Source organism: Kitasatospora sp. NPDC029312, from assembly GCF_055569215.1.
Genome location: NZ_JBVHXY010000001.1, coordinates 144873 through 255813 on the forward strand (window position 1 = coordinate 144873; position 110941 = coordinate 255813).

Annotated in this window: 102 protein-coding genes and 3 pseudogenes (2 of these 105 only partly in view); 63 read left to right on the forward strand and 42 right to left on the reverse strand. The window is 74.6% G+C overall.

The genetic code is table 11. The annotated features are described in order from the left end of the window. A protein-coding gene (htpG, locus tag ACZ4WV_RS00630) for a molecular chaperone HtpG (RefSeq protein WP_465741301.1) crosses the window boundary here: on the reverse strand, positions 1-8 show its 5' portion. 1924 nt of this gene lie to the left of the window's left edge; 8 of the gene's 1932 nt are visible here — the first part of the coding sequence; the start codon lies at positions 6-8; the stop codon falls past the left edge of the window. 167 nt (positions 9-175) lie between these two features. Here htpG and ACZ4WV_RS00635 point away from each other — a divergent pair, with 167 nt between their 5' ends. Then, a complete protein-coding gene (locus ACZ4WV_RS00635) occupies positions 176-1081 on the forward strand; it encodes an NAD-dependent protein deacetylase (protein WP_465741303.1) in 906 nt (301 codons plus the stop codon). Between the two features lie 114 nt (positions 1082-1195). After that, positions 1196-2065 carry an SAM-dependent methyltransferase gene (locus tag ACZ4WV_RS00640; RefSeq protein WP_465741305.1) on the forward strand — a complete coding sequence of 290 codons (870 nt, stop codon included), beginning with the start codon at positions 1196-1198 and terminating at the stop codon, positions 2063-2065. Positions 2066-2495: 430 nt separating this feature from the next. On the opposite strand, the gene ACZ4WV_RS00645 is transcribed toward ACZ4WV_RS00640, so the two are convergent. Then, positions 2496-3050 carry a hypothetical protein gene (locus tag ACZ4WV_RS00645; RefSeq protein WP_465741307.1) on the reverse strand — a complete coding sequence of 185 codons (555 nt, stop codon included), beginning with the start codon at positions 3048-3050 and terminating at the stop codon, positions 2496-2498. A gap of 188 nt (positions 3051-3238) precedes the next feature. Between ACZ4WV_RS00645 and ACZ4WV_RS00650 the strand changes: the two genes are divergently transcribed. The 3 genes from ACZ4WV_RS00650 to ACZ4WV_RS00660 all read left to right on the forward strand — a co-directional run bounded on the left by ACZ4WV_RS00650 (position 3239) and on the right by ACZ4WV_RS00660 (position 7153). After that, entirely contained in the window at positions 3239-5674 is a 2436-nt protein-coding gene (locus tag ACZ4WV_RS00650; protein WP_465741654.1) for an ATP-binding protein, read from the forward strand. 335 nt (positions 5675-6009) lie between these two features. Next, on the forward strand, positions 6010-6378 hold the full coding sequence (locus tag ACZ4WV_RS00655; protein WP_465741309.1) for a hypothetical protein: 369 nt from the start codon (positions 6010-6012) through the stop codon (positions 6376-6378). A gap of 166 nt (positions 6379-6544) precedes the next feature. Then, complete coding sequence (locus ACZ4WV_RS00660; protein ID WP_465741311.1) at positions 6545-7153, forward strand: sigma-70 family RNA polymerase sigma factor; 609 nt, start codon at positions 6545-6547, stop codon at positions 7151-7153. A 127-nt stretch (positions 7154-7280) separates the two neighbouring features. On the opposite strand, the gene ACZ4WV_RS00665 is transcribed toward ACZ4WV_RS00660, so the two are convergent. Beyond that, positions 7281-10070: an AfsR/SARP family transcriptional regulator gene (locus ACZ4WV_RS00665; RefSeq protein ID WP_465741313.1), complete on the reverse strand. Its 2790-nt coding sequence runs from the start codon at positions 10068-10070 to the stop codon at positions 7281-7283. A gap of 300 nt (positions 10071-10370) precedes the next feature. Here ACZ4WV_RS00665 and ACZ4WV_RS00670 point away from each other — a divergent pair, with 300 nt between their 5' ends. Continuing rightward, positions 10371-13091 carry an AfsR/SARP family transcriptional regulator gene (locus ACZ4WV_RS00670; RefSeq protein ID WP_465741315.1) on the forward strand — a complete coding sequence of 907 codons (2721 nt, stop codon included), beginning with the start codon at positions 10371-10373 and terminating at the stop codon, positions 13089-13091. Positions 13092-13414: 323 nt separating this feature from the next. Next, positions 13415-15895, forward strand: a complete 2481-nt coding sequence (locus ACZ4WV_RS00675; protein ID WP_465741317.1) for a tetratricopeptide repeat protein — start codon at positions 13415-13417, stop codon at positions 15893-15895. 46 nt (positions 15896-15941) lie between these two features. Here ACZ4WV_RS00675 and ACZ4WV_RS00680 read toward each other — a convergent pair whose 3' ends face one another. Then, the gene (locus ACZ4WV_RS00680) at positions 15942-17204 is read right to left on the reverse strand and encodes a serine hydrolase domain-containing protein (RefSeq protein WP_465741319.1); all 1263 of its coding nucleotides are present in this window, start codon (positions 17202-17204) and stop codon (positions 15942-15944) included. Positions 17205-17564: 360 nt separating this feature from the next. Between ACZ4WV_RS00680 and ACZ4WV_RS00685 the strand changes: the two genes are divergently transcribed. Together ACZ4WV_RS00685 and ACZ4WV_RS00690 are read left to right on the forward strand one after the other, a co-directional pair. Beyond that, positions 17565-18554, forward strand: a complete 990-nt coding sequence (locus ACZ4WV_RS00685) for a phospholipase D-like domain-containing protein (protein ID WP_465741321.1) — start codon at positions 17565-17567, stop codon at positions 18552-18554. Positions 18555-18661: 107 nt separating this feature from the next. Next, positions 18662-19600 (forward strand): alkaline phosphatase family protein, encoded by a 939-nt coding sequence (locus tag ACZ4WV_RS00690; protein WP_465741323.1) that lies wholly within the window; start codon positions 18662-18664, stop codon positions 19598-19600. A gap of 18 nt (positions 19601-19618) precedes the next feature. On the opposite strand, the gene ACZ4WV_RS00695 is transcribed toward ACZ4WV_RS00690, so the two are convergent. Next, on the reverse strand, positions 19619-19807 hold the full coding sequence (locus tag ACZ4WV_RS00695; RefSeq protein ID WP_465741325.1) for a hypothetical protein: 189 nt from the start codon (positions 19805-19807) through the stop codon (positions 19619-19621). Here ACZ4WV_RS00695 and ACZ4WV_RS00700 point away from each other — a divergent pair. Together ACZ4WV_RS00700 and ACZ4WV_RS00705 are read left to right on the forward strand one after the other, a co-directional pair. After that, positions 19806-19952, forward strand: coding sequence for a hypothetical protein (locus ACZ4WV_RS00700; RefSeq protein ID WP_465741327.1), 147 nt, complete (start codon positions 19806-19808; stop codon positions 19950-19952). The two genes, ACZ4WV_RS00695 and ACZ4WV_RS00700, sit on opposite strands and share 2 nt — an antisense overlap. Beyond that, positions 19945-20106 (forward strand): hypothetical protein, encoded by a 162-nt coding sequence (locus ACZ4WV_RS00705; RefSeq protein WP_465741329.1) that lies wholly within the window; start codon positions 19945-19947, stop codon positions 20104-20106. Before ACZ4WV_RS00700 ends, ACZ4WV_RS00705 begins: the two co-directional genes overlap by 8 nt. Before the next feature lie 7 nt (positions 20107-20113). Here ACZ4WV_RS00705 and ACZ4WV_RS00710 read toward each other — a convergent pair whose 3' ends face one another. Continuing rightward, a complete protein-coding gene (locus tag ACZ4WV_RS00710) occupies positions 20114-21388 on the reverse strand; it encodes a DUF5685 family protein (protein ID WP_465741331.1) in 1275 nt (424 codons plus the stop codon). 268 nt (positions 21389-21656) lie between these two features. Between ACZ4WV_RS00710 and ACZ4WV_RS00715 the strand changes: the two genes are divergently transcribed. Next, positions 21657-22343: an alpha/beta fold hydrolase gene (locus tag ACZ4WV_RS00715; RefSeq protein WP_465741333.1), complete on the forward strand. Its 687-nt coding sequence runs from the start codon at positions 21657-21659 to the stop codon at positions 22341-22343. Between the two features lie 91 nt (positions 22344-22434). Here the strand turns inward: ACZ4WV_RS00715 and ACZ4WV_RS00720 are convergent, their stop codons facing one another. Then, positions 22435-23832 (reverse strand): DUF2252 domain-containing protein, encoded by a 1398-nt coding sequence (locus ACZ4WV_RS00720; RefSeq protein WP_465741335.1) that lies wholly within the window; start codon positions 23830-23832, stop codon positions 22435-22437. A gap of 145 nt (positions 23833-23977) precedes the next feature. Here ACZ4WV_RS00720 and ACZ4WV_RS00725 point away from each other — a divergent pair, with 145 nt between their 5' ends. Beyond that, entirely contained in the window at positions 23978-24391 is a 414-nt protein-coding gene (locus tag ACZ4WV_RS00725) for a ribosomal maturation YjgA family protein (RefSeq protein WP_465741337.1), read from the forward strand. A gap of 7 nt (positions 24392-24398) precedes the next feature. On the opposite strand, the gene ACZ4WV_RS00730 is transcribed toward ACZ4WV_RS00725, so the two are convergent. Next, positions 24399-25181, reverse strand: coding sequence for an SGNH/GDSL hydrolase family protein (locus ACZ4WV_RS00730; RefSeq protein WP_465741339.1), 783 nt, complete (start codon positions 25179-25181; stop codon positions 24399-24401). Positions 25182-25496: 315 nt separating this feature from the next. On the opposite strand from ACZ4WV_RS00730, the gene ACZ4WV_RS00735 reads away from it, so the two are divergent. Both ACZ4WV_RS00735 and ddaH read left to right on the forward strand, forming a co-directional pair. Next, positions 25497-26396, forward strand: coding sequence for an MBL fold metallo-hydrolase (locus tag ACZ4WV_RS00735; protein ID WP_465741656.1), 900 nt, complete (start codon positions 25497-25499; stop codon positions 26394-26396). Between the two features lie 161 nt (positions 26397-26557). Next, positions 26558-27382 carry a dimethylargininase gene (ddaH, locus tag ACZ4WV_RS00740; protein ID WP_465741341.1) on the forward strand — a complete coding sequence of 275 codons (825 nt, stop codon included), beginning with the start codon at positions 26558-26560 and terminating at the stop codon, positions 27380-27382. Positions 27383-27515: 133 nt separating this feature from the next. On the opposite strand, the gene ACZ4WV_RS00745 is transcribed toward ddaH, so the two are convergent. Both ACZ4WV_RS00745 and ACZ4WV_RS00750 read right to left on the reverse strand, forming a co-directional pair. After that, entirely contained in the window at positions 27516-28697 is a 1182-nt protein-coding gene (locus ACZ4WV_RS00745) for a globin domain-containing protein (protein WP_465741343.1), read from the reverse strand. A 73-nt stretch (positions 28698-28770) separates the two neighbouring features. After that, positions 28771-29214, reverse strand: coding sequence for an RrF2 family transcriptional regulator (locus tag ACZ4WV_RS00750; RefSeq protein WP_465741345.1), 444 nt, complete (start codon positions 29212-29214; stop codon positions 28771-28773). 277 nt (positions 29215-29491) lie between these two features. On the opposite strand from ACZ4WV_RS00750, the gene ACZ4WV_RS00755 reads away from it, so the two are divergent. The 3 genes from ACZ4WV_RS00755 to ACZ4WV_RS00765 all read left to right on the forward strand — a co-directional run bounded on the left by ACZ4WV_RS00755 (position 29492) and on the right by ACZ4WV_RS00765 (position 33063). Next, positions 29492-31141, forward strand: coding sequence for a beta-propeller fold lactonase family protein (locus ACZ4WV_RS00755; RefSeq protein WP_465741347.1), 1650 nt, complete (start codon positions 29492-29494; stop codon positions 31139-31141). A 94-nt stretch (positions 31142-31235) separates the two neighbouring features. Beyond that, positions 31236-31928, forward strand: coding sequence for a PAS domain-containing protein (locus ACZ4WV_RS00760; RefSeq protein ID WP_465741349.1), 693 nt, complete (start codon positions 31236-31238; stop codon positions 31926-31928). A 4-nt stretch (positions 31929-31932) separates the two neighbouring features. Then, entirely contained in the window at positions 31933-33063 is a 1131-nt protein-coding gene (locus tag ACZ4WV_RS00765; protein ID WP_465741351.1) for an aminotransferase class I/II-fold pyridoxal phosphate-dependent enzyme, read from the forward strand. Positions 33064-33192: 129 nt separating this feature from the next. Here ACZ4WV_RS00765 and nagB read toward each other — a convergent pair whose 3' ends face one another. Then, positions 33193-33975: a glucosamine-6-phosphate deaminase gene (nagB, locus tag ACZ4WV_RS00770; protein ID WP_465741353.1), complete on the reverse strand. Its 783-nt coding sequence runs from the start codon at positions 33973-33975 to the stop codon at positions 33193-33195. Between the two features lie 261 nt (positions 33976-34236). Beyond that, positions 34237-34644, reverse strand: coding sequence for a hypothetical protein (locus ACZ4WV_RS00775; protein ID WP_465741355.1), 408 nt, complete (start codon positions 34642-34644; stop codon positions 34237-34239). Between the two features lie 524 nt (positions 34645-35168). On the opposite strand from ACZ4WV_RS00775, the gene ACZ4WV_RS00780 reads away from it, so the two are divergent. From ACZ4WV_RS00780 to ACZ4WV_RS00790, 3 genes are all read left to right on the forward strand, one after another. After that, positions 35169-35930, forward strand: coding sequence for a serine/threonine protein kinase (locus tag ACZ4WV_RS00780; protein WP_465741357.1), 762 nt, complete (start codon positions 35169-35171; stop codon positions 35928-35930). After that, positions 35927-37453 carry a serine/threonine-protein kinase gene (locus tag ACZ4WV_RS00785; protein ID WP_465741359.1) on the forward strand — a complete coding sequence of 509 codons (1527 nt, stop codon included), beginning with the start codon at positions 35927-35929 and terminating at the stop codon, positions 37451-37453. The genes ACZ4WV_RS00780 and ACZ4WV_RS00785 overlap by 4 nt, the downstream gene beginning before the upstream one ends. Positions 37454-37555: 102 nt before the next feature. Beyond that, positions 37556-38659, forward strand: a complete 1104-nt coding sequence (locus ACZ4WV_RS00790; RefSeq protein ID WP_465741361.1) for a calcium:cation antiporter — start codon at positions 37556-37558, stop codon at positions 38657-38659. Between the two features lie 265 nt (positions 38660-38924). Here ACZ4WV_RS00790 and ACZ4WV_RS00795 read toward each other — a convergent pair whose 3' ends face one another. Beyond that, a complete protein-coding gene (locus tag ACZ4WV_RS00795; protein WP_465741363.1) occupies positions 38925-39956 on the reverse strand; it encodes an LPXTG cell wall anchor domain-containing protein in 1032 nt (343 codons plus the stop codon). Positions 39957-40439: 483 nt separating this feature from the next. Between ACZ4WV_RS00795 and ACZ4WV_RS00800 the strand changes: the two genes are divergently transcribed. Both ACZ4WV_RS00800 and ACZ4WV_RS00805 read left to right on the forward strand, forming a co-directional pair. Continuing rightward, positions 40440-41753 carry a geranylgeranyl reductase family protein gene (locus tag ACZ4WV_RS00800; protein ID WP_465741365.1) on the forward strand — a complete coding sequence of 438 codons (1314 nt, stop codon included), beginning with the start codon at positions 40440-40442 and terminating at the stop codon, positions 41751-41753. A 209-nt stretch (positions 41754-41962) separates the two neighbouring features. Then, positions 41963-42571: a GNAT family N-acetyltransferase gene (locus tag ACZ4WV_RS00805; protein WP_465741367.1), complete on the forward strand. Its 609-nt coding sequence runs from the start codon at positions 41963-41965 to the stop codon at positions 42569-42571. A gap of 18 nt (positions 42572-42589) precedes the next feature. Here the strand turns inward: ACZ4WV_RS00805 and ACZ4WV_RS00810 are convergent, their stop codons facing one another. Then, the gene (locus ACZ4WV_RS00810) at positions 42590-42979 is read right to left on the reverse strand and encodes a VOC family protein (protein WP_465741369.1); all 390 of its coding nucleotides are present in this window, start codon (positions 42977-42979) and stop codon (positions 42590-42592) included. Positions 42980-43464: 485 nt separating this feature from the next. Between ACZ4WV_RS00810 and ACZ4WV_RS00815 the strand changes: the two genes are divergently transcribed. From ACZ4WV_RS00815 to ACZ4WV_RS00830, 4 genes are all read left to right on the forward strand, one after another. Further along, a complete protein-coding gene (locus ACZ4WV_RS00815) occupies positions 43465-43908 on the forward strand; it encodes an HAD family hydrolase (protein WP_465741371.1) in 444 nt (147 codons plus the stop codon). 66 nt (positions 43909-43974) lie between these two features. Next, on the forward strand, positions 43975-44376 hold the full coding sequence (locus ACZ4WV_RS00820; protein WP_465741373.1) for a DUF3040 domain-containing protein: 402 nt from the start codon (positions 43975-43977) through the stop codon (positions 44374-44376). Positions 44377-44380: 4 nt separating this feature from the next. Then, positions 44381-44677: a PRC-barrel domain containing protein gene (locus tag ACZ4WV_RS00825; protein ID WP_465741375.1), complete on the forward strand. Its 297-nt coding sequence runs from the start codon at positions 44381-44383 to the stop codon at positions 44675-44677. 17 nt (positions 44678-44694) lie between these two features. Then, positions 44695-45282: a type 1 glutamine amidotransferase domain-containing protein gene (locus ACZ4WV_RS00830; protein ID WP_465741377.1), complete on the forward strand. Its 588-nt coding sequence runs from the start codon at positions 44695-44697 to the stop codon at positions 45280-45282. A gap of 39 nt (positions 45283-45321) precedes the next feature. On the opposite strand, the gene ACZ4WV_RS00835 is transcribed toward ACZ4WV_RS00830, so the two are convergent. From ACZ4WV_RS00835 to ACZ4WV_RS00850, 4 genes and pseudogenes are all read right to left on the reverse strand, one after another. Continuing rightward, the gene (locus ACZ4WV_RS00835; protein ID WP_465741658.1) at positions 45322-46176 is read right to left on the reverse strand and encodes an ATP-dependent DNA ligase; all 855 of its coding nucleotides are present in this window, start codon (positions 46174-46176) and stop codon (positions 45322-45324) included. A 153-nt stretch (positions 46177-46329) separates the two neighbouring features. Beyond that, a pseudogene (gene ligD, locus ACZ4WV_RS00840) lies at positions 46330-47211 on the reverse strand (non-homologous end-joining DNA ligase); the annotation flags it as partial. A gap of 149 nt (positions 47212-47360) precedes the next feature. After that, positions 47361-47789: a VOC family protein gene (locus tag ACZ4WV_RS00845; RefSeq protein ID WP_465741379.1), complete on the reverse strand. Its 429-nt coding sequence runs from the start codon at positions 47787-47789 to the stop codon at positions 47361-47363. Positions 47790-47816: 27 nt separating this feature from the next. Then, positions 47817-48701 (reverse strand): helix-turn-helix domain-containing protein, encoded by an 885-nt coding sequence (locus ACZ4WV_RS00850; protein WP_465741381.1) that lies wholly within the window; start codon positions 48699-48701, stop codon positions 47817-47819. A 223-nt stretch (positions 48702-48924) separates the two neighbouring features. On the opposite strand from ACZ4WV_RS00850, the gene ACZ4WV_RS00855 reads away from it, so the two are divergent. Both ACZ4WV_RS00855 and ACZ4WV_RS00860 read left to right on the forward strand, forming a co-directional pair. Beyond that, the gene (locus ACZ4WV_RS00855; RefSeq protein WP_465741383.1) at positions 48925-49359 is read left to right on the forward strand and encodes a CBS domain-containing protein; all 435 of its coding nucleotides are present in this window, start codon (positions 48925-48927) and stop codon (positions 49357-49359) included. A 196-nt stretch (positions 49360-49555) separates the two neighbouring features. Then, entirely contained in the window at positions 49556-50083 is a 528-nt protein-coding gene (locus ACZ4WV_RS00860; RefSeq protein ID WP_465741385.1) for a pyridoxamine 5'-phosphate oxidase family protein, read from the forward strand. A gap of 131 nt (positions 50084-50214) precedes the next feature. Here the strand turns inward: ACZ4WV_RS00860 and ACZ4WV_RS00865 are convergent. Beyond that, positions 50215-50538, reverse strand: a pseudogene (locus ACZ4WV_RS00865) (transglycosylase family protein); the annotation flags it as partial. A 544-nt stretch (positions 50539-51082) separates the two neighbouring features. On the opposite strand from ACZ4WV_RS00865, the gene ACZ4WV_RS00870 reads away from it, so the two are divergent. Next, positions 51083-51601, forward strand: coding sequence for a universal stress protein (locus ACZ4WV_RS00870; protein WP_465741387.1), 519 nt, complete (start codon positions 51083-51085; stop codon positions 51599-51601). A gap of 106 nt (positions 51602-51707) precedes the next feature. Here ACZ4WV_RS00870 and ACZ4WV_RS00875 read toward each other — a convergent pair whose 3' ends face one another. Next, on the reverse strand, positions 51708-52298 hold the full coding sequence (locus ACZ4WV_RS00875; RefSeq protein WP_465741389.1) for a hypothetical protein: 591 nt from the start codon (positions 52296-52298) through the stop codon (positions 51708-51710). 375 nt (positions 52299-52673) lie between these two features. Here ACZ4WV_RS00875 and pdxR (ACZ4WV_RS00880) point away from each other — a divergent pair, with 375 nt between their 5' ends. From pdxR (ACZ4WV_RS00880) to ACZ4WV_RS00910, 7 genes are all read left to right on the forward strand, one after another. Then, positions 52674-54128, forward strand: coding sequence for a MocR-like pyridoxine biosynthesis transcription factor PdxR (gene pdxR, locus ACZ4WV_RS00880; protein ID WP_465741391.1), 1455 nt, complete (start codon positions 52674-52676; stop codon positions 54126-54128). Between the two features lie 194 nt (positions 54129-54322). After that, positions 54323-54835 (forward strand): hypothetical protein, encoded by a 513-nt coding sequence (locus tag ACZ4WV_RS00885; RefSeq protein ID WP_465741393.1) that lies wholly within the window; start codon positions 54323-54325, stop codon positions 54833-54835. Between the two features lie 507 nt (positions 54836-55342). Further along, entirely contained in the window at positions 55343-56749 is a 1407-nt protein-coding gene (locus ACZ4WV_RS00890) for a family 2B encapsulin nanocompartment shell protein (protein WP_465741395.1), read from the forward strand. A 1366-nt stretch (positions 56750-58115) separates the two neighbouring features. Next, the gene (locus ACZ4WV_RS00895) at positions 58116-58886 is read left to right on the forward strand and encodes a bestrophin-like domain (RefSeq protein WP_465741397.1); all 771 of its coding nucleotides are present in this window, start codon (positions 58116-58118) and stop codon (positions 58884-58886) included. Positions 58887-59044: 158 nt separating this feature from the next. Further along, positions 59045-59680, forward strand: a complete 636-nt coding sequence (locus ACZ4WV_RS00900; RefSeq protein ID WP_465741399.1) for a class I SAM-dependent methyltransferase — start codon at positions 59045-59047, stop codon at positions 59678-59680. Continuing rightward, the gene (locus ACZ4WV_RS00905; RefSeq protein WP_465741401.1) at positions 59677-60333 is read left to right on the forward strand and encodes a hypothetical protein; all 657 of its coding nucleotides are present in this window, start codon (positions 59677-59679) and stop codon (positions 60331-60333) included. Before ACZ4WV_RS00900 ends, ACZ4WV_RS00905 begins: the two co-directional genes overlap by 4 nt. Before the next feature lie 229 nt (positions 60334-60562). Continuing rightward, positions 60563-61150, forward strand: coding sequence for a TerD family protein (locus ACZ4WV_RS00910; RefSeq protein WP_465741403.1), 588 nt, complete (start codon positions 60563-60565; stop codon positions 61148-61150). A gap of 88 nt (positions 61151-61238) precedes the next feature. Here ACZ4WV_RS00910 and ACZ4WV_RS00915 read toward each other — a convergent pair whose 3' ends face one another. Further along, positions 61239-62687: a lytic transglycosylase domain-containing protein gene (locus tag ACZ4WV_RS00915; RefSeq protein WP_465741405.1), complete on the reverse strand. Its 1449-nt coding sequence runs from the start codon at positions 62685-62687 to the stop codon at positions 61239-61241. Positions 62688-63245: 558 nt separating this feature from the next. Between ACZ4WV_RS00915 and ACZ4WV_RS00920 the strand changes: the two genes are divergently transcribed. Further along, the gene (locus tag ACZ4WV_RS00920) at positions 63246-63659 is read left to right on the forward strand and encodes a hypothetical protein (protein ID WP_465741407.1); all 414 of its coding nucleotides are present in this window, start codon (positions 63246-63248) and stop codon (positions 63657-63659) included. 53 nt (positions 63660-63712) lie between these two features. Continuing rightward, positions 63713-64078, forward strand: a complete 366-nt coding sequence (locus ACZ4WV_RS00925) for a hypothetical protein (protein WP_465741409.1) — start codon at positions 63713-63715, stop codon at positions 64076-64078. 51 nt (positions 64079-64129) lie between these two features. Here ACZ4WV_RS00925 and ACZ4WV_RS00930 read toward each other — a convergent pair whose 3' ends face one another. After that, entirely contained in the window at positions 64130-65680 is a 1551-nt protein-coding gene (locus tag ACZ4WV_RS00930; RefSeq protein ID WP_465741411.1) for an alpha/beta hydrolase, read from the reverse strand. A gap of 127 nt (positions 65681-65807) precedes the next feature. After that, positions 65808-66446 carry an NAD(P)-dependent oxidoreductase gene (locus tag ACZ4WV_RS00935; protein ID WP_465741413.1) on the reverse strand — a complete coding sequence of 213 codons (639 nt, stop codon included), beginning with the start codon at positions 66444-66446 and terminating at the stop codon, positions 65808-65810. Positions 66447-66702: 256 nt separating this feature from the next. Between ACZ4WV_RS00935 and ACZ4WV_RS00940 the strand changes: the two genes are divergently transcribed. Next, positions 66703-67200: a MarR family winged helix-turn-helix transcriptional regulator gene (locus ACZ4WV_RS00940; RefSeq protein WP_465741415.1), complete on the forward strand. Its 498-nt coding sequence runs from the start codon at positions 66703-66705 to the stop codon at positions 67198-67200. Here ACZ4WV_RS00940 and ACZ4WV_RS00945 read toward each other — a convergent pair whose 3' ends face one another. Then, positions 67201-68100, reverse strand: coding sequence for a methyltransferase domain-containing protein (locus ACZ4WV_RS00945; RefSeq protein WP_465741417.1), 900 nt, complete (start codon positions 68098-68100; stop codon positions 67201-67203). Positions 68101-68128: 28 nt separating this feature from the next. Here ACZ4WV_RS00945 and pdxR (ACZ4WV_RS00950) point away from each other — a divergent pair, with 28 nt between their 5' ends. Together pdxR (ACZ4WV_RS00950) and ACZ4WV_RS00955 are read left to right on the forward strand one after the other, a co-directional pair. Then, entirely contained in the window at positions 68129-69643 is a 1515-nt protein-coding gene (gene pdxR, locus ACZ4WV_RS00950; protein WP_465741419.1) for a MocR-like pyridoxine biosynthesis transcription factor PdxR, read from the forward strand. Between the two features lie 232 nt (positions 69644-69875). Beyond that, entirely contained in the window at positions 69876-71021 is a 1146-nt protein-coding gene (locus tag ACZ4WV_RS00955; RefSeq protein WP_465741660.1) for a glycoside hydrolase family 3 N-terminal domain-containing protein, read from the forward strand. A gap of 19 nt (positions 71022-71040) precedes the next feature. On the opposite strand, the gene ACZ4WV_RS00960 is transcribed toward ACZ4WV_RS00955, so the two are convergent. Next, positions 71041-71766 carry a polysaccharide deacetylase family protein gene (locus tag ACZ4WV_RS00960; RefSeq protein ID WP_465741421.1) on the reverse strand — a complete coding sequence of 242 codons (726 nt, stop codon included), beginning with the start codon at positions 71764-71766 and terminating at the stop codon, positions 71041-71043. A 219-nt stretch (positions 71767-71985) separates the two neighbouring features. Between ACZ4WV_RS00960 and ACZ4WV_RS00965 the strand changes: the two genes are divergently transcribed. Next, the gene (locus ACZ4WV_RS00965) at positions 71986-72330 is read left to right on the forward strand and encodes an ArsR/SmtB family transcription factor (protein ID WP_465741423.1); all 345 of its coding nucleotides are present in this window, start codon (positions 71986-71988) and stop codon (positions 72328-72330) included. 82 nt (positions 72331-72412) lie between these two features. After that, entirely contained in the window at positions 72413-72556 is a 144-nt protein-coding gene (locus ACZ4WV_RS00970; protein WP_465741425.1) for a DUF6126 family protein, read from the forward strand. Between the two features lie 43 nt (positions 72557-72599). On the opposite strand, the gene ACZ4WV_RS00975 is transcribed toward ACZ4WV_RS00970, so the two are convergent. Further along, entirely contained in the window at positions 72600-75161 is a 2562-nt protein-coding gene (locus ACZ4WV_RS00975; RefSeq protein ID WP_465741427.1) for a cytochrome P450, read from the reverse strand. A gap of 621 nt (positions 75162-75782) precedes the next feature. Here ACZ4WV_RS00975 and ACZ4WV_RS00980 point away from each other — a divergent pair. The 3 genes from ACZ4WV_RS00980 (at position 75783) to ACZ4WV_RS00990 (ending at position 79346) form a co-directional block, all read left to right on the forward strand. Beyond that, positions 75783-76217, forward strand: a complete 435-nt coding sequence (locus ACZ4WV_RS00980; RefSeq protein WP_465741429.1) for a hypothetical protein — start codon at positions 75783-75785, stop codon at positions 76215-76217. Between the two features lie 219 nt (positions 76218-76436). Then, on the forward strand, positions 76437-78629 hold the full coding sequence (locus ACZ4WV_RS00985) for an RICIN domain-containing protein (RefSeq protein ID WP_465741431.1): 2193 nt from the start codon (positions 76437-76439) through the stop codon (positions 78627-78629). Between the two features lie 69 nt (positions 78630-78698). After that, entirely contained in the window at positions 78699-79346 is a 648-nt protein-coding gene (locus tag ACZ4WV_RS00990; RefSeq protein ID WP_465741433.1) for a hypothetical protein, read from the forward strand. Positions 79347-79418: 72 nt separating this feature from the next. On the opposite strand, the gene ACZ4WV_RS00995 is transcribed toward ACZ4WV_RS00990, so the two are convergent. Both ACZ4WV_RS00995 and ACZ4WV_RS01000 read right to left on the reverse strand, forming a co-directional pair. Then, positions 79419-80108, reverse strand: a complete 690-nt coding sequence (locus ACZ4WV_RS00995) for a transglycosylase SLT domain-containing protein (RefSeq protein ID WP_465741435.1) — start codon at positions 80106-80108, stop codon at positions 79419-79421. Between the two features lie 72 nt (positions 80109-80180). Then, entirely contained in the window at positions 80181-80387 is a 207-nt protein-coding gene (locus ACZ4WV_RS01000) for an antitoxin (protein WP_465741437.1), read from the reverse strand. Positions 80388-80643: 256 nt separating this feature from the next. Between ACZ4WV_RS01000 and ACZ4WV_RS01005 the strand changes: the two genes are divergently transcribed. Both ACZ4WV_RS01005 and ACZ4WV_RS01010 read left to right on the forward strand, forming a co-directional pair. Further along, the gene (locus ACZ4WV_RS01005; protein WP_465741439.1) at positions 80644-81219 is read left to right on the forward strand and encodes a DUF6542 domain-containing protein; all 576 of its coding nucleotides are present in this window, start codon (positions 80644-80646) and stop codon (positions 81217-81219) included. After that, complete coding sequence (locus ACZ4WV_RS01010; RefSeq protein ID WP_465741441.1) at positions 81212-82828, forward strand: LCP family protein; 1617 nt, start codon at positions 81212-81214, stop codon at positions 82826-82828. Before ACZ4WV_RS01005 ends, ACZ4WV_RS01010 begins: the two co-directional genes overlap by 8 nt. 72 nt (positions 82829-82900) lie before the next feature. Here ACZ4WV_RS01010 and ACZ4WV_RS01015 read toward each other — a convergent pair whose 3' ends face one another. Both ACZ4WV_RS01015 and ACZ4WV_RS01020 read right to left on the reverse strand, forming a co-directional pair. Beyond that, positions 82901-83707: a nucleotidyltransferase domain-containing protein gene (locus ACZ4WV_RS01015; protein WP_465741443.1), complete on the reverse strand. Its 807-nt coding sequence runs from the start codon at positions 83705-83707 to the stop codon at positions 82901-82903. A 127-nt stretch (positions 83708-83834) separates the two neighbouring features. Continuing rightward, entirely contained in the window at positions 83835-85022 is a 1188-nt protein-coding gene (locus ACZ4WV_RS01020; RefSeq protein ID WP_465741445.1) for a DUF6777 domain-containing protein, read from the reverse strand. Positions 85023-85482: 460 nt separating this feature from the next. Between ACZ4WV_RS01020 and ACZ4WV_RS01025 the strand changes: the two genes are divergently transcribed. Continuing rightward, positions 85483-86823: a streptophobe family protein gene (locus ACZ4WV_RS01025; RefSeq protein WP_465741447.1), complete on the forward strand. Its 1341-nt coding sequence runs from the start codon at positions 85483-85485 to the stop codon at positions 86821-86823. A gap of 18 nt (positions 86824-86841) precedes the next feature. Here the strand turns inward: ACZ4WV_RS01025 and ACZ4WV_RS01030 are convergent, their stop codons facing one another. The 6 genes from ACZ4WV_RS01030 to ACZ4WV_RS01055 form a co-directional block, all read right to left on the reverse strand. Beyond that, entirely contained in the window at positions 86842-87216 is a 375-nt protein-coding gene (locus tag ACZ4WV_RS01030; protein ID WP_465741449.1) for a DUF1304 domain-containing protein, read from the reverse strand. Between the two features lie 39 nt (positions 87217-87255). Continuing rightward, positions 87256-88266: a serine/threonine-protein kinase gene (locus ACZ4WV_RS01035; RefSeq protein WP_465741451.1), complete on the reverse strand. Its 1011-nt coding sequence runs from the start codon at positions 88264-88266 to the stop codon at positions 87256-87258. Continuing rightward, on the reverse strand, positions 88263-88823 hold the full coding sequence (locus ACZ4WV_RS01040) for a hypothetical protein (RefSeq protein WP_465741453.1): 561 nt from the start codon (positions 88821-88823) through the stop codon (positions 88263-88265). The genes ACZ4WV_RS01035 and ACZ4WV_RS01040 overlap by 4 nt, the downstream gene beginning before the upstream one ends. A 181-nt stretch (positions 88824-89004) precedes the next feature. Continuing rightward, on the reverse strand, positions 89005-91428 hold the full coding sequence (locus ACZ4WV_RS01045) for an ABC transporter ATP-binding protein/permease (protein ID WP_465741455.1): 2424 nt from the start codon (positions 91426-91428) through the stop codon (positions 89005-89007). A 210-nt stretch (positions 91429-91638) separates the two neighbouring features. Then, the gene (locus ACZ4WV_RS01050; RefSeq protein WP_465741457.1) at positions 91639-92376 is read right to left on the reverse strand and encodes a hypothetical protein; all 738 of its coding nucleotides are present in this window, start codon (positions 92374-92376) and stop codon (positions 91639-91641) included. After that, positions 92373-93005: an RNA polymerase sigma factor gene (locus ACZ4WV_RS01055; RefSeq protein ID WP_465741459.1), complete on the reverse strand. Its 633-nt coding sequence runs from the start codon at positions 93003-93005 to the stop codon at positions 92373-92375. Before ACZ4WV_RS01055 ends, ACZ4WV_RS01050 begins: the two co-directional genes overlap by 4 nt. Positions 93006-93298: 293 nt before the next feature. On the opposite strand from ACZ4WV_RS01055, the gene ACZ4WV_RS01060 reads away from it, so the two are divergent. The 6 genes from ACZ4WV_RS01060 to ACZ4WV_RS01085 all read left to right on the forward strand — a co-directional run bounded on the left by ACZ4WV_RS01060 (position 93299) and on the right by ACZ4WV_RS01085 (position 98169). Beyond that, positions 93299-94102, forward strand: a complete 804-nt coding sequence (locus ACZ4WV_RS01060) for an SAM-dependent methyltransferase (RefSeq protein ID WP_465741461.1) — start codon at positions 93299-93301, stop codon at positions 94100-94102. Positions 94103-94252: 150 nt separating this feature from the next. Then, a complete protein-coding gene (gene bla, locus ACZ4WV_RS01065; RefSeq protein WP_465741463.1) occupies positions 94253-95176 on the forward strand; it encodes a class A beta-lactamase in 924 nt (307 codons plus the stop codon). Positions 95177-95397: 221 nt separating this feature from the next. Beyond that, positions 95398-96288, forward strand: coding sequence for a DMT family transporter (locus tag ACZ4WV_RS01070; RefSeq protein WP_465741465.1), 891 nt, complete (start codon positions 95398-95400; stop codon positions 96286-96288). Positions 96289-96366: 78 nt separating this feature from the next. Next, a complete protein-coding gene (locus tag ACZ4WV_RS01075) occupies positions 96367-97155 on the forward strand; it encodes an SDR family NAD(P)-dependent oxidoreductase (RefSeq protein WP_465741467.1) in 789 nt (262 codons plus the stop codon). Further along, complete coding sequence (locus tag ACZ4WV_RS01080; RefSeq protein ID WP_465741469.1) at positions 97152-97967, forward strand: polysaccharide deacetylase family protein; 816 nt, start codon at positions 97152-97154, stop codon at positions 97965-97967. The genes ACZ4WV_RS01075 and ACZ4WV_RS01080 overlap by 4 nt, the downstream gene beginning before the upstream one ends. Next, positions 97960-98169, forward strand: a complete 210-nt coding sequence (locus ACZ4WV_RS01085; protein ID WP_465741471.1) for a hypothetical protein — start codon at positions 97960-97962, stop codon at positions 98167-98169. The genes ACZ4WV_RS01080 and ACZ4WV_RS01085 overlap by 8 nt, the downstream gene beginning before the upstream one ends. 38 nt (positions 98170-98207) lie before the next feature. On the opposite strand, the gene ACZ4WV_RS01090 is transcribed toward ACZ4WV_RS01085, so the two are convergent. From ACZ4WV_RS01090 to ACZ4WV_RS01100, 3 genes are read right to left on the reverse strand one after another with little or no spacing between them, the layout of a single operon-like run. Continuing rightward, a complete protein-coding gene (locus tag ACZ4WV_RS01090; protein WP_465741473.1) occupies positions 98208-99287 on the reverse strand; it encodes an MGDG synthase family glycosyltransferase in 1080 nt (359 codons plus the stop codon). Positions 99288-99301: 14 nt separating this feature from the next. After that, complete coding sequence (locus ACZ4WV_RS01095; protein ID WP_465741475.1) at positions 99302-100246, reverse strand: NAD-dependent epimerase/dehydratase family protein; 945 nt, start codon at positions 100244-100246, stop codon at positions 99302-99304. A 22-nt stretch (positions 100247-100268) separates the two neighbouring features. Then, on the reverse strand, positions 100269-101393 hold the full coding sequence (locus ACZ4WV_RS01100) for a DegT/DnrJ/EryC1/StrS family aminotransferase (RefSeq protein WP_465741477.1): 1125 nt from the start codon (positions 101391-101393) through the stop codon (positions 100269-100271). A gap of 381 nt (positions 101394-101774) precedes the next feature. Between ACZ4WV_RS01100 and ACZ4WV_RS01105 the strand changes: the two are divergent. From ACZ4WV_RS01105 to ACZ4WV_RS01135, 7 genes and pseudogenes are all read left to right on the forward strand, one after another. Beyond that, positions 101775-101975 (forward strand): annotated as a pseudogene (locus ACZ4WV_RS01105) (response regulator transcription factor); the annotation flags it as partial. Between the two features lie 178 nt (positions 101976-102153). Then, positions 102154-102807 carry a hypothetical protein gene (locus ACZ4WV_RS01110; protein WP_465741478.1) on the forward strand — a complete coding sequence of 218 codons (654 nt, stop codon included), beginning with the start codon at positions 102154-102156 and terminating at the stop codon, positions 102805-102807. Between the two features lie 267 nt (positions 102808-103074). After that, positions 103075-103422: a PRC-barrel domain-containing protein gene (locus tag ACZ4WV_RS01115; protein ID WP_465741479.1), complete on the forward strand. Its 348-nt coding sequence runs from the start codon at positions 103075-103077 to the stop codon at positions 103420-103422. Positions 103423-103821: 399 nt separating this feature from the next. Beyond that, entirely contained in the window at positions 103822-105258 is a 1437-nt protein-coding gene (locus ACZ4WV_RS01120) for an endonuclease/exonuclease/phosphatase family protein (protein WP_465741480.1), read from the forward strand. 14 nt (positions 105259-105272) lie between these two features. Beyond that, the gene (locus tag ACZ4WV_RS01125) at positions 105273-107252 is read left to right on the forward strand and encodes a phosphocholine-specific phospholipase C (protein WP_465741481.1); all 1980 of its coding nucleotides are present in this window, start codon (positions 105273-105275) and stop codon (positions 107250-107252) included. A gap of 104 nt (positions 107253-107356) precedes the next feature. Further along, positions 107357-107830, forward strand: a complete 474-nt coding sequence (locus ACZ4WV_RS01130; RefSeq protein ID WP_465741482.1) for a VOC family protein — start codon at positions 107357-107359, stop codon at positions 107828-107830. Between the two features lie 4 nt (positions 107831-107834). Further along, entirely contained in the window at positions 107835-108284 is a 450-nt protein-coding gene (locus ACZ4WV_RS01135) for an SRPBCC domain-containing protein (protein ID WP_465741484.1), read from the forward strand. Between the two features lie 40 nt (positions 108285-108324). Here ACZ4WV_RS01135 and ACZ4WV_RS01140 read toward each other — a convergent pair whose 3' ends face one another. The 3 genes from ACZ4WV_RS01140 to ACZ4WV_RS01150 form a co-directional block, all read right to left on the reverse strand. Then, positions 108325-109590, reverse strand: coding sequence for an FUSC family protein (locus ACZ4WV_RS01140; RefSeq protein ID WP_465741486.1), 1266 nt, complete (start codon positions 109588-109590; stop codon positions 108325-108327). Positions 109591-109750: 160 nt separating this feature from the next. Further along, on the reverse strand, positions 109751-110503 hold the full coding sequence (locus ACZ4WV_RS01145) for a polyprenol monophosphomannose synthase (protein WP_465741488.1): 753 nt from the start codon (positions 110501-110503) through the stop codon (positions 109751-109753). 187 nt (positions 110504-110690) lie between these two features. Next, positions 110691-110941, reverse strand: partial view of a N,N-dimethylformamidase beta subunit family domain-containing protein gene (locus tag ACZ4WV_RS01150; RefSeq protein WP_465741490.1) — the end only. Its footprint extends 1315 nt past the window's final position; only the last 251 of its 1566 coding nucleotides appear in the window; its start codon lies off the right edge, out of view — the gene reads right to left on this strand; the stop codon is at positions 110691-110693.

The window sequence follows — 110941 nt, forward strand, 5'->3', positions numbered from 1 at the left end:
CTACCCACTCTTGGGCGTCCTTTCTGTCCGTTTCGCGGATGAGGAGTGGCGGACGTCGGGGCGGGCCCCGGACGTCCGCCGGTTCAGTGTCCCCGGAGGGACAGGGGTGACGGTAGCCGGTCCCGGCGCCGGCCGCCCTCGCGCCCGTCCGGCGGCGGGTTCTACGCTGGACGGCATGGGTGTGCCCGTGACGAGTCCCGGCGGTACGGCGGCCGGCCCGGCCGATGCAGCCGGCGCGGCGGATGCGGCCGGCCTGGCGGCGCTGGTGCGGCTGCTGGCCGGGCGGGGCGTCGTGGTGCTCAGCGGTGCCGGGCTGTCGACGGAGTCGGGCATCCCGGACTACCGGGGCGAGACCGGCAGCCGGCGGCGGGGCACGCCGATGACGTACCAGGAGTTCACGGGCGGCGAGGCGGCCCGGCGCCGGTACTGGGCGCGCAGCCACGCCGGGTGGCGGACGATCGCGCGGGCCGAGCCGAACGCCGGGCACCGGGCGGTGGAGCAGCTGCGGCGCTCGGGCCACGTGTCGGCGGTGATCACCCAGAACGTGGACGGGCTGCACCGGGCGGCCGGTACGCGCGCGGCGGTGGAACTGCACGGCGGGCTGCACCGGGTGGTGTGCCTGGGGTGCCGGCGCACCGGCTCGCGGGAGGAGCTGGACCGGCGGCTGGAGCTGCTGAACCCCGGATTCCGGGACGGGTCGGCCCGGGTCAACCCCGACGGTGATGCCGAGTTGCCGCAGGAGCTGGTGGACGGCTTCCGGGTCGCCCCCTGCGCGGAGTGCGGGGGAGTGCTCAAGCCGGACGTGGTCTTCTTCGGCGAGTCCGTGCCCAGGCCCCGGGTCCAGCGCTGCTACGAACTCGTGGACGCGGCGCAGGCGTTGGTGGTCCTCGGCTCGTCGCTCACGGTCATGTCGGGGCTGCGCTTCGTGCGGCACGCGGCCCGCGCGGGCACGCCGGTGGTGATCGTCAACCAGGGCGCGACCCGCGGGGACGAGGTGGCCGTGGCCCGGATCGGCCTGCCGCTGGGCGAGGTGCTGACCGAGGCGGCCCGGCGGGTCAGGGGCGGTCCGGCGCCGGCGTGACCAGGAAGGCCTGGAGCGCGGTGACGGACGGGCCGTCACCCTCCGAGCTGCGGTGGACGCCAACCTGGCTAGACTGCGGCGGGCCTGACGTGATCACAGACGAGGGGACAGCGGATGAGCGCGGACGAGACCTGGATGACGCCCGCCGAGCCTGAGCGGACCGGCGAGCCGACGGTGCCGCACATACGCCAGGACATTCCGCACACCGCCCGGATGTACGACTACTTCCTCGGCGGCAAGGACAACTTCGCGGTCGACCGCGAGGCCGGCGAGCGCGTCCTGACAGCCTTCCCCACCATGCGCACCGCCGTCCGCGCCAACCGCACCTTCATGCACCGCGCCACCCGCTCCCTGGCCCGGCGCGGCCTGCGCCAGTGGCTGGACATCGGCACCGGCATCCCCACCTCGCCGAACCTCCACGAGATCGCCCAGGGCGTGGACCCCCGGGCCCGCGTGGTCTACGCCGACAACGACCCCGTCGTCCTGGCCCACTCCCGCGCCCTGATGACCAGCACCCCCGAGGGCCGCACCGCCTACGTCCACGGCGACGTCCGCGACCCGGTGTCGATCATGGCCACCCCCGAAGTGGCCCGCACCCTCGACCTGGACCAGCCCGTGGTGCTCTCGATGGTGGCCCTGCTCCACTTCGTCCCCGACCTCGCGGACGCCCACGCCATCCTCAAACACCTGCTGGACCCGCTGCCCTCGGGCTCCGCCCTGGTCCTCTCCCACGCCACCGCGGAACTCGACCCGGCGGGCGCCTCCAAGGTCGAGGAGATCTACAACCAGGCCGGCACCTCCCTCCGGCTGCGTCCCAAGGCCGAGTTCGCAACCTTCTTCGAGGGCCTCGACCTGCTCGACCCGGGCATCGTCCCCGCCCACCGCTGGCAGCCCGGCGAGGGCGACGACTCCGCCGGCCTGTGCGCGGCCACCGTCACGGACGCCCAGGTCTCCTTCTACGCCGGGGTCGCCGTCAAGCCGTAGGGCCGCCTTGGGGCCACCCCGGCGAACTCGTGCTGTCCGTGGGCCGGTTCGCATGCGACCCGGTCGGGACGGCCGACCGCCGCGCGCCGAACGCCGTCGCCCTGGGCGTCGGGCGCGGATCCGGCGGCCGGGGGGGCGCGGGTGGCCCGTCTGTATCATCTGTCGCAGCAGCGGCAGGGGGGCATGTACACGTGGAAACGCTGGGGCCGTCCGCGACGGCAATCTGCGCGTGCTCGTCGGACTCGGCGGTGCGGACCACCCGGCGAGCAGCTGCCAGGCGGACGCCGTGAAGGTCGCCCGGGCCGCCCTCGCCGCGATGCCGCGCTGAGCGGCGCCGGCCGCGAGCCGCGGCACCCCCGTGACCGCGGCTCGCAGCCGAATGACGGGCCCCGCCCCCGTGGGGAGGGGCGGAGCCCGCCGGCTCGGCCGGTCAGTTGCTCACGGTGAGGCAACTGCCGGTGTACTCACCGCCGTCGGCGTTGCTGAAGGCGCACCACCAACCGGCGGCGACGTAGCCGTACGGCGCGTACGTCGCGGTGTACCAGCCGCCGCCGGCCGCGTGGAAGCTGGTGCCGGTCAGGACGGCCCCGGTCGGGCTCTTGATCTGGATGTCGGCCCAGGCGCCCGCACCGTAGTAGGTGGTGTTCTGCATGGTGCTGACGTAGTAGCCGCTGCCGTTGACGGCGAAGCAGACCCTGGGGTCCACGCCGTTGCAGGTGGTGGCCGAGGTGGGCCGGGCGGCGTCGGCACCGGCGGACGGCCGGTCGGTGGTCGGCGGCCGGTCGGAGGACCGGCGGACGGTGAGCACGCCGTCGGCGGTCCTGACCTCCTTGACCGGCACGGCGCCGGAGCGGGCCGGGGTGCGGGAGGTGGTGGCCGAGGCGTCCACCGGGGCGCCCGCGCCGAGCGCCGCGAGGGCGACGGCGACCACCGCGGTCCGGGCCGGACCACCGGTCGGACGCGAAGCGGTCCTGCGAGCGTTCATGTGTTCCTCCTCCAGCGGGTCCGTCCGGCGCTCATCCTCGCCGCGGCGCGGCAGGCCCACCACGACGTTGACCCGACGTTGGCCTGACACTTCGGCGTGCTTCGGGCTACTCTCGTTCGCGATCCGCGCCGGACGGTGGGGGCGACGGCGCGGTTCGCAGGGATCCGGGGGGATGGGTGGGGGCTGCTGTGTTCGCCGCGCTGTTGCGGGAACGACGACTGTCGGCTGGGTGGAGCCAGGACGAGCTGGCGGAGCGTTCGGGGGTGTCGGCGCGATCGATCAGCGCCCTGGAGGCGGGCGGGCGCCGACCGCGGATGTCCTCGGTGCTCCGGCTGGCCGAGGCGCTCGGGCTGGACCCGGACACCCGCGCCGCGTGGCTGACGGCGGCCCGGGACGCGGACCCGCGGGACGCGCAGGGTGCGGGCGGGCCGGGCGCGCGGACGGCCCCGGTGCGCGCCGGAATTGCCGCCGCCGCCTCGCAGGCCGTTGCGCCCGGCTCCACTGCGCCCGGCCCGGGTTCGCCCCGCTCCGTGCCGCCCGGCTCCGCCATGGTCACCGGCCCGCAGCAACTGCCGATGGCCGTCCGGCACTTCACCGGCCGCGCCCACGAGCTCCGGGTGCTCGACCGGCTGCTGGCCGACGTGACCCCCGGCTGCGGCGCGGTGGTGATCTCGGCGATCGCCGGCACCGCAGGCGTCGGCAAGACCACCCTGGCGGTGCACTTCGCGCACCGGGTGGCCGAGCACTTCCCCGACGGCCAGCTGTTCGCCAACCTGCGCGGCTTCGACCCCGCCAGGGCGCCGGTCGACGCCGCCGACGTGGCCCGCGGCTTCCTGGACGCGCTGGGCGTTCCGGCCCACCGCATCCCCGCCGACCCGGACGGGCAGCTCGCGCTGCTGCGCAGCCGGCTGGCCGGCACCCGGACGCTGATCGTCCTCGACAACGCCCGCGAGGCGGAGCAGGTCCGCCCGCTGCTGCCCGGCTCCACCACCTGCCTGGTCGTGGTCACCAGCAGGAACCGGATGCCCGGGCTGGTCGCCCTGGACGGCGCCGTACCGCTGACCCTGGACGTGCTCCCGCCCGCGGAGGCGCGCGAGCTGCTCGCCCGCCGCCTGGGCGCCGGGGTGGTCGAGGAGCAGCGGGAGGCGGCCGACGAGCTGATCGAGCTGTGCGCCCGGCTGCCGCTCGCGCTGAACATCGCCGCCGCCCGGGCGGCCGAGGACCCCGGCACCCCGCTCGGCGTGTGGGTCAGCGAACTGCGCGACTCCCGGGTGCGTCTGGACCTCCTGTCGGCCGGTGACAGCCACGCCGACGTGCGGGGCGTGTTCTCCTGGTCCTACCGCGCGCTGGCCCCGCAGGCCGCCCGGCTGTTCCGGCTGCTCGGCCTGCACCCGGGACCGCACGTCAGCGCGGCAGCGGCCGCGAGCCTCGCGGGCCTGCCGCTGTCCGAGACCCGCGCCCTGCTGGAGGACCTGCACCGCGCCCACCTGATCGCCGCCCCGGAGCGGGGCCGGTACACCTTCCACGACCTGCTGCGCGCCTACGCGGCCGAGCAGGCGGCCGCGTTCGAGTCCCCGGAGGGGCAGGCCGGGGCGACCCTGCGGATGTTCGACCACTACCTGCACACCGCGCACCGCGCCGGCTGCCTCGCCTACGCCGACGACGCCTCGTGGCAGCCGCTCGACCTCGCCGAACCGGCCGCCGGGGTGACGCCCGAGGACCCGGCCGACCGGCAGCGGGCGCTCGCCTGGTACCGGGACGAGCAGCCGGTGCTGGAGCGGGTCGTCGACGCGGCGCACCGGGCCGGGGCCGACCTCCACGCCTGGCAGCTCGTCGGCGCGCAGGTCGCCTACCTGCTCAAGTCGGGGCTGTGGCAGCAGTGGCAGCGGGCGAGCGAGATCGCGCTGGCCGCCGCCGAACGCACCGGAGACCTCCGCCACCAGGCCCACGCCCACCGCTGGCTCGGCCAGGTGCACCGCTCCCAGGACCGCCAGCCCGAGGCCCAGCGCGAACTGCTGCTGGCCCTGGAGCAGTTCGAGGCGCTCGGCGACCGGCCGCGCCAGGGCAGGACCCAGCTCGACCTCGCCATCGCCCACGGCGAGGTGCGGGCCAACGCCGAGGCGGTGGCGGAGTCCCGCCGGGCCCTGGACCTGTTCCAGGCCCTCGGGGACGCCTCCGGGCAGGCCCTCGCGCTCAACAGCATCGGCTGGTACCTGGCGCAGCAGGGCGAGCTGCGGGAGGGGCTCCCGTACTGCCGGCGCGGACTGGAACTGGCCCGCGAGGCGGGCAACCTGCCCGGACAGTCGTCCATCTGGGACAGCATCGGCTTCATCCACCACCAGCTCGGCGAGTACCACGAGGCGCTGCCCGCCTACCACGAATCGCTGCGCCTGCGTCAGGCGGTCGGCGACTACTTCCTCCAGGCCGACATCCACACCCACATCGGCGACACCGAGCTCGCCCTCGGCGACGTCGAGGCCGCCCGCAGCTCCTGGATGCGGAGCCTCGCCATCCTGGAGGACCTGCAGCACCGCGACGCCGAGGCGGTACGGGCCCGGCTGAACGCGCTCACCGGGCCGGCGCGGCCCGACGGAGCGGAGCACCCGGCCGCGGAACCGACCTGACGGCGTCCCGCCTGCGGCCCGGGAGGGGGCCCTTTCGCGGGCCGGCGGTGAACCGGGCCGTGTGCGGCGCCCGTAGCACCGGTGTGGGCGCGCACCGGTGGGTGCCTCCGACGGCCGGGAAGGGGGCCGGATGCGGCCCCGACGCGGCCGGGTGCGGGCGCGGCCGTCCGCGGCCGGGCGGCTGTCGGCGCCGCCGGGGGCGGGCCGTGCGACGAAACCCTCCGTCCGCCCGGCCGCCGCTCGGTACCGTCGTACCGTGGCACCCGGCGCGCGCCGAGTGCCACCGAGGTCGGACGGGCGCGGATCCCGTGAACGGGACGGTGGAGGGACACGGGATGGATGCGGACGGGCCCGAGGCGCGCGAGTTCGTCGAGGCCCTGGTGCGGGCGGGGGTGCCGGAGCTGTCCGAACTCCCGGAGGTGCCGGGGCCGCCCGGCCTGCCGGTGCCGGAGGGTACGGCCGAGGCGGTGACCGCGGTGGCTCGGCGGCTGGCCCTGCGGGCGGCGCCGGAGGGCCGGTGGAGACCGGAGCCGACGCCGGGGCTGCTGGGGGTGGCGCGGGCGCTGGTGGTGGACGAGCACCCGTCGGCGCCGGGGTGGACGGTGGCGCAGAGGGAGCGGTTGGCGACGTGGGTCGCGGTGCTGATCGAGCACCGGGGCGAGGACGGGGTCGAGGAGTTCGTCCGGGCGCTCAACCGGGCGTGAGCCGTCCGTTCCGTCGGCGGCACTCCGGGACGGCCCGGGTGCCCCGGGCCGGGCGTTGGCGAATCGTTGGTGCGGCCTTGGCGGTGTCCGACAGGCTGGTTGCGCAGCCGCCGGGGACCGATGGCGGATGCCCTGCCGTGCCCTTGCCCGACCTGAGAGGTAGCGCGTGTCGAAGCCGTCAGCCGCCCAGCCCGTACCCGTCGTCCAGCCGTCCGCCGGCCCGCAGACCGCCGTCGCGGCGACGCCCCGGCCGACCCTCGCCCCCGAGACCGTGGCCGAGATCCACCGGTTGCACGGGGGCTACCTGCTGCGCGCCCTGCTGCGGGCCACCGGCGGTGACCGGGGCAAGGCCGAGGACATCCTCCAGGAGACCCTGCTGCGCGCCTGGCAGCACCCGGAGGCGCTGGCCAACGGCCCGGAGCACAGCCGCCCCTGGCTGTTCACGGTGGCCCGGCGGATCGCGATCGACCACTACCGGATGGCCGCCGCCCGCGCCAAGGAGGTGATCGGCGAGCCGGTGGAGGACCGGCCGCTCGCCGAGGACCCGTACGAGCAGGTGGTGGTCGCCCGGGACATCGCGCTGGCGCTGCGGCGGGTGCAGAAGCACCACCGTGAGGTGCTGGTCGAGCTGCACCTGGAGGACCGCTCGGTGCAGGAGGCGTCGGCCAGGCTGGGGGTGCCGCCCGGGACAATCAAGTCCCGGAACTTCTACGCGGTCCGGGCGCTGCGGCCGGTCCTGGCGGCGGAGCACGGCTACGCGCCGGCCGGCCGCTGAGGCGGAGCCGGGACGGTGCGCGGTCCGACCCGTACGGTGGTCCGCGTACCGCGTACCGCGTACCGCGTACCGCGTACCGCGTACCGCGTACCGCGCACCGCGCGCCACCGCGCCGGTCAGGCGCCGGTCAGGCGCTGGTCTCCAGCCGGTCGGTGCGCAGCATCAGCGAGGCTTCCAGCCCGGCGGTGAACTCGCTGCGGTAGCCCGCGAGCCGTTCGTGCCGGCGGAAGCGGTCGAGGGCCGAGCAGAGCCGCTCCCGGACGTCCGGTCCGCGCCCGTGGGCCAGCAGGCGGGCGGCGTAGGACTGCTCGGCGACGGCGTGCAGGTAGAGCAGGCCGGCCTCCTCGCAGGCGGCGAGCACCCGGTGCCAGGCGAGGTCGGCGGCGCTGTCCCGGACGGCCGGTGACATGGCCTGGGCCTCCGTCAGCAGTGACCACAGGTGCACCTGGGTGACGGGCAGCGGCGGCAGCAGCTCCCTGGCCTCCCGGGAGCGGCGGCGGGCGGTCTCCGGATCGCCGGCGGCGAGGCTCACGCAGCCCTGGTGGACCAGGGCGTCGACGAGGCGGCGGCGGTTCCCGGACTCGACGGCGAGCGCGGTGGCGGCGGTCGCCAGCCGCAGTGCCTCGGCGACGTCGCCGAGCATCGCGGTGACCAGCCCGAGGGTGGCGAGCGCCCGGACGTGCGCGGAGGTGGCGGCGGGCTCTCCCGCCGGAGCGGACTCCGCGGCGGCCACGGCCCTGCGCGCGGCGTCGGCGGACTCCCGGCGGCGTTCGAGGGCGAGGAGGGCCTGCGCCCGGCAGTTGTGCAGGAAGGCCGTGGCGACGGGATCGCCGCACCGCTCGGCGGCCGCGAGGCCGGTTTCGGCGCGGGCGAGCCAGTCGGTGAAGCGGCTGGCGCCGTAGTAGAGCGAGCCGGTCGTCAGGGCGAGTCGCCAGGCCCGTCCGGGGTCGGTGACCGCCGCGTCGTCGATGAGCGCCCGGATCGCGGGCTCCTCGGCGTGGAACCAGCCGAGCGCGGCGCGGATGTCGGCGGCGGGCGGCAGGGCGTACGGCGGGCGGGAAGGACCGGTGGCCTCCTCCTGACCGGGGTCGAGATAGCTGCCGCAGTGCTGCAGGGCGGCCTGGTAGTAGTCCAGCAGGCGTTGGCGGGCCTGCTGCCGGCGTTCCTCGGGCCACCCGGCGAACAGGTCGACGCTGAACAGTCGGACCAGGTCGGTGCGGTGGAGGCGGCCGGGGGCGGCTCCGGTGAGCAGGTGGTGGGAGGCCAGTTCACCGAGTGCCCGGTGCGCGGTGGCGGTGTCGGTGCCGAGCAGCGCCGCGCTCGCCGGCGCGTCCACCTCCTGGCCGGGGTGGACGGCGAGCAGGGCGAGGAGGTCCTGTGCCGTGGGGGAGAGCCGACGGAGCGTCAGCCGTAGCCGGGCGCGGACGCCGGTGGCCGCGTCGAGGTCCAAGGCGGCCAGTCGGCTGACCTCGTCGGCGAGTTCGTCCGCCAGTTCGGCGACCGACCAGGTCGGGTGGGTGGCCAGCCGGGCGGCGGCGATCCGCAGGGCGAGCGGCAGGTGCTCGCACAGTCGGGCGAGCCGGGCGGTGTCCTCCGGTTCGGCGCGCAGCCGTTCGGCGGGCAGGAGCCGCTCGAGCAGGCGCAGGGCGTCGTCCTCGGGCAGTGGGGTCAGGCGCAGCAGGGCGGCGGCGTCGGTGGCGACCAGTTCCTCCAGCGCGCCCCGGCTGGTCACCACGGCGGCGCAGTCCGGGCCCTCGGGCAGCAGATCGGTGAGCTGGCCGGCGTCGGCGGCGTCGTCCAGGACCACCAGCAGGCGTCGGCCCCGGGTGAGTTCGCGGTACAGCGCCGCCCGTCCGGCCCGGCCGTCGGGGAGGGCGCCGTCGGGGACGCCGAGGGCGGCCAGGAGGCGGCCGAGGACGGCGCCGGGCTCGGCGGGCCCGGCCGGGTCGAGGCCGCCCAGGTCGGCGTGGAGCAGCCCGTCCGGGAAGCGGTCGGCGGCCCGGTGGGCCCAGGCGGTGACCAGCGTGCTCTTGCCGACCCCGGCCGGGCCGACCACCAGCGCGGGGCCGTCGGTCGCCCGGTCGGGGGTGCAGGCGCGGTCCAGCCAGGCGAGTTCCGCTTCCCGCCCGACCAGCTCGACGCGCCGGCGGGGGAGGTGCCGGGGGATCCGCGCCTCCGGTCGGGCGGCGGGCGGCTGGTGCGGCCGGTCCTCCGCGAGGACCTCGGTGAGCGCCGCCTGCAGTGCGGGCCCGGGGTGGATGCCCAGTTCGCGGTCCAGGCGCAGCCGGGCCCGGTGGTAGGCGGTCAGCGCGTCGGCGGGCCGTCCGGCCTGCCGCAGACACCGCATCAGCAGGGCCACCAGCTCCTCGCGCAGCCCGTCCCGGCGGACGCTCTGCTCCAGCAGGGGTACCGCCGCCGCGCCGGTGCCGTGGCGCAGCCGCAGTCCGGCCCAGCGCAGCAGGGCGGTGGTGCTGGACTGCTTGAGCTGGTCGGCCGCGGCGGCGCGCGGCGCGGTGTCCGGCAGGTCGGTCAGGGCCTCGCCGCGCCACAGCTGCAGCGCCTCCTCCAGCAGCGCGATCGCCCCGGCGTCGTCGCCCTGGTCGGCCCGCTCCTCGGCCTGCCGGGTCAGGGCCTCGAAGCGCAGCGCGTCGACCCGGTCGGCCGGGCCGGTCAGCAGGTAGCCCGACGCCCGGGTGTGCAGCTCGAACGGGGTGTCGGCGAGCACCTTGCGCAGCGCGGCGACATGGCCCTGGACCGCGGCCCGCGCACTGGTCGGCGGATCGTCCCCCCAGAGCAGCTCGCAGAACTGCTCCACGGTGACCAGCCGCCCCAGCCGTAGCGCCGGCAGCGCGAGGACGGCCCGCCGCTGTGCTCCCGCCAGCGTGGCGAAGCCGCCCGCCGCGACCCGTAGTTCCACGGGCCCGAGGAGCCGTATCCCCACCACTACCCCCACCCTGCCGCAGCCCGAACATCCGAGGTCGGCCCCCCGGGGTGGTGCAGTGTAGTGCGTACACGCCCGTGGATCGGACGCTCACCACCGGCAGGGGCCTCACCGGTAGAGAGCCCCGAGGGGTGCGAGATGGTTGCCTCCGGTCCGGGAGCGGTCCGGCCGGGGTGGTCCGCCTGAACCGGCCCGGCCCGGCCCGGCGTACCTTCCGTATGGTGGTCGGAACGCCCCGGGACGGACGGGACACGTCGGAGCCGGGGAGGGGACAGCGTGGAGATCGGACTGCTCGGGCCGATGACGGTCCGTCGCCCGGACGGACGGGTGGTCACGCCCTCGGCGCCGAAGCGACGGGCGCTGCTGAGCGCGCTGGCGGTACGGCTGAACCAGGCGGTGGGCGGCGACGAGCTGATCGAGCTGGTCTGGGACGGCGTCGCCCCGCCGACCGCCCGGGCGGCGCTGCAGGGGCACGTGGCGGCGCTGCGGCAGCTGTTGGACGATCCCCGGCTGGTGCTCGGCACCCGGGGGAGCGGGTACGTCCTGGAGGGGGACGCGGATCGGGTCGACGTGGTGCGCTTCGGCTCGCTCTGCGACCGGGCGGGGGTGCTGCTGCCCCGGCCCGCCGCCGACCCGGCGCCGAACGCTCCGTCACGGAACCTCTTGGCGCCGAACGTTGCCGAGTCGAACGTTGCAGAGCCGAACGCTGCGGCACCGAACGGCCTGGCCGCGAACCGGACGTCGGGCGACCCGGCCGTGCCGCTGCTGCGGGCCGCCCTCGACCTGTGGCACGGCCCGGCCCTGGCCGACTGCGGGTCCGCGCTGCTGCGCGAGCGCACCCTCCCGTACCTGACCGACCTGCGGCTGCGCGCCCTGGACCGGCTGGCCGAGGCGCTGCTCCGGGCCGGTCGCGGCGGCGAGCTGATCGCCGAGCTGGTCGAGGCGGCCGAGGCGCACCCGACCCGGCAGACGCCGGCCGCCCGGCTGGCCGAGTGCCTGGAACAGGCCGGGCGCGGCGCCGAGGCCCGGGACTGGTACGGGCGCGCGGCGGCCCGGCCCCCCGCCCCGACCGGGCCGGGGCCGGGCCCGCGGCGCTCGGCCCCGCCCGACCGCCGTTTCGTCGGCCGGGCCGCCGAGACCGCCCGGCTGCACGAGGCGCTGGCCCTCGCCGCCGACACCGGCCGCCCGATCCTGGTCACCGGCCCGGCCGGGGTGGGCAAGACCGCGCTGGTCCGGCACTGGGCGGGGCAGCGCTTCCCGGACGGCGTGCTCCACGCCGACCTGCGCGGCTTCGACCCGGACGGGCCGCGCCGCCCAGCCGACGTGCTGGGCGAGCTCCTCGCTGACCTCGGCGTCGCCGCGGACGCCGTGCCCGCCGGGGCGGCCGAGCGCGCCGTCCGCTACCGCGAACTCCTGTCCGGCCGACGCGCATTGGTCCTGCTGGACGACGCCGCCTCGTACCAGCAGCTCGCCCCGCTGCTGCCCGGCCACTCGGCGCAGGGGCCCGGCCCGGTCACCGTCGTCACCAGTCGCAGCCGCCTGCGCGAGCTGCTGGTCCACGAGGACGCCCTGGTCCTGCCGCTCGGCCCGCTCACCGCCGAGGACGCCCAGGCCCTGCTCGCCCGCACCCTGGGCCCGGAGGGCCCGGGCCGCCCGGCCGCCGCGCCCGAGGCGGTCGCCGAACTCGCCGAACGCTGCGACCACGTACCGCTCGCCCTGCGGCTCGCCGCCGCCCGGCTGGCCGCCCGCCCGGACTGGTCCCCGGCCGACCTCGTCGCCGAACTCGTCGACGAGCAGACCGGCCTGGACGCCCTGGCCGGCACCGCCCGCGGCCCGCTCGGCATCACCGCCGCGCTGGACCGGACGTACCGGACGCTGCCGCCCGCCGCCGCCCGGCTGTTCACCCTGCTCGGCCTGCATCCCGGCGCCGTCCTCGACACCGCCACCGCCGCCGCCCTCGCCGACCTCCCGAAGGGCGCCACCCGCACCCTGCTGGCCGCCCTCGACGGCGTCCACCTGCTGGAGGAGGTCAGCCCCGGCCGCTTCGCCCGCCGCGAGCTGGTCCGCCGCTACGCCGCCCGGCAGGCCGCCGAACTCGACTGCGAGGAGCGGTTCGGCGCCCTCGACCGCCTGATCGCCCACTACCTGGAACTCACCGCCGGCTGGGCGGCCGAGGGCTCGGCCCCCGGCGGCGGCGCGCGGGCGGCGGCCTGGTTCCGCCGTGAGGAGAGCGCGCTGCGGGCCGTGGTGCTCTGCGCCGAACAGTACGGACGCACCGTCGCGGCCTGGCAACTCGCCCACCGGATCAGCCGGTTGTACGAGACCACCGGTCACGAGCGGACGCACTGGCGGGCCGTCGCCGAGGCCGGGCTGCGGGCCGCGCACAGCGACCGGGACGAGGCGGCCGTGGCCCGGCTCGGCGCCGACCTGGCCGTCCTGCACGTCGACCGGGCGGCCCACCGCACCGCCGTCGAGCACCTGGAGCGGGCGGTGGCGGCCGCCGACCGGGCCGGGGACGCCGAGCTGCGCCACCAGTGCCGCAGCCGGGTCGCCGCCGCGCTGCTGCGCGCGGGACGGTACGACCGGGCGGTGCCCATCCTCACCGACCTGGTGACCGCGGCCCGCACCGCGGCCGCCGACCACCTGCTGGTCCGCTCGCTCACCGACCTCGCCGACGCCCTGCTGGCGGCCGGGGACCCGGAGCGGGCGCTCGTCCACGCCGACGAGGCCGTGCGCACCGCCACCGCCCGGGCCGCCGGCGCGGAGGCGGTGCTCGCCACCCACAGCCGGGCCCGCGCGCTGCACGCCCTGGGCCGGCGGGACGCCGCGCTGTCCTCGGCCCAGCTGGCCGTCGCGCTGGGGCGGACCGTCGGCGACGCCGCCGTGGAGGCGCGGTCCCACGGGCTGCTCGCGGACCTGCTGTTCGAACTCGGCCGGTGCGACGAGGGCGCGGAGGCCAGACGGCGGGAGCGGACGCTGGTCGAGGGCGAGCGCTGAGGGCGGGCCCTGCCTCACGCCTCCGCCCTCCCGCGTTCCGTCTCGCCCCGCCACGCTCCGCCCCGCGCTTCCGCCTTCCGTCCCCCGCCCTACCCCGCGCTTCCGCCTTCTGCCCGCCGCCTCCCTCCGGCAGGCAGAAGGATCGGCAGTTCCGATGAGCGGAAGTGTGCCGCGGCCGCCGGCGGAACGGCGCGGTCCCCGCAGGTCAGAATCAGGTTACGAACGGCTGTCCAGTCGGGGCATACTTCTGCCTGAGCGAAGACTGCCCGGCGTTGGGTCCGGCAGAAGTGCGGGGCTGACGGCGTGATCGGGGACGGGCGGGCATGACGGCTGGGAGCGGCACGGCGGCGGGCAGCGGCGGATTCGGCGGTCTACTGGCCGGGTACCGTGTCGCGGCGGCCCTCACCCAGGAGGAGCTGGCGGTCACCGCCGGGGTCAGCCTGCGCGCCCTCGGCGACATGGAGCGCGGGCGCACCCGCGGGCCGCAGCGGCGCACCGTCCGGGCGCTGGCCGCCGCCCTGCGGCTGGACGATGCCCAGGCGGCGGCCCTGGAGCACGCCGCGCAGTCCGGCCGCCCCCGGGGCGCCCGTCAGACGTCCGCCCAGCTGCCCGCGCCGACACCCGGCCGGGCACCCGCCGCCGCGGGCCCGGCCGAAGCGGCGGCACCGGCAGCGCCCGTGGCACCCGCGCCACCCGCAGGCCCGCTGCCCCCGACACCCGGTGCCCTCGCCCTGCCGCGCGACATCGCCGACTTCACCGCCCGCGAGGAGGCCTTCGAAGCCCTCGCCGCCCTGGCCGCGGACGAACACCCCACCCACCCCCGGGTGGTGCTGATCAGCGGCCAGCCCGGCCTGGGCAAGACCGCCTTCGCCCTGCACGCCGCCCACGCCCTGGCCCGGCACTTCCCGGACGGCCAACTCTCCCTCGACCTCGGCGGCATGGCCGCCACCCCGCTGCCCGCCCGCGAGGCCCTCGGCCAGGTGCTGCGCGCCCTCGGCGTCGCCGATTCCGCCGTGCCGGCCGGGACGGAGGAGCGGGCCGGCCTCTACCGGGCGCTGGTCCGCGACCGGCGGCTCCTGCTGGTGCTGGACAACGCCGCCGACGAGAGCCAGGTGCGCCCGCTGCTGCCCGGCTCCGGGCCGGCCGTGACCATCCTGACCAGCCGGGCCGCCCTGCCCGGTCTGGAGTCGGTGCACCGGTTGCACCTGGACGTGCTCGCCCCGGCCGAGGCGGTGGGACTGCTCGCCCGGATCGCCGGGCCCGAACGGATCGAGGCCGCGCCCGACGCGGCCGCCGAACTGGCCCGGCTCTGCGGCCGCCTCCCGCTCGCGCTGCGGATCGCCGGCCAGCGGCTGGTCGCCCGCCCGCAGCAGCCGGTGGCCCAGCTGGTGCGTCAACTCGCCGCCGAGGAACACCGGCTGGACCTGCTGGCGACCGGTGACCTGGGAGTCCGCCCGGCCTTCGAACTCTCCTACCGCAAGCTCTCGGCCGAGGCACAACTCGTGCTGCGCCGCTGCGCGTTGACCGCCGGACGGGACGTCACCGCCGCCGTGCTCGCCGCCTACGCGGGCCTGTCACCGGTGCGCACCGAACTCCTCCTGGAGGAGCTCGTCGACGCCGGGCTGGTGCAGCCCGCGACGGCGGAGCGCTACCGCCTGCACGACCTGGTGCGGCTGTACGCGGGGGAGCGGCTGGCCGCCGACGAGCCGGCCGAGGCCGTCGCCGAGGCCCGTACGGCGGCCGGGCGCCTGCTGCTGCGCCAGGCGGCGGCCCACGGCCTGCGGTTCGATCCCGACCACGAGCCGGACCATGCGTCCTACCACGAGCCGGGCCGCGAGCTGGGTCACGAGCCGGGCCACGAGCCGGGCCGCGCGCCGGGCCACGAGCCGGGCCGCGCGCCGGGCCATGCGCCGGACCGCGCTCCGGACGGCCCGCCGCAGGTGTCGCTCACCGAGGCCGCGCGCTGGCTGGAGGAGGAGCACCCGGAGTGGCTGGCGGCGCTGTACCGGGCGCAGCGGGAGGGCCGCCACCGGGAGGTGATCGACACCGCCGAGGCCATGCACTGGTTCTCCGACCGTCTGCTGAGCTGGGACCTCTGGGGCGAGGTGTTCCAGCTCTCGGTGGACGCCGCCCGGGCCTGCGGCGACCGCCGGGCCGAGACCGTGCACCTGAACTACCTGGCCTGGACGTACATCACCTGCCTGCACCGCTACCAGCGCGGCATCGAACTCGCCCAGGAGGCACTGGAGCTGGCCCGGAGCCTGGACGACGCCGAGCAGCAGGGCTGGGCGCTCACCTACCTCGCCTCCGGTCAGCGGCAGTCGCAGCGGTACCACGAGGCGAGCGAGAGCTACCAGCGGGCGGCGCGGGCCTTCGCCGCCGTCGACAACCGGGCCTCGGCGATCGGCCGCCTGGTCACTCTGCGCGGGGCCGCGACCTGCCTGCGCAACCTGGGCCGGGCCGATGAGGCGTTGGACTCGCGGCGGCGCGCGCTGGCGGGCGCGCTGGAGCTGGTGGAGCGCTGGTCCTCGCCGCTGATGCACCTGCTGGCCGCCATGACGGCGCACGAACTCGGCCAGGACCGCGCGGCGTTGAAGCTCTGGCCGGCCGCCGAGAAGGCCTACCGGCAGGCGCTCGTCCACTACGAGGCGATCGGACGCCCGGACAGCATGACGAAGACGCTGACCGAGCTGGGGACCGCCCTGATCGAGCAGGGCCGGGCGGACGAGGCCAGGGAGATCCTCACCGAGGCGCTCACCGATCTGAGCGCGGACGGCGACCGCCCCGGCCGGGTCGCACCGTAGGTCCGGTGCCCGGCCGGGGCGGTGCGCCGCTCAGGGGCGCGGCCGGTCAGATCCGGGTGTCCTCGACCACCGGCAGGCCCTGGTCCGCCCCGTCCTGCGGCACGAAGGCCATGCGCGGTGCGGCGGGCGGCTTCTTGCCGCAGAAGGCCGGCTCCAGCGTGTTCATCAGCCCCTGGGTGACCGCGCCGTTGTTGGAGGCGTTGGCGAACACGACCACGCTGCGCTGCCCGTCCGGCGTGGCGAAGGACTGGGTCTGGTAGCCCTGGACGATGCCGCCGTGCCCGTACACGTCCCCGCAGGAGAGCGAGATGCGCCGCAGCCCCAGCCCGTAGCCGATCTTCGCGGTCGGGGTCGGCAGCACGGCCTCCATCTGCCGCAGCGAGGCGTCGGAGACCAGGCCGCCGTCGCTCCCCGCCACCAGTGCGGTGAGGAAGCGGTCGAGGTCCTCGGCGGAGGAGATGACGGCTCCGGCGCTCCAGACCCAGGAGCCGTTCTGCAGGGTGGAGTCGAGCAGCGGCTTGGTCCGGTCGTCGTTGGTGAGGTAGCCGGTGATGTGGGCGCCCCTGATCCGCTGGTCGGGGACCACGAAGGAGGTCTTGTGCAGGCCCAGCGGCTCCAGGATCCGCTCGCGCAGCACGTCCGGGTACGGGCGGCCGGTGAGGTGCTCGACGGCGAGGCCCAACAGGACGAAGTCGGTGTTGGAGTAGGAGTAGCGGGTCCCGGGGGTGTACTGCTGGCCGTGCTTGACCGACATGGCCACCAGGTCCGCCGGTGCGTACACCTTGGTGCGGATGCGGGCCTCGAAGGCGCTGGTGGTCTCCTCGCCGGGCTGCTCCAGCAGGTCGTTGGTGTGGTCGTAGATGCCCGCGCGGTGTTCCATCACCTGGCGGCCGGTCATCGTCCAGCCGTCCGGGAGGGTGCCGGCCGGCAGGTAGTCGCGCAGCGGCTTGTCCAGGTCGATGCGGCCCTCCTCCGCCAGCTGCATCACGAGAACGGCCGTGAACATCTTGCTGTTGCTGCCGACCCGGAACCTCCATGAGGAGTTCATCGAGGTGCCGTCAAGGTTCGCCTGGCCGACGGAGACCGACCGGGTCCGCTCGGCCCCGTCGTGGTCGCGGATGACCGCGAAGGCACCCGGGGCGCCGGCGGTCATGGTGGCCTGAAGTGCGCTGAGCACCCCGGCGGTGTCCGGTACGGGCAGAGCGGTGCCGTCCCGGTCGGCGGCCAGGGCGGGTACGGTGCCGGTCGCCGCCAGGACGGCAGCGGCGGCGGCCACCGCGAAGGGACGCAACAGACTGGTCTTCGCCATGTTCCTCGGCTCTCTCACGAGCTGACGCGGCGTCCGGATGCGCCGCTCGAAGATCACTATCACCGCCCGGGCGGCCTGAGGCAATCTGAACCGGACCGCCCGCATCGTCCGTTGTCAGCCGCTGTGCCGGCGCCTTGCCGGGCACTTCGCCGGGCACTTCGCCGGGCGCTCTGCCCGGCGCTTCGCTGGGCGCCGTGCCGGGCACACCGTCCGTTTCCCGGCTCGGAGACAAGGTTTCACCTCCCGCCGTCTACCCGCGTCGAGGGCCGTGCCCGCATGCTGTTCAGGCACTCTGCTCGCCTCCCTGCGCGACGCACCACGCTCCCTCAGTGACTTCCCCTCACCGAACCCGGAGTCCCCATGTTCGTGGCCACCTCCGCGCGCCGGGCCGGCGCCCTGCTGCTGGCCGGCGCCGGCCTGATAGCCGGCACCGCCCACGCCACCGCCGACGCCACCGGCCCGTACACCGCGGTCGTCTTCCCCGACCAGGACCATACGGTGGTCTACGACCTGATCGGCTCGGCGACCAGGACCGTCGACGTCACCATGTACGAGCTGAGCGACACCACGGCCGTCAACGCCCTGATCGCCCGGCAGCGCGCCGGGGTCAAGGTCCGGGTGATCCTGGACGGCCGGCACACCTCGGTCAACGGCTCCGCCTACAACGCGCTGCAGTCGGCCGGCATCGGCGTGACGTACTCCTCCTCGGCGTTCGTCTACACCCACCAGAAGACCGTCACCGTGGACGGCGCCACATCGCTGATCATGACCGGCAACCTGGACGCGGCCTACTACGCGAACGACCGCGACTACGGCGTCATCGACACCGACGCCGACGATGTCGCCGCGATCGAGCGGGTCTTCGCCGCCGACTACGCCAAGACCTCGATCACCCCGTCGGACGGCGACAACCTGGTCTGGTCGCCCACCGACTCGCAGACCCGGCTGCTGGCGCTGATCAACGGCGCGCAGACTACGCTGGACGTAGAACAACTGGAGTTCGGCGACGCGGCCCTGGTGGACGCGATCACCGCCGCCGCCGGGCGCGGGGTCACCGTGCGGGTCGTCGGCATGAACCCGGACACCTACGGTCCCCAGTTCGACCAGGTCACCGCCGCCGGTGCCAGGGTGGTCACCTACTCCTCCACCACCGGCCCGTACATCCACGCCAAGGCCGTCGTCGCCGACCACGGCACCGCCACGGCCAAGGTGTTCGCCGGCTCGGAGAACTTCTCCGACAACTCGCTGAACCACAACCGCGAGCTGGGGCTGATCGTCTCGGACGCCGGAGTGCTCGACACCGTCGAGTCGACCTTCGCCACCGACTTCGCCAACGGCAGCCCCTACTAGGCCGTTCGTGAACGCCCGAGAGCCGACAGCGCATCACCTCCCGGTCCCTCCATCCCGCCATGGCCCCATCTCCATCTCCCCGAGCCGTTCTCACCCAAGGATTTGTCATGACTTCGTCCGCGAAGCCCCTGAACGACGCCCCGCTGAACGCCACCCCCCTGGACGCCGCCCGCCGCCCCCGCTCCCGCCGCACCGCGACCGCGATCGGCTCCGCCGTCGCCCTGGTCGCCGCCTCCGGCGGGCTCTGGGCGGCCACCGCCACCACCGCCCAGGCGGCCGGCCTGCCCACGCCCGACCACATCGTGGTCGTGGTGATGGAGAACCACGCCTACACCCAGATCATCGGCAGCAGCAGCGCGCCCTACCTCAACAACACCCTGAAGGCGGGCGGCGCCAACCTGACCCAGTCCTTCGCCATCACCCACCCCAGCGAGCCCAACTACTACGCCCTGTTCTCCGGCTCCACCCAGGGCACGGTCGACGACAGCTGCGTGACGGTCGGCGGCTTCCAGGCCCCGAACCTGGCCTCCGAGGTGGCCGCCGCCGGCAAGACCTGGGCGAGCTACAACGAGACCCTCCCCAGCCAGGGCAGCACGGTGTGCAGCAGCGGCAAGTACGCCCAGAAGCACAACCCCTGGTTCGGCTTCGGGAACGTCCCGGTCAGCTCGGCGAAGACCTTCGCCCAGTTCCCGACCGACTACACCACCCTGCCGAACGTCTCCTTCGTCATCCCGAACCTGTGCAGCGACATGCACGACTGCTCGGTCAGCACCGGCGACACCTGGATCAAGAACAACCTGGGGGCGTACGCCGCCTGGGCGCAGACCCACAACAGCCTGCTGGTCGTCACCTTCGACGAGGACAACAGCCTGTCCGGGAACCGGATCCCGACCGTGTTCTACGGCGCCCACGTCACCCCCGGCAGCAGCTCGGCCACCAGCTACAACCACTACAACGTGCTGCGCACGCTGGAGGACCTCTCCGGAGCGAGCGGCCACGCGGGAAACGCGGCGAGCGCCACGGACATCGCCGGCATCTGGAACTGACCTCCCGTCAGCGGAGCTTCACCGGACCGGCGGCTGCTCCGCGGCCGCCGGCTCCGGCGTTCCCGGCGCGGTGCCGAGCCGGCGCACCCCCGGCACCGCCGCCGTACCCTCGCACACCGCGGTCACCAGCACCGCCGCGGCCGGCGGCGGCGCCCGGCGGGCGGCGTTTATCGCCCGTTGATCGTCGCCGCCTAGCGTCGGGCGCATGGACGACAGGACGGCCGAGCGGCCGGGGGCGGTGCCCGAGGGGCGGATGACGGAGCAGGACACCGAACGGTTCCGGCAGTTGCTGGCCGGGCTGGAGCACTCCTTGGCGGCGGACCGGGAGACGGCGGGGCGACGTGATGCCTGAGGCCGTCGAGGTGCGGCCGGTGGTGGTGCTGCCGCTGTGGCGCAGAGCCGTACGGCAGGAGGACGCGGGGCGGCCCGGGGTGCTGCGGGGGGACCCCGGGCCGGTGGCGTCCGAGCAGGCGGGGCCCGGGCGGGAGAAGAGCTGCCGGATCTGAGGGACCGTCAGCCGCAGTCGCACCCGCAGTCGCACCCGTCGCAACAGCAGTCGCAGTCGCCGCAGCAGGAGCAGTCGCCGCAGTCGCTGCAGTTGCAAGGATCACAGCAGTCGTAACAGTCGTGCCGCTCGCAGAAGCCCTTGCGGCGCTCGCGGGTGAACGGATGCTCGTGCTCGCAGCAGAACAGCCGGCAGGTGCAGGCCAGCAGTGCCCAGGCCGCGCACCCGGCGAGCAGGTTGCGCGGGGGCGGCGGCTTCTCTCCCGGTGGGGTGAAGCCGGGGCCCTGCGGCACCCACGGGGGGATCGGCGCCTGGTTCGGGTCCTGGCCGGGGTGCCGCCCGCCCGGGTGGGTGGGCGCCTGGCCGGGCGGCGCGTCCTGTGGGTGCTCCCCGTGGGCGCCGCGCCGACAGCCCGCCCCGTGCGTGGCCTGGCCGAAGACCCGGTCGACCGCGCTCGCGGTCTCGTGCGCCAGCAGTGCGTGGACGAGCGCGCGGTCGCTCAGCTCGACCTCCCGCAGGGCGAGCCGGATGCCGTGGACGGCGTCGCGGCAGAGCCGTTCGGCCTCGGCGCGGGCGGTGCCGGTGGCGGTCAGCGGGTTCCAGGCGCCCGAGGCGGCGTCGGCGGCCTGGTCCTCGGCGGCGTCGAGGAGGTGGGCGAGCCGGCCGAACAGCCGTCCCGCCTCGGCGAGCGGGGCGGCGTTACCGGGCCGCCCGGCGATCACGGCGGTGTGGGCGAAGGCGGCGGAGGTGGCGGTCTCAGTGGGCTCGGTGACCAGCAGGACGGAACTGCCGGGCAGCAGCGAGCGCTCCAACTCGCCCTGCCGGGAGGCCGCATCGAGCAGCACGGCGGTGTCGAAGCCGACCGTGGCGGCGCTGCCGGAGCTCTGCCGGTCCCAGCGCCTGGTCACCACCCGGGCTCCGGCGGCCACCGGACGGCGGGCGAAGACGCCGTCCCGGTCCTCGACGTGGTCGCGGATCTTCACCGAGGCGAGCGCGAGCGAGACGGCGGCGGCCAGCCGGGCGCCCTCGCCCTTGGCGACGGAGGCGGTCCGCATGCCGCGCAGCGGGCACGGTCCGGCGGTGCGCCGCCAGGAGGAGTCCTCCCGGGCGGCCTGGGCCTCGACCAGGACGGAGATGATCAGGCCGTCGTAGTTGGTGGCGGTCCGGGCGAGTTGGCCGTGGTCGTCGCGCAGGGCGAGGCAGAGGCCGCACAGGTGCGCCATCCAGGAGGTCTGGAGCCGTTCGGACAGTCGGTGCCTGCACGGTCTGATGATGCCGAACACGATCGTGGTCCCCCTCGCCCGATGGGCCGCTGACCGGCCACTTTGTCGGCGAACATCATATGATCACCGCCCTTTGGGGTGGCGCGGGCGGGGGCGAGCTGTCGTCAGACCGTGACCCGGCGCATCGCGGTGGCCGGACTCACCGGGCTGTCCTCGGTGTTCGCCGGGCGGGCGGCCGAGCGGGTTCGCCCCGGGCACGAGCCCGTCGCGCTGAGCCCAGGGCGAACAGCCGTGCGGTGACGGGCCGTCGGCACGTAGCATGACGGGAATGACGAAGCTGCGGACGGTGGAACTTCCCGGGGTCGTGCTCGCCTACCGCGAGAGCGGACGGCCCGACGGCCGCCCGCTGGTCCTGCTGCACGCCCTCGGCGAGCGCGCGGCCGACTGGGACGTCGTGCTGCCCGAACTCGCCCCCGGCCACCGCGTCCACGCGCTCGACCTGCGCGGCCACGGCGACAGCGGCCGCACCGCCGCCTACGGCCTGGAGGCGATGCGCGACGACGTGCTCGCCTTCCTCGACGCGCTCGGCCTGGCCCGGATCGACCTGGTCGGCCACTCGATGGGCGGCGCCGTCGCCTTCCTGCTGGCCCAGGCCGCGCCGGAGCGGGTCGACCGGCTGGTCCTGGAGGAGATCCCCGCGCTGTACCCGCGCCCCGCGAGCGTGCCGCCGGAAGGAGCCGACGAACCGGCGCACTTCGACTGGGCGATGGTCCGGGCCGTCAAGGCGCAACTCGACGACCCCGACCCGGCCTGGCGGGAGGGGCTGTCCCGGATCACCGCCCGCACCCTGGCCGTCGCGGGCGGGGCGGCCAGCCCCGTCCCGCAGGAGCGGATCGCCGAACTGGCCCGGCGCATCCCGGACTGCGGCCTGGTCACGATCGAGGCCGGGCACCTGGTGCACCGTGTCCGGCCGGCCGAGTTCGTCGCGGCCGTGGCGCCGTTCCTGGCACGCTGAGCGGCCGCCCGGCCCGGCACGCCCAGGGGCCGGCCGCAGCGGCGGCTCCGGGGTGCGGGGCGCCGCCGCTCCGGATGGCCGGGCCGCTGCGCTACACGCCGTGCTCGGCGGGCAGCCGCCCGCTGCGCACGGCCGCGATCAGCTCGGCGTGGTCGGCCTCGGTGCGGTCCGCGTACGCCACGGCGAAGGCGGCGACCGCCTCGTCCAGCGCCTCGCTCTTTCCGCAGTACCCGGCCAGCAGGCCCGGATCGGCGGTGTGGGCGTGCGCCCGGGCGAGCAGGGCGCCGGTGATCCGGGCGTAGTCGTCCAGCTGCTCGGGCAGCAGCGCGGCCGGGTCGACGCTGCCCTTGCGGTTGCGGAACTGCCGCACCTGGTAGGGGAGTCCGTCGACGGTCGTCCAGCCGAGCAGGGTGTCGCTGACCACCTGCATGTGCTTCTGGCCGAGTACGACCCGCCTGCCCTCGTGCTGCGGCGCCCCGGCGGCGCCGCCGAGGTGCGGCAGCAGCACGGACGGGCGGGCCTCCTTGACCTGCAGTACCAGCGGCTGGTCCCGGTGGTCGGTGAGCAGGACCACGTACGAGCGGGTGCCGACACTGCCGGTGCCCACCACCCGGAACGCCACGTCCTGCACGCGGTAGCGGGAGAGCAGGGTGCGCACCTCCGGGGCCACCGTCGCCACGTACGGGCCGAGCGCCTCGGCCACCGCGCGGGCGGTCGCGTCGGTCACCTCGGTGAGCACCGGCGCGGCCGCGGTGAAGCGCCAACCGCCGTCCGCCGTCCGGGTGGTGCTGCGGGCGGCGAACCGGGCGCTGGTGTTGCCGAGCGCCTTCGCGCCGACCTTCCGGAGGACCTCGGTGAGGTCGTGCGCGTCGGCGAAGGACACCAACTGCTCGTCCGCCACGGCGTTCCAGGCGTCCAGCGAGGGCAGCTTGGCGAGCGTGCGCACGGTCCGGCGGTACGCGCCGGCCGCGTGCTGGGCGGCCGCCCGGGCGGTGGTCTCGCTCGCCCCGGTCTCCCGGCCGGCCAGCACCAGGCTGGTGGCCAGGCGCTTGAGGTCCCACTCCCAGGGGCCGGGCACGGTCTCGTCGAAGTCGTTGATGTCCATGACCAGTTGGCCGCGCGCATCGCCGTAGAGGCCGAAGTTCGCCGCGTGGGCGTCCCCGCACAGCTGGGCGTTCACGCCGGTCACCGGTGTGGCGGCGAGGTCGGCGGCCATCAGCCCGGCCGAGCCGCGCAGGAAGGCGAACGGCGTGGCGGCCATCCGGCCGACCCGGAGCGGCACCAGCCCCGGTATCCGGCCGGCGTTGGAGGCTTCGAGGGCCTCCACGGCCGTCGGCCGGCCGGTGGCGGCCGTGAACTCCGCGTGGCGCTCCCGCGGCACCCGCCGCCGCAGGGCCTTCCCGCGCTCCCGCGCCCGCCCGTCCTGACCGGCCGCGAACCCGTCCACCGCGAACTGCCGCCGCACCTTGGTGCCTCTGCCCTCTGCCACTGCTCCCCGCCCGTACGTTCCGTTCGCGCCGTGCCCGTGACCTGCACGGACCGGCCCATCGGGGGGTAGTGACGCCCGGCGCGCCGCAGTGGTTCCTGACGCGGACGCCGGGATCCGCCACGGCGCCGCGGGGTAGCGTGGGCGGGTGGATGATCTTCGGAGGGGGTTGACCTCGCGCGTCCCGGCCGCCGCGGCGGCGGGCCTGACCGTGGCCGCGGGCCTCGGGGTGCGGGCCGGGGCGGCGGGCGAGGCCGCCAAGTACGCGGGCGATGCGCTCTACACCGTCCTGGTGTACGCCCTGGTGGTGCTGGTCGCGCCGACGGTGCGCCCGGCGCGGGCGGCCCTGTCGGCGGTGGCGGTGAGCTGGGCGGTGGAGCTGTTCCAGGCCACCGGGCTGCCGGACGCGTGGGGTCGGCGCAGCGGGCTGGTGCACCTGGTGCTCGGGTCGACCTTCAACCCGCCGGATCTCGCCTGGTACCCGGTCGGCGCGGTCGGTGCCGCCCTGCTCCACCGGGCGCTGCGGGCGCATCGCGCCGCAACGCCCGGCGGGAGTCGCTGACGATTCGTCAGAGCGGGAGCAGCTCGGGGCGCTTGGGCTCGACGTGGTCGCCGGAGGACTCGCCGCGCAGGCGCCGGCCGACCCACGGGAGCAGGTACTCGCGGGCCCACTGGAGGTCGGCCCGCCGCTGGTCGGCGGGGGACAGGACGGGCGCGGACGGCCAGGGGGCCTCCGGGTCCTGCGCGGTGGCCAGGCCCAGCGAGCGCGCGGCCAGCAGGGCGACCCGCTGGTGGCCGTCGGAGGAGAGGTGCAGCCGGTCCTCGCTCCAGGCGCGGCGGTCCTGCACGGCGCGCAGGGACCACAGGTCGGCCACCTTGCAGCCGTAGCGGTCGGCGACCGCCCGCATGTGCCCGTTGTAGGTGGCGATCTTGCCGCGCAGGTGCTTGAGCAGCGGCACGTCCTTGGTGTCGAAGCCGGTGCAGATGAGCACCGTCCCGGCGGAGGCGACGAGTTGGGCGATGGCGGCCTCGAAGCGCTCGGCGACCTCGTCCGGGTCGCTGCCGGGCCGCAGGATGTCGTTGCCGCCGGCGCAGAAGGTGACCAGGTCGGGCTGGAGCCGGCGGACCTGCGGTACCTGCTCGGCCACGATCTGGTCCAGCAGCCGCCCGCGCACCGCCAGGTTCGCGTAGCGGAACCCGCCCGGCGGCCGCCCGTCGGCGAGCATCCCGGCCAGGCGGTCGGCCCAGCCGGCGAAGGTGCCGTCCGCACCGGGGTCGTTCAGGCCCTCGGTGAAGCTGTCGCCTAGGGCGGCATACGAACTGAGGTCAAGGGTCTCCTGGAGGTTCGGCATGAAGGAGATAGTTCACCGAATCAAGTGACCTACGCCACCGTAGGTGACGGTACGGGCGCGTGAGATGGGCCACGTATCCCGCGCCGGTCGTCTCCGGCCCGCAGAGCGCCACAGTGTGAAAACCACAAGATCCTTGCCCCCTTCCCGTTTTGGGCCCGAACGGACGATGCTCGAGGGGTGCGGCCGCCCGGCCGCCGTCCTTCCAGGGGGAAGCCAGCCGTGAACCTCTCCGAGAGCCCGGACCCGACCGAGAACCCGACCGAGAACCCGACCGAGAACCCGAGCCGGAACCCGACTGCCGGCGCGGACCCGGGCCTGAACCCGAACGCCGGCGCGGACCCGACCGCTGACGGGCACTGGTCCATCGACGACCGCTGCACCAACTGCGATGTCGCCCGGCAGCTCGCGCCCGACCTGATCATCGAGCGCGCCCGCACCTCCGAACTCGTCCGCCAGCCGCGCGACGAGGCCGAGCGGCAGCAGCTGCTCGCCGCCGCCCACGCCTGCCCGACCCGGTCGATCCGCCCCGGCAACGGCCGGCTCGACCCGGCCACCGACCCGTTCCCGCTCGCCCTGGACGACGGGGTGCTGCTGCTCGGCCACAACTCCCGTCGCACCGCGGGCGCCAACTCCTACCTGTGCCGCCGTCCGACCGGCTGGGTGATGATCGACACGCCCCGCTACAGCGAGGGCCTCGCCGCCAGCTACGAGGCGCTCGGCCCGGTCACCGACGTCCTGCTCACCCACCGCGACCACGCCGCGCACGGCCGCGCCTACGCCGACCGCCTGGGCGCCCGGCTCTGGATCCACGAGGGCGACCTCGAGTACGCCCCCGACGCCGACCAGGTGCTGCGCGGCACCGAGCCGGTCGAGATCTCGCCGGGCCTGGTCGCCCACCCCTTCCCCGGCCACACCCTCGGCAGCGTGCTGTACGTCGCCGACGAGCGCTACTGCTTCAGCGGCGACAGCCTGTACTGGTCCCGCACCACCCAGGACATCGAGGTGCAGGAGGCGGTGACCTGGTACTCGATCGAGGAGCAGGCCGCCTCGCTGGACCGCAGCCTGGGTGCGCTGCGCTTCGAGTGGCTGCTGCCCGGCCACGGCGACAAGCACCGGATGCCCGCCGAGGAGGCGGACCGCCGTCTGCGCGCGCTCGCCGTACGCGCCCGGGCGCTGCGCACCGAGCCGGTGGACTTCGCCGCCGTGCGCTGGTAGCCGCCGGGCGGGAGCGTTCGTGCGCCGGGGCTCGCGCCGGGTGCGCGGGGGGTTGCGCCCGGCCGTGGCGCCCGCGCGGGTGTGCGAACGGGAGCGGCGGGGCAGCGCCCTCTGGAACGGGGTGCACCCCCGCATTCCAGCGAACCGAGGACGGTTGAGCAATGCCCACGCAGACTCCGGCGCGCACGGCGCGGCCGCGGCGCTACCTGATGTGCCGGCCGACGTACTTCACGGTGGACTACGTGATCAACCCGTGGATGGACCCGGCGCAGCCCACCGACACCGCGCTGGCCGTCCGCCAGTGGGAGCGGCTCTACTGGGCGTTCCGCCGCCTCGGTCACACCGTCGAGCTGATCGAGCCGGTGCCGGGGCTGCCCGACATGGTCTACGCCGCCAACGGCGCCACCGTGCTGGACGGCCGGGCCCTGGTGGCGACGTTCCGTCACCAGGAGCGGGCCGCCGAGTCCGACGCCTATCTGGCCTGGTTCCGCGCGAACGGCTACCGCGCGGTGCACCGCGCCCGGCACGTCAACGAGGGCGAGGGGGACCACCTGGTGGTCGGCCGGCGGGTGCTCGCCGGGACGGGCTTCCGCAGCTCGCGGGCCGCGCACGCCGAGGCGGAGCAGCTGTTCGGGGTGCCGGTGGTCAGCCTGACCCTGGTCGACCCGCGCTTCTACCACCTGGACACCGCGCTGGCCGTGCTCGCCGACGACCACGTCATGTACTACCCCGAGGCCTTCGACGCCGACAGCCGCGCGGTGCTGCGCTCGCTCTACCCGGACGCGATCCTCGCCGACCGGGCCGACGCCGAGGTGTTCGGGCTCAACGCGGTCTCGGACGGCCTCCGGGTGGTGCTGCCGGAGGCCGCCAAGAACCTGGCGGGCCGACTCGTCGAGCACGGCTACCAGCCGATCCCGGTGGACGTCACGGAGCTGCTCAAGGGCGGCGGCGGGGCGAAGTGCTGCACCTTGGAGCTCAGGCCGTAGCACGCCCCCCCACGCTCTCCCGCCACGGCCCGGCCCTCCCGCGCCGGACCCTTCGGTCGAAGCGGCCGCCGGCCCGCCCGGGAGCGCATCGGGCGGTCCGGCGTCGACGGAGGCCGGGCGTTCCCCAGAGGGATCAGACGCCGAGCCAGAGGTCCGGGCCGAACACCTCGTAGTGGATGTCCTTCGCCGGCACGCCCGCCTCGAGCAACTGGCCGCGGACGGCACGCAGGAAGGGCAGCGGGCCGCACAGGTAGGCGGTCGTTCCGGCCGGGATCCCGACGGTGGAGAGGTCGACCAGGCCGGTGCGTTCGGCCGGCCACTCGCCGAGCGGCTGCTCGTAGAAGACGTGGGCGGTGGCGTGGTGCAGCTTGGCCGTCAGCTGCTCCAGATCGGCGCGGAAGGCGTGGCTGAGCTGGTCGCGGTCCCCGTGCACCGAGACGACCTGCCGGGTGGAGCCGGTCGCGGCGAGGTGGTCGAGCATCGCGATCATGGGGGTGTTGCCGATGCCCGCGGAGGCGAGCAGCACCGGGCCGTCGCCCTCGGCCAAGAAGACGTCGCCCAGCGGGGGTGCCAGCTCGATGGTGTCGCCGGTGCTCAGGTGGTCGTGGAGGTGGCCGGAGACCTCGCCGCCGGGCTCGCGCTTGACGCTGAAGCGCAGCGCGCCGTCGGCGCCGCCGGAAAGGCTGTACTGGCGGATCTGGTGGGCGCCGTCGGGCAGTTCGGTGCGGACCGAGACGTACTGGCCGGGGCGGGAGGCCGGGGCGGGGCGGCCGTCGGCCGGGCGGACCAGGTAGCTGGTGACGGTCTCGGTCTCCTGGTAGCGGGTGACCACGGTGTACGGGCGCCACAGGTCGGCCGGGTCGCCGCCGGCGGCGGCCTCGTCGCGCAGCCGTTCCTCGACGGCCATCAGGGCGTTGGCCATCAGCCAGTACACCTCGTCCCAGGCGGCGGCGACCTCAGGGGTGACGGCCTCGCCGAGCACCTCGACGATCGCGGCGAACAGGTGCTCGTGGACGACCTCGTACTGCTCGTTGCCGATGCCGACCGAGACGTGCTTATGGGCGATCCGGGCGAGCATCGCGTCCGGCCGCTGGTCGGGATGGGCGATCAGCGCGGAGGCGAAGGCGGCTATGGAGCCCGCCAGCGCCTGACGCTGGGTGCCGTTGGCCTGGTTCCCCCGGTTGAACAGGTCGCGCAGCAGTTCCGGGTGCGCGGCGAACAGCCGGTCGTAGAAGCGCGAGGTGATGTCACCGATCGCGGCGCCCACGACGGGCAGCGTGGCCTCGACGACCTCGGCGGACTTCGCGGACAGCATCAGACGGGCTCCTAACTGGTATCTCAGATGCGTATTTTCGGCCGTGCGGTGGGGCGCGGACCGGGTGCGGGAATCAGTCGGCGGGTCCGGCCGTGAGGCTGAGCAGGACGGGCCCGGTGGGGGAGGAGACCAGATCGTCGATGCTGAGCGGGTCGAGCGAGGCGAAGAACGCCTCCTGGGCGTTCCGCAGCGCCCCGCGCAGCCGGCAGGCGGTCCGCAGCGGGCACGGCGGGTCGCCCTCGCAGTCGACCACGTCGCCGACTCCCTCCAGCTCGCGCAGTAGCAGCCCGAGCGAACCGGTGCGTCCGGCGAAGGTGAGCATCAGCCCGCCGCCGCGACCGCGCCGGGCCTCCACGACGCCCAGGTGCTGCAGCCTGCTGACCACCTTCGCCGCATGGGTGTACGGCACCGCGACCGCCTCGGCCACCTCGCGGGTGGTCGGGTTGGCGTCCTCGCCGAGTACGGCCAGCCGCATGGCGATGCGGAGCGCGATGTCGGTGCTCTTGGTCAGCCTCACGTCCGAAAACGCTAACTAATGCGACTCCAGAACTCCAATTTCCCGCCCGATATCGGCTGAGACCCTGGTCACGTCCGTTGCCTCGCCCTGGTCCTGGCCCGCCCGCTGCCCGTGGTGGCCGCCCCCACTGCGGCTCGGTCGAATCTGAACAGTTAGCGACATTACTGATCAGCTCCTGACGGGCCATCAACACGCCTTCTACGCTTCGTGCGGCTCGGTACCCCCCCTTCGCAGCCGCCCGTCGACCGCACCCAGGCCCGTCCCCTTGGAGGGATCCTTGACATCACGTCGTGCACCCAGGCGCACCGGCACGGCGCTGGCGGCGATATCCGCGGCCACCGCCGCACTGCTGTCCCAGCCCGTGACCGCCGAGGCCGCCGCGCCGCCGCCGACCGTGGCCGCCCACGTGCCGGTGGCGCCCTACCCGGCGGGGGTGGCACTCACGCCGGACGGCGCCCGGGCGTACGTCACCAGCCAGAGCACCGGAACCGTGAGCGTGCTGGACACCGCGAGCAAGGCCGTGACCGGCACGTTCACCGCCGGCACCGGTTCGTACGCCGTCGCCCTCTCGCCCGACGGGCACCGGGCCTACCTCACCCACCACCTCGACAACGCGGTCAGCGTCATCGACACCGCGAGCAACACGGTGACGGCCACCGTCCCGGTCGGCGTCCAGCCCTGGAGCCTCGCACTGTCCCCGGACGGGTCGCGGGCCTACGTCAGCAACGCCGGGGCCGACACGGTGAGTGTGCTGGACACGTCCTCCGACACCGTCACGGCCACCGTCCCGGTCGGTGCCGAACCGCACGGGCTGGCCGTCTCGCCGGACGGCAAGCGGCTGTACGTGGCCGCCTCCGGCGCCAAGGCGGTGACCGTGGTCGACACCGCGAGCGGCACGGTGAGCGCCACCATGCCCGTCGGCCACAGCGCCTTCGGCCTGGCGCTCAGCCCGGACGGCAGCCGGCTGTGGGTCGCCGACGGGGACGACGGCACCGCTGCGGTGATCGACACCGGCGCCGACGCCCTGCTCGCCACCGTGCCGGTGGGGAACGGCCCGTACGCCGTCACCGTCGCCCCGGACGGCTCGACCGCGTACGTCTCCGACTACGGTGACGACACCCTCAGCGTGATCGACACCGGGAGCCGGACGGTCACCGCGACCGTGCCGGTCGGCGCCAGCCCGTACACCCTGGCACTCAGCGCGGACGGGCGGCGCGGCTACCTCGCCGACTTCACCGGCAACGCCGTCGACGTGGTGAACTTCCCGCTGCCGCTGCCCGTCGTGACCGGGATCAGCCCCACCGGCGGCTCCGGGGTGGGCGGCACCACGGTGACCGTCACCGGCACCGACCTGGCCGGCGCCACCGCCGTCACCTTCGGCGCGGCCGGCCCGGCCGCCTCCTTCAGCTGCACCACCACCCGCTGCACCGCGACCGCCCCCGCCACCACGGTGACCGGCCCCGTCGACGTGCGGGTCACCACGCCCGGCGGCACCAGCGCCGCCGTCGCCGCCGACCGCTTCACCTACACGGCGCCCAGCGCCCACCTGGGCGTCGCACTCATCGCGACCCCGGTCACCGCCGGGCTCGCCGGCCGGGTCGACTACACCATCACCCTCACCGGCCAGGGCCCCGACCCCGTCACCTCGGCCACCGTCTCGGCCGACCTGCCCGCGGGCCTCACCGCGAACTCCGGCGACTGCACCGTCGCCGCCGGCAAGCTCACCTGCACGCTGAGCGCGCCGCTCGCCAAGGGCGCCGTCACCACCCGGCACTTCTCCCTCGGCGTCGGCCTGCTGAACCTGATCCGCACCTGGGACGTCACCGTGGCCCGCACCGGCGGCACCCCCGCCGACCCCTCGCCCGCCACCAGCAAGGACACCCGCAGCTGCACCTCCGTCCTCGGCCTGTCGATCACGTGTAAGTGACGCCCCCCCCGGAGGCCCCGCCCGCACCCGCGAGCGGGGCCTCCGCCGCACCTGGGTCTGGACCAAGCGTCCGGCCCGGACGTACAGTCCGGATATGCCCCTCGACGAGCCCGACCCCCGCGTCCGGACCTGGTCGCCGGTCTGCCGGGCGGTCGCCCTGCTCCTCGGCCCCTACGCCGAGGTGATCCTGCACGACACGGCCACCGACCGGGTGCTGGCCATCTGGAACCCGATGACCACCCGCGCCCCCGGCGACCCGTCGCTGCTCGGCGAACTGGACCGCCTGGACCCCTCCGCACCCGACGTGTACGGCCCGTACGAGAAGCTGCTGCCGGACGGGCGGCGGCTCTCCTCCGTCAGCGCCGTGCTGCGCGACCAGGCCGGCCGGCCCTCGGCGGTGCTCTGCGTCAACCTCGACCGGGGCCCGCTGGAGCAGGCCGCCGCCCTGCTGGCGAACTTCGCCGCGCCCACCGCGCCGCGCCCCGAGCCGCTGTTCGAGCGCGACTGGACGGAGCGGATGAACGACGTGATCGGCGGCCACGTCCGTGCCCGGGGCCGGCCGTTGGAGCGCTTCACCCGCGAGGACCGGCTCGCCGTGCTGCGCGAACTGGACCGGGCCGGGGTGTTCGCCGTCCGCCGGGCCGTCCCCGCCGTCGCCGCCGCGCTGCGGATCTCCCGCTCCACCGCCTACGCCCTGCTCGCCGACCTCAGACACCCGGCGGGCCCCGGCGCCGGCCACTGCGCCGAGCCCCGCGCTGAGATCGGCGCCGGTCTCAGGAGGGATTGACCCGATGACCCGACTGCCCGACTTCCGGCTCGAAACCTACTTCTCACGCTGGGAGTTCACCGCCCGCCACCACCTCACCGCCTCCGATGCCCAGACCATGACGATGGCCGAGCTGCTCGCCCTGGCCGGCCCCGAGGACGGCGAGGCCTGGGACACCCTCGCGCTCGGCTACACCGAGACCTTCGGCGACCCGGGCCTGCGGCAGGCCGTCGCCGGGATGTACGAGCGGGTCGGGGCGGACGACGTGATCTGCTTCGGCGGCGCCCAGGAGGGGCTCAACCTCGCCATGCAGGTGCTCCTCGAACCGGGTGACCACGCCGTGGTGCTCACCCCCAACTACCAGTCCGCCGAGACGATTCCGCTCTCCCTCTGCGAGGTCACCGGCGTGGCGCTCGACGCGCGGCGGGACTGGGCGCTCGACCTGGACGCGGTCGAGGCGGCGCTGCGGCCGAACACCAAGGTCCTCTCGGTCAACTTCCCGAACAACCCGACCGGCGCGGTGATCGACACCGCCGACTTCGCGCGCTTGGCCGAGCTGTGCGAGGAACGCGGCATCCGGTTCTTCTCGGACGAGGTCTACCGCGGCCTGGAGCGCGACCCGCACCGCACCCTGCCGCAGGCCGCCGACCTCTCCGAGACCGCGCTCTCGCTCAACGTCACCTCCAAGGCGCTCGGCCTGCCGGGCTTGCGGATCGGCTGGATCGCCTGCCGGGACCGCGAGCTGCGCGGCCGGCTGGAGCGGGCCAAGCACTACACCACGATCTGCAACGCGGCGCCCAGCGAGGTGCTGGCCCGGATCGCGATCACCGCCCGGGAGCGGATCCTGGCCCGCAACCGGGGCATCATCGCGGAGAACCTGCCGCGGTTCGACGCCTTCTTCGCGGAGTTCCCCGAGCTCTTCGAGTGGCGTGCCCCGGACGGTGGCTGCGTGGCCTACCCGCGCTACCTCGGCCCGGACGGGGTGGAGGAGTTCTGCACCGCGCTGGTCGAGCAGGCGGGCGTCCTGCTGATGCCCGCGAGCATGTTCCGCTCCGAGCTCACGCCCACCCCGGCCGACCGCTTCCGGATCGGCGTCGGCCGCACCGACCCGGGCCCGGCGCTGGACGCCTTCGCCGGCTGGCTCCGCAAGCGCTGAGGCGGTCGCGCGAGCCGCGAAAGGGGCCGGGGCGCCGACGACGGTGGGAAACCGGCGCCGGAGCCCCGGCCCCTTCGTCATCCGTACGGGCCGGCTGTCCGGGTCGTCCCTACGGGTCGTCCGTACGGGTCAGAGCTTCTGCCAGGCCGGCTTGGCGGCGTAGGTGTCGCGGAAGTAGTCGGCCAGCTTGAGCCGGGAGGCGGCGGCCTCGTCCACCACCACGGTGGCGTGCGGGTGCAGCTGCAGCGCCGAGGCGGGCACCGCAGCGGCGAGCGGGCCCTCGACGGCCAGGGCGACGGCCTCGGCCTTGGCCTCGCCGGTGGCGAGCAGCACGAGGTGGCGCGCCTCCAGGATGGTGCCGATGCCCTGGGTGATGACGTGGTGCGGGACCTCGTCGATGCTGTCGAAGAAGCGGGCGTTGTCCACCCGGGTCTGCCTGGTCAGCGTCTTGATCCGGGTGCGGGAGGCGAGGGAGGAGCACGGCTCGTTGAAACCGATGTGGCCGTCGGTGCCGATGCCGAGCAGCTGCAGGTCCACGCCGCCGGCCTCGGCCAGGGCCCGGTCGTAGGCGGTGGCGGCCGCGGCGATGTCCGCCGCGTTGCCGTCCGGGCCCAGGAAGGAGTCCTCGGTCAGGCCGAGCGGCTCGACGACCTCGCGCAGCACCACCGAGCGGTAGGACTCCGGGTGGCCGGCGGGCAGACCGACGTACTCGTCCAGCTGGCAGATCCGCGCCTTGGAGGCGTCCAGCCTGCCGTCCCGGACGCGGGCGGCGAGGGACTGGTAGATCGGCAGCGGGGTCGAGCCGGTCGCGACGCCGAGGAGGGCGTCGGGCTTCTCGGTCAGCAGATCGGTGATCGCCGTGGCGATGAGTTCGCCGGCCGCTGAGGCGTCAGGGACGATCACGATTTCCATACTGGTCCACCGTTCTGAGGCGAGGCTGAGGTCTAGACCTCCGAGGTCTAGACCAGTTTGCCGTGAACGGGGGCTCCGGGTCCACCCGGGGCGGTAGGGGGCCGGCGGGCGTCCTGCCTGGCGGGACCCGGGGGCCGGTTCTGCGGGGAGCCGGAGGAGGGTGGAGAGGAGCCGGGGCGCGTGCGCCCCGGCTCCCGGTGCCCTGTCCTGCGGATGCCGTCCCGTCCTGCGGAACGGGTGGTGAGTCCGGGCGGCCTCCGATCAGAACGGGTTGGTGCAGGTGGTGACCTGCTTGCTCGCGTCCAGCGCCGGGCCGGCGGTGGCGCATATGATCCGCGGGCCGACGGCGCTCACGCGCGGCGTGACGGCCTCGGCCGAGCCGAGCTTCACGGTGGTGGTGGTGGCGACCGGCTCCCACGGGCTGCCCCAGGCCTTCTGGGTGCGGACGTCGACCTGAATCACCGTCAACTGGTTCGGGTCCGCGCTGACCTGGGCGACGCCGACGACGCCCTCGCCGTCGATCCGGTGCGAGACGCAGGGGTGGTTGAGCACCGCGGCGCAGGCCGCGGTGTCGGTCTCGGACGTCGCCGTGGCGGCCATGGCGGGGCCGGCCGTCAGGGTCGCGATCCCCGCCACCGTCAGCATCACAGCTGCGATCCGAGTGCGCATGATATGAACCTCCTTGGAAACTAAGGGAATCTCACTCCTTGAGATGAGTCTTGCACAAATCATGGACGTCATGCATGTGCGTTGCGTCACACTCCTGGTGACCGTTCAACTACTGGCTGCAATCGTTCGCCGAGCGTTCGGCGTACGGACGAATTCCGGTCTGACGCGCGATCAGTCCATCAGCACATGACGATCATCCGCTCCAACCCCTCGACGTGCAGCGGCCGTAGGCCTCATGTCGCCGTCCCGGGCCCGGCCCGGGACGCCGGCGGCCGGGCGAAGGTGGTGCCCGTGGGGCCGGAGCGGCCCGCGATGATCCTGAGACGCTCCGCCCCGTACGCCGACGCGGCCGCTTTGACCAGCCCTTGAGCCGCCCTTTTCCGGCCGTTTACGCACCGGTGGGAGGCGAACTCCGCGCCGGGCGGCCCGGATCGGCGGTGACTCCGTCACTCGTCCGGGTGGCGCCTTGCCAACCGGGCGAATCGGACGGATACCATCGAGCCGATCCCAGCGGAGGTGGCTGCGTGGACACCGTCATCGTGCAACTGCCCGGCCCGGGGCCGGACATGGCGCCCGGCGCGGCACCCGCACTGCTGCGGATGGGCCCGGGCGAGACGGCGGTGTTCGGGCGTGGTGAGCCCGGACGGCCGGTCGCCATCCCGCTGCCCGACCAGGGCGTCTCCCGCCGCGCCGGCGAGGTGGCCGCCGCCGAGGACTACTGGCGGCTGTCCAACTTCAGCACCACCGCCACCTACGTGGTGGAGAACCTGGAGGGCGCGGGGGAGCACGTCAAGGTGGCGCCCGGGCGGCTCGGCGCACCCGTCCCCTTCGAACTCTCCCGGGTGCTCCTGCCGGCCCTGGGCGAGCCCGCCTCCTTCAAGGTGTTCGCCCCGCAACACGCCTACCTGGACGGCGGCCGGAGCGGTGCCGACGGCGAACGGACCGTCAGCCCCTTCGCCCTGGACCCGACCGCCAAGTACTTCCTCGTCCTGCTCGCGCTCTGCGAACCCCGGCTGCGCTCGCCCTCCACCGCCGCCGTCCCCGGCGTCACCGAAGTGCTGGGCCGGCTACGCGCCCTGCCCTCCTGCCGGGGGCTGACCCGCTCCGCGGTGAACTACCACATCGACTACCTGGTGTGCACCAAACTACGGCTGCGCGAGCCGTACGAGGAGGGCCAGGCCGGCGGCAAGCGCGAGGAACTCGTCGCCGTGGCCCTGAAGTTCGACCTGGTCCGGGAGGAGCACCTGGCGCTGCTGCCGGCCCGGCGCCCGACCGCCCGGCCGTGACACCCGCCCCGCGGCCCGACCCCGGGCCACCGGAGGAGCGGCGACCCCCGCGCGCCCATCCGCCCTTCGAGCTCCCCGAGGGCTACCCGCTCGGCGGCTACCACACCGGCGCCTTCCTCGGCGCGGGCGCCTGGGGCAGCGTCTACGCCGCCGAGGGGCCGGACGGCACCCCGGTCGCCGTCAAGATCCTCGGCCCGGCCAGGCTCAGCCCGGGGCAGCGCCGCACCGCGGCCCAGATGGCCCGCAGCGAGCTGCGGTTCAGCCGCCGCGCCGACCACCCCCACCTGATCCGCACCCTCGCCGTGGTCACCGTCGAGGACCCGGACCACCCCGCCCTGGACGGGGCCGTCGCCCTGGTGATGGAACGCGCCGCCCGCAGCCTCCAGGACCTGCTCGCCGCCGCCCGCCCCGGAACGGCGGTGCCCGGCGCCGAGCGCATCCTCGCCCAGGTCTGCGCCGGACTGACCCACATGCACGGGGCCGGCTGGGTCCACGGGGACCTCAAACCGGCCAACATCCTGCTGATGCCCGACGGCACCGCGAAGATCGCCGACTTCGGCCTCACCGCCGAACTCGAGGGCACCCACGCCTACGCCCCGCCGCTCGGCTCGCCCGACCACGTCCCGCCCGAGTGGTGGTCCCAGCGCACCGGGGCACGCGGCGTCGCCCTGCGCCCCACCGCCGACATCTGGGCCTTCGGGGTGATCGCCCACCAACTGCTCACCGGCGGGCTGCACCCCTTCCTCGGCGCCACCGCCCGGGCCCGCTCGCTGGCGGCCCAGGCGTACGCCCGCGGCGCCGTCCCGCTCCGGCTGGACCAGGCGCTGCCCGCCCCCTGGCGGGCCGTGGTGGCCGCCTGCCTGACCGCCGACCGGGACCAGCGGGCCCGCGCCGACCTCGCCGCGCTGGTCGCCCGCGCCACCGCCCGTCCGCCCCGGCGCCGCCGGGCCGCCGTCAGGACCGGCCTCGGCCTGCTGACCTGCGCCGCCGTCGTCCTCGTGCTGACCGGCGGCCCCGAACCGGCCGGGTCGGCCGGCCGCCGGGCCGTGCCGCCGCCGCTGCCCGGCGCGATCCCGGCGGGCTCGGACGTCCCGGCGGCCTACCGCGGCATGATCGAGGACGCGGCCCGGCGCTGCCCGGAGCCGGAGATCACGCCGGTCCTGCTGGCCGCGATGCTCAAGGCCGAGAGCGGCTTCGACCCGAACGCGGCCCGCCCGGAGACCGGCGAGTACGGCATCGCGATGTGGACGCCCGCCGTCTTCGAGGCCTGGTCCAAGGCGGCCAACCACCCCGGCCCGAAGTCCTACCTGGACCCGGGCGACGCGATCGCCGCGATGGGCAACTACGTCTGCTGGCTCGACCAGCAGATAAAGCGGCACGGCTTCACCCGGGACCTGCCCGCCCTGGTGGCCGCCGCCTACCGCACCAGCGACAAGACGGTGACGGCCGCCCGGGGCGTCCCGGAGCGCGTCCGGCCGCATGTCGACAAGGTGCTCCGGTACCTCGCCGAATACGGCGGATGACCGTCGGGCCCGTCCTCGGGGCGGGACGACTCCCGCCACGTCCGTACGTGTCCCGGCGCGGGCACCCGGGCGGGCGGCCCGTGGTCTGGGATCCTCGGGCGCATGATCACGAAGTTCCGCGCGGTGGCCGCGCAATGGACCGTCGTCGTTCCGGTGACCGCGTTCGTCGTCCTCGTCCTGACCTGGCACAAGGACCTGCCGGGCTGGGTGGTGGGGGTGGTCGCGTGCTTCCTGGTGGGTGCGGTGCTGGCGGCCGTGCACCACGCCGAGGTGATCGCCCACTGGACCGGGGAGCCCTTCGGATCGCTGGTGCTCGCGGTGGCGGTCACCGTGATCGAGGTCGCCCTGATCGTGACGCTGATGGCCGACGGCGGGGCCAAGTCCGCCACCCTGGCCCGGGACACCGTGTTCGCCGCCGTGATGATCACCTGCAACGGGATCCTCGGCCTGTCCATCCTGGTGGCCGCGCTCAAGTACCGCACCGCGGTCTTCAACGCCGAGGGCACCGGCGCCGCCCTCGCCTGCGTGGCAACGCTCGCCACGCTCAGCCTGGTGCTGCCCACCTTCACCACCAGCGCGCCGGGCCCGCAGTTCTCCACCACCCAGCTGGGCTACGCGGCCACCGCCTCGCTGGTGGTGTACGGGCTGTTCGTGACCACCCAGACCCTGCGGCACCGGGACTACTTCCTGCCCGTCACGGCGGAGGGCGAGATCCGGGTGGAGGACGACGACCACGCCGGTCCGCCCACCCTGCGGGCCGCCGGGGTCAGCCTGCTGCTGCTCGCCGTCGCGCTCGTCGCGGTGGTGGGCCTGGCCAAGGGCGTCTCGCCGACCATCGAGTCGGCGGTGGACGACGCCGGGCTGCCGCACGCCGTGGTCGGCGTGGTGATCGCCATGATGGTGCTGCTGCCGGAGACCATCGCGGCCCTGCGCGCGGCCCTGCGCAACCGGGTGCAGACCAGCCTCAACCTGGCCCTCGGCTCGGCGCTCGCCAGCATCGGCCTGACCATCCCGGCGGTCGCGATCGCCTCCACCTGGCTCTCCGGCCCGCTGGTCCTCGGCCTCGATCCGGCGCACCTGGTGCTGCTGACACTGACCGTCGTGCTCGGCACCCTGACGGTCATCCCGCGCCGGGCCACCCTGCTCCAGGGCGCGCTGCACCTCGGGGTGCTGGCGGAATTCGTGGTGCTGGCGGTGAACCCCTGAGGGCCGCCCGCCCGTAGACACCGATGGAAGCCCTTGGCCCGTCCCCCCGTGCGGGCCAGGGCCTTCCGCTCCGGCCGCCAAGGCCGCCGGTGCCGACCCCTGGGGGCGCCGGCCGTGGCCACGGCCGGGAGCCCCTGGTCCCGCAGCTGCTCGCGGGACCAGGGGCTCCGTGGTGCCGCGGCTCGGACGCGGCGTGCGGCCCGCGGCTCAGACCCCCGCGGGCGGCGACTTCAGGAGCTCAGGGGCCCTCAGTGCCCCGGACGCCTCAGGAGGTGCGGCGACGGCGGGCGTAGACCACCGCGCCCGCACCGGCGGCCAGCAGCACGGTGCCGGCGCCCGCGTACAGCAGGGTGCCGTCGCTACCGGTGCTGGCCAGCTTCTTGCCGTCCTGGGCGGCGCCCGGGATCGGGGTCGGGACGCTGACCTTGGCGGGCTTGATCAGCGGCTGGTCCGGGTTGACCACGGTGCCGGCGTTCGAGGTGTTCACCGGGACGGTGGCGGTCGGCGCGGCGGACGGCCCGGTGCTCGGCGCGGTGCTCGGCGCACCGGTCGGGACCTCGGCGGCGGGCGTGGTCGGTGCCGGGGTGGTGGGCGCGGAGGTGGTCGGCGCCGGGATGGCCGGGATGGCCGGGGTGGCCGGGGTGGTCGCCGGGGGCTGGGTGGCCGGGGTGCTCGGCGCCGGGGTGGCCGAGTGGGTCGGCGTGGGGCCCTGGGTGGGGGTGTGGACCGGCGTCGGCGAGGCGCTGTGCGAGGGGGTCGTGCTCGGCACAGCGGTCGGGCCGGCCGACGGAGTCTTGCTGGCGGTCGCCGAGGGCTTGCCGGTCGGGGTCTTGCCGCCGCAGTCGACCTTGAAGACCTTGTGCTTCGGGTTGTTGAGGTCGGCGTCCTCGGGCAGCTCGCCGTTGACCAGCTCGACCGACTGCCAGTAGAGCTTGTACTGACCGTCCGGCAGGTTGATGTCCTCGGTGCGGACGTGCCCGTGGCCGTCCACCGGCAGGTCGCCCCAGGCGGCGAGGGTCTCCTGGCCGTGGTCCATCTGGACGATCGCCCAGATCACGTCCTGGTTCGGGTCGAAGCCGAAGGAGTCCAGGTAGAAGGTGCAGACCTTGGGCTCGTTGCGGACGTCCTCCTGGCCGGTGGCGGCGTCGTGGATCTTCACGGTGCCGTTGTTGCCGGGGGCGCCCTTGCCGTTGCCGTTGCCGCCGGCGGCGGCGTGGGCGGCGGGGGCGAGCAGCAGCAGGGCGGCGGCGGTCGGGAGGGCCACCAGGGAGCGCGCGGCGGTGGAGCGGATGTGCATGCGAGTTCCATCGGGTTCGGCAGGCCGGGACGCACCTGCGCGGTGGGAGGGAGGGAGCCCTCGGATCGGACGTGCCGTCGGACCGGAGGCCGGGGCCGCACGAACGAGAGGGCCCTAAAGTTCCGCAGTCAGAAACGCGACGCAAGGGAGCTTTGGCCGGAATGCGACGCCGCGAGCGATATCGCCGGATTGGTCGGTCACAACGATCCGATCACCCGATTGTGTCCGAGCCGTGTGCGCGGCGGGCGGCTGACCGCGGCTGACCTGTTGGTCGCCGGCGGTTCCGGACCGAGGAGTGAACCGGAGCGGCTCGCGGATGGCCGGTTTCGGCCGGTCGGAGCGGCGGGTCGCGTGTCGGGACGGCGGGCCGGGGCCGAGGTTCTCTATCGTCCGTCTGGAACCGTCCGGTCCGCTCGTCCCGCAGGGTGATCCGGTGGGTGCTCCGTCGTCCAGTGCAGCCGAACCGACCCAGGGGGAATGCCGATGCCCGGCCCAGAGCAGCAGGTGCGACCGGACCGGCAGGCGGCCGGTCCGACCGAGGACAGCGCCGACGTCATCGTGGTCGGCGCCGGGCCGGCCGGCTCCACCGCCGCCTACCACCTCGCCCGCACCGGACTGGACGTCCTGCTGCTGGAGAAGTCGGTCTTCCCGCGCGAGAAGGTCTGCGGGGACGGCCTCACCCCGCGCACCGTCAAACAGCTCGTCGACATGGGCATCGACGTCTCCGAGGAAGCCGGCTGGCTGCACAACCGCGGCCTGCGGCTGATCGCCGGGCGCCGCTCGCTCGAGTTCGACTGGCCCGAGCTCTCCACCTTCCCCGGCTACGGACTCGTCCGGCGCCGCGCCGACTTCGACGAACTCCTCGCTCGCAAGGCCGCCTCGGCCGGCGCCCGGCTGATCGAACGCGCCAACGTGGCCGGCCCCTTGACGGACGAACGGACCGGCCGCATCACCGGCGTCACCGTCAAACTCGGCGAGGACCGCAAGCCCGTCGAGTACCGGGCCCCGATCGTGGTCGCCGCCGACGGCAACTCCACCCGGCTCTCCGTCGCGATGAAGCGCTACCGGCGCACCGACCGCGCGATGGGCGTGGCCTACCGCACCTACTTCACCACCCCGCGCCACGACGACCGCTACCTGGAGGCCTGGCTCGACCTGCGCGATCCCCACGACCCCGCGCGACGCCTCCTGCCCGGCTACGCCTGGGTGTTCGGCATGGGCGACGGCACCGCCAACGTCGGCCTCGGCGTGCTCGACACCACCGGCACCGACCTCGACTGGCGGGACCTGCTGCGCCGCTGGTGCGCCGACCTCCCGCCCGGCTACGGCTACAGCCCCGAGGCCGTCACCGAACCCATCCGCGGCTCCGCCCTCCCGATGGGCCTCAACCGCCAACCCCACTACGCCGACGGCCTGTTGCTCATCGGTGACGCGGGCGGCACGGTCAGCCCGGGCACCGGCGAGGGCATCGCCTACGCCATGGAGTCCGGCCGCTACGCCGCCGAAACCATCGTCCAGGCCCACGCCCGCCGCACCGACCGCGGCCGCGAACTCGCCCTGCGCGCCTACCCCCAGGCGCTGCGCTCCGCCTACGCGGGTTACTTCGCGCTCGGCCGGCTGGCCGCCGACCTGCTCGGCCGCCCCAGACTTCTCGGAGCCGCGGGCGCGGTCGGACTCGGGCACCCGGCGCTGCTGAAGATCGCCTTCCGGCTGATGGTCAACCTCACCGAACCGAACTCCAAGGACGCCCTCGACCGCCTGCTCCACCTCGTCGGGCGGATCGCCCCGGGGCGGTGAACTCCGGGGCGGTGAACCCCGGCCGGTGACGCCGACGTCGGGCCGCGCATCCTGCGGGGTGGGCGTCCCGGCGTCCCGCGATTCAGCCGGGTGCCGCCGTCGTGCCCGTCGCGCCCGTCGCGCCGGGCCTCCGGCGGTCGCCGGCAACGGCTCCTCGGAATCCGGTTATTCACTGGCGGCCACCGGCGGAGAGGGGATAGGAAAGCGGGGTGACCATCAGCGACGACGCGACCGACCGGCGCCTCTTCGAGCCGGCCGTCATCGACCTGGGCGACGTCCGGCTGCGCCCGTGGGGCCGCTCCCTGGACCTGGCCGGAGGCACCGTCGCCGCCGTAATCGCGGCCGCGGCCGACCCGGAGATCGCCCGCTGGAACCCGCTGCGCGACGCGGCCGACCCGGCCGGTGCCGAGGCCTACCTCGACCGCGCCGACACCCGCTGGGCCGCGGGCACCACCGCGTCCTTCGCCATCGTCGACACCGCCGACGGCACCCTGTGCGGCAACATCGCCCTCCGCTGGACGGACCGGGCCCACGGCGTCACGATGGTCGGCTACTGGCTGCTCGCCGCCGCCCGAGGCCGGGGCCTCGCCACCCGGGCCACCGCCGCCGCCACCCGCTGGGGCGTCCGCAGCGCCGGTGCCCGCCGGATCGAGCTCTACCACGACGTCGACAACCACGCGTCCTGCCGGGTCGCCACCCGCGCGGGCTTCCCCTACGAGGGCACCCTGCGCGCCTCCTACCGCTACGGCGACAACCCCTACACCGACGAACACCTGCACGCCCGCCTCGCCACCGACCCGGACCCGGCCCTCGCCTGACCGCGGACCGCCCGGCGATCAGCGGTGGTACTGGGCGAGTTGGATGAGGTTGCCGCAGGTGTCGTCCAGCACGGCGACAGTCACCGGGCCGGTCGCCAGCGGCTCCTGGGTGAAGCGCACCCCGAGCCGGTGCAGCCGCTCGTACTCCCCGTGCACGTTGTCGACGGCGAACGAGGCGGCCGGAATGCCGTCGGCGACCAGCGCCGCCTTGTAGGGCTTGACGGCGGGGTGGACGTCGGGCTCCAGCAGCAGTTTGGTGCCGTCGGGCTGTTCGGGCGAGACCACCGTGAGCCAGCGGTGCCCGCCGAGCGGCACCTCCTCCTTCTTCACGAAGCCCAGCATCTCCGTGTAGAAGCGCAGGGCCTTGTCCTGGTCGTCGACGAAGACACTGGTCAGGTTGATCCTCATGAGCCGGCCTTTCGGGGTGCGCTACTGACGTGACGGCGGCCGTCGCCGCCCCGATCGTAGATCGCGCGCAACCGGGGCTGCCGGACTCCGGGCAGTCGGGCGAGGCGGCGGAGCAGCAGGCGGCGGGTCGTCGTCCCGCTCTTCGCGGGTCGGCAGGCTTCCGCTTCGGCGGCGCGCGTCCCGGGCGGCACGCCCACCGGGCGCCGTCAGCCGCCCCCCGGTGGGCGTGCGGTGGCACCGCCACCTCGGTTGCCGGTCTGCTCGGCTCCGCAACGCAGTCGGCGCGCGCGAACACCGCCGCGCGACTCTCCCCGCTTCCGACCGCTTCCGCACCGCCGGAGTGCGCGCCCCCGACTGCCGGGCGAGCGGTGTCGCACGCGGGCGGATCCCGGCCCCGGGAAGGCAGCGCCTGGCCCTGAGGCGGCCTAACCTGGAAGGGCGCATTCGGTGCGCGGCCTGCGAACGGACGTACGGGAGCGGTGGCCATGACGGTGATCTCCGCGGCGGTGTTCGGTACCGACTGGCGGCCCGGGCTGCCCGGTGGCGCCGAGCTGCTCGGCGAGTGCGCCGCCCGGGGCTGGACGGTCGTGCTGACCGGGCCCGGTCCGGCCGGGGTGCCCGCCCTGACCGTGGCCGACCCCGGTGGCGACGCGGTGCGGGCGGCGCTGGAGCTGGTGGACGGCGCGCCCTCGCACGCCGTGGCCGTCGCCGGGAGCGTGCGCGAGGTGCGGGCGGCGCGGCGGGGCGGGTTGCCCTGCGTCGCCCTGGAGACCGGTGGGGACGCCGGTCCCGAGCTGCGGGCGGCCGGCGCGGCCGAGGTCCACCGTGACGCCGCCGCCCTGCTGCGTGTCCTGGACGACAGCCTGCTCGCCCGCCCGCGGGCCTTCGGCCGCGTGGGCGCCGGAACGGGCGGTCCCCGGAGCGGTTGACGCAGGCCCGTACCGGGCAACCGCCCGGATGCGAGGCATGTCACCGGAATGTCGGAGGTGACCGAGATGGACGGACCCGCGTTGAGCGGATGGGAGCGGCGGCTCCTCGAGGAGATCGAGTCCGATCTGCGCCGGGATGACGCACGCCTCGACCGGAAGCTGAGCACCATGGGTGCCAAGCGGCCGAGCCGGGTCCTGGGCGCGTTGCGGGGTGTCGTCCGCCGGATCTCCGCCGGGGTGCTGCTGACCGCCCTGGTGATGACTGCGCTCTGTCTCAGCATCGGCGTCCGGACGCCGACCACCGCCGTGCTCGTCGCCCTCGGGGTGGTCTGGACGGCCTCGGTGGCGGCCGCGGTCGCCGGTTCGGAGCTGCTGCGGCGGCGCCGGGGCGTTGGCGGCGGCGATCCCCTCGACCCGGACCGGGCGCAGCGGCGTGACCGCCGCCCCTGGGACCGACCGGAGGCATGAGCCCATGAACACCGACCTGTGGGAGTACCGGCCGGGATCCCATCCCGCCGCCGACCTCAGCCTGGCCGGGTACGAGGTGCACGCCACCGACGGCCCGCTCGGCCGGGTGGAGCAGGACGCCGGGGACCACCTGCTGGTCGACGCGTCCACCTGGGTGCCCGGTGCCCGGGTGCCCGTCCCGGTCGGTCTGGTCGCCCGGATCGACCACCTGGACCTGGCCGTTCACCTCGACTGCCCTCGGGCGCGGCTCAGTTCCGTCCCGTCGGTCGTCGAGGACCTGACCGCGCCCCGCCCGCGCTGAGTCCGGGCTGCCGCGCCATGGGCTGGCCGACCATCACCCTCTCCGGTCGGACGATCGCCTTCCTGGTCGCCCCGTACGGCGTGGAGCAGGAGGAACTGACCGAGCCGTGGCAGGCGGTCGCCGAGGCGGGTGGCACGCCGCGGCTGCTGTCCACCGCCGAGGGGCGGGTGCAAGCCGTCCGGCACCACACGCCCGGGGGCACCTTCGCGGTGGACGGCCTGGTGGCGGAGGCGGATCCGGCCGGGTTCGACGGGCTCGTCCTGCCCGGCGGCCTCGCCAACCCGGACCACCTCCGGGTGGACCGGGCGGCGGTCGCGTTCGTGCACTCCTGCTGCGCCGCGGGCCGTCCGGTCGCGGCGATCTGCCACGCGCCCTGGACCCTGATCGAGGCCGAGGCTGTGCGCGGCCGCACCCTCACCTCGTGGCCGAGCCTGCGCACCGACCTGGTGAACGCGGGCGCCCACTGGGTCGACGAGGAGGTGTGCGTCTGCCGTGACGGGCCCGGCGTGCTGGTGACCAGCCGCAAGCCGGGGGACCTGCCGGTGTTCGACGACGCGCTGGTCACCGAGTTCGTCCACGCGACGGCGAAGCGGCACCGGGTGTGAGGCGCCCACCCGGTTGAGGGCGCCGTCCGACGCGGACGCTCAGTCCCCGCGCAGCCGGACGAAGGTGGCGGTCGGCGGCCGGCCGGTGAGGGTGAGTTCCGCGCGCAGGGGCGCGGTGAGGGGGTGGACCGGTCCGTGGTCGGGGTCGACGGCGGGCGGCCCGAGGAGCGGGGCGGCGGCCTCGGCGAGTTCGCGGGCCTGTATGGGGGTGAGCCGGGGGGTGGTCAGCAGCACTCTGTCGTCGTCCAAGCGGACCACCAGCGCGTGCGGGCGGGTGGCCGGGCCGGTGAGCGCACGGACGGTGGCGTCCACGGTGTCGCTGCGGCGGTACTTGACCCAGACGCGGCCCGCGCCGCGCGGGCTGTAGGGCGAGCCGGCGGCCTTGCAGACCAGGCCCTCCACGCCGATGTCGGCCAGCTGCGCCATCCACTCCAGGGCCTCCGCCCGGTCCGTGGTGGCCATCACCGGCTGGATCGGCGGCGGGACGTCGGCCAGGGCGGCGAGCAGCAGCCGGCGGCGGTCGGTGAGCGGGAGGCGGCGGACGTCGCGGCCCGGCAGGGCGAGCAGGTCGAAGGCGATCAGCCCGAGGGCGACGTCCGACGCGGCCGCCCGGGCCTGACGGGTGTGCAACAGCTCCTCGAAGGCGAACCGGCCCGAGCGCCAGGCGACGAGTTCGGCGTCCAGCACCAGCCCCTCGGGCAGCCGGGCGACGGCGGCGGCGATCGGCGGGAACTCCGGCGCGAGGTCGCGGCCGCTGCGGGACTGGAGGACGGCAGGCCGGTCACCGCGGGCGAAGGCGACGCACCGGAAGCCGTCCAGCTTCAGCTCGTACTGCACTCCGCCCCCGCCCAGGCCGTCAGCGGGCGGGACGGCGGGGACGGCGGTCGGACGCATCACCTCGACGGGCGGCTGCACCACCTGGCGGGGCCGTTCGGACGCTGCCGACGACTCGGCTGCGGTCGACGACTTCGCCGCGGTCGAGCGGCTCGCCGCTGCCGCGCCACCCGATGCGGCCGACCGGTCCGCTGTGGCCGACCGGCTGGGTGCGCCGGGCAGCGGCCGGGCCCGCTCCGGATCCAGCAGCGGCGCGAACAGGTCGCCGTCGGCCGCCAGGCGGTCGGGGACCTCGGCGAGGGTGAGGAGCAGATCGGCCTCCCCCCGAGCCCGCTCCAGCTCGGCCCAGGAGAGCGGCGCGGAGACCGTCGGCTGCGGCCGGGCGCGCAGGGTGTACGGCGCGGCGGTGGTCTTCTTGGCGTTGTTCTGCGACCAGTCGACCAGCACCCGGCCCCGGCGCCGCGCCTTGGCCATGGTGTGCACCACCAGCTCCGGGTGCTCGGCCTCCAGGGCGGCGGCGAGCGCCTTCGCGTACGCGGAGACCTTGGCGCTGGGCGTCGGCTCGAGCGGGACCATCAGGTGCAGGCCCTTGGAGCCGGAGGTCTTCACCCAGGCCGTCAGGCCGTCCGCCGCCAGCCGCTCGCGCAGCAGCAGCGCGACCGCCCGGCAGGTGAGCACGTCCGCCCCCTCGCCCGGGTCGAGGTCCAGGACCAGGCGGTCGGCCAGGCCGGGGGCGGCGGCGTGCCACTGCGGGACGTGCAGCTCCAAGCAGCCCAGATTGGCGACCGCGAGCAGCGCCGCGCCGTTCTCCAGCACCACCTGGCGCAGGTCGCCACTGGTGCTGGGCACCTCCACCGTGCGCACCCAGTCGGGGGTGCCGGGCGGCGGGTTCTTGGCGACGAACACCTCCGCCTCGACTCCGTCCGGGCAGCGCAGGAAGGAGACCGGGCGGTCGTGCAGGTGGGGGAGCAGGGCGGTGTGCACGGCGGCGTAGTAGCGCAGCACCTCGCCCTTGGGGGTGCCGGTGCGCGGGTAGTACACCTTGTCGAGGTGGGACAGCGCGAGGGTGCGCCCGTCCACCGTCATCTGCGGCATGGGCCGTCTCCGAAGCCTCCTGAGGTGGCCCCCGCAGCCAGTCTGCCCTGCCGCGGCCGTCACCGCCCGGGGCCGTCCCTCCGGCTCCTCGACCTCCGCCAGTCCCAGGCAGAGCGCCCGCAGCCGGTCCACCGGCGCCCGCCCAGGGGTCACTCCCGCGGGCCCTCGGGCCGGGGCGAGCCCGGGTAGGTGCCGAAGTACCAGTGGTTGCCCTCCGGGTCCGCGGCGGCGAAGTCGCGCGAGCCGTAGTCGGTCTGGTGCAACGCCGTGGTGATCCGGGCGCCCGCGGCCACGGCGCGGGCGTGCACGGCGTCCGGGTCGGCGGTGACCACGTACGCGCTGAAGGAGCCGGGGCGGGCCGGCCGGCCCTTGCCGTCCTCGGCGGCCTCGCGGTCGGAGCCGAGCATCACGCCGCCGCCCTCCGGCCAGGCCAGTTCGGCGTGGGCGACGAAGTCGCCCTCCCCGTAGCTGACCACCTCACGGAAGCCGAACGCGTCCTCCAGGAAGCGGATCAGCGCGCGGGCGTCGCGCGCGCGGAAGGTCGGCCAGACCTGCGGGGCGGGGGTCCTGGTGTCCATGGTTCTCTCCTCCTCGGGTGGGGACCACTACGCCTCCCACTCTGCGACCGCCCCGGCCGCCCCGCCTTGGACGTTTCGGAACTTCACCGTCTCCGGCCCCTCCGCCGCCAGCCAGGCGCTCGGCGCGCAACCGGCCAGCGCGCGGAACTCGCGGGCCAGATGCGCCTGGTCGAAGTACCCGCAGCGGGCGGCCAGTTCCGCCAGCCGGGGCGGCGGGGAGCCGGCGGCGAGCAGGTGCCGGGCCTGGTCGAAGCGGATCACCCGGGCGGCGGCCTTGGGGGTGAGCCCGGTCTCCCGGCGGAACCGCTGCTGGAGGTGCCGGGCGCTCCAGCCGGTCTCCCGGGCCAGCTCCGCCACCGGCAGCGCGCCGCCGCTGCGCCGCAGCGCCCGCCAGGCCGAGCCCACCTCCGGCGGCACCCGCCCGGACGGCCGGGCGGCCCGGAGCAGCGCCCCGTCCAGCACGGCGAACCGTTCCGCCCAGCTGCCCGCGGCCTGCAGCTGCTCGTGCAGGCGCGGGCCGAGCCGGCCGAGCACGTGCTCCAGGGGGACGTCGATCCCGGCCAGCTCCCCGGCAGGCAGGCCGAACAGTGCGCGGGCGGCGAGCGGGTGCACGGCGATCTGCACGCCCGACTGCGCGCCTTCGTGGGTGATCAGCGCGGGCGTGGTGTGCAGGCCGCCGAGCAGGGTCGGGTAGCTGCCGGGCGGCTGACCGGGGTCGGGGTGCGCGGCGATCACCAGCGGTTCGTCCAGGGTCAGGATGAACGTCAGGTACGGCGAGGGCAGGCCGCGGTGCACGGCGGGGGCGAGGCCGCGCTGTCGGTAGCCGGAGTACCAGCCCACGTACGGGCGCAGCGCGGTCGCGGGCCGGGCGCGCACGGCCTCGTCGACGGGAGCGGCGGTTTCCGTCGTCACCCCTCCAGTATCGGCGCCGCGCGCGGACGGACCCCGAGGGCGGCCGGTGCGGGGCCGGTGGTCGCGGTCGCGGGTGGGCGCGGTGTTGCCTATGGTGATGGCACGGTCACACCACGAACATGCCGTTCGGCGGCTCGGTGGCCGCCCGGGGGGACCGGTGGGGGAGGCCGGAGGGAGACCGGAGGGGGAGAACGTCGGGGGGTCAACCGACGAAGGAGTCCCCGTGACCACTGCCCGAGACATCATGCACACCGGCGCCCAGTGCATCGGCGCCCACCAGACGCTGGACGAGGCCGCGCGAATGATGCGCGACATGAACGTGGGCGCGCTGCCGATCTGCGGCGACGACCAGAAGCTGCACGGCATCATCACCGACCGCGACATCGTGGTGCGCTGTCTGGCCGAGGGCAAGGACCCGGCCGAGATGACGGCGATGGACCTGGCCGGGCACCTGCACTGCGTGCGCGCCGACGACAGCATGGACGCGGTGCTGAAGAAGATGGAGCAGCACCAGATCCGCCGGATCCCGGTGATCGACGGTGAGCGGCTGGTCGGCATGATCAGCGAGGCCGACCTGGCGATGGGCCACCGCGACGGCCAGCGGCTGACGGACCAGCAGATCATCGAATTCATGGACAGCGTCTACATGATGCGCTGACCTCCGCCGGCAGCGGCAGCCGTTGTTCTCATGCCGCCGGTGCCACCGGGGCGTCGCCGCCCCGGTGGCCGTCCGAATCCGTCTCAGGGCGTGGATCTCCCTTTCTCGAAGATCGAGATGCGGGCACAATCGCCCCATGGGAAAGCAGTACGAACGCATCGACGGCCGGTTGCGGCAGTTCATCGAACGGTAGCCCGTGTACTTCGTCGCGACCGCGCCGCTGGCCGCCGACGGCCACGTCAACATCTCGCCCAAGGGCCGCTCCGGCACCCTCGCCGTGATCGACGAACTCACCGTCGCCTACCTGGACTTCGGCGGCTCGCAGGCCGAGACCGTCGCCCATCTGCGGGAGAACGGCCGGATCACCCTGATGTGGTGCGCCTTCGAGGGGCCGCCCACCGTCGTGCGGGTGCACGGCCGCGGCGAGCCCGTCTTCCGCGACGACCCGCGCTTCGCCGAACTCCTCGACCACTTCGACCCCGCCGCGGACGGCTCCGGGCTGCGCGCGATCGTGCTGGTCAGGGCCGACCGGGTCAGCGACTCCTGCGGCTACGCGGTGCCGTTCATGGACTACCGCGCCGACCGGGAGTTGCACGCCCAGTACTTCGACCGCAAGGACGAGGAGGAGTTCAGCGCCTACTGCGAGCGCAAGCCGCTGGTGGCCACCAGCATCGACGGCCTGCCCGCCGTCCCGCTGCCGCTCCCGCCCCGGCCCGTCGCCTGACGCGCACCCCTGCCTGACGCGCCGACCCGCCTGACGTAGCGACCCGCCTGGTGGGGTGGCGCGTTGATGCGACGAAGCCGCCGCACCCCGTGGTGGGATGCGGCGGCAGCGTGCGCGTGCGCGGGGCCTTACTTGGTCAGGCCGGCCTTGACGGAACAGATCGGCCAGGCGCCCGGGCCCTGGGCGGCGAGGACCTTCTCGCCGACGGAGATCTGCTGGTCCTTGGTGGCCAGGTCGGCGCGCGGGGCGAAGGAGGTGCCGCCGAAGGCCGCCCAGGTGCTGGAGGTGAACTGCAGGCCGCCGTAGAAGCCGTTGCCGGAGTTGATGGCCCAGTTGCCGGTCGCCTCGCAGGCGGCGACCTTGTCCCAGACCGTGGCCGGAGCGGCGGAGGCGCTGGTGGCCGTGACGAGGCCGGCCACCGGCAGGGCGGTGAGCGCCCCGGCCATCAGAGCCATCCGGACGCGGTTGCGGCGCTTCGGGGTGGCAATGGCGGTGGCAGCGGTGGTCTCGTTACGGAAAGTCATGGAGGTCCTCTCGGAGGGCGTCTGCGAGCACGCGGAACCAGGCCCTCGGAAGGCCGTCGGTTTCGGGGACACGTCGCTCGCGTGGTCCTGCACCGTCCCGCTCGGGGGCCTCGGGGCCCGGCCGGAGCGGATCGCTCGGTGCAACGAGTTCGAAGGTACGGGGGCCTTTGTGGCGGTTTCAAGGATTCGGAGGTTTGAGCACGTCAGCGGCCTGTTACCGAAGGTATTGATCTAGAAAAAGGGATGATTTGGCCCTATTTCGTCCTGTTTGCAAGATCAAAACAGCCCTGGAAGTGGCCGCCGTCACCCCGGAGGTCGTGTGAGGCCGCGCACACGATCGACAGCGCGTGAGCACTCACCGCGCCGCCGGTGCCGGAACGGGCGGTCCGCGATCACGCCCGGGTGGCCCGCGCCACAGCCCTCACCCGGAGTGCCCGCCACGCTCACCCGCAGTGGCGGGCATAGCCTTCGGCCCATGAGCAACGAGAGCGATGCGGCCGACACCGGGGCCGTCGGCGACGAGGACCACGAGGTCGCGGCCGCCCCTGCCGGCTTCGAACTGGGCACCGACGGGCCCCAGGTGATCCTGGCGGGCCTGGACGGCTCCGACTCCTCCTGGCGCGCCACCGCCTACGCCGCCGGACTCGCCCGCCGCCAGGGCGCCGTCCTCGCCGTGGCCTACGTCCAGCCGATACTCGGCGCCGCGACCGCCCTGGCCGGGGCCGCGGTGGAGGAGACCACGCAGGAGATCGCCGACGAGCTGTTGATCGCCCTGCGCGAGGCCGAGCAGCGGGTCCGCGAGGTGTGGAAGGTGGAGTGGCGCTTCCTGACCATGCGCGGCGACCCGTACACCGGCCTGGCCAAGCTCGCCGACGAGCTGCGCGCCGACGCGGTCGTGGTCGGCGTGTCCGAACAGGCCGGGCACAAGGTGATCGGCTCGGTCGCCGTCCGACTGGTCAAGGCCGGCCGCTGGCCGGTGACCGTCATCCCCTAGCCGGGGGCCCGGAAAGCGGCGTGTCCCGCGCGCTCCTCCTGGAAGCGCGCGGAACACGGTGATGGCCGGCGGCCCCGGCCACGGACGTCGAGGCGCCGTGGCGGGATCAGACCTGGGGGATCTTGTCGTTGCGGATGCATTCCTTGTCCGGCTTGGGGGCGATGATGTCCCAGCGGCAGATGACGGGGATCACCGCGTAGATCGTCTGGACGGGACGTCCGCAGGACGGAAGCTTGTCGGACTTGTCCATCAGCCCCAGCGCCCACACCGGGTCCAGGTAGGAGAGGATGGCGTAGCCTCCGCAGTCCTGCGGGATGACGTACCAGTACTGGGCCTTGGCTTCCTTGTCGGTCGGGTCGTCCTCGATCTTCTTCTTGCGGGCCCAGACGATCCCCGCGCTGATGTCGCCGGAATTGGCGCTCAGCATGACCGGATTGCTGTCCACCGGGTGCCCCTGGGCGTCCACCTGGAGGCTCTGGAAGGTGTACAGGTTGTTTCCCTTGTGCTGCGCGCCCAGGTCCATGCGGAGGTAGTGGGCGTGGGCCTTGACGAGACCGTCGCTGCTGGTGATGGGAGTGGCGACGATCTGCAGGTCCCCGTCGCGCCGGGCGTAGCCGCCGGTGGCCTTGTGGACGAGGACGACCGGCTCGCCCTTTTTGATGGAATTGACGATGTCGTCGAGCGTGTTGGGCTGCATCGCTTACCCGCCGTCTTCTTCCGGGAGCAGGGTAATTCGTACAGGATCTTCATCGTCCTGGCGAACTGTCCGGTTGATTCCCGGTGTCGTAATGTGCAAGCGCACACCCAATTGGCTTCACTCGAACGAGCGATAAATGCATAAATAGCACCGGATTTCTCCTGATTCTCCTGGGAAATCAGTGGCCACTGGGAAATTCGGGACGGAAGTGCGGAATTCCGGGAACGGATTTCGATACCACGGCTCCGGAGCGGTGGCGGGCGAGTTCGGTGGCGGTGACGGAAACACCCCTTCGGGGGCCGCGCCGGACGGGCCCGTGCCATCGGTCCGACCGCCCGGAGGACGGGGTAAGGGCGGCGGGTAGGGTGCGTGACCATGACGGAAACGCCGGGCGCGCACCCCACCGAGCCGGCCCGCCCGACCGGCAACGACCTGCACCTCGACCTCCCCGCCACCGGTGGTCGCCGCGCCGCGCTGATGGCCGCGCTGCGCGAGGCGATCCGCAGCGGCAGACTCGCCCCCGGCACCCGGCTGCCCCCGTACCGTGCCCTCGCCGCCGACCTCGGCCTGGCCCGCAACACCGCCGCCGAGGCCTACGCCGAACTGGTCGCCGAGGGCTGGCTGACCGCCCGTCAGGGCTCCGGCACCACCGTCGCCGAACGCGCCGCCCCCGCACCGCCCAGCCGGGTCCGCCGCTCCCCGGTGCGGCCCGGACCCGCCCACGACCTGCGCCAGGGCCAGCCCGACGCCGCCTCCTTCCCCCGCACCGCCTGGCTGGCCGCCGCCCGCCGGGCCCTCACCGCCGCGCCGAACGAGGCCTTCGGGCCCGGCCATCCACAGGGCCGGCGCGAGCTGCGCACCGTGCTCGCCGACTACCTCGCCCGCGCCCGCGGGGTCCGCACCGACCCCGACCGGATCGTCATCTGTTCCGGCTTCGCCCACGCGCTGCGGCTGCTCTTCGACGGGGCGGCTCCGGTGCTGCCGCCCGCCGAGCAGGGGCCGCTGGCCGTCGAGGCGTACGGGCTGGGCTTCCACCGCGGGCTGCTCGCCGCTGCCGGCGTCACCACCGTCCCGCTGTCGATCGACGAACAGGGCGCGCTCGTCGGCGAGTTGGCGCACCACCCCGACGTCCGGACGGCCCTGCTCACCCCCGCCCACCAGTTCCCGACCGGCGGCCCGCTGCACGCCGGGCGCCGGGCCGCCGCGGTCGACTGGGCGCGCGGGCGCGGCGGGCTCCTGCTGGAGGACGACTACGACGGCGAGTTCCGCTACGACCGCCAGCCGGTCGGTGCCGTCCAGGGGCTCGATCCCGACCGGGTGGTCTACCTCGGCAGCGCCAGCAAGAGCCTCAGCCCCGCGCTGCGGCTCGGCTGGATGGTCCTGCCGGACCACCTGGTCGACCGGGTGCTCGCGGGCAAGGGCGAACGCGAGGGCTGGGCCAGCGCCCTGGACCAGCTGACCCTGGCCGAGTTCATCGACTCCGGCGGCTACGACCGCCACGTCCGCCGGATGCGGCGCCGCTACCGGGACCGCCGCGACCAGCTGGTGGCCGCGCTCGCCGCGCGCGCTCCGCACGTCGAGATCTCCGGGATCGCGGCCGGACTGCACGCGGTGCTGCGCCTGGGGCCGGGCACCGAGCGGTCGGTGCTGAAGGCCGCCGCCCGGCGCGGCCTGGCCCTCGACGGCCTCGCCGACTTCCGCCACCCGGCCGTCACCCCCGAGGCCATGCCGGTGGCCGATGGCCTGGTCGTCGGCTACGCCACCCCGCCCGACCATGGCTACCCGGCGGCGCTCGCCGCGCTGTGCGACATCCTGCCGGCCGCCGCCTGAGCGACGGGCGGTCGGTAGTGCCGGGCGGCCGTCGTGGCCTCGGGGGCGGCGGCGAAGCATAGAGCCTCCGGGCGCCGCCCCGGGCCGTTTCGCCGGTGGACCGGTCCCCGGCGTCCGCTCGCCGCTCCTGCGTCGGTACGGCTTGGGTCCGAGGAAGCCGGTCGAAGCCGTACCGCCGCCTACGCTCCTTGGGCATGCGCAGAACACATCCGAGCCGGGCGGCGCTCGCCGCCTGTCCGGCCCTCGCCGTCGGTCTGCTCCTCTCCGCCGGAACGGCCCGGGCCGACAGCCCACTGCCCATCACGGCGGTGTCCGATCGCGTGACGACCGCGCCGGGCGGTGAGTTCACGATCACCATGACGCTCACCAACCCGTACGACACGCCGATCCAGTTCGTCTACCAGAGCGTCCAGGAGACCTACGCCACCAGCCTGCGGCAGGGCCTCAAGTTCAGCGCCACGGCGTGCGGCCCCCAGACCAACGGCTGTAGCGACAACGTCCACGGCGGTATCGCCCGCTACAACGTGCCGCTCGCCCCGGGCGCCGCCAGTACCTTCACGATCACCTACACCATCGCCCCCGACTCGGTCTGCGGCGCGGACACCCGGATCGACTTCTACTCCTACCTGTACTACGAGTACAACGGCGGTGAGGCCAACAACTCGGGCATCATCGAGGTCCCGGGCACCCAGGTCGCCTGCGCCTGACCCGCCGGCGACACCGCCACCCCGCTCCGGCGCATCCCCCTCTGCGCACCCTGGCTCCCGTCAGGTGCCGGCCGCCCCCGTGCCGACACCTGACGGGCTCTTTCGCGTGTCCGGACCCGGCGCGACGCGGCCGGACCGGTGCGTCGGGTTGACGCCGTGCGGCCGGGGCGCGTGCGGTCCCCGAGGCCGGGCCCGAGGGTGCCCGAGGCGTTGGTGGGACGGGCATCGCAGGTGGGAACGGATGTTCCCGCAGCGCTGGGGGCGGCGCGGGGTGGACGCGGGAGATTCACCCTATCGGGGGGGACTCGGCCCCCGTACGGGCCTGGTCGGGTCCTGGTGATCTAGGGTTCCGATGGGTCGCCGGGAGACGGCGGCTGCTCTCCCCACACCCGCCAACTCCCCCATCAGTAAGCGGATCTGATGATCCGCCATGGCTCGCGTGTGCCTCAGGGCGGTGCGGTACGACCCTGGCCGCGTGATCCGAACACACGAATGGAGACCCTGCCGATGTCCGTGGACACGAGCCCGGAGACACAGCAGGACCGGCAGCAGAGCCTTGCGACGGCGGCTGCCCGCAACCTCGCCACCACGACCAAGTCCGCACCGCAGATGCAGGAGATCACCTCCCGCTGGCTGCTCAAGGTGCTCCCGTGGGTCGAGGCCCACGGCGGTGCGTACCGGGTGAACCGACGGCTCACCTACGCCGTCGGCAACGGTGTGGTGGAGTTCATCAAGACCGGCTCCCAGGTCCGCGTGATCCCGGCGGAGTTGGGCGAGCTCGCGCTGCTGCGCGGCTACGAGGACGAGGAGGTGCTGACCGCCCTCGCCGACCGCTGCCAGCAGGTCGACTTCGGCCCCGGCGAGGTGCTCACCACCCAGGGCGAGGCGGCCGACAGGATCTTCCTGATCGCGCACGGCAAGATCAACAAGATCGGCACCGGCAAGTACGGCGACGAGACCGTGGTCGGCGTGGCCGGCGACGGCGACCGCTTCGGCGACGACGCGCTGCTGAACCCGGACGCCGTCTGGGAGTACACCGCGAAGACCACGACCTCCGGTGTCGCCCTGACCCTGAGCCGGGACGACTTCGCCCGCATCCGGGACAACGCGCCGAGCCTCCAGGAGCACCTGACCGCCTTCCTGGCCCTGCCGCTGCAGGCCCAGAACGAGCGCGGCGAGGCCGAGATCGCCATGTCGGCCGGCCACCACGGCGAGTACGAGCTCCCCGGCGCCTTCGTGGACTACGAGCTCAAGCCGCGCGAGTACGAGCTCAGCGTCGCGCAGACCGTCCTCAAGGTGCACACGCGCGTCGCCGACCTCTACAACCAGCCGATGAACCAGACCGAGCACCAGCTCCGGCTGACCATCGAGGCCCTGCGCGAACGCCAGGAGCACGAGATGATCAACAACCCGGAGTTCGGCCTGCTCAACAACGCCGACTTCGACCAGCGGATCCAGACCCACTCCGGGCCGCCCACCCCGGACGACCTGGACGAGCTGCTCAACCGGCGCCGTGACCCCGACTACCTGCTGGCCCACCCGCGGACCATCGCCGCGATCGGCCGCGAGTTCAACGCCCGGGGCCTCTACCCGCACCACGTCGACCTCGGCGGGCAGCAGGTGCCGGCCTGGCGCGGTGTGCCGATCCTGCCGTGCAGCAAGATCCCGATCACCAAGGAGAACACCAGCTCGATCCTGGTCATCCGTACCGGTGAGGACAACCAGGGCGTCATCGGCCTGCACCAGACCGGCTTGCCGGACGAGTACCAGCCCTCCTTGTCGGTCCGCTTCATGGGGATCGACGAGAAGGCGATCATCTCCTACCTGGTCAGTGCCTACTACTCGTGCGCGATCCTGGTGCCGGACGCGGTCGGCGTACTGGAGAACGTCGAGATCGCGCACCGTCGCCACTGAACGCCCTCCAGGGCGCGGAGAACAGTGAGCGCAGGCCGTAACCGGCTGGCGTGATGATCGTTTGACCTCATGGCGGACGGCCCGCCCGCAGCGGCGGGCCGTCCGCCTAATCACGTTTGAACGGCCCTGGTCGTACCCGATCGTTTCCCCGATCGTCTTTCCGTTCCGGAACGCCGCCGCTCCTGCCGGCCGCTCCCGCCGTTCAGGCCGTTCAGACCGTTCCACCGGCTGATCAGCCCGAGACCGTGCCGTCCTCCCCAGTCGACCCGAGAGGTGTGTGGAGCCCATGCCGCAGCGTCGGCACTTCCGACGGATATCCCGACACGGTGGTGGAACCGCGGTCCCCGGGCGACGGGTGCGACTGATCGGCGCCGCGGTCGGCGCGCTGGCGATGTGCGCGCTGGTGGGCGGCGCGAGCGCCTCCGGCGCCGAGCGGCCGGGCGGACACCCGCGCGGCCCGGTGGTGGACACCTGCGTGTGCAGTGAGACGGACCTGTCGATGACCGTCGGCCCGGGCGGCAGCGTGGACGTCGGAGTGGACGTGGACGTCCAGGTCGATGTGACCGTCGCCCCCGGCACCGGGCACCACGGCCCGCGGCCCCCGCACCACCCGTGCCATCCGCCGCACCAGGCCGGTCCGTTCCCGGTGGCGCCCCCGTTCTCGCCCTCGGCCCCGGCGGACCTCCGGCACCAGCCGGGGCGCCCGGACGACGAACAGGGCGGCCAGGACGGGCACGGGCATCACCACCACCATCACGACCCCTGCCCCAGCCCGAGGCCCACACCCACGCCCACCCCTACGTCGAGTCCGACGCCGACCCCGACACACACGCCGTCGCCGACTCCGCCGCCGCCCAGCCCGACCCCGGTGCCCACCCCGCCACCGCCCTCCGCGCCTCCACGGCCACCCGCACCGCCGGCGCCCCCGGCCCCGGCACCCGCGCCCGTCGTACCCGCCGCTCCGGCCCCGGCGGCCCCGGCGCCCCCGCCGCCCCCGCCCGCAGTGGCGCCCAGCCCGGCGGCCCCGAGCCCGGCGCGCCCCAGCCCGCTGTGGCCGACCCCGGCCGCACAGCCGGTCTTCCACGTCCGGAACGCCCCGCCGCAGCCCGTCGCGAAGCACCACCACAGAGCCCCGGTGACCACCACGATGCTGCTGGTCACCGTCCCGGCCGTGCTGGCGGCGGCGGCCCTGCGCCCGGGTCACGGCGGCAACCGGGGCCGCGGCCGGTCCGGTTCCTGACGGCCCCCTGTTTCCGGCGGCCCCCCTGTTTCCGGTGGCCCCTCGGAGTGGTTGCCCGATTGCCCTCCCGGCGTCGCCGCCACTTCCCCGTTCACGTCACAAACCAAGCCAGAGAGAGGAGTTCCCATGTCCGAGTGGGTGGCGTTGGTCGTCGCCATGGCGGCGGCCTGTGCCGTCGTGGTGGCGGTAGTGCTGCTGAGGCACCGTCGGGTGGGTGCCGAGGAGAACGCCGATGAGACGCCCGACGTCATCGAGTACATCACGATGATGATCGGCGTGGTCTACGCGATCGTCCTCGGCCTCGCCATCGCGGGAGTCTGGGAGGCGCGCGGCTCCGCGCAGGACGACGTGTTCCGCGAGGCGCAGTCGCTGCGCGAGGTGAGCGACCGGGCGGTGATCTACCCGGCCGAGTTCCGCGACCAGGTCCGGGCCGACGTGGACGGCTACGTCACGTACGTGGTCAACGTCGAGTGGGACCACCTGAAGAACGAGGGCGAGCTCACCGACAAGGGCACTCAGCTGCTGGACAAGCTCCAGAACGACGTCGCCACCCGCGCGCCGGCCTCCGACCTGGAGGCCCAGGCCTACCAGCCGATCATGGACCGGATCAGCCAGGTGTCGGACGCCCGCAACCAGCGGGGCCAGAACGCCGGCCCGACCATGCCGGACGTGGTCTGGTTCGGGCTGCTCGTCGGGGCCGTGGTCACCATCGGCATGCTGTTCGCCCTGCAGATCCGCCGCACGCCACGGGAGTTGATCCTGGCGGCCTGCTTCAGCGCGCTGATCGCCTTCCTGCTGTTCATGATCTGGGACTTCGACGACCCGTTCGCCAGGAGCGTCTCGGTCACCACCCAACCGTTCGAGGACCTCTTCCCGACGCTCAACCTCTCGGGCTGACACCGGGGCGACGCCCTTCGACCACCGGGGATCCGGGCAGGTGATCATCGGATGACCTCGCCCGGATTGCCGATGGTTGCCCTTCGCCCACGGCGCTGGACGGTGGCGGACCGGTAGGTTGACCGGGACGGAACAGGGCCGCCGGACGGAGGAGCGCCATGAACAGTCAGGACTGGGACGACCGCTACACCGCGAACCAACTGGTGTGGGGCGCCGAGCCCAACCGGTGGGTGGTCCGCGAACTGGCCGACCACACCCCCGGGCAGGCGTTGGACCTGGCCGCCGGCGAGGGCCGCAACGCCATCTGGCTGGCCACCCGGGGCTGGGAGGTCACCGGCCTCGACTTCTCCGCCGTAGCCGTGGAGCGCGCCGAACGGCTCACCGCCGAACTGCCCGACGAGGTCGCCGACCGCCTCACCTGGCGCCTCGGCGACGCCCGCTCCTTCGCGGCCCCCGCCGCCGGGTACGACCTCGTCCTGATCGCCTACCTCCACCTGCCCGCCGGGGACCGCCGGGCCGTGCTGCGCCGCGCCGCCGACGCGCTGGCCCCCGGCGGCACCCTGCTGGTGATCGGCCACGACCTGCGCAACCTCACCGGAGGCGTCGGTGGCCCGCAGGACCCGGCCGTGCTCTTCACCCCCGAGGACGTCCTCGCCGACCTCGACGGCCACGGCCTGCGCACGGTCCGCGCGGAGCGCGTCCACCGGGCGGTCGGCGCCGAAGGCGGCCACCGGGACGGCGCTTCGGGTACGGCGATCGACGCCCTGGTGCGGCTGGAGCGGCGGGCCCGGTGACGGCCAGGACCTCCCGCCGTGCGCTGCTCGCCGGCCTGGCGGCGGCCGCCCCGCTGGTGCTGACGGGCTGTTCCTCCGGTGCGAAAAGCAAGGCCGGCGAGAACGGCCCGGTGGCGACGGCGAAGGACCCGGGTGGCGCGGCCTTCGTGATGATCATCCGGCACGGTGAGAAACCGGACGGCGACCAGCCGGGCCTGGACGAGAACGGCGACCGCGACGGAAAGTCCCTCACCCGGCGCGGCTGGGACCGCGCCAAGGCGCTGCCCACGCTGTTCACCCCGCCCGCGCCGGGCCTGCGCACCCCGGCGAGGATCTACGCGGCCACCGACCAGGGGCCGATGGCCGGGGCGCACCGGATGCGCCAGACCGTCACCCCGCTGGCCACCGGGCTCCGGCTGACCGTGGACACCACCTACGCCGAGTCCCAGGAGTCCGGCCTCGCCGGTGCCGCCCTCGACGGAGCCCAGCCGGTGCTGATCTGCTGGGAGCACTCACGGATCCCGCGGATCGTCGAGGCCCTCGGCGCGTCCGGCAGCGGCGCGCCCGGCACCTGGCCGGACCGCTTCGACCTGGTCTGGGTGTTCTCCCGACCGGCCGGCGGGCCGTGGACCTTCCAGGAGGTACATCAGCACCTGTTGGACGGCGACGCCTGATCCGCCGGAGGCCGGGGGCTTGCCTGGGTGGACCGGGCCGCGAGTCGGCTGCTGACCTCTTCGTGAGTGCACCCGCCCCGCAGCGTCCTCGGTGTGCGGAGCGCCGCCGGAAGTGCGGCCGGCGGGCGGGCTGGGTAGGGGCCTTCGAAGCTCGCCGTCGGATGATCACAGGTTTCCTGGTGTGCGATAGATTCGCGGCACGGACGGCGGCAGGAACGAGGAGGGCACGATGACCGTTTCGCTGGCCAAGGGGCAGAAGATCAGCCTGGAGAAGCCGGGCGGTGGGCAGCTGACCGTGGTCCGGATGGGCCTGGGCTGGAAGGCCGTGCAGCGCAAGGGCTTCCTGGCGAAGTTGCTCGCGGCGGGTCAGGAGATCGACCTGGATGCCTCGGCGGTGCTGTTCTCCCGGGGGCGCGCGATGGACGTGGTCTTCTTCCAGCACCTCACCAGCGACGACGGCTCGGTCCGGCACAGCGGGGACAACCTGGTCGGCGGCGCCGGCGACGCGACCGACGACGAGTCGATCACCGTCGACCTCACCCGGATCGCCGCCGAGGTCGACCAGATCGTCTTCACCGTCAACTCCTTCACCGGGCAGACCTTCCAGGAGGTCGAGGCGGCCTTCTGCCGGCTGGTGGACGAGACCACCGGCGTCGAACTGGCCCGTTACACGCTCACCGGCGGCGGCCCGTACACCGCGCAGATCATGGCCAAGGTCCAGCGCACGCCGGGTGGTTGGCAGATGGCCGCGATCGGGCAGCCGGCCAACGGGCGCACCTTCCAGGACCTGATGCCGGAGCTGGCCAAGCACCTCTGAGCCGGGGAAAGACGAGACGAACGGCGGCAGGACAGCCCTTGGGCCGTCCTGCCGCCGACGCGCGTCCGGTCTACCGAACGGCCTGCGGCTACTTCTTCGCCGGGGCCGCCGCGGGCGAAGGCGAGAGGGAGGCGCTCGGCGTGCTGCTCGGCGCCGCGGACGGGGTGGTGCCCGGGGTGCCGCTCGGGCTGGGCGTCGGGCAGCCGGGCGCGGTGGGGGAGCCGGACGGCGTGGCGGTGGCCGTGGGCGTGCCGGCCGGGGTGCCGGTCGGGGTCGCCGTGGGAGACGGGGCGCCGGTCGGTGCGGCGGTGCCGGAGGGCGTCCCGGTCGCCGTCGGGCTCGGGCAGGGCGTGCCCGTGCCCGTCGGGGTGCCGGTCGGCGTGCCCGTGGGGGTGGCCGTCGGGGAGGGCGAACCGGTCGCGGTGGCCGACGAGCTGGCGGAGGGCGACGGCGAGCCGCCGGGAGTCGGGGTGGTGGTCGGCTGCGGGGCCGTCGTCTGAGTCGGCGTCGGCGTCACCGGCGGCGTCGTCGGCTGCGGCTCGGGGGCGGGCGTGGTCGGCTGGACGTTCGGCGCCGGGCTCGCGCCGTTGCCGCTGGTCCCGTTGCCGGTGGTGTCGGCCGGGGGGAGCGGCGTGGGCAGGGCGCCGGGCAGGGGCGAGGCGCCGGCGCGGTCCGGGACGGCGCTGACCAGGCCGCTGCCGTAGTGGGCCATCCAGTTGCGCACCGTCCGCAGGTACTCCGTGGAGTTGTTGTAGCTGAGGACCGCCCGGTCGAGCTGGGCCGGATCGGCGAGGTCGCGGCCGCCCGCGCACAGGTAGCGGGCGGCGGCCTCGGCGGCGTCGAAGACGTTGTTCGGATCGGCCTTGCCGTCGCCGTTGGCGTCGGTGCCCCAGGAGGTCCAGGTGGACGGGATGAACTGCATCGGGCCGACGGCGCGGTCCCAGCGGGGATCGCCGTCGTAGCGTCCGCCGTCGGTGTCGGCTATCGCGGCAAAGCCGTTGCCGTCCAGCGCCGGGCCCAGGATCGGGGTCAGGGTGGTGCCGGCGGCGTCCACCTGGCCGCCGTTCGCCTGGCCGGACTCGACCTGGCCGATCGCCGCCAGCAGCTGCCAGGGCAGGTGGCAGCCGGGGCTGCGCTGGGCCAGCGACGCCTCGGCCTGCCGGTAGGCGGCGAAGACGGTGGCGGGCAGCGAGGCACCGGTGGCGGCGAACGGGCCGGCCGAGGGCGCGCCGGGCAGCGTGCCGGGCGGTTGGGGAAGTTGGACGGTGCCGCCGCCGTCGGCCGGCCGGCCGGTGCCGGGGGCGGCTGGGCCACCGAACGGGGAGGTCGGGGTGCCGGAGCCGTCGGCGCCCCGTGCGGTGGCGCCACCCGGTGCCGGATCGGCGTCCGCGGCGGCCGCCGTGGGGGCGAGCCCGAGGCCCGATACCTGAGAGCCGGTGAGTGCGGCCAGCGCGGCGAGTGCCGCTGCCGTCCCCGTGACCCGCTTGCCGAGCCGTGTCCGCCGCCCACCCCGAGCGTTGCCGAACCTCGCCGCCATCTGTTGCCCCTCCCCGTCGTCCGTCCGGACCGTCGCAGAGAGCGGTGGGCCCTCGTCCTCGTGCCCGCCCGCCCCGGCGGCAGCTGCCGCCGCGACGATTAGTATCACGACGATCTGACAGGGACAGGATGGCGGGGAGGCGACCGACGCCACCCCGAGGGGTGAACGCCGCACCTCAGCGGGGGTCCACCGGGCCCGAACCGATGCCGGCTCGAAGCGGCCGCGCGACCGGCGGACGGTCGACGCGCAGCTGAGACCGTTGCGGTGAGGGGGCGTTGGCTGAAGTCCCGGTCGACTGCGCCCCGAGTCTCCGGTGCTTCCCCGTCACCCGGTGCGGCGGATCGAAGCGCGGGGGTGGTACGTGGGCGTCGCGTCGGGCTCCCGGCGGCGCCCGCGGAACGACCGCGCTGACCTGCCCGGATACCGGCGCCGGTCCCCGACCATGTCTAGCAGGGCGGGCCGGTCGGCACCAGGGGGTGTCCCCAACTCGGCCCGGGAAGGATGACGTTCAGGTGAAAGTGGGCATGCCAGGAATGGCCGTCCGGCATGCTGTGCCGCGTGACCATGTGGATGGAGGCCGAAACCGTGAGCGCGAACCTGCCGGAGACCGTCGTCGAGGGAGCGGTCGTCCTGCCGGCACCCCCTCGGGTGGTGGACGACCTGGCTCGTGATCTGACCCAGGCCGCCGCCGCCGTCCGGGCGGTGTCGCGTTCCAGCCGGTCCACCGGCGGGGACGTCGCGGTGGCCGCCTACACCGCCGTGGTGTGCACCGGCCGTTCGGCGGCCCGGGCCCTGGAGGAGGCGGCCGCCTGGTGCCGCCAGGCCCCGGACGCCGAGGTCCACTCGCTGGCCTGGGCCCGGGTGCCGGGGCACCGGGAGGGCGTCCACGAGTACCGCGTCACCATGGCCGTCAGCTTCCCGGACGACGAGACCGGCGAGTACCTCGGCGACACCCACCACGCCTGCCGCTGAGTTCGCCGCCCAGGGGCAGCGGGCTGGGGACCCTGAGGCCGTATCATCGGCGCATGGGTGTTGGGGGCACGAACGACAGGGTCGACGGCGGCGGCGCGGACGAAGGCGCCCGCCACGGGGTCAGTGGTGCCGCGGAGGCCGCCGCCGCGCCGGCCGGCTCTCCCGCGCCGGTTCCGGTGGCCGGCGAGGACGGCTCGCGGGAGTTGTCGCGGGCCGCTGCCGTCGGGGTCACCGTGCTGGCGATCCTGTGCGGCTGCACGGTGATGCTGGCCATGTTCAGCTGGCTGGGCTGGAGCGTCCCCGGTGTGGGCTGGATCGTCGCCAAGGCCGGGATCAAGCTGGCCGTCGGCGGCTTCGCCGGGCTGGCCGTGGCCGCCGCCTGGGCCCGCGCCAGGCTGCGGGCGGGTTCCGGGAGTTGACCGCTCACCCGGCCGCCCGGCCCGGTCACCCGGCCTGACCCGCAGCACTGATCAACTGATCTGATCAACTGACCTGGGGATGGGGCAGGTGACGTCGTGGGCGGGCGCCTCGCCGTCCAGCAGGTAGCGCTCGACGGTGTCGGTGACACAGGGGTCGGAGCCCGGGTACTGGCCGTGATTGCCGTTCCCCGTGACGGTGACCAGCTTCGAGCCGCGCAGCGCACGGTGCGCGCCGAGCGCCGCCTCGTAGTACGTCGCCGGGTCATGCAGCGAGTTGAGCATCAGGACCGGGGGCAGGTGGGCGCCGGTGACCTTGACCTTCGGCGCCGGGTCCGTCGGCCAGACCGCGCAGACCGAGCTGAAGGCGAGCGTTCGCGCGCCGACCAGCGGGTAGCGGGCGGTGTTCTGCACACCGCGCTCGATCCAGGTGCCCATGTCCTTGGTCCACGGGGTGTCGCCGCACGTCACCGAGAAGTACTCGGCGAGGAACTCCGGGCTGAGGTACTGGCCGAACAGCTGCCGGGCTGTCTGCTGGGCGGTCGGGTCGGCGTTCGGCCAGTCGTCCAGCGCCGTCAGCGCGCGGGCGAGCAGGGGGAAGGCCTTCTCGCTGTAGATCGCGTTGATCGTGCCGTTGTCCAGCTGGTTGGGTCCGAGGGTCAACGACCCGTCGGTGATGGGCCGGTCGTGCAGGGCGGCGCGCCGCTGCTCCCAGTGCGCCTGGACCTCCGCCGGGGTCGAGCCCCAGTGGTAGGTGGCGTCCCGGGCCGCCATCCAGGGCAGGAAGTCCTGCTCGAAGCGCCGCTGGAAGCTCATGGGCTGGCCCAGTTCGAACTGTTCCCAGCTGCCGTCGAAGCCGATGTTGCTGTCCAGCACCATCCGCTCGACCCGGTGCGGGAAGAGCGTCCCGTAGTAGGCGCCGATCATGGTGGCGTAGGAGCCACCGTAGTAGCTGATCTTCTTCTCGCCGAGCAGGGAGCGGTAGAGGTCCATGTCGTGGACGGTCTGCTCGGTGGTCAGGTACGGCAGCAGGTCGCCGCTGTGTTCCTCGCAGCCGGCGACCAGCTTGCGCGAGTCGGCGATCACCCGGTCGATCGCCTCGGGGGACTGGTCGCGGTAGTCGCCGGCCAGGAACTCCTGGAACTCCTCCGGGGTCTGGCACTGGGCGTGGGTGCTGCGGCCGACGCCGCGCTGGTCGAAGCTGACGATGTCGTAGGCGGCGGCGACGGCGGGGGCGGCCTGCGCCAGGTCCGCCGGGCGCAGCAGGCCCTGCCCGCCCGGCCCGCCGGCGGCCTCCATCAGCGTCCCCCTGCGCTTCGCCGGGTCGGCGACGCGGTGCCGGGAGACGGCGATGCTCAGATCGGCTCCGACGCCGGGCTGGTGCCAGTCGCGCGGGACGGCCATGGTCGCGCACTCCAGTGCGGGCTGCCCCTGGCAGGGCTGCCAGTCGAGGGTCTGGTGGGCGTAGCGGGCGGGCACGGCCTCGGCGTCGCCCGGGTTGCGGGCGGCGTCGGCGTTGGCGGTGGCGGGCAGGGCGAGCGAGGCCAGGACGGCGGTGGCGACGGCGGCGGCCGTGCGGCGGGTGCGGGATGCGGTGGTGTTCACGGGAACGATCGTGTCCCGCACGGCAGCTGACGGACGATGATGCAGGGCACCCTCTTCTGGGTGGTGCTGGGTACACCCCTTCCGGGTGGAGGGGTGTACCCGGTGGCCGTTTCCCGCTGCCGGTGGCTCAGTAGCCGGCGGTGAAACGGGCGCGCCGGTGGGCGGGGTTCTCCGCCTCGTCGAGCAGGGCGACGGCGAGGTCCTCCATCGAGATCGCCGAGTTGCCCTCGGTGTCGACGAGAAGTTCGTCGCGGCCGAGCCGGAACCGGCCGGTGCGCGTGCCCGGTTCGAGCAGGGCGGCGGGGCTCAGGTAGGTCCAGTCCACCTTCTCGTCCGAGCGGTAGAGGTCCAGCTGTTCACCGCAGGCCAGCGCGATCGCCCGGATCCCGTCGGGGAAGCCGGGGGACTCCATGAGGAGGGTGCCGTCGGTGCCCGGCACGGTCAGGCTGCCCGCGCCGCCGACCGCGATCAGGCGCACGCCCGTCCCGGCCAGGCCGTCCAGCAGGCCCCGGGTGGCGGCGGTCAGCTCGTGCTCGTGGCCGGGCCCGGGGCGGGTGGCGGTGATCACCAGGTCCTGCCCGGCGGCGATCCGGATGACGTCGCCGGGGTCGCGGGCGTCGCCGACGGCGAGGGTGACGGTGGACGGCAGCTCGTGCGGCTTGGCCGGATCCCGTACGACGGCGGTGACCTCGTGGCCCCGGGCGAGCGCTTCGGCCACGACGCGGCGGCCGACGTTGCCGGTGGCGCCGAACACGGTGATGCGCATGAAGGTTTCTCCTTGGCTGGGACGACTGGATTTCTGGATTTCAGGACAGGGCTGCGCTGCGGAGTCCTGCCTCTGGGCGACGAGCAGCGAGGCGAGCAGCAGGGCGTCGGCGCACCAGCACGATGGCGAGCAGGTTCCTTAGTGCTAAGCAAATGTACCTCACCGCTAAGGCATTTCTCGGCGGCCTCGATCGGTGATGTGGCTCACAGTTACCTCACCGCTAAGGAAACTGTCGGGCATCGCCTACCCTGAAGCCGTGGCAGATCATGTGGACCGCGTAGTCGCGCAGTGGGCCGCCGAACGGCCCGACCTGGACGTCTCCCCGATGGAGGTGTTCGGCCGGCTCAAGCGCCTCTACCGCCTGGTGGACGCGGAGCTCAACCGCACCTTCGCCGAACACGGCCTGGACGCCGCCTCCTTCGACGTCCTCGCCACCCTCAAACGCAGCGGCCCGCCCTACCGCCTCACCCCCACCCGCCTGATGCGGTCCGCCATGGTCACCTCCGGTGCCATCACCCAGCGCCTGGACCGCCTGGAGGCCCGCGGCCTGGTCACCCGCACCCGCAGTGACCAGGACGGCCGCAGCCGTGAGGTGGAACTCACCCCCGACGGCCACGCCCTGATCGACCGCGCCCTGCCCGACCACGTCGCCAGCGGACACCGCATGCTGGCGGGCCTGGACGACGACCGGCGGACCGCCCTCGTCGACGCCATGCGCGCCCTGCTCGCGGACCTCGGGGACGACTCGGGCTGATCAACCGTTCGCGGGCTTGACCGCCACCGCCTTGAAGAAGGTGTAGTGAAAGGTCCCGTCCGGCTCGGCCGCGCGGCGCAGCTCCGCGACGCCACGGTCGAAGGCCTGCGCGGTGGTCAGCCCGGCGGCCAGTGCCTCCGCTCGGACCGCCTCCACCATCGCGACGAAGGTCCGCAGGGTGAAGCCCTCCGCCAGGGCCGGGCGGCCGCCGTCCGCGTACGCGGTACGCGGGCGCACCATGACCTCCGTGAACCCGGCGGCCGTCAGCAGCGGGTAGAGCCGGCGGCCGATCAGGGCGTCGCCGCCCGCCTCAGCCTGGAGCCGGACGAGGTGGTCGACCGTACGGCGGGCCGCCGCGCTCTCCGGGTGGAAGAGGGCCGAGCCGTGATCACCCTCGATCACGGTGATCGTCCCGCCCGGCCGCAGCACCCGGCGCAGCGCCGCCAGGCCGGCCGTCGGGTCGGGCAGGTGCTCCAGCACGAAGCACAGGAAGACGTGGTCGAACGCGCCGTCCGGGAAGGGCAGTCGGTGCAGGTCGCCGTGGTGCCAGGCGACCTGCGCGGCGGGCGCCTGGGCGGCGACCCGGGCCCGGGCCTGGGCCAGCGAGTCCGCCGAGAGGTCCGCGGCGGTCAGCAGCACCCCCGGGCTGGCGGCCAGCAGGTGCACCGTCTGGGCCCCGACCCCGCAGCCCGCCTCCAGCACCCGGCTGCCCGCCGGATAGGCGGTGCCGGCGTGCAGCAACTCGGCGAGGGTGTCGGCCTGGTCGCCGAGGCGCTGGGCCTCGGTGTCCGAGTAGCCGTGGACGTACGGGCTGGGCCGGGTGTTCGGCTCGGTGGTCACGCCGGTCGTCATGCCGGTGGTCACGCCGGTGGTCACGCCGGTGGTCATGTCGGTGGTCATGGGGCCACCCTCGCGCCAGTATGGACCGGTGAACAGGTCCAAAGACGAGGCCGCTGACAGGTCCAAAGATCGGGGAGCGGACTTCCTCCAGCTCGACGCCGCCGACGCCCCGAACGGCGGCCTCACCGAATGGCTGGTCCGCCGACTGCGCGAGGCCGTCGCCGACGGGCGCCTCCCGGCAGGCACCCGACTGCCCGCCAGCCGTGTGCTCGCGGCCGAACTCGGCGTCTCCCGAGGGGTGGTGACCGACGCCTACCGCCGACTCGCCGAAGCCGGGCAGGTCGCCGGACGGGGCAGGGGCGGCACGGTGGTGGTCGCGGCCCCGGCCCCCGCGGCCGCCCCCGCGCCGCGCCGGCCGGTGCCCGTCCTCTTCCGCGACGGCCCGGACGCCGAGGTGTTCGACCACCTGCGCGCGGCCCCGGCCCGGATCGACCTCACCCCGGGCCTCCCCGACCTGGCCGCCTTCCCGCGCGCCGCCTGGCTGCGCGCCGAGCGGGCCGTCCTCGACGGCCTCGCCGCCCACCACCTCGGCTACGGCGACGTCCGGGGCGCGCCCGCCCTGCGCGGGGCCGTCGCCAGCTGGCTGGCCCGCAACCGGGGCATCCGCGCCGACCCCGAGGAGGTGCTGGTCGTCGCCGGCACGGCCCAGGCCCTCGCCCTGCTCGGCCGTGCCCTCGGGCGCCTCGGCATCACCGAGGTCGCGGTCGAGGACCCCGGCTCGCTCGGCGCCCGCCAGCACCTCGCCCACTGGCTCGCCGCGACCCCGCCCGTGCCCGTCGACGCGCAGGGCATCCGCGTCGACGCCCTGCGCGCCACCGGCGCCCCGGCCGTGCTGCTCACCCCCGCCCACCAGTACCCGACCGGGGTCGTCCTCGGCGGCGAGCGTCGCCGCGAACTCCTGGGCTGGGCAAGCGCAGGCGGGCTCGTCATCGAGGACGACTACGACGCCGAGCACCGCTACGACCGCCCGCCCCTGCCCGCGCTCCGGGCCGCCCTGCCGGACCAGGTCTGCTACGCCGGCAGCATCTCCAAACTGCTCGCCCCCGCCCTGCGCACCGGCTGGCTGCTGGTGCCCGCGCGGCTGCGCGACGCCGTCCTGGACGCCAAGCGCTTCGCCGACCTCGGCAACCCGGTGCTGCCCCAGCTGGTCCTCGCCCGGCTGATGGAGTCCGGCGAACTCGAGCGCCACCTGCGCCTGTTGCGCCGCCGCCACCGCCGCCGCCGGGACGCGATGATCGCCGCCGTCCGCAGCCACCTGCCCGGCGCCACGGTGCACGGCGCGGCCGCGGGCCTGCACCTGATGCTCACCCTCCCCGAGCAACCCGGCTGGAGCGACACCGCATTGGCCACGGCCGCGCTCGCCGCAGGCGTGAAGGTCCAGCCGCTCTCCTGGCACGCCCGCCTCCCCCATCCGCCGGGCCTGGTCCTCGGCTATGCGGCGTGCTCCCCGGCCGAGATCGACGAAGGCGTGGCAGTCCTGGGCCGACTCGCCCGCCGTACGGCACACCGGCCCGCCACACCGGGGCGGCCTCGCTTCGGGTGAGTACCGCCTCGTACGGGTCGCGCTCGGCGGCGGCCTCGAAGGTGCCCGGTTCACCCGGATGGGCCCGGCCCCGGCAGGTCGGCCGCCTCGCCCAGCGGGCTCGGACCGTCGGCAGGGAGGGCTGGGCGAGGGCGGCCAAGGAGCCCGTGGGCGGCCTTCACGCGGAGATGCCGGACGGCCCGGCCCTGGGTACGCTGACGGACCGTATGCCGCTGCTCACCCTGGAGGCGTGATGGCCCCGTTCCGGCGTATTGCCCGCCTCGGGTCGGTGCTGCTGGTGCTCGGGGCCGTGCTGGGGTCGGTCCCGGCCGGGTCGGCGACGCGCGGCGGCGGGACTCCCGGGGAGCGGACCGCGACGACGACCGGTCAGGACGAGGACTCGCACCAGCTCGCGGGACGCCGGATCGTGCTGTCCTACCCGGGCCCGACCCCGCCCCCCGAGGTGCTGAGCACCATCCGGGAGGGGCGCGCGGCCGGGGTCATCCTGTTCGGCGAGAACGTCACCGGCCCCGAACAGCTCGCCGAAGCGGTGGCCCAGCTGAAGCAGGCCGCCGCCGAGGCGCCGTACCCGCGCCCGCTGCTGCTGATGACCGACCAGGAGGGCGGAAAGGTCCGCCGGCTGCCGGGCGCCCCCGAACTCTCCGCCCGCCGCACCGGCTCGGCCCCGAATCCCTTCCTCGCCGCCGTGGACTCCGGCACCGGCGCCGCGGCCACGCTCACCGGCGCCGGGCTGAACGTCAACCTCGCCCCGGTGCTCGACGTCTACGACACCCCGGACGACTTCATCGACCACTTCGAGCGCTCCTACGGCCAGGACCCCGCCCGCGTCGGGGAGTTGGGCAGCGCCTTCGTCACCGCGCAACAGAGCCACGGAGTCGCCGCCACCGCCAAGCACTTCCCCGGCCTGGGCTCGGCCGCCCGCGACGAGAACACCGACGCCCGCCCCGTCACCCTCCCCGTGCCCCTGGCGCAGCTCCGCAGCCGCGGCGAGGCCCCGTACCGTGCCGCCATCGCGGCGGGCGTCCGCCTGGTGATGGCCTCCTGGGCGATCTACCCGGCCCTGGACCCCGACCGCCCGGCGGGCTTCTCACCCACGGTCATCCAGGGCGAACTGCGCGACCGCCTCGGTTTCCGCGGCGTGACCATCACCGACGCCCTGGAGGCCGACGCCCTCACGCCCTTCGGCGGCACCGGAACCCGGGCCGTCTCCGCCGCTGCCGCGGGCATGGACCTCATCCTCTGCTCCGCCCGCGACCCACAGCAGGGCGAGGACGCCACGCAGGCCCTCGCCGACGCCCTCGACTCCGGCCGCCTCGACCGCGCGGCCTTCACCCGGGCCGTCACCCGGGTGGACGCCCTGCGGGAAGCACTGCGCTGACCAGCTGCTCCCGGGACGACTACGGGCCGAGCAGGGTGCGCAGGTCGATGAGGCGGTAGCCGCGGGCCCGGGCGCCGTCGATGATGCGGGGCAGGGCTTCGGCGTCCAGGCAGGTGGTGGGGCCGCCTTCGTCGGTGGCGCCGACGTGGAGCTGGAGGATCGCGCCCGGGGTGAGGGCGGTGAGGGCCCGGTCGACGGCGCGGTCGGTGGTCATGCCGTGTCCGGGGCCGAGGTAGCCGTTGGTGTCGGCGGTGTACTCCAGGTCCGCGTAGCCGAGCCCGTTGACGGTGCCGACGGCCTGCGGGGTGCTCGCGCTGTACGGGAAGCGGAAGAAGGGCAGCGGGTCGGTGCCGGCGGCGCGGCGGATGGCGGAGCCGGCCCGGCGGACCTCGGCGCGGGCCTGGCCGGGGGTGAGGGTGGTGAAGTCCGGGTGGCTGTAGGAGTGGTTGCCGAGGCCGTGGCCCGCGGCGGCGATGGCGCGGAGGGCACGGGGGTGCCGGTCGGCGAAGTCGCCGGTGGGGCAGAAGACGGCGGGGGCGGCGCGGTCGTGCAGTACGGCGAGGACGGTGTCCAGCCCGGTCTCGTTCCAGGCCGCGTTGAAGGTGAGGGCGACGACGTGCTCCTCGGTGGGGATCCGGCGGAGTTCGGCGCCGAGCAGGGCCGGGGGAGCCGGGGCGAAGGCCGTGAGCGTGGCGGAGACGGTGAGGGCGAGCAGGGCCGCGACGGCGGCGCGGAGACGGTTCACCCCGGGTTCAACGCGGCGACGGCCGGAATGCCACGAGCCTTCGCCCGTCCAGGTGGCGCCCCTCCCGTGGCCGTGGAGCCGCCGTGTGAGGGAGGTCACCTCCGGCTGTGACGACTTGAAGAAATCTTCATCTGTCGACATGATGCCTAGCGGCCACGGCGTCACCGACCCCGCCCGGCCGGACGAGCACCGAGCCGGATCCGAGAGAGGGAGCGGACCATGCCGGTCCCGCTGTACCAGGCCAAGGCGGAGTTCTTCCGCACCCTCGGCCACCCCGTCCGGATCCGGGTGCTGGAACTGCTCCAGGACGGTCCCCGGCCGGTGCGCGAGCTGCTCGCGGAGATCGAGATCGAGCCGTCCAACCTCTCGCAGCAGCTCGCGGTGTTGCGCCGCACCCAGTTGGTCATCGCCAGCCGTGAGGGCAACACGGTGGTGTACGCGCTCAGCACCCCGGACGTCGCCGAGCTGCTGCGCGCGGCGCGCCGGATCCTGACCGAGCTGATCACGGACCAGGGCACGCTGCTCACCGAGCTCCGCGCGAGCGGCGGCCGGTCACGGCGCTGAGCCCGCCACCCAGCCGCAGCCGTGGACCGCAGCCGTGGAGCCGCAGAGCCGCGGAGCCGTCCGAACCGAGGAGAACCGCACCATGAGCGACCGCGCCGGTGACAGTACCGACGAGGAGAAGAGCCGTCGCAAGGCGATGCTGATCCGCGCGGGCGTCTACGTCTTCGCCACCCACCTGTTCGCCGGCTTCGTCCTGCTGCTCTTCGCGCTCGGCGGCCGCAGGTAGCGGCGGCACGGGGAGCACCGCCGCTCGCCGCGCGCCGCAGGGGTCAGCGCGGCCGCGTGTCCGGCACCAGGTAGCGGTCGCTGGTGCTGGTCCAGAGGTGCACGCCCGCGACCAGCTCCCGGGTGCCGTCCAGGTACCAGCGCCCCGCCGGGTGGCGGCGGCCCAGCTCGCGGCGCAGTGCCTCGTTCTCCTGCCGCAGCCGGGAGACCCGGGCGCGCACCGCGCGGACGGCCCGGACTCGGGTGCAGCCGCGGATCCGCTGCAGGGTGAGGACGGTGTTGAAGGCGGCCGCGCTCTGCCGTTCCTCCCGCTCCAGCGAGTAGAGGTCGTTGATCAGCGTGGCCGCGTCGGCGGTATTGGCGCGAAGGCGGTGCAGCGCGGGCTCCGCGTACAGGGCGGCGGGGACTTCGGCGCCGCGGACCCGTTCCAGTATGTTCATGAACGGATAGACGCAACTGCCGTGGCGGCGCAGCCGCATGGTGTCCGCGAGGCTCAGGCCGAGCGCGGGAACGGTTCCGCGGGCGCGGTGTTCGGCCTCGGCGGGGAAGGTGGCCAGACAGGCCCGCCACTCGCGGGCGGCCCGGGCGCGCCAGGCGGGCGACATCGAGTCGGTCTGGCGGTCCCAGAGCTCGCGCCAGGTGGTGAGCAGCCGGTCGTCGGCGGGGCCCGCGGGTTCGGCGCGGTCGAGTGCGGCGACCAGCAGGCCCACCAGGGCGCGGGCCTTGGCGGGGTGGCGCCCGGGCGGGCCGTCGAAGCGGTCGTCCAGGATGGTGAACCAGCCGAGCATGTCGATCAGCAGGTCGAGCTCCGGGCCCCGGACCAGCGGGAAGGCGTGGCCGATCAGCTCGTGCAGCGCGTAGGCCTGGTAGCCGGGCAGCTCGTCGGGGGTGAGCAGGCCGTGGCGGAGCGCCCAGTCGGCGTGCCGGCCGGCGGAGGCGCGCAGCTCGGCGGGCGGGCGGTGCGGGGCGGGCGCGGCCGGGAAGACCGGGGCGGAAGTGGTGCCAGCGGCAGCAGGGGCGGCAGGGGCGCCGGTGAACGGGCAGCGCCCGGCCGCCGTCCGCCCGTCGGCCTCCGCCGTCGTCCGCCCGTCGGCCGCCGGGGCCGCCGGGTCGTCCGTTCTCGGGACGGTCGAGCCGCCCCCCGCCGGCCCCGTCCCGGCGGTCGCGCGCGGCGCCAACCGTACCCGCAGCCCCTGTGCCTGGACGGTGGTCCACACCACCTCCCGGGCTCGCGACCCCGGTACCGCGACCGGCCGCCAGCGGCGCAGGATCGCCGCCGCCGCGACGGTCAGCTCCGCCCAGGCGAAGGCCTCTCCGATGCACTTGTGCTTGCCCGCCCCGAACGGCAGGAAGGACGGCCGTCCGACGCCGCCGGTGTCCTGCCAGCGTTCGGGGCGGAAGGCGAGCGGTTCGGGGTAGCGCACCGGATCGCGGTGCAGGGCGGTGAGGCTGTAGAGCAGTTCCGTGCCGGCCGGGATGCGGTACGGGCCGAGCTCGACCGGTACCTGGGCGGTGCGCATCAGGAAGGCGTTGGGCGCGTGCAGCCGCACCACCTCCTGGGTGACGCTGCGGGTGTAGGTGAGCCGCGCCAGCGCCTCCGGAGTGGGGACGGCGCCGACGGGCAGGTGTTCGTCCAGTTCGGCGAGGAGGCGCGCCTCCACCTCGGGGTGGCGCAGGAGTTCGTCCAGCAGCCAGGTCAGGGTGGTGGAGACGGTCTCCGTGCCGGCGCCGAACATGGTGATCGCCTCGGAGCGGACGTCGGCCTCGGTGATCGGACGGCCGGTGGCCGGGTCGGTGGCGGCGCGCAGCAGGGCCGGCAGGGTGCCCCGGCGCGCGCCCGTGGTCCGCGGATCCGCGAGGTCGGCCAGGCCGGTACGGCGGTTGACGGCCTGGTCGACGACCCGGTTGAGCACCCGGACGGCGGCGTCGAAGCGGCGGTTGACGGGAAGCGGCAGCCGGGCGAACGCCGGGTGGGGGTAGAGGGATTGGACGATCTGGCCCTTCACCAGGTCCGGCAGCGCCCGGTGGAAGGCGAGGGTGGCGTCCTCGCTGAGCCGGGCGTCGAACAGCGAGCGGGTGACGATCTCCAGGGCGAGGTGGTTCATCTCCTTGGCCACGTCGAGGACTTGGCCGGGCCGCCAGCCTCCGGCGCGCTCCTCGGTGACCTGGTGCATCACGGCCAGGTACTCGGCCATCCGGTCCGGGCCGAAGGCGGGCTGGATGGTCCGGCGGCGGTCGCGGTGGGCCTGGCCCTCGGACATCAGCAAGCCGTCGCCGAAGGCCGTCTTCAGGGTGTCCTGGACGGCGCCGCGCGGACAGTCGTGGGCGCGCGCGACCAGCAGGGTGTGGACCAGCCGGGCGTCGGTGACCACGCAGACGGTGCGCGACCCGAGTCGGATGCGGACCACGCCGCCGTGGCGGGCCAGCGAGCCGAGGAAGCCGAGCGGGTCACGCAGCAGGGCGGCGGCGTGGCCGAGGCCGGGCAGGGCGCCGGGGGCGAGCGGGGGGACGGCCGGGCGGCTCGTGGGGGCGGGGGGCGGAGCGGTTCTCGGCGGGACGATCCGTTTCCGTGTCTCTGCCAGCAGGGCATCAGTCAGCAGGGTCATGACACTACCTCTCACCAGAGGGGGACCGGTGCGGACGGTACCGGGGGAGGGCACCGGGCGGGCCGGGCGGGAGACGGGGGACCGGCGAGCGCGGACCCCGCGTGCGCTGCTGTGGGACGGCGCACGCCATAGGAAACGCGCCGGTCTCGCGGGCGTTGCGCCGAGCACGGGCGGATCACTCCAACGGCCGATCGGCTCGAGCGCCGGAGCCCACCCCGAAACGCCGGGCTGACCTGCGCGGATGCCACCCCGCCGGTGGCCCGCACAGGTCGGCGGGCAGGGCCTTTGGACCCTCGCCGAGCGGGTGTGCGAGGGTCAGCATGGTGTGCGGGAGAAGGGGGATCTGATGACCCGTCCGCACCGGCGGTCCGCTCTCGGCGTCCGGGTGGGGGACCGGCCGCGAACTGCCCGGCGGGGAAGCCGGCTGGGCCCGGGCCCGTGGCGCCGCCCCCGTGCTCGGCCACCGACGCCATGGCGGCGCCCGCGGCCGCGACGAACACGACGGCCTGATAACGCCCGTGTCGGACGGCCCCGGTGGGGCAGGAACCCACACGGCACAGGACTGATCAGAGGGATTCCACCGACTCGGCACGCACCGACGCCACGACAGGGGACCGGACCATGGACTGCGACGACGAGGTCATGCTGACCGTCCGGATCACCGCCGCCGAGCGGGCACTGCTGCGGGACCTGGCCCGCGGCCACGGCGGCGACATCTCCGAAGTGGCGGTCGACGGCCTGCTGGAGGTCGTCCCCGCGCTGCACGACGACGCCTGCGTGCTGCCGCTGCGGCGCGTCCTCGCCCGGCCCGCGCCCTGCGCGCTGACGCTCTGGCTGCCCGCCCCGGTCGCGGACCTGCTGCCGCTGCTGGGTGAGCGGCTCGTACGCACCGCCGGGCCGGCCGCCGGACCGGCCAGCGCCGCCCTCTCCGCCGCGCTGCGCCTCTGGCTCGTCGGGGACCGCACGGTGCTCGCCGCCGGACTGGTCCGTCTGCACGGCGGCCGCGGCACCGGAAGGCCGGCGGCCGGGCGGACCGGGATCACCGTCGCGGCGTGACCAGGTCCGCTCCCGCCCGGTGACCAGCACTCACCTGCCGCGCGGCAACGGCACTTCCCGCCCTCGCGACCCCCGCGTCCAGGGCTTCGAACGCGTTGAAGAATTCCGCAAGAGGTTTCTGTTATTCCCGGCCGTCCCAGCCGCTCTCCGGAGTGTCGGAAGGTCCGGGCGCCCCACCACGAGCGGGCGCGCGGGCCGTCGCACGAGGAAAGGAACGCGATGGGACACCGGAGCAGCGAGCTCCGCCGGCGCAGGCGCCGTCGGTTCACCCGCAGGAGCACCCTGGTCGCCGTGGCAGTGGCGGCCGGACTGCTCGCAGGCACCCTGGGCCTGCGCACCGCGCTCGAGCCGGCGGCCGTGCACAACGCGGTCGCGGCGGCCGACATCCAGGCGGACCGGGCCGACGCGGGCACGGACGGCGGCGACGGCGGTCCCGGCGAGACCGGCAGCGCCGAGGGCGCCACCAGGGCGCCCGCCCCCAAGCGGGACGAGAAGGCCGCCGCGCCCAAGGCGATACCCAAGGACCAGCCCGATCGCGGCCTGGTCTACGCGGGACTGAGCCTGCCGACCGGCGACCGCTGCGGCAACATGCTGGAGGTGACCGGCAGCACCCAGTGCAGCCACGGCCCGGACGTCCCGCCGAAGGACACGGACATCCACAAGGACGTCGCGCCGGTCGCCGCGCCGGCCGCCCAGGCGCCCGCGCTCACCCCGGCGCCCGACGCCCAACCGCCGTCCGCGGCCGAGCTGCTGAAGGGCGGCGCGCCCGTCCTCGACGCGGCCCAGAAGGCCCTGCTGAGCGACTCCGGCACCGCGGGCGCCCCGCAGAGCGCCCCGGCCCAAGCCCCGGCCGCCGGATCGGGGCTGGTCTGCGAGGGTGACGGCACCAGCGGAAACCGCGTCCAGGTGGTGTACGTGCACACCCCGGGCAACGACCGCTTCGCCCAGTACCTCTCCTCGTTCAAGAAGTGGGCCGCCGACGTCGACGTGATCTACAACGCCAGCGCCCAGGAGACCGGCGGTGTGCGCCACGTCCGCTTCGTGACCGAAGCCGACTGCACCGCCTCGGTGCTGAACGTGCAGATCTCCGACTCCGAGATCCAGGACTTCAACGCGAGCAACCGCGCCCTCGCCGCGCAGGGGTTCAACCGCAAGGACCGCAAGTACATGATGTTCACCGACGCCAAGGTGTACTGCGGCATCGGCACCTTCGCCGGGGACGAGCGCCCCGGCCAGGACAACCTCAGCAACTTCGGCCCCTCCTACGGCCGCACCGACGCCGGCTGCTGGAGCGGCTCCACCGCCGCCCACGAACTCGGCCACAACCTGGGCGCGGTGAACAACAGCGCGCCCAACTCCAGCAAGGCGGGCCACTGCACGGACGAGTGGGACATCATGTGCTACTCGGACGCCCCCTACTATCCGCAGATGCGGACCGTCTGCCCGGATCGCGCCCATGACGACCGGCTCGACTGCAACCACGACGACTACTACAACACCAACCCGGCGCCCGGCAGTTACCTCACCACGCACTGGAACGTCGCCAACAACCGCTTCCTCATCGCGGGCAACGGCACCGGCCCGAACCCCACGCCCACGCCCACTCCGACGCCCACGGGCTCGCCCACCCGCACGCCCTCGCCGTCCCCGACGCCCACCGGCAGCCCCACCGCCACGCCGACCGGATCGCCCTCGCCGACCGCGACCCCGACCACGGGCGGCGGCAACTTGCCTGCGGTGGCGGCCAGTCAGATCACCCAGAACTCCGTGATGCTGAGCTGGAACGCCGTCCCCGGCGCAGCCGGTTACGACGTCCAGCTGAACGGGCAGACCATCGGCACCGTCCGCTCCACCGTCGTCGGCGTGGTCCGCCTGGCGCCCGACACTTCCTACACCGTGGCGGTCGCGGTCCGCGACGCCGCCGGAGCCGTCGGCAAGCCCGGCCGCGCCGCCACCTTCCGCACCCTCGCCGACGCGGGCCGCCCGCAGCCCGGCACCCACTACACCATGGTCAACGGCCTCACCGGCCAGGCCGCCGACCTGTGGGGCAGCTCGATGAACGACGGCACCGTGGCCATCGCCTACCAGCGCACCGGCTACGCCAACCAGAAGTGGGCCTTCGAGGACGCTGGAAACGGCGCCGTGCGGATCAAGTCCGCCCGCTCCGGCAAGTGCCTGCAACTCGGCGGTACCGCCGTCGCCGGCCAGTACGTCGCGCAGCAGCCGTGCGCCGACACCGCCGCCCAGAAGTGGCGGCTCAACGCCGTCGACGGCGGCTTCACCGTCACCGCGGACGGCTCCGCCCTGGTGCTCGGGCTCAGCGACCGCTGGTACTACGGCGGTTGGCTGCTGGAGCTGCAGCAGCCGAACAGCCGGCCGCAGCAGAGCTGGTCACTGCTGAAGACCGCGTAAGCGCGCGCACGTCCACCCGGCGCCACTGCTCCCGTACTTGTACCTCCACCGCCCCGAGGAATGCCCGCCATGCGAACCCGCCCGCTCCTCGCCGCCCTCGCCCTCGCCGCCGCGGCCGTCCTGCCCGCCGCCGTACCCGCCGCCGCCCACGGCGACTCCGTCCACCTGGAGGTGACCGGCCAGCAGAACGGACACGTCAGCACCGTCGCCACCTGGGAGAACGACCACGACCCGGTCACCGAGGAGTTCGCCGGAACGCTCTCCGCGACGGCCGACGACGGCCGTGGCGCCGGCCCCTGGCGCCTGGTCGCCGTCCCCGGCCGGCCGGGGACGTACACCACCCGCGAGCTGCTCCCCGCCGGGCACTGGCGGGTGACCGTCGACTGCGCGTTCCCCTCGCTCGGCCACGGCGAGCGCGAACTCGACGTCGAGGCGGCCGCGATCACCGATCCGGCACCGGTCGGCGCGAGCCCGGCGGGCGGGCCCACGGCCGCGACCGCGGCGCCGACCCCCGGGCCGGCGGCGCCCACCCCGGCGACGGCGGCGACGGCGACGGCGGTGGCGGTGGCCTCCCCGGCCGCCGTGGCGGCCACCAGCACGGCCCCCGGCGACGACGGCGCCGACGCCACCACCACCTGGGCCGCCGTCGGCACGGCCGCCGCGGCCGTCCTGCTGGTCGCCGCCGGCTTCTGGCTGCGCCGCCGCACCCGCGGCTGACACCGCCTGCGCCCGAAGGCCGCCTGGCTGACACAAGCCCGCCTCACGGCGGCGCGGCTGGCGGCGGCGGACCTACTTCACGGCCTCGCCGGACTTCGCCCAGTTGTCGTGCAGGCGGTCGAGGTACGACTGCGCCTGCGGGCCGATCTTGACGCCCCGGGCGAAGGCCAGCATGTTGCCCGCGCCCGCGTTGTAGCCGAGGGCCAGCAGTTCGTCCTTGTTCAGCGGCGCGCTCGGCCGGGCGGGCAACTGCCCGGCGAGGTCGTGGAGGTGCCAGGCGGCCGCCTGGATGGCCAGGTCGCGGTCGTCCGGCAGCTCCTCCCACTGGCGGGAGGCGAACGGCCGGCCCGCCTTGGTGTCGTCGAAGGCGGCCCGGTGCATGTTGGCGATGCCGAAGGAGGCGTCGGGCTTTCCGCGCTGCCAGGCCCGTTCGAGGTCCGGGTCGTGCGGCTTGTACGACTCGTTGTAGAGGATCGCCATCAGCAGCTGCGGCTCGACCCCGGCCTCGGCGGCGTACCTGCGCACCGGCGCCGCGTAGTCGGCCGGGTCGTAGCGGCCGGAGGGCTTCGACGGCGCGGCCGAGGACGCACCGGCGGACGGCGCTCCCGACGGCGCCGCGCCGCCCGGGGCCGAGGAGGGGGACGGCGCGGAGGAGGCCGCGGTGTCGTGCCCGCCCCCGCGGACGATGCCCCAGCCGGCCGCGACCAGGACACCGATGACGAGCCAGCGCCCCCAGCGCGGCCCCTTCCGCTCCTCGCCCACCGGTTCCGGCCCCTCCCCGTCCGCCCGCACCGTCGTTCGTTCGTCGTACAGCCGATCGTGCCCCGTGCGGGCCTATTCGGCGCTCTTCCCGTCCCCGTCGAGGTTGCGCAGGAAGTCCTTCGCCTTCTCGACGCCGGTGTCGATCTGCCCGCTGTACTTGCCGTCCGTGCGCTCGTCGATCGCGTCGCCGACCTTCTCCAGGCCCTGCCCCAGCACCTCGCCGTGCTCGCGGGCGAGGTCGGCGGCCTTGTCCGCGAGGTTCTTCAGACTCTCAAACATGGTGACGCTCTGCTCCTCTGGCGCGTTCCTGTTGGTGTGCCGACGTGGCGGGGATCATGGTCATCCTAACGACGGCCCACCGGGCGGTGGGCGCCTGCCGGATGACGGCGGGTGACTTTGCTGGAATGGGTTTGTATGCTCCAGCCCGACTTCTACAGATTTGTAAAAGTCGGGAGCGCCGCAGGACGGAAGGCGTCCCGGCCCAGGCGGTGGCGTGGTCGCGCCGCCGCAGCCGAAACGATCGAGGGAAGTGCGCATGGCCGGCCAGCGGGCGAGAACGCCGTACCAGGACGCGGGGACTCGCACCGGGGATCCTGCGGTGCCCGCCCAGCGCTCCCTTGCGGCCGACGGCGGTACGCCCGACCCGACCGGGGGCACCCGGGCCCGGCGCACCGGGGCCTCGCGCCGCCGCCCGCAGCCGCGCCGGCGCAGCGGCCGGCTCGCGGCCCTGTCGGCCGTCGGACCGCCCCTGCTCGGCGCCGTGGCGGACGAGCTGGTCGGCCCCGGCGTCGGCGTCCTCTTCGCGCTCGGCGCGGTGCTCGGCACGGCCGCCGCGGCCGTGCTGTGCGGCCCTGCCGGGCGGTGGTGGGTCTTCACCGGTGCTCCAGTCGTGGTGCTGCTGACGGCCTCGGGCGTGGAGTACCTGGCGAATCCCGGCAAGTACCAGGGGAAGGCCATCGGCACCGGCGCGGTGCGCTGGGTGGTCGGGGCGTTCCCGGTGATGGCGGCGGCGTTGGCCGCCGCGCTGCTGGTCATCGTGGTCAGGGCCGTGCTCGACCGCCGCCGGCCCGGCAGGGCCGCCGTCCCCCGCGGAAGGAGTCACCGTGGCTGAACGCGGCCACCAACCCCCGTCCCGGCCCAAGCCCCGCTCCCGTTCCCGCGGCCGGACGCCGCGCCGGCCCGCCCCGCTGACCGTCGCGGGCCGCACCTTCGCCTGCACCGTGTCGATCGCCGTGCTGGGCGCCAGCGGCTTCACCTGGTACGAGTACCGCAGCCTGGACGACGGCATGATCAAGTCCACCGCGCTGAGCGAGGCCAGGAAGAACGCCCCGCGGCACCCGGACAAGTCCGTCAACCTGCTGCTGATCGGCCTCGACAGCCGCAAGGACATGGACGGCAACGACCTGCCCAAGCAGTTCGTCGAGGACGAACTGCACGCCGGCTCGAGCGAGATCGGCGGCTACAACACGAACGCCCTGATCGTGCTGCACATCCCGTCCAACGGCGGGAAGGTCGCGGCGCTGTCCGTCCCGCGCGACGACTACGTGCAGACCGTCGGCGCCGACGGCAGGATGCACAAGATCAAGGAGGCCTACGGCATCGCCAAGGAGGCCGCCGAGGCGAAGCTCGCGGGCAAGGGCCTGTCCAAGGCGGAGCTGGAGCGGCAGAGCCGCGAGGCCGGGCGCTCGGCCACCATCCAGACCGTGCAGAGCTTCCTGGACGTCCCGATCGACCACTTCGCGGAGGTCAACCTGATCGGCTTCTACGACATCGCCAAGGCGGTGGAGCCGATCCAGGTCTGCCTCAACCACCCGGTGGACGATCCGATCATCGCCCGCACCGCCACCCACGAGGGCGGCGGCACCGGCCTCAAGCTGCCTGCCGGAATCAGCTCGCTCGACGCGGCCCAGGCACTGTCCTTCGTCCGCCAGCGCCACCACCTCACCAACGGCGACCTCGACCGCACCCACCGGCAGCAGGCGTTCATCTCCTCCGTCGAGTACAAGCTCAAGCAGCAGGGCATCCTCAACGACTTCGGGCAGATGCAGAAGCTGTTCGGGGTGGTGAAGAAGGACGTCGTCATCGACAACGAGTGGAACGTCCTCGACTTCGCCCAGCAGGCGCCCAACCTGACCGGCGGCAACGTCGAGTTCAACACCCTGCCGATCACCGGGTTCAAGTCCGTCGGCGGGCAGGAGGTCAACACCGTCAACCCCGACCTGATCAAGAAGATCGTCCAGCAGCTCTTCAACCGCGAACCGGCGCCCGCGGCCCCGGCCGGAGCGCCGGGTGCGGCCCCGGGCGACCAGCCCGCCACGACGGCCCCCCCGGCCGCCACGCCCAAGTCCGTGGTGGACGTCAACGCGGCGGCGGGCGCGGGCGCGGCCGCCACCGAGTCCAAGGCGCTCGCCGAACTCGGTTACCAGGCGGGGAAGATCGGTGACGCCCCGGCGCGGACCCGGGCGACGACGGTGGCGTACGGCAGCGGAGCCAAGGCCGACGCCCAGCAGATCGCGGCCCGCTACGCGGTCACCGCCGTCCCGGCCTCCGCCGTCCCGGCGGGGCACGTCGTGGTCACCCTCGCCGCCCCCCGGACGCCGACGCAATCCCCGGCGGCACCCACCCCCGGTACCTCGCCCGACGGCGCCACCGATCCGGCCGCCGGGCTGCCGATGCAAGGGCCGGCCGTGAAGGCGGGCGGGATTCCCTGCGTGGACTGAGGGCGGACGGCGGGCGTTCACGACGCCCTCCCGGCCGGTCGGGGAAGGCCTGCCGGACGAGAGGGCGGTCGGTCACGGGCGCGGGGCCTTCTCGCCGTGGACGGCGCGATACTCGGCGGCCAGCCAGGGTCCGAGGTCGTCGATGAGCGCGGCGAGGGTCGCGCGGTCGGTGGTCGGGGTGCGGGCGGTGGCGGCGGCGAGGCGCAGCTGGGCGGCGCGGTCGGGGTAGTAGCCGGCGAAGACCTCGGCGGAGGCGGCCAGATCGCTCGTCCAGCCGCCCCAGCGGGGCATCACCAGGGTGAAGCCGGTGCGGACCAGCCGGCGGGAGACGGTGCGACTGAGCAGCCGGAGCTCGGCGTCCGAGCGCGCGGCGGCCAGCCGGTCGCGCCAGCCGGGGAGCGCGAGCGCGAGGTCGCCGTTGGTCTCGCGGGCGAGCAGGGAGGTCGGGCGGTAGCGGGGGAGTCGCCCGGCGAGGTCCGGGCCGAGCAGCGGCGTGCACAGGCAGGCGACGAACCAGCCCAGGTCGTGGCGCTCCAGGTCGCTCAGCACCGTGCCGGTGGAGAGCAGGAGCACGCCGACGCCGTCGACCTGGGGGAAGGTGGCGTCCAGGCCGGCCTCGAGGGCGTCGGCCTCGGCGCGGTCCGCGGCGGTGGGCTCGTGGTGCAGGACGAGCAGCAGGTCGAGGTCGGAGACGCCGGGGGTCGCGGTGCCGCGCGGGATGCTGCCGTACAGGTAGGCGCTGTGCAGCCGGGCCGGGTCGAAGGCCGCGGCGATCCGCTCCCGGGCGGTGTCGACCACCGGTGCGAACGCCGCGGTCACCTGCGCCGGCGAGCCCTCCCGTGCGATGTATCCGTCCTGGTCCAGTCCCCTGTCGGTCATGGCGGCACTCTGCCCGCCGGCCGCGCCGTTGGCCAGCGAATAACCCGCGCAGCGGTGCTGCTGCCCCGAGACGGGCCGCTGCCACCGGCCGCGGGCGGGACGGTGGCAGCGGGGCCGTCGGGCGTGCTCAGGAGGTGGCGCCGGCCGTCGTCGGGCACGGCGGCAGGGTCGACGGGGTCGGCGGCGAACTGGTCAGGCAGGTCGGGGTGGCGGTGTTGCGCGTGGTCGCGGTCGTCGTCCCGGTGCCCGTGGTGGTGCTGGTGCTCGTCGTCGTGGTCTGCCCGGTCGGCGACCGGGTGATCGCCGGGGTGGAGGCGGAGGAGGTGCCCGTCGTCGCGGTCGTCCCCGACGGCTTGGCCGAACCGGTCGAGGCCGAGGCCGAGCCCGTCCCCGTCGAGGCGCCCGAGGACGTCGCGCCGGAGGAGGTCGCACCCGAGGTGCTCGCCGAGCCGGACCCCGAGGTGGCGCCGGAGGTCGAGGACCCCGCCGACGGCGTGCCCGGCGTCCACGGGGCCGGGGGCGGGATGCCCGGCACCAGCGGGCCCTTCGGCGGCGCCACGCCCTTGTCCACCACCTCGGCCCGCCCGGTCAGCCGGGCGAACCAGCCGCCCGTCTCGACGTTGACCAGGATGAGCTCGGTCACCGGCTGCGGCGCCGGGACCACGACGACCAGCGAGGCCGGCTGGAAGCCCGGCCACGGCCGCCCGACGTACTTGGCGCCGGAGACCAGCACCGGAGGCTTCAGGGGGTTGCCGCAGGAGCAGCGCACCCGTGGCACGCCCTGGGCGTCCACCAGGACGGCCGTGCCGGCCTGGAGCGCCGACTGGTACTCCGTCACCGCGCCGCTCTGGTAGCTGTGGTTGGTCACCCGGGTGTCCACCCGCAGGTACGCCGAGGTCAGCGAGCGCAGGTAGGACGGGATCGCGGACTGCTGGATGCCCGCGGCGGAGGCCCAGGCCCGGCCCTTGTCACCGGCGGAGACCATGGTGATCAGGCGTTCGGTGTCGCAGCTCGGCTTGGACATCGTGCCGGCGTAGAGCCCGTCGGACGTCCCCTTGACGCTGTGCAGGGCGGCGGGGGAGGTGCTGTTGCCGCCCTGTCCGGGCTGCTGCGTCCGGGAGCTCGCCGGGGCGGCCGCCGGGGTCACCGGGGTGGTTTCCACCGACGGGGTGAACGGGTCCGGCCCGGAGTCGGCCGGAGTCTGCAGGGCCACCTCGTTGGCGGTCGGCACCGTCTGGGTCTTGTTGCCGCCGCCCTGGTTGCTGACGATCAGCACGGTCGCCACCACCGCGGCCGCCAGCGTGGCCGCCGCCACCGCCAGGCCCCTCCCGGAGCGCCACCACGGCGTGCGCGGTCCACGACCGCCCCCGGTGCTGCCGTTCCCCCCACCGTCCGAGGGCGGCCCGGTCGGCCCCGACGGGCCGGAGGGCGGCGGGGGTACGGACGGAGGTCCGGCCGCACCGCCACCCGAGGGGGGTCCGGCCAGGGGGCCGGACGGGGGACCGGAGGGCGGGCCGAAGGGCGGCTCGCTCGGCGGACCGGAGGGAGGCGGTTGGGAACTCATCGAGGCTCCGTTTCGCAGGCGGCCGGCGGTACGGCCGGCACGGGAAGCTCCTGCCGTGGGGGTTTCCTTTCTCCCCCGGAGCCCCCGTCACCGCAACAGCAGGTTTCCGGTCGTCGCCGAGCGTGCCCACCGGCCGTCGGTCAGGCTGGGAGCCGACACCCCGCGGCGACGCCCGGGGACCGGACGTGCCCGCTCAGCCCGAGGAGGCGACATGCAGCAGCCCACCACCCGGGCGGCCGGCCCGCCCGGCGCCGTCCGCGGCTGGCTGGACGCGCTCGCGGTCGTGCTGGCCGGCCTGGTCGCGATGGCGGTGGTCGCCGCGCTCGGCCTCTGGCTGGCCGGCGCCGACGACCTCCCGGAGGGCGGCTTCCCGCCCGTACTGGCCGCGACGCTGGCGCTCGCCGTCGGCGGCTCCGTCCAACTCGACGGCGGGGCAGGCAGTTTCGCCGCCGTGGACGCCGGCGTCACCGCGATGCCGCTCACCGTGTCGCTGGTCGGCGCCGTCGCGATGGCCGAGGTGTTCCTGCGTCAGCTGCGCTTCCGGGCGGTGGCCGGGGGCGGCGAACTGCTGGGCCGGATCGCCCGGACGGTGCTGCTCTGGCTGCTCGCCCTGGTGCTGATCACCGTCGTCGCCCGGCACACCTTCACGGTGCCGCTGGGCGGCAGCCTCGCCCAGACCATCGGCCGGGTGCTCGGACTCACCCCGGAGGTCGGCTTCCACGCGGAGGGCGCGACCACCATCGGCATCGGGCTGGCCTGGATGCTGCTCGTCCTCGCCGCCGCCTTCGCGGTGTCCCGGCGGGCGCCGCTGCCCGGCGCCCTGCTGCGCTACCAACTCGCCGTCCGTCCGCCCGCCTTCGCGCTCTGGGCGGTCCTGCTGGCGTACCTGGCGATCGGCGCGGTGGCCGGCGTGGTCACCGCGATCGTGCACGGCAACGCCCGGCAGACCCTGGCGGTGGTGGTGCTCGCGCTGCCCGACCTGGTCTGGCTGGCCTTCGGCCTCGGGCTCGGTGCCCAGTGGCACGGCCGACTGACCGGTGCCCTGGGCCTGCCCGTCCCCGAACCGCTCAGCGCGGTGCTGCGCGCCCCGAACGGGCAGGAGGCGACCCTCGACCTCGGCACCCTGGCCGACCGCGACCTGAGGAGCTGGTGGCTGCTGCCGGTGGCCGCCGTTCTGCTGCTCGCCGCCGCCTTCCTCGCCGCCCACCGCTCCCCGCGCACCGTCCGGCTCTGGCAGCACGCCGTCCGCTTCGCCCTGGCCACGGCCGTCACCGTGCTGCTGGTCGGACTGTGGACCAGGGTCGACGCCGACTACGGGCTCTCCGTCCTGGGCGTCGGCCTCGGCCAGGGCGGCCTCGCCGATCTGCTCGGCACGGTGCTCGGCGGCAGCGGCCCGCTGCCCGGGCTGGGCAGCGGCAGCCTGACCCTGCGCCCGGTGCTGTGGACGGCCGTCCCGCTGGCGGCGGGCTGGGGGCTGGTCACCGGCGCGCTGGGCGCCCTGCTGGCGGCCCGGGTCCGGCATCTCGGCGAGGTGCCGGAGGGCGGGCGCTGAGCGGCGCGCCGGGGCGGGTCACACCGCCTCGGCGATCAGGATGACCGCGGCGGGGAGCGCCTGGCCGAGGGCGCCGCGCCACAGCTTCGGCTCCGAGGCGAACAGGGTGAGCCCGCCGGCCACCATGAACGCGGCGATGTAGACGATCACCGCCCGCCCCGAGCCGGCGTGCCCGGTGTGCAGCAGCACCAGGCCGGCGACCAGCCCGAGCGCCAGGAACAGGTTGTAGAAGCCGACGTTGAAGCGCCACAGCCGGACCTCCGGGGCGTCCGCGGTGCTGCCGGTCAGCAGGTAGCGCACCCGCGGATGCCCGTACAGGTAGCTCTCCAGCGGCCACACCACCAGATGGATAGCAGCGGCGAGCATCGCGAAGACCTGGCTCACGGCGTTCATCGTCAGGGGCTCCCTCTCGGTGGCGGTACGGCCGGCGGCTCAGTCCCGGGGCGCCGGGTGGATGACCGGTTCGGCCCAGCCGGGCGGTTCGGGCACCGGAACGGCGCCCCGGTCGACCGCCGGGACGACCGCCGGGACGACCTGGGTCGGCGGCCCGGCCCCGGCCCACGGCGCGGGGACGGCGGACGCCCGCAGCTCGGCGACGAACTGCAGGCAGTCGGCGTACCGCTCGTCGGGCGCCTTGGCGAGGGACCGGGCGACCACGGCCTCGACCGCCGGCGAGAGGTCCGGCCGGTGCTCGCGCAGCACGGGCGGCGGGTCGTTGAGGTGCGCCCAGAGCAGGGCGAGGTCACTCTCCCGGCGGAACGGCGGGGTGCCGGCGAGCATCTCGAAGACCACGCAGCCGAGGCCGTACTGGTCGCAGCGCCCGTCCAGCGGCCTGCCGGAGATCTGCTCGGGTGCCGCGTAGTCCAGCGTCCCCACGATCTGCCCGACGCTGGTCAGGCCGCTGAGCGACAGCGACTTCTTGGTGAGGCCGAAGTCCGCCAGGTACAGGTGCTCGGGGTGCTCGCTGTCCGTCCCGGCGGCGACCAGCACGTTGCCGGGCTTGACGTCCCGGTGCACCAGGCCGCGGCCGTGCGCCGCGTCCAGCGCGGAGGCGATCTGCAGCGCCAGCCGGGCGGCTCGGTCGACGGGGAGCGGGCCGTCCCGGTTCATCAGCGTGCGCAGGTCGCCGCCCTCGACGTAGCGCATCGCGAGGTAGAGGATGCCCTCGTGCTCGCCCGCCTCGAACACCGGGATGATGTGCGGGTGGTCGATCGCCGCGGCCGCCTCGGACTCGTGCATGAAGCGCCGCCGGAACACCTCGTTGCGGGCCAGCTCGGGGGCCAGCAGCTTGACCGCGACGGTCCGGCCCAGCCGCAGGTCCTTGGCCCGGTAGACCACGGCCATCCCGCCGCGCCCGATCTCGCTCTCCAGCCGGTAGCCCGCGACCTTGCGCCCGACCAGTCCGGCGGGCAGGGCGGCTGCGGTGCTCCGGGAGGCGGTCACGGGTGACCGGTCCGGGTGGGTGCGTACGCGCTGTGCGCCGGGGCCGGCGAGGGAGCGGCGGCCGGTCGGGGGCTCGGCCGGTCGGTGGCGGCGTACGTCTGCAGTTGCAGTCCGTCGCAGTAGCACCAGCGGTCGTGCACGGGGTCGAACACCCAGAGCGCCTCGCCGTCCGCCACCAGGCCGAGCCGCAGGCCGCGGGTCCGCTCCCGGAAGGACTCCAGGTCCAGGCCACCCGCCGCGAGGTCCTCCAGCAGGGCGCGGTAGCGGGTCAGGGCCGTCTCCGCGTCGGCGAGTGCCGGGCGGGGGTCGGCCGTCCGGGCGGGCGGGGCGCCGGCCGCGGGCGGCGGCTGCGGGAGGGCGACCAGCAGGCGGGCGTCCACCCAGGTCGTCCAGCCGTTCGAGCAGAGCACCTGGGCCCAGTCGCCCTGGCCGGCGATCAGCCGCAGCGGGAGCAGCGGATCCAGCCGGGCGGAGGGCCGTGCCGGGTCCGGGGCCGCCCAGGTCGCCATCCCGGTCGGCGGGGCGACGTGGGTGGGGCGGAACGCGAACTCGTCCATGGGCGGCTCTTCCTCCGCCGCGCGAACCCGGCCGCCGGGCGGCCGGACCCCCCGCCGTGCGCGGCACGACAGCACAGGTCGATTTCCACTCTACCGGCGGGTGCCGGGCGCCACCCGGCGCGCTTCCCGCCGCCGGCCCGCTTCCGTGCGCCGTCACTTCCGCACGACGGCGGGCTCGTGGCTACTTCCGCATGACGGAGGGCTCGTGGCGCCGCAGCAGGAACAGCACCAGCAGGCCGTAGACGGCCGAGAGCGCGGGCAGCAGCGCGACGTCCAGCAGCCAGCCGGCCCGCTCGTGGCGGAACAGCGGGTCCGCGGTGAGCGGGGTCGGGAAGGAGAGCGCCCGCAGGTCGACGGTGCGGGCCATCGCCGACAGACCCCAGCGGGACGGCACCAGCCAGGCGATCTGTTCCAGGCCGGGCACGCCGTGCAGCTTGAGCATCAGGCCGCTGAAGACGATCTGCACCACGGAGAGCAGCACCAGCAGCGGCATGGTGGCCTCCTCCTTGGCCACCATCGCCGAGACCACCAGCCCCAGCATCATCGCCGAGAAGGCGAGCAGGCCGACCGCGACGATCAGCTCCGGCAGTTGGGGCATCACCACCCCGCTGGTCACCGCCGGCGGCGCGCCGGGCGGCAGCCTCGGCTCGATCCGCACCCCCGCCAGACCGACGACGGTGAGCACCGCCGCCTGACCGACCGTGATCGCGCCCAGCACCACCACCTTGGAGACCAGGTAGGCCGATCTGGACAGGCCCACCACCCGCTCCCGCCGGTAGATCGCCCGCTCCTTGACCAATTCCCGCACCGAGTTCGCCGAGCCGGTCAGCAGGCCGCCGATGCACAGCGTGAGCAGGCAGTTGACGGCGTTGTCCTGGCTCACCCGGGTGCCCGCGATCACCCGGCACATCAGGCCGATGATGAAGGGCAGCGCGATCATCACGGAGAGGAACAGCCGGTCGGCGGCGAGCACGGCGGTGTACCGGCGCACCAGGGTGCCGAGTTGGGAGAACCAGCCCTGCGGCTTCTCCGGTCCGATCCCCGGCTCGGCCCGTTCGTGGTCCGGCGGGGCGGGTGCGGGCAGCTGCGCCGCGGGCACGGCCTCCGCGGCGACGTAGCGCGCGTACAGCGGGGAGGCCCGGAAGCGCTGCTGCCAGGCGGCGTGGTCCTCGTTCTCGAAGGCCTCGAAGGCCTCCGGCCACTCCTGGAAGCCGAAGAACCCGAGCGCCTCGCCCGGCGGGCCGTAGTACGCGGTGCGGCCGCCTGGGGCCAGCACCAGCAGGCGGTCGCAGACGCTGAGGCTCAGCACGCTGTGCGTCACCACGACGACCGTCCGCCCGTCGTCGGCCAGCCCGCGCAGCATCTGCATCACCGAGCGCTCCATGCCCGGGTCCAGGCCCGAGGTCGGCTCGTCCAGGAACAGCAGCGACGGCTTGGTGAGCAGTTCCAGCGCCACGCTGACCCGCTTGCGCTGGCCTCCGGAGAGGCTGGCGATCACCTGGTCGGCCCGGTTCTCCAGCCCCAGCTCGCGGATCACCTCGAGCACCCGGGCCTGCCGCTCGTGCTCGGCGGTGTCGCCGGGGAAGCGCAGCTCCGCGGCGTAGGACAGGGCGCGGCGGACGGTCAGCTGGGTGTGCAGGATGTCGTCCTGCGGCACCAGGCCGATCCTGCGGCGAAGCTCGGCGTAGTCGCGGTAGAGGTCCCGGCCGTCGTAGAGCACGGTGCCCTGGTCGGCGGGGCGCAGCCCGGTGAGCGCGTTGAGCAGGGTGGACTTGCCCGCGCCGCTCGGTCCGGCCACCGCGAGCAGCGCCTTCTCGCCGAGCGGGAAGCTGACGTCGTCCAGCAGCACCCGGTGGTCGGGGCCGACCCGGACGACCAGGTGCTGGACGTCCAGCGAGATCTCGCCGGTGTCGGTGTACTCGACCAGCCGGCCGTCGGCCAGGCAGAGCGCCGAGTGGCCGATGCCGACGACGTCGGCCGGGCCGACCGGCGCGCGCTTGACCGGCGCGCCGTTGAGATAGGTGCCGTTGTGGCTGTCCAGGTCGACGATCTCCTGGCTGCCGTCCGGCAGTTCGCGCAGTTCGGCGTGGTAGCGGGAGACCACCAGGTCGCCCAGGACGAGGTCGTTGTCCTGGGCGCGGCCGATCCGCACGGTGTGGCCCGGCAGCGGGAGGACGGCGCTCGGGCTGCGGAAGACGGCGGAGGACTGCGGGGCGAGCAGCACGGTGCGATCGCCCGGGCGGGCCGCGGGGCCGGCACCTGGGCCGGCACCGGGGGTTTGCCCGGGAAGCCCGGCGAAGGTGGCGGAGGGGCCGGTGGCCGGATCGCCGAACCGCAGCCGGGTGCCGGGGCCGACGTCCTCGCGGACGATCCGGTGGCCCTGGTCGTACGTGCCGTTGGTGCTGCCGACGTCCTCGAGCAGCCAGTGGCCGTCGTCGGCGCGCAGTACCGCGTGGTGCCAGGAGACCCGGGGGTCGTCCAGGACGATCTCGCTGGTCGGGTCGCGGCCGAGGTGGTAGGCCCGGGTCGGGTCGATGAGCCGGGAGTCGTGGTCGGTGACCAGCACGAGGGGCGGCGCGGTGGGCGCGCCTGAGCGCTCTCCCATGGTGCGTAGTCTATCGCCGCCCGGGGCGAACGGCCTTGTCAGGACGTGGGATTGGACTGGACCACTGCGGAGCTGTGCCGGTGTTCTCGGACCCGCCCCGCGGGCCGGGTGGCGAGCCGATCGCCCGGAGCCGGCCTCTGCCCCCCTCCCCGGGCCGGTCTCCCCGCGTCAGTCACCTGGACGAGCGAGTGCGGGTGATCGCGAGCGGTCTCACCCCGAGGATTCCCCGCGCCGCTCGGCGAGCCCCCACACCGGCTCCCAGGAGCAGGCCGAGGTCGCCCCCGAGGTGAGCCCCCAGGGGCTCGGCACCTCCTCCTCGTCCTCGCCCTCACCGGCCTGCAGCGGCAGTCGGTCGATCACGGCGACCAGCGCGGGCGGCAGCTGCGGTGCCAGACCACGGTGTACCCGGGAGAGGATGTCGCGCCGCACGTCCTCCGGCAGCAGCGGCCTGGTCATCAGCAACGGCCGGGGCCCTCGCGGGCGTTCGGCCGTCGACAACTGCTCCGACCAGGCCCGCCAGTAGTCCGCGTCGTCGGTCTCGCCGAGTTTGAGGTGGTGCAGGTGCAGGCAGTACGCGGCCGTCCCGCTGCCCGAGCCGGCGGCGAACCGCCACCAGAACTCCGCGCCGTCCTCCTTGCCGGTGGCGTACAGCAGCGCGCCGAACACCTCCGCCCCCTCGGGCTGGATCCGGCGCGCGTTGACCAGCAGGTCCAGCCCCCGGGAGGCGCACGGCGCGCCGAGCACCAGGGCGACCACCAGGCCGAGTTCGAAGGAGGCCTGCTCGTGCTCGGAGGGCAGGTGCGCCGGGGCTGCCGTCAGCCGGGCCTGCCGCAGGGCCGCGATCCGCTCGGCGTTGGCGCGTTTCGGCCGGGGCACGCGGAAGACCGCGCGCCCCCCGCCGGTGGTGAACGCCCCGTCCGGGGCCCGGTCCTGGCGGCCGGCAGTCACAGTCCGCCTCCACCGTCCGGCAGTTCGCGCACACCGAGGCGGCGCGCCAGTCGTTCCCGGGCGTGCCGGAGATTGGAGTGCACCGTCGCCACCGGCCGCCCCAGGTAGGCCGCGATCACCTTGGCGTGCAGGCCCAGCAGGTACCGCAGGATCACCACGTCCCGCTGTCGGTCCGGCAGTTCGAGGATCGCCGCGTACAGTCGCACCTCGTCCGCCTCGCTGCGCAGCAGGCCGCTGGCCACCTGCTTGAACGCGCCGATCACGGCGGCGAAGGTGACCGCCTCCACCTCCACCGGCTCCTCGGCGGCGACCCAGTCCGCGACGTGCCGGGTGACCAACCGCCAGGCGTACGCGGCCGGTTCCTCGAATCGCAGCACCTGCGGCCAGCAGCGGGCCAGGTCGGTTTTGACCGCCTCGACCACCAGCGCCGCGTCGCCCCGGCTGCCTATCCGGGTCAACGCGAGGGCGTGCCAGGCCGGTTGGTGCGTCTCGCAGAAGGCGGCGTAGGTCAGGTCCAGGCGCAGACCGGCCTCCACCGTGGCCGGCTGCTCCGGCCACGCCGCGTCGGCGTGGTCCACCGCCGCCCCTCCCCGGTACGCGTGCACGGGGGCACCCCTGTCGGTCGTCATCGAGCCTGCTTTCCGTGGCCGCCGGCTGCTCACCGCGCCACCCGAGGGTCGGGCTGTCTGCGCCCATCCTCATTCCATCAGGCCTGTCACTCCAGGCTGCAAAGTGAATACAGATTGTCATCTCATGCGATATGGCCACGGGTTCGGCAGGGGTTCGGCAGGGGTTCGGCAGGGGGTCGACCAGGGATTCGGCCGTGGGGGGAACGGCTGTTCGCGCCGCCGGAGGAGACGATTGGCCCCCGGCCGTGCTGGGCAGCAATCGGGCGTTGTCCGCCATGCCGAGGGAGCGCGCGATGAGTCTCTACGACGGGGTCGACCTGCGGTTGAACGTGCCGCACTCGGCCCGGATGTACGATTACTACCTCGGCGGCTTCACCAACTTCGCCGCGGACCGCGAGGCCGCCGGCCACGTCCTGGCGGCCGCGCCGTGGGTGCGCCACGCGGCCCGCGCCAACCGCGCCTTCATGCGGCGCTCGACCCGTGTCCTCGCGCAGGCCGGAATCGACCAGTTCCTCGACATCGGCACCGGCATCCCCACCTCGCCCAACCTGCACGAGATCGCCCAGGGCATCGAGCCGCGCGCCCGGGTCGTCTACGCCGACAACGACCCGATCGTCCTGACCCACGCCCAGGCCCTGCTGACCGGCACCCCCGAGGGCCGCACCGCGTACATCGAGGCGGACGTCACCGACCCCGCCGGCCTGCTCGACGCCCCCGGGCTGCGGAACACCATCGACCTCGGCCGCCCGGTCGCGCTCTCCCTCAACGCGCTGCTCCACTTCGTCCCCGACGCCCGCGGCGCGTACGAGCTGGTCGAGCACCTCAAGTCCGTCCTCGCCCCGGGCAGCGCCCTGGTGATGACCCACCTCACCGCGGAGTTCGCCCCCGCTGAGATCGGCCGGGTGATCGGTGTCTACGAGGCGGGCGGCACCGCCCTGCAGGCCCGCGACCGGGCGGAGTTCGCCCGCTTCTTCGACGGCTGGACCCTGCTCGCCCCGGGCGTCGTCCCCACTCCGCAGTGGCGACCCACGCCCGGCGAACCGTCCGTGTCGGCCTCGGACGCCTCCGCGTACGCGGGCGTGGCACTGCGGCCCTGAATCCGTCCGGCGGACGCCCCTCCTGCCTCCCTCCCGCTTCCGCCCTGTTCCCCGGCCGCGGATGAGTTGCTGACGAACCGTTCGGGCGGCCGTCGCGTCCTGTCGATCAAGGGCGCGGCGGAAGCCGCGTGATTCGGACAGAGGGGAACCATGAACGCGAAGCCTTCGGAATCCCGGCACAGCCGCCGCTCCGTCCTGGCCCTCGGCGTGGGCGCCGCGGCCGTCGCGGTCGCGGCGTCGACCGGCGGAACGGCCCACGCCGCAGGTGCGGACGACACCCACCGCTCGCTCACCGAGCTCGAACAGCAGCACTCCGCCCGGCTCGGCGTCTACGGCCGCAACCTCGCCACCGGCCGGACGGTCCGTCACCGGGCGGACGAGCTCTTCCCGATCTGTTCGGTGTTCAAGACCCTCGCCGTCGGCGCGGTGCTGCGGAACCTCGACCGCGACGGCGGGTTCCTCGCCAAGCGCATCCACTACACCGAGGCCGACATCACCCGTGCCAAGGGCTCGCCCGTCACCGGCCTGCCCGAAAACCGGGCCGCCGGCATGACCGTCGGAGAACTCTGCGCAGCCGCCATCGACCACAGCGACAACACCGCCGGCAACCTGCTCCTGCGTGAACTCGGCGGCCCGACCGCCGTCACCCGCTTCTGCCGCTCGATCGGCGACCGGATCACCCGGCTGGACCGCTGGGAGCCCGAACTCAACACCGCCGAGCCGGACCGGATTACCGACACCACCACCCCGCAGGCCATCGCCCGGACCTACCGCCGGCTGGCCCTCGGCCACGCCCTGCCGCCCCGGCAGCGCGAACACCTGCTGACCTGGCTGCGCGGCAACACGACGAGCGTCCGCCGCTTCCGCGCAGGCCTGCCGCAGGACTGGACCCTCGCCGACAAGACCGGCACCGGCAGCTACGGCACCACCAACGACGTCGGCATCGCCTGGACCCCGGCCGGCGACCCGGTGGTCCTGGCCGTCCTGACCACCAAGCCGTCCGATCCGACCGCCCAGATGGACGAACCGCTGGTCGCCAGGACCGCCGCGCTGCTGGCCGCCGCGCTCGGCTGATCCACGCCGCCGTCGCGCCGCCCGCCCGCCCGCCCGTCGGGCGGCGCGACGGCGCACGCGGTCACGGCGTGGGCGGGCCGGCCGACCGACCCCGCCCGCACCGGCCCGCCGTACCCGGCCCCGTCAAGCCGGGTACGGCGGCCCGCCCCACCCGTGCGCCTCCGCCACCCCTGGGCCCAGACTGGTGGTTGACCGATGCTGCCGGCCAGGCTGGGAGAGGCATGCTGCTGGGACTCACCACCGCGTTGGTCGCCACCGTCTGCTTCGGCTTCGGGGCGGTGGCCCAGGCGCGCGGGGCGCGGTCGGCGCCGCGGGCGGACCGGGTGCGGGCGGGGCTGCTGGCCGCGCTGCTGCGGTCCTGGCCGTTCATCCTCGGCACCCTCCTCGACATCCTCGGCTTCGTGCTGAGCATCGTCGCCCTGCGCAGCCTCCCGCTCTTCCTCGTCCAGGCTGTGACCAACGCCAGCCTGGCCGTCACCGCGGTGGCCGCCGTCTGGCTGCTGGGTGCCCGGCTGCGCCGGGGCGACCTCGCCGGCATCCTCGCCGTGGTCGCCGGCCTCACCCTGCTGGCCCTCGGCTCCGGCGAGGAGGGCCGTGAGTACGCCCCGGCGGCCTTCCACTGGGCGCTGCTCGCCACCACCGCCGTGATGCTGCTCGCCACCCTCGTCCTGGCCCGCCGGGGCGGCACCGCGGCGGCGGCCGGGCTCGGGCTGCTGGCGGGAGTGGGCTTCGGGATCACCAGTCTGGCCGTGCGCGTCCTGGACGCTTCCGGCGGCCTGGTCGGCGTTCTCACCGATCCCGCCGCCTACGCGCTGGCCGTCGGCGGGCTCGGCGGCTACCTCGCGTACGCCCTGGCCCTGCAGCGCGGCACGGTGACGGCCGCGACCGCCGCCGGAACGGTGGCCGAGACCTTCGGCCCGGCCCTGGTCGGGGTGCTGTCGCTGGGCGACGCCGCGCGCCCGGGCTACACCTGGTGCGCGTTGACGGGCTTCGCCGTCGCGGTGGGCGGAACGTTCCTGCTCTCCCGTTTCGGCGAACTGGAGGGTGAGTCCGCGGAGCCGGCCACCCGACCGGCGGACGCCGGGACACAGCCGGTCGTACCACCCCGGTAGCCCGGACGGCTCCGCCGTGCGAAGGTGACTTGCCGGACAAAACGGACGGCGGATCGCCTAGGGAGCGGCAGGTACGCAATGGCGGAGGAAGCCCAGACCGGAACCCGACGGCCGGGGTCGACCGGCCGGCCCATCGCGCTGATCACCGGCGCCTCCTCCGGCATCGGACTCGCCACCGCCACCCGCCTGGCCGCCGCCGGCTGGCAGACCCTGCTCTCCGGCACCGACCGCGCCCGCCTCGACGAGCTCGCCGAGCGCACCGGCGGGTGCGCCCTGCCCGAGGACCTCGGCAAACCCGATGGACCCGCCCGCCTCGCCGAGGCCGCGCTCGCCGAGGCCGGCCGGGTGGACGCGCTGATCGCCAGCGCCGGCCTCGGCTGGCGCGGGCCCTTCGCCGAGACGCCCTCCGACACCCTGGACCGGATGATCGAGGTCAACTTCGCCGCCCCGCTGCGGCTGGTCCGCCACCTGCTGCCCGGCATGCTGGAGCGCCGCCACGGCCGGATCGTGCTGCTCGGCTCGATGGCCGGACAGGTCGGCGTGCGCGACGAGTCGGGCTACGCGGCCACCAAGGGCGGGCTGGCGATGTTCGCCGAGAGCCTCTGGTACGAGCTGCGCGGCACCGGGGTCGGCGTGCGCCTGGTGCTGCCCGGGGCGGTGGACACCCCGTTCTTCGACCGGCGCGGCACCCCGTACCAGCGCGCGCGGCCGCGCCCCGTCCCGGCGGAGCGGGTTGCCGAGACCGTGATCGCCACCCTCACCACCGAGCGCGACCGCCTCTACGTCCCGCACTGGCTGGGCTTCCCGGCCCGGGTCCACGGCCTCGCGCCCGGTGTGTTCCGGCGGATGGCCTCCCGCTTCGGATGAGCGCCCGGGCGGCCGCGGTCCTGGCCGCCGCGGCGGGCGCGCAGCTGCTGCACCTCGCCCCGGCGGCGGTCCGCCTCCCCCCGGTGCGCCGCACCGTCGCCTGCCGCACCGCCGGGTACGGCACCGACCCGCGCCACCTCGCGCTGACCTTCGACGACGGACCGGACCCGCGCAGCACTCCGTACGTCCTCGACGCGCTGGACGAACTCGGCGTCCGCGCCACCTTCTTCCTGCTCGGCGCGATGCTGGACCGCGCCCCCGCGCTCGGCCGCGAACTGGTGCTGCGCGGCCACGAGGTCGCCGTGCACGGCTGGCACCACCGGCAGCAGTGGTACCCCGCGCCGGGCCGCGACCTGCGCGAACTGCGCCGCGCCACCGAGGCGGTGACCGGACTGTGCGGCGCCCGCCCGGTCTGGTACCGCCCGCCGTACGGCGTGCTGACCGCCGGCCCGGCCCTGGCCGCCCGCCGTCTCGGCCTGCGCAGCGTGCTGTGGACGGCCTGGGGCCGCGACTGGACGGCCGAGGCCACCGGCGACTCCGTCTACGCCACCGCCCGCCCCGGACTCACCGGCGGAGCGACGCTGCTGCTGCACGACTCCGACTGCACCTCCGCCCCCGGCTCCTGGCGCGCCACCCTCGCCGCCCTCCCGCTCATCGCCGCCCACTGCCACGCCCACGCCCTCACCCTCGGACCGCTGCGGGACCACGCCGTCCCGCCCATTGCCTCCCGCCCGGGCGGCTTGGGACGATCGGTACGCCGCGCCCACCGCAGGGGCGGGCGCGCCGACGACGGGGGAGACGACCATGCCTGACATAACCGGCGGACTGGCCCACGCGATCGCGGCCACCGGCATCGCGGCCGCGGCGCTGACCGGGGTGACGGCGGCCGCCGACGGGAGCGGCCCGTCGGCCGGGGTGAGCGTGAGTGCCCAGGACGGCCCGAAGTACTTCACCACCGCCGCGCGGCCGGACGACGGCGCGCTGGCCGCCCCGGGCACCCAGCGCCCGCAGTAGGGAACCGGGGGCCCGCGGTAGGGAGCGGTAGCGAACCGCTACCCGAGCCCCGCCCGCTCCAGCGCCGCCCCGAAACCCTTGCACCACGCCTCCGGCGTGGCCCCGGCCGACGGCCGGGGCTCCGGCCGTCCCAGCGCGGCGAGCGCGTTGCGGACCACCTCGGCCGGACGGGGGGAGACGACGTCGGCGTGGCCGAGCTCCAGCTCGTGCTGGAGGTTGTCCCGCCCGTGGCCCTGGACGACATCGAGCAGCAGCAGCCGCCGCCCGAGCGCCCGGGCCTCGCTGCAGGTGTCACCGGAGCTGGTGACCACCAGGTCCGCCGCCGCCATCAACGTGGGGATCCGGTCGGTGTAGCCGAACGGGTGCAGCCGGGGCCGCCGGCGCGCGGCCGCCCGCAGCCGCCGTTCCAGCTCCCCGTTGCGCCCCGCCACCGCGAGCACGTGCGGCCCAGCGGCGGCGAGCGAGGCCGCGGTGCGGGCGATCGGCCCGAGGCCCCAGGAGCCGGACATCAGCAGCACGCAGTCCGCGTCCGGCGGCACGCCCAGCTCGGCGCGGGCCCCGGCCCGGTCGGGCGGCCGGTAGAACGGCCGGCGCAGCGGCGCGGGCACCACGAGGATCTCCGCGTCCGGCCGGTAGCGGCGCACCGCGCAGGCGGCGACCTCGGAGGTGACCAGGAACAGGTCGGTACCCTGCTGCACCCAGAGCCGGTGCGGCGTCACGTCCGTGCAGAACACGAAGTGCCGGAAGCCCCGGTCACGCAGTTCGTTGACCGCCGACGTGGCGGTCGCGAACACCGAGACCACCAGCTGGGGGCGCTGCGCGGCGATCAGCTCCCGCAGCGCCGGGACGAGCCGGGCGCGGGCCGCCGCGTCGGCGAGAAGTGCGAGCCGCGCGCCGGGGCGCAGCGCGGAGAAGTGGAAGGCGTCGTAGACCCCGGGCAGGTCGAGCAGGCGGCGGAAGACGGCCTCCCCGACGGCGCCCGAGCGTTGTCCGAGCAGGGCCATCGCGTCCACCGTGCGGGTGGTCCAGCCGCGTTCCCGCAGGGTGTCCGCACAGGCCTGGGCCATCACGTCGTGGCCCTGGCCGAGCGAGCCGGAGACCAGCAGGGCGTGCGGCATCGGGACGGCTCCGGTCAGCCGGCGGCGGGCGTGGCGGCGGAGGTGCGGTACCAGTCGGCGTACCGGCGCACGCCGTCGGCGAAGTTGGTCCGGGGGGACCAGCCGAGCAGCCGCTTCGCCTGGGCGGAGGAGATCCGCCGTCCGGCGTAGTCGGCCTTGCGGCCGTCGATGTGCTCGATGGTGACCGGCCCCAGCAACTGGTCGACGGTGTCGGCGATGTCGCGCACCGAGACGGCCGTCGAACCCTCCAGGGCGAAGGTCTGGTCCTCGGCGGCGGGGGAGAGGGCCCGGACGTGGGCGTCGGCGAGGTCCTCGACGTAGACGAAGTTGCGGCTCTGCCGGCCGTCCCCGGCGATGGTGATCGGCCGTCCGGCCAGCGCCGCCTGCACGAACCGGGCGACCACCAGCTCGTCGCGCATCCTCGGCCCGTAGGGGATGCCGTAGCGCAGGATGGTGAAGTGCTGCCCGTACAGCTCGCGGTAGCTGTGCACGAGCATCTCGGCGGCGAGCTTGGTGGCCACGTAGAGGTGCCCGCTGTGCTCCAGATCGATCGGCACGTGCTCGTCCAACTCCTGTTCGCCGCTGTCGAGTTGATCGTCGGCGAGGGCGGCGCCGTAGACCCACACGGTGCTCGCCAGGACGGTGCGGCTCAGGCCGCTGCGCCGGGCGGCCTCCAGGACGGCCTCGGTGCCGTCGATGTTGACGCGCACGGCCCGGACGGGGTCGGCGCAGACCTGCTCGACGTCGGCCATCGCGGCGAGGTGGTAGACCACCTCGCTGCCGGCCAGCGCGGAGGTCAGCGCCGGAAGGTCGAGGACGTCGATCCGGGCGTGCTCGGCGTCCGGGTTGAGGTACTGGTCGGTGGTGTCGACGGCGAGGACCTCGTGGCCGGCCGCGATCAGGTGGTCCACGACGTGTGAGCCGATGAACCCGCAGCCACCGGTGACGGCAATCCGCACGGTCTTGCTCCCTTCGCTCCGGCTACCCGGCCATCCGCCGGTGCACCGCCGAGACGGCCTCGATCACCAGCTCCGCCTCGTCCTCGGTCATGTCGGAGTGCACCGGCAGGCAGACCTGCCGGGCGCAGACGTCCTCGGCCACCGGCAGGGGGCCGCTCCGGTACGGGGCGAACACCGGCTGCAGGTGCAGCGGCAGGTCGTACACCTCGCCGGACAGCCGCACTCCGTACTCCTCGGCCACCGCCCGCTTGAACTCGGCGCGGTCGACACCGGGCGCCAGCAGTGCCACGTACTTGTAGTAGTTGCCGCGGCAGCCGGGTGGTTCGAGCACCGGCTCCAGCCCGTCCACGGCGGACAGCGCCGCGTCGTAGCGGCGGGCGACGGCGCGGCGGGTCTCGATGAACTCCTTGAGCCGGCGCAGGTGCACCGCGCCGATGGCGGCGTGCGGCTCGCTCATCCGCCAGGAGTAGCCGAGCCGGACGTGGTGGTTGGCGCCGAAGGAGCCCTTGCCCTGGTCGCGGTAGATCCGGGCCTCGTCCCGCAGCTCCGGCGACTCGGTCAGGATCATCCCGCCCTCGCCGCTGGTGGTGACCTTGGTCGGGTAGAAGGAGAAGGCCCCGGCCAGGCCGAAGGTGCCTGCGGCGCGGCCGTCGTGGCTGCTGCCGTGGGCGTGCGCGGCGTCCTCGATCAGCGGGACGCCGCGCTGGTCGCAGAGCGCGCGCAGGGCGTCCACCCGCGGGGTGACCAGCCCGCCGATGTGGACGAGGACGACGGCCGCGGTGTCCGGGGTGAGGGCCGCCGCCAGCGTCTCCGGGGAGAGCGCGAGGGTGGCCGGGTCGACGTCGGCGAAGACCGGGCGGCCGCCCGCGTGCACCACCGCGCCGGCCGTGGCGTAGAAGGTGACGGCGGGGACGACCACGTCGCGGCCCCGGACGTCGACCGTGCGCAGGATCACCTCCAGCGCCGCCGTGCCGCTGCTCATCGCGACGGCGTGCGAGGCGCCGTGCTCGGCGGCGAAGGCCTGCTCGAAGCGCTCGGTCCACGGGCCCAGGGTGAGCGCGCCGGTGGTGAGCATCTCGGTCACCGCGTCGGCCACGGCCGCGCGGTCGTTCTCGTCGAACACGATGCGGGCGGCTGGAACGCCCATGTGGCACCTCCGGCGGCGGGCTGGGGTCAGCACCGATCGGGACGGATCCTCCCGAACCGTACGGAAACGGTCGGGCCAGGCACATCACGCTACTGCGCCCGGACGGCACCGGCCCGTCGTCGCCGCCCGGGCGGGTGACCCGCGTCTACTCCCGCCGCAGACCACCGGCCCGTCCCGGCCGCCTCCGGAAGGAGTTCCGGCTGCTCCCGGCGCAGGGCGCGCGCTCCTCCGTACGGGGGAGGGCCGTACTGCGTCCGCAGTACGCAAACGGCCTGCGCTGAGACGACGACGGAGCGGGGGGCCGCGATCGAGGATTGGTCATGCTGCGTGCGGACCAGGTCCGCCCGGGTGCCGGGGGTTTCCTCGGCAAGGGGGGCTGACCCGAAGGAGCTGCTCGCCGCGGTGCGGACCGCCCGCGAGCGCGAGGTGATGTCCATGGCTACCACCGGGCTCACCAACGAGAAGATCGCCGAGCGGATGTTCGTCAGCCCTTTCACCGTCCGCACCCATGTGCACCGGGCGATGGCCAAGCTCGACGCCCGCGACCGGGCCCCACTGGTCGCCATCGCCTACCAGGCCGGGCCGCCCGGCCGCCCGGCCTGGCGGCCACTCGGCCCGCACGCCGGCGAACGGCCGGACTCACCGACTGAAGGACCGTCAAAGTACGGACCGGTCAGGCGTCCCAGGGTTCGGCCTGTTCGAAACGGCCTCCGAACTGATGTGTCAGCGAGTAGTCTGCCGGTGACTCAGAATGAGGAGGATGTTCGTGGAAACCAAGGACACGGCCGGCGAGGTGCGGATTCTCCAGCCGTTGCCCGGGCGTACGGAGGACGGGGCGCAGGCGTTCGAGCTGCGGCTCGCGCGACTGCTCCTCCTGCTGGGAGTCGAGGCCGCGCCGGGTTCGGACTACCCGGGCGTGGCCCGGTGGGAGGTCCACAAGGCGCTCGCCGGGCGCTCCGAGCTGCCCGAGGAGTACTTCGAGGCGCTGATGGAGGCGGCGGTCCACGACCCCAACCCGAGCTTCAACCGCCGCTTCGTGGAGCCCGCCATGGTGGCCTTCGGCCAGCGCCGGGTCCGTCAGGCCCTGCTCGAGTACCTGCGGACGGGCACCGACCCGGAGCGCGCCGGTGCCGCCCGCGCCTGGTACTGGACGGCCCTGTCGGTCACCGGCGGCCGCAACGCGACCGCGGACGAGGGCGCGACCGTCCGGGACGCCTGGAACGCCGCCGCGCTGCGGGAATTCGTCACCAACGAGGACCTCGACGTCCGCCGCTGCATCCTTCCCGGGCTGCCGCTGGTGGCGCGGGCCTACCCGACGGAGCTGCACCCCCTGGTCGAGACGGCCGTCTCGATCGCCCGGTCACACCCCGACGAGTACATCCGGCACCGCGCCGAGATCCAGACCGGCCTGTGAGCTGACGGCCCGACCTCAACCCACCCGGTCCGCCTGGCCCCGCCTGCCCCGCCCCGCCCCGTCCGGACTCCGGCGGGGCGGGGCCCGGACGGGGGTGAGGTCCCCGCCGCCCTCCACCGGCCCGGCCGACCGCCGCCCCGAGGTGCGGGTGACCCCGGATGTCCCTTTCGCCGCGCCACCGGGCCCGTCCCGGCGCAGGATGGAAGCTCCCGGCTGTGAAGCCGGCGGTAGTCGCGACACGGGAGGTTCGAGGCCGTGGGGATCGCTATGGCAGACATCCGAGAGTGGCGCGGCCACCACGTGGTCGACGAGAAGGGCCACCGCATCGGCACGCTGGAATCGGTCTACGTCGAGACGTCCACCGACGAGCCGTTCTTCGCCACCGTGACGGTCGGGGTGATGGGCCGCCGTCGCCTGGCCTTCGTCCCGTTGGAGGGAGCGGTGGCCGGCCCGGACTACCTGCGGGTGGCGTACCCGAAGAACAAGGTCAGGCAGGCCCCCGCGATCGGCACCGACGACATCCTGCCGGCCACCGACGAGCCCGAGGTCTTCGCCTACTACGAAGTGCCGTACGCGCCCGGTACCGCGGGCGAGCGCCGCCTGGCCCGCCGCTGAGCCCGCCCAGCAGCGAGCGACCACCCGGCCGCGCCGGCGCTCGACCCGGCGCCTGACCTGGCCTCGGCCCGGCGCCTGACCCGGCCTCGGCCCGGCGCCGGGCCGGTCCTGAACCAGGGCAAAACCGACAGACCCCGAAGGGCCGCGACGAATCGTCCGTCGCGGCCCTTCCGCACGTGCCGGTGTCCTGACGGCGGCTCCGCCACGGTGTTCCCGTACCGCCCGATGCTCCGTCACGCGGCGTTCACGTCCCGGTCGCTGGTCTTCGGATGAATGAGGGCCGCCCCAGTTGTACAGCCAACTACGGGGCATTCTCCCTCCCAGCCTCCGTGACCAGCCGCGCGCGGCCCCGGAATCCGTCCCCCGGCGGACCGGGCCCCGGCGGCGGACAGGACAACCGTGGCCGCAGGCAGCGCCCTGACCCTGACCTCATCCAGCAGCCCCGCCGAAGGCGACCGGCTCAGTTTCCACTGGACCACCGACGCCCCCGACGCCAAGAACTGGGTCGGCATCTACGACGGCAGCCGCCGGCCCGGCACCGGCTCCTCGCTGCTGTGGAAGTACACCCCCGGCACCTCCGGCGACGTCCAGCTCGACACCTCCGCGCTGACCGGCGGCCCGTACACCGCCTACCTGCTCGCCAAGGACGGTTACGGCATCCTGGCCCAGACCGCCCCGTTCAGCTTCCACCCCAAGCCTGCGGTCGTCCGCCCGCACGCGGCCGTCGACTCCTTCACCGCCACCCCCGTCGCCCCGGGTGCGGCCGTGCGGATCAAGCTGGGCGGCCTCTGGTCCCGCCCGGTCGGCAACGCCCCGGGCTCCGCGAGCTACCGCAAGGTCGGCGGCGCGGCCTGGGCGTCCGTCGCCGCCGACGGCACGCTCACCGGCACCGCCCCCGCCACCCCGGGCAGGAACCCCGAGGTGGTCGTGGTCGGCGTCAAGGACAGCACCGGCGCCACCGACACCCTCACCGTCCTCGTCCCCGTCGCGGACCCGGCCGCCCCGCCCCGGCTCAAGGCCGCCAGCTGGAACCTGCACGACGCGGGCGCCGCCTACGGCGACGCGCTGGAGAAGCAGCTGCGCGTCGTGCTCGCCCAGGGCCTGGACGTGATCGCGCTGCAGGAGACGGCCGGCGAGCGGGCCAGGACGCTGGCCGACGCGCTCGGCTGGTACGCCCACCAGAGCCCTGGCAGCGTCGGCATCCTCAGCCGCTACCCGCTGACCGACCTCACCCCGGCCACCGCCGACCTGCCCGCCGTCGCCGCCACCGTCCAGCTGCCCGGCGGCCGCAACCTCCGCTTCTGGGCCGCGCACCTCGACGAGACGGGCTACGGGCCGTACGCCGTGCAGGACGGCGGCACCGCCGCCCAGGTCGTGGCCGCCGAGAACGCCTCGGCGCGCCTGAAGCAGGCCAAGGCGATGGCCGACGCGGTGCGCGCGGACCTGGCCCGGCACCTTCCGGTGGTGGTGGGCGGCGCGCTCTCCTCGCCCTCCCACCTGGACTGGACGGCCGCCACCGCCGCCGCGCACAACGGCCTCGGCGCCCTCAACTGGCCGGTCACCGCGGCCCTGCAGGCCGCCGGGCTGACGGACAGCTTCCGCGAGGAGAACCGCGATCCGGTCAAGCACCCCGGCAGCACCTGGTCGCCCACCCGCAAGCGGCGCGGTGACCGGCCCGAGCCGCAGGACCGCATCGACTACGTCCAGTACGCCGGCCCGCTGAAGCTGGTCGAGGCGCACACCCTGGTCGCCGACTGGCCGCAGGCCGAGCCGAACTCCGCGGCCAACGAGTGGCCCTCCGACACCGCCGCCGCCGTCGCCACCTTCCAGCTCTGAGAGGCCAGTTCGTGATGCCCGAGCTCTCCCGCCGCACCTTCGTCGGCGCCACCGCGGCCGTCGGCGCCACCGCCCTGACCGGCCTGTCCGCCGGCCAGGCCGCGGCCGCCCCCGCCGACCGCACCGCCCTCACCGGGACCATCAAGGACGTCAAGCACGTCGTCGTCCTGATGCAGGAGAACCGCAGCTTCGACCACTACTTCGGCACGCTGAGCGGCGTACGCGGCTTCGGTGACAAGCAGGCGCTCCAGTTCCCGGACGGCACCGACGTGTTCCGCCAGCCCGACAGCCGCCGCAGCGACGGCGGGGTGATGCTGCCGTACCGGATGGACACCGCCAAGTACAACGCGCAGAACGCCGGCGGCCTCGCCCACGACTGGGCGACCGGCCACCAGGCCATCAACAACGGCGCGATGAACAAGTGGATCGCCGCCAAGGGCGAGCGCACCATGGGCTACTTCACCCGGGACGACATCCCCTACCAGTACGCCCTGGCCGACGCGTTCACCCTCTGCGACGCCTACTTCACCTCGCTGGCCGGCCCCACCGACCCCAACCGGCTCTACCTGTGGACCGGCACCGCCGGCCCCGGCCGCGACGGCACCACCGGCCCCTGGATCGACAACACCCCGGTCACCGACAACCCCGTCGCCGACTGGACCACCTACGCCGAGCGCCTGGAGGCGGCCGGCGTCAGCTGGCGGGTCTACCACAACCCGAGCAAGGACGACCGCACCGGCGACTACGACGACAACGCCCTCTCCTACTTCAAGCAGTTCCACGCCTTCCCGCACGACGACCCGCGGTACGTCAACGCGATGACCAAGTTCGACCCGAGCGACTTCGACCGCCACTGCAAGGACGGCACCCTGCCGACCGTCTCGTGGCTGGTCGCGCCCTACCTGTTCTCCGAGCACCCGGAAGCCGGTCCGGCCTACGGCGCGCACTGGGTCGACCAGGCGCTGCAGTCGCTGATGGCCAACCCGGAGGTCTGGCAGCACACCGTCTTCCTGGTCATGTACGACGAGAACGACGGCTACTTCGACCACATGGTCCCGCCCACCCCCGAGCCGGGCACCCCCGAGGAGTTCGCCCAGGGGCGCGCCATCGGCCTCGGCAACCGCGTGCCGCTCTGGGTGGTCTCCCCCTGGTCGCGCGGCGGTTGGGTCGACTCCCAGGTGTTCGACCACACTTCGGTGCTGCGCTTCATGGAGCTGGTCACCGGTGTCGCCGAGCCCAACATCTCGGCCTGGCGGCGGGCCGTCTGCGGCGACCTCACCAGCTGCTTCGACTTCGCGGCGCCGGACCACTCGCTGCCCAGGCTGCCGGACACCAACGCCCTGATGGCCAAGGCCGACGCGGGCGCCAAGCTGCCCGGTGTCGCCCTCCCTGCCGTCGGCACCCAGTCGATGCCCGTCCAGGAGCGCGGCGAGCGCCCGCACCGCCCGCTGCCCTACCAGCCGTGGGCCGACGTCTCGGTGGACCGGGTGACCGGAAAGGTCACCTGCGTCATGAGCAACGACGGCTCGGTGGCCTTCCCGTACACCGTCTACCCGAACATCCTGCTCCCGTTCGCGGGCACCCCGTACACCGTCGCCCCCGGCGCCTGTGCCACGTACGTCTGGGACGCGGCCGCCACCAATGGCCGTTACGACTTCACCGTGCACGGCCCGGACGGCTTCGTGCGCCGCTTCGCCGGCACGGTGGTGCGGGACGGACAGGACGGGCAGAACGACGTCTGCGTCCCGATCGTCACCGCCGACCTGCACGCCGACCTGAAGCTGACCCTCCGGGTGGCCAACGACGGCATGACCGACGTGGGCTTCACCGCCGCGCCCAACGACTTCGCGGGCACCGCGCGCACCGTCTGGGTCAAGCCCGGCCAGCAGGTCGACCTGGCCTGGCCGCTGGACGCGCAGGGCCGCTACGACGTCGTCGTCACCGCCCACACCGGCGGGCGCTTCGTGCAGCGCTACGCGGGCTGGGCGCACTGACCCAGGACCCGGCCGGCCCGGTCGGCGCGGCCGGGGGCGCCGATCCGGTGACCCCCGGCCGTGGCTGGCCCGCCGTGACGGAGCCCGCCGTTACCGTCGGGCGCATGCAGAAAATCACCACCTTCCTCTGGTTCGACGACCAGGCCGAAGAGGCCGCCGTCTTCTACACCTCGCTGTTCCCCGACTCCCGGATCACCAGGGTCACCCGCTACGGCGAGGCCGGCCCCGGCGCGGCCGGTTCGGTGATGACCGTCGACTTCGAACTCGCCGGCCGCGAGTACACGGCCCTCAACGGCGGCCCCGAGTTCACGTTCACCGAGGCCGTCTCGCTCCAGGTGGAGTGCGAGGACCAGCAGGAGGTCGACGAACTCTGGGCCAAGCTCACCGCCGACGGCGGCCAGGAGGGTCCGTGCGGCTGGCTCAAGGACCGCTACGGCCTCTCCTGGCAGATCACCCCGCGCATCCTGCTCGACCTGATCGCCGACACCGACCGGGCCAAGGCCGACCGCGTGATGGCGACCATGCTGCGGATGGGGAAGATCGAGATCGAGCCGCTGCTCGACGCGGCCGAGGGCTGACGCCGTGACCGCCTTCGCGCACCGCGGCATCGTCTACCTGCGCGCCGATCCCGAACGCGTCTGGCACGCGCTCACCAACGCCGACGAGTCCGGCCTCTACTGGGGCCACCGCAACGTCTCCACCTGGCTGCCCGGCGCGCCCTGGGAGCACCAGCGCGCCGACGACTCCGGCATCGCCGACGTGATCGGCATCGTCGAGGTCGCCGAGCGACCGCGCCACCTGGTCACCAGCTGGGCAGGGCCGGAGGAGCGCCGACCGGGTGGGCCGTCGAGGGTCAGCTTCCAGCTCGAGCGCTGGCAGGACCTCACCCGGCTCACCGTCACCCATGAGAACCTCGCGGACGAGACGGAGCGGGCGGACGCCGAACGGGGCTGGGCGGCGGTGCTGTCCAACCTCAAGACCTACCTGGAGACCGGCCACCCGCTGCCGCAGCAGCCCTGGCTGATGCCCTGACGCCCTAATCCCCTACTGCCGTGCCGGCGCGCGGGCGGGATCAGCGCCCGGCCGTCGCCGCCGGGCGCTCCGCCGCCCCGGGCGCCCGGCGGCCGGGCCCCCGCTCCCCCCGGACGAAGCGGCGCAGCCCGGCGAGCCGGGAGAACCGCTCCCGGTTCGCCACCGACGCCCGGTCGAGCTCCTCCATCAGCCGCCGGCTGCGGTGCTCCAGGTCCAGTTCGTCCAGGATCCGGTCCACCTCGGCCAGCATCGAGCCGTGCAGCTGCCAGGCCTCCGGGTGCTCCTGCACCTGGCGCAGCAGCAGCTGGGCGACGTTCTCCCGGCACGACCAGGCCGCGGCCAGTTCGGCGGTCAGCCGCTCCTCGGCCTCCTCGGCGTTGCGGCTGACCTGGGTGGTGATCAGCACCGCGAAGCCGACCATGGCGCCGCCGACGTGTTCCAGCAGCTCCTCCAGCGCGACCGCGACCTCCGGCGAGAAGAGCCGTTCCCCGGGCCCGCGCCGTTTGGCGAGGTCGGTGAGCGAGCGGGCCAGCACCCGGATCACCACCACACAGATCTCCAGCGTGTCCAGCCCGGTGCGCAGCACCAGCCGGGAGAGCAGGCCCTCACTGATCCGGGGGTTGAACCGCAGGCTGTCCTCGGCCTGGCGCAGCGCCGCGTCGACTTCGGCGATCGCGTGGTCGAGCCGGCGGGCCTCGTGAAGCCGCTCGGCGGCCCGGGACACCGGGATGGGGCGGCCCAGCTCCTCGGCGATGTCCACGAGCAGGTGCCGGGCCCGGCGGGCGAGGTCCTCGATCGACTCGCCGGCGGTGTCCACCCAGACCGGCGGGGCGAAGAGCAGGTTGAACAGCAGGCCGACGGCCGCGCCGATCATCGTCTCGAGCACCCGGTCCCAGGCCTGGGAGGCCAGCTTGGTCACGCCCAGGATCAGCATCGCGCTGATCGCCACCTCCTGGACGAACTCCTCGACCCGGACGAACCGGCCGATCACCAGGGAGGCGAGGATGATCATCCCGAGGCTCCACCAGGAGAGCCCGACCACGGCGCTGAAGCCGATCGCGATCAGGACGCCGACCACCACCGAGTTGACCCGGCGGATGCTGGTCTTGAGCGTCGAGTAGACGGTGACCTGGACCACCAGCAGGGCGGTCAGCGGCGCCGTCAGCGGCGCGGGCTCGCTGCTGAGCCGGGTCGCCACCGCGTAGGCGAGGGTGGCGGCCACCGTCGCCCGCACGGTCTGCACGACGAAGGGCTCTCGGGCGGCACGGCGGGCCAGGGTCGTGAAGGACTCCGGGGAAAAGACCATGACGGCCTTCTTTCCCCGCAGTCGCGGCTGACACCGCCACCCGGCCGGGTTGCTACCCGAATGACCACGTCGGAGGGGCCGGCTGCGCCGCGCGCGGCGGTCCCGTGCGGTCCCGCGCGGTGGTCCCGTGCGGCGGTCCCGCGCGCAGCCGCAGGGGGCGTCAGTCCAGCCCGGCGGGTTCGCCGTCGCGGTTGAAGCGCAGCTTCCACGGCGCCAGCGCGGACTCGACCTGCACCCCGATGCTCATCTTGGAGGCGCCCACGATCCGCTCCTCGAAGCGGATCGGCACCTCGCTGATGGTCAGCCCGCGCTGGATCACCCGGTAGTTCATCTCGACCTGGAACGAGTAGCCGTTGCTCTGGACGGTCGGCAGGTCGATGGCCCGCAGGGTGCTGGCCCGCCAGGCCTTGAACCCGGCGGTGGCGTCCCGCACGCCCAGGCCGAGGATCGTGTTGACGTAGAAGTTGGCCCAGGCGGAGAGCGCCTTGCGGTGCCAGGGCCACTCCGCGGCGGTCGAGCCGCCGGGAACGTAGCGGGAGCCGAGCACCACGGCGGTGTCGTCGGCGAGCAGGGCCCGCACCATCGCCGGTATCGCGGAGGCCGGGTGCGAGAGGTCGGCGTCCATCTGGACCACGACGTCGGCGCCCTCGTCCAGGGCGCGCGCCATGCCGGCCAGGTAGGCGCGGCCGAGGCCGTCCTTCTCGGTGCGGTGCAGGACGCCGACGGTGCCGCCGGAGTCGGCGGCGAGCTTGTCGGCGATCTCGCCGGTGCCGTCGGGGGAGTTGTCGTCGACCACCAGCAGGTGCAGGTTCGGCACCGGGAGTTCCGCGAGGAGCCCGGCGAGGACCGGAAGGTTCTCCCGCTCGTTGTACGTGGGGACGACGACAACGACCTTCGGGGAGGCCTCGACCATGTTCTGTTTCCCTCGTGCCCTTGCCGGCCGGCATCCGCGCCACACCGGTCGGTTTGTCCTGGACGGCTCTGCTCGTCTGCTCGTCGGCTCTTGACGAGACCGTGCGAGTGTAACCGGGGCGCGGGCCCGCGTCCGCCCCGGCACGGGCCTCCGGTGGCTGACCCGGCGTCAGCTGGGGGTCTGCCGCTCAGGCCGGGCCGTAGACGGCGGCGAGGTTGTCCTGGGCCGGGTGGGTGCGACCGGCCGGGCCGGCGGCGAAGGCGCGCAGGACGTTCTCCGTGACCTTGCGGACCAGGTCCCCGGCGGTGGAGTCGATGCCGTGGACGGCCTGGCCGCCGGCGGCGCCGTGCGCGTCGAGGGCCTCCACCCAGCGCATCGTCCCGCTGGCGAAGACCCCGGCGCCGCTCGGCACGGTGTAGTAGGCGGTGTCGGAGTGGG

What these genes read in the sequence shown, in the direction of transcription:
- ACZ4WV_RS00635 (WP_465741303.1), top strand. Translation starts at nt 176, where the DNA reads ATGGGTGTGCCCGTGACGAGTCCCGGCGGTACGGCGGCCGGCCCGGCC.
- ACZ4WV_RS00640 (WP_465741305.1), top strand. Translation starts at nt 1,196, where the DNA reads ATGAGCGCGGACGAGACCTGGATGACGCCCGCCGAGCCTGAGCGGACC.
- ACZ4WV_RS00645 (WP_465741307.1), bottom strand. Translation starts at nt 3,050, where the DNA reads ATGAACGCTCGCAGGACCGCTTCGCGTCCGACCGGTGGTCCGGCCCGG.
- ACZ4WV_RS00655 (WP_465741309.1), top strand. Translation starts at nt 6,010, where the DNA reads ATGGATGCGGACGGGCCCGAGGCGCGCGAGTTCGTCGAGGCCCTGGTG.
- ACZ4WV_RS00675 (WP_465741317.1), top strand. Translation starts at nt 13,415, where the DNA reads ATGACGGCTGGGAGCGGCACGGCGGCGGGCAGCGGCGGATTCGGCGGT.
- ACZ4WV_RS00680 (WP_465741319.1), bottom strand. Translation starts at nt 17,204, where the DNA reads ATGGCGAAGACCAGTCTGTTGCGTCCCTTCGCGGTGGCCGCCGCCGCT.
- ACZ4WV_RS00685 (WP_465741321.1), top strand. Translation starts at nt 17,565, where the DNA reads ATGTTCGTGGCCACCTCCGCGCGCCGGGCCGGCGCCCTGCTGCTGGCC.
- ACZ4WV_RS00690 (WP_465741323.1), top strand. Translation starts at nt 18,662, where the DNA reads ATGACTTCGTCCGCGAAGCCCCTGAACGACGCCCCGCTGAACGCCACC.
- ACZ4WV_RS00700 (WP_465741327.1), top strand. Translation starts at nt 19,806, where the DNA reads ATGGACGACAGGACGGCCGAGCGGCCGGGGGCGGTGCCCGAGGGGCGG.
- ACZ4WV_RS00695 (WP_465741325.1), bottom strand. Translation starts at nt 19,807, where the DNA reads ATGCGCCCGACGCTAGGCGGCGACGATCAACGGGCGATAAACGCCGCC.
- ACZ4WV_RS00705 (WP_465741329.1), top strand. Translation starts at nt 19,945, where the DNA reads ATGCCTGAGGCCGTCGAGGTGCGGCCGGTGGTGGTGCTGCCGCTGTGG.
- ACZ4WV_RS00715 (WP_465741333.1), top strand. Translation starts at nt 21,657, where the DNA reads ATGACGAAGCTGCGGACGGTGGAACTTCCCGGGGTCGTGCTCGCCTAC.
- ACZ4WV_RS00730 (WP_465741339.1), bottom strand. Translation starts at nt 25,181, where the DNA reads ATGCCGAACCTCCAGGAGACCCTTGACCTCAGTTCGTATGCCGCCCTA.
- ddaH (WP_465741341.1), top strand. Translation starts at nt 26,558, where the DNA reads ATGCCCACGCAGACTCCGGCGCGCACGGCGCGGCCGCGGCGCTACCTG.
- ACZ4WV_RS00745 (WP_465741343.1), bottom strand. Translation starts at nt 28,697, where the DNA reads ATGCTGTCCGCGAAGTCCGCCGAGGTCGTCGAGGCCACGCTGCCCGTC.
- ACZ4WV_RS00760 (WP_465741349.1), top strand. Translation starts at nt 31,236, where the DNA reads ATGCCCCTCGACGAGCCCGACCCCCGCGTCCGGACCTGGTCGCCGGTC.
- ACZ4WV_RS00765 (WP_465741351.1), top strand. Translation starts at nt 31,933, where the DNA reads ATGACCCGACTGCCCGACTTCCGGCTCGAAACCTACTTCTCACGCTGG.
- nagB (WP_465741353.1), bottom strand. Translation starts at nt 33,975, where the DNA reads ATGGAAATCGTGATCGTCCCTGACGCCTCAGCGGCCGGCGAACTCATC.
- ACZ4WV_RS00775 (WP_465741355.1), bottom strand. Translation starts at nt 34,644, where the DNA reads ATGCGCACTCGGATCGCAGCTGTGATGCTGACGGTGGCGGGGATCGCG.
- ACZ4WV_RS00790 (WP_465741361.1), top strand. Translation starts at nt 37,556, where the DNA reads ATGATCACGAAGTTCCGCGCGGTGGCCGCGCAATGGACCGTCGTCGTT.
- ACZ4WV_RS00795 (WP_465741363.1), bottom strand. Translation starts at nt 39,956, where the DNA reads ATGCACATCCGCTCCACCGCCGCGCGCTCCCTGGTGGCCCTCCCGACC.
- ACZ4WV_RS00800 (WP_465741365.1), top strand. Translation starts at nt 40,440, where the DNA reads ATGCCCGGCCCAGAGCAGCAGGTGCGACCGGACCGGCAGGCGGCCGGT.
- ACZ4WV_RS00810 (WP_465741369.1), bottom strand. Translation starts at nt 42,979, where the DNA reads ATGAGGATCAACCTGACCAGTGTCTTCGTCGACGACCAGGACAAGGCC.
- ACZ4WV_RS00815 (WP_465741371.1), top strand. Translation starts at nt 43,465, where the DNA reads ATGACGGTGATCTCCGCGGCGGTGTTCGGTACCGACTGGCGGCCCGGG.
- ACZ4WV_RS00820 (WP_465741373.1), top strand. Translation starts at nt 43,975, where the DNA reads ATGGACGGACCCGCGTTGAGCGGATGGGAGCGGCGGCTCCTCGAGGAG.
- ACZ4WV_RS00825 (WP_465741375.1), top strand. Translation starts at nt 44,381, where the DNA reads ATGAACACCGACCTGTGGGAGTACCGGCCGGGATCCCATCCCGCCGCC.
- ACZ4WV_RS00830 (WP_465741377.1), top strand. Translation starts at nt 44,695, where the DNA reads ATGGGCTGGCCGACCATCACCCTCTCCGGTCGGACGATCGCCTTCCTG.
- ACZ4WV_RS00835 (WP_465741658.1), bottom strand. Translation starts at nt 46,176, where the DNA reads ATGCGTCCGACCGCCGTCCCCGCCGTCCCGCCCGCTGACGGCCTGGGC.
- ACZ4WV_RS00845 (WP_465741379.1), bottom strand. Translation starts at nt 47,789, where the DNA reads ATGGACACCAGGACCCCCGCCCCGCAGGTCTGGCCGACCTTCCGCGCG.
- ACZ4WV_RS00870 (WP_465741387.1), top strand. Translation starts at nt 51,083, where the DNA reads ATGAGCAACGAGAGCGATGCGGCCGACACCGGGGCCGTCGGCGACGAG.
- ACZ4WV_RS00875 (WP_465741389.1), bottom strand. Translation starts at nt 52,298, where the DNA reads ATGCAGCCCAACACGCTCGACGACATCGTCAATTCCATCAAAAAGGGC.
- pdxR (WP_465741391.1), top strand. Translation starts at nt 52,674, where the DNA reads ATGACGGAAACGCCGGGCGCGCACCCCACCGAGCCGGCCCGCCCGACC.
- ACZ4WV_RS00885 (WP_465741393.1), top strand. Translation starts at nt 54,323, where the DNA reads ATGCGCAGAACACATCCGAGCCGGGCGGCGCTCGCCGCCTGTCCGGCC.
- ACZ4WV_RS00890 (WP_465741395.1), top strand. Translation starts at nt 55,343, where the DNA reads ATGTCCGTGGACACGAGCCCGGAGACACAGCAGGACCGGCAGCAGAGC.
- ACZ4WV_RS00895 (WP_465741397.1), top strand. Translation starts at nt 58,116, where the DNA reads ATGTCCGAGTGGGTGGCGTTGGTCGTCGCCATGGCGGCGGCCTGTGCC.
- ACZ4WV_RS00900 (WP_465741399.1), top strand. Translation starts at nt 59,045, where the DNA reads ATGAACAGTCAGGACTGGGACGACCGCTACACCGCGAACCAACTGGTG.
- ACZ4WV_RS00910 (WP_465741403.1), top strand. Translation starts at nt 60,563, where the DNA reads ATGACCGTTTCGCTGGCCAAGGGGCAGAAGATCAGCCTGGAGAAGCCG.
- ACZ4WV_RS00915 (WP_465741405.1), bottom strand. Translation starts at nt 62,687, where the DNA reads ATGGCGGCGAGGTTCGGCAACGCTCGGGGTGGGCGGCGGACACGGCTC.
- ACZ4WV_RS00925 (WP_465741409.1), top strand. Translation starts at nt 63,713, where the DNA reads ATGGGTGTTGGGGGCACGAACGACAGGGTCGACGGCGGCGGCGCGGAC.
- ACZ4WV_RS00935 (WP_465741413.1), bottom strand. Translation starts at nt 66,446, where the DNA reads ATGCGCATCACCGTGTTCGGCGCCACCGGCAACGTCGGCCGCCGCGTC.
- ACZ4WV_RS00945 (WP_465741417.1), bottom strand. Translation starts at nt 68,100, where the DNA reads ATGACCACCGACATGACCACCGGCGTGACCACCGGCGTGACCACCGGC.
- ACZ4WV_RS00955 (WP_465741660.1), top strand. Translation starts at nt 69,876, where the DNA reads ATGGCCCCGTTCCGGCGTATTGCCCGCCTCGGGTCGGTGCTGCTGGTG.
- ACZ4WV_RS00965 (WP_465741423.1), top strand. Translation starts at nt 71,986, where the DNA reads ATGCCGGTCCCGCTGTACCAGGCCAAGGCGGAGTTCTTCCGCACCCTC.
- ACZ4WV_RS00970 (WP_465741425.1), top strand. Translation starts at nt 72,413, where the DNA reads ATGAGCGACCGCGCCGGTGACAGTACCGACGAGGAGAAGAGCCGTCGC.
- ACZ4WV_RS00975 (WP_465741427.1), bottom strand. Translation starts at nt 75,161, where the DNA reads ATGACCCTGCTGACTGATGCCCTGCTGGCAGAGACACGGAAACGGATC.
- ACZ4WV_RS00980 (WP_465741429.1), top strand. Translation starts at nt 75,783, where the DNA reads ATGGACTGCGACGACGAGGTCATGCTGACCGTCCGGATCACCGCCGCC.
- ACZ4WV_RS00985 (WP_465741431.1), top strand. Translation starts at nt 76,437, where the DNA reads ATGGGACACCGGAGCAGCGAGCTCCGCCGGCGCAGGCGCCGTCGGTTC.
- ACZ4WV_RS00990 (WP_465741433.1), top strand. Translation starts at nt 78,699, where the DNA reads ATGCGAACCCGCCCGCTCCTCGCCGCCCTCGCCCTCGCCGCCGCGGCC.
- ACZ4WV_RS01000 (WP_465741437.1), bottom strand. Translation starts at nt 80,387, where the DNA reads ATGTTTGAGAGTCTGAAGAACCTCGCGGACAAGGCCGCCGACCTCGCC.
- ACZ4WV_RS01005 (WP_465741439.1), top strand. Translation starts at nt 80,644, where the DNA reads ATGGCCGGCCAGCGGGCGAGAACGCCGTACCAGGACGCGGGGACTCGC.
- ACZ4WV_RS01015 (WP_465741443.1), bottom strand. Translation starts at nt 83,707, where the DNA reads ATGACCGACAGGGGACTGGACCAGGACGGATACATCGCACGGGAGGGC.
- ACZ4WV_RS01025 (WP_465741447.1), top strand. Translation starts at nt 85,483, where the DNA reads ATGCAGCAGCCCACCACCCGGGCGGCCGGCCCGCCCGGCGCCGTCCGC.
- ACZ4WV_RS01030 (WP_465741449.1), bottom strand. Translation starts at nt 87,216, where the DNA reads ATGAACGCCGTGAGCCAGGTCTTCGCGATGCTCGCCGCTGCTATCCAT.
- ACZ4WV_RS01040 (WP_465741453.1), bottom strand. Translation starts at nt 88,823, where the DNA reads ATGGACGAGTTCGCGTTCCGCCCCACCCACGTCGCCCCGCCGACCGGG.
- ACZ4WV_RS01045 (WP_465741455.1), bottom strand. Translation starts at nt 91,428, where the DNA reads ATGGGAGAGCGCTCAGGCGCGCCCACCGCGCCGCCCCTCGTGCTGGTC.
- ACZ4WV_RS01055 (WP_465741459.1), bottom strand. Translation starts at nt 93,005, where the DNA reads ATGACGACCGACAGGGGTGCCCCCGTGCACGCGTACCGGGGAGGGGCG.
- ACZ4WV_RS01060 (WP_465741461.1), top strand. Translation starts at nt 93,299, where the DNA reads ATGAGTCTCTACGACGGGGTCGACCTGCGGTTGAACGTGCCGCACTCG.
- bla (WP_465741463.1), top strand. Translation starts at nt 94,253, where the DNA reads ATGAACGCGAAGCCTTCGGAATCCCGGCACAGCCGCCGCTCCGTCCTG.
- ACZ4WV_RS01070 (WP_465741465.1), top strand. Translation starts at nt 95,398, where the DNA reads ATGCTGCTGGGACTCACCACCGCGTTGGTCGCCACCGTCTGCTTCGGC.
- ACZ4WV_RS01075 (WP_465741467.1), top strand. Translation starts at nt 96,367, where the DNA reads ATGGCGGAGGAAGCCCAGACCGGAACCCGACGGCCGGGGTCGACCGGC.
- ACZ4WV_RS01080 (WP_465741469.1), top strand. Translation starts at nt 97,152, where the DNA reads ATGAGCGCCCGGGCGGCCGCGGTCCTGGCCGCCGCGGCGGGCGCGCAG.
- ACZ4WV_RS01085 (WP_465741471.1), top strand. Translation starts at nt 97,960, where the DNA reads ATGCCTGACATAACCGGCGGACTGGCCCACGCGATCGCGGCCACCGGC.
- ACZ4WV_RS01090 (WP_465741473.1), bottom strand. Translation starts at nt 99,287, where the DNA reads ATGCCGCACGCCCTGCTGGTCTCCGGCTCGCTCGGCCAGGGCCACGAC.
- ACZ4WV_RS01100 (WP_465741477.1), bottom strand. Translation starts at nt 101,393, where the DNA reads ATGGGCGTTCCAGCCGCCCGCATCGTGTTCGACGAGAACGACCGCGCG.
- ACZ4WV_RS01110 (WP_465741478.1), top strand. Translation starts at nt 102,154, where the DNA reads ATGTTCGTGGAAACCAAGGACACGGCCGGCGAGGTGCGGATTCTCCAG.
- ACZ4WV_RS01115 (WP_465741479.1), top strand. Translation starts at nt 103,075, where the DNA reads ATGGCAGACATCCGAGAGTGGCGCGGCCACCACGTGGTCGACGAGAAG.
- ACZ4WV_RS01125 (WP_465741481.1), top strand. Translation starts at nt 105,273, where the DNA reads ATGCCCGAGCTCTCCCGCCGCACCTTCGTCGGCGCCACCGCGGCCGTC.
- ACZ4WV_RS01130 (WP_465741482.1), top strand. Translation starts at nt 107,357, where the DNA reads ATGCAGAAAATCACCACCTTCCTCTGGTTCGACGACCAGGCCGAAGAG.
- ACZ4WV_RS01140 (WP_465741486.1), bottom strand. Translation starts at nt 109,590, where the DNA reads ATGGTCTTTTCCCCGGAGTCCTTCACGACCCTGGCCCGCCGTGCCGCC.
- ACZ4WV_RS01145 (WP_465741488.1), bottom strand. Translation starts at nt 110,503, where the DNA reads ATGGTCGAGGCCTCCCCGAAGGTCGTTGTCGTCGTCCCCACGTACAAC.